The sequence below is a fragment of the Pantoea sp. S18 genome, assembly GCF_045689705.1.
Taxonomy (GTDB): Bacteria; Pseudomonadota; Gammaproteobacteria; order Enterobacterales; family Enterobacteriaceae; genus Pantoea; species Pantoea symbiotica.
In genome coordinates this window covers 3739838-3855180 of record NZ_CP142688.1, presented here as the reverse complement: position 1 = coordinate 3855180, position 115343 = coordinate 3739838, and the positions used below count along the sequence as shown (strand labels likewise).

The window sequence follows — 115343 nt, the reverse complement described above, 5'->3', positions numbered from 1 at the left end:
GTGGATGTTTGTGCCACCCTGCTGGAAGTTTTCGTCGGACATGATTTTCATCTGCAGCTCAATGTTGGTCTTGATGCCGTCGATGATCAGTTCCGCCAGCGCATTTTTCATGCGCGAGATTGCCACGTCACGGTTTTCACCGTAGGTAATCAGCTTACCAATCATGGAATCGTAGTACGGTGGCACGCTGTAACCGGCATAGATATGCGATTCCCAACGAACACCGAAGCCGCCCGGCGCGTGGAAGCGGGTGATCTTGCCTGGGCTTGGCAGGAAGGTATTCGGATCTTCGGCGTTAATACGGCATTCCACCGCATGGCCGCGAATCACCACGTCTTCCTGTTTGATCGACAGCGGCTGACCAGCAGCAATACGCAGCTGCTCTTTGATCAGATCGACACCGGTGATCATTTCAGTCACCGGATGCTCAACCTGAATACGGGTGTTCATCTCGATGAAGTAGAACTCACCGTTTTCGTACAGGAACTCGAACGTACCCGCACCGCGATAGCCGATGTCGATACAGGCTTTAGAGCAGCGCTCGCCGATATAGCGGCGCAGTTCCGGCGTAATGCCTGGCGCTGGTGCTTCTTCAACGACTTTCTGGTGACGACGCTGCATTGAGCAGTCACGTTCGGCCAGATAGATAGCGTTACCCTGGCCGTCGGCCAGCACCTGAATCTCGATGTGGCGTGGATTCTCGAGGTACTTCTCCATGTACACCATGTCGTTGTTGAAAGCCGCTTTGGCTTCCGCTTTCGTCATGTTGATGGATTGCTCAAGATCCTTGTCGCTGCGCACGACGCGCATACCGCGACCGCCGCCGCCGCCGGAAGCTTTGATGATCACCGGATAACCGATGCGCTTAGCGAAGGCACGGTTTTTTTCCATGTCGTCGGTCAGCGAGCCATCAGAACCTGGCACGGTTGGTACGCCGGCTTTCTTCATGGCGGTAATCGCAGACACTTTGTCGCCCATTAGGCGAATGGTGTCGGCTTTCGGGCCGATGAAGATAAAGCCTGAGCGCTCAACCTGCTCGGCGAAATCGGCGTTCTCAGAGAGGAAGCCGTAACCCGGATGGATAGCGACCGCGCCAGTAATTTCAGCGGCGGAGATCAGTGCCGGGATGTTCAGGTAGCTTTTGACCGAAGGTGGCGGGCCAATGCAGACGGTTTCGTCTGCCAGCAGCACGTGCTTCAGGTCACGGTCCGCGGTGGAGTGCACGGCAACAGTCTTAATGCCCAGCTCTTTGCAGGCACGCAGAATGCGCAGCGCGATCTCACCACGGTTAGCAATGACAATTTTATCCAGCATGCTTCGCCTCGTTATTCGATGATGACTAGCGGCTCGTCAAATTCAACCGGTTGGCCGCTTTCGACCAGAATCGCCTTCACAACGCCGGATTTGTCGGCTTCGATCTGGTTCATCATTTTCATCGCTTCAACGATGCACAGGGTGTCGCCAGCATTCACTTTCTGGCCAACTTCAATGAAGGCTTTCGCGTCTGGGCTTGGGGTGCGATAGAAGGTACCCACCATCGGTGAACGCACGATGTGGCCACTGATTTCTGGTTTAGCGGCTTCTGCTGCAGCCGGTGCGGCAGGTGCCACAGCGGTCGCCAGCGCAGGCTGCTGCTGCATCATTGGTGCAGCATAAGCTTGCTGCATCATTGGGTAGCCGGCATTTGCAGGTGAACGGCTGATACGAACGGACTCTTCGCCCTCGGAGATTTCCAGCTCGGAGATGCCAGACTCTTCAACCAGTTCGATCAGTTTCTTAATTTTACGAATATCCATGAGTGTGGTTCCGTACTCTGTTTAATTGGAATGTGACAGGCGTTTTACTGCCGTTTGTAAAGCCCACGAGTATCCATCAGCGCCAAGTCCACAGATGACGCCGGCAGATACATCGGAAAGATAGGAGTGATGTCGGAACGGTTCGCGTGCATGCACGTTCGAGAGATGCACCTCAATAAAAGGAATGCTAACCGCCAACAGGGCATCACGCAGTGCAACGCTGGTATGCGTGAACGCAGCAGGATTGATGATGATGTAATCCACGTTGCCGCGGGCTTCGTGAATACGGTCAATCAACTGAAACTCTGCGTTCGATTGCAAATGACTCAATTTCACATGGTGCTGATCGGCCTGTTGCGTCAGATCGCCGACGATTTGCGCCAGCGTGGTGTGACCATACTTATCAGGCTCGCGCGTTCCCAGTAAATTCAAATTGGGACCGTTCAAAAGCAGTATGTGAAATTTGTGCGCCATCTTGCTGCTATCTCCTGCAATCAGTAAGGCATCGCGTAAAATACCGCGCCATCTTGCGTTTGTCACCCTTGAGGATGAAAAAGAAGACTTCGCTTGCAATAAAGCCGGGCATTATATCCGTTTCGTCGACATTCGCAGCAAAATACTGGTCTTATCTGCGAAGTTGATCGAATGCGGCCCGAAGGCCACACTTTTTAACAGATCTCGCGGGAGGAACACAACCGTGCGGGGATTATCTGGAGAGAAGTTTACGCAACTTATTGTAACGCCACGCTAACAGCGCAATGGCCAGCACAGCGTAGATTACCGGCTGCGGGGACAACACTTTCACTGACCAAAGATAGTGGATAGGTGCGAGGATCGCGACCAGATAGACGCCATTATGCAGCGTTTGCCAGCGACGACCTAGTTTGCGCTGCATGCGTTGAAATGAGGTGATGGCGAGGGCGAAGAGAATCGTCCAGCTGATCATCCCCAGTAACAAATAAGGACGAGAAACCAACTCGCTACCGAGCAAACGCAGATGATCGTAGCCAAGTTCCAGCAAGTAGTAGCTGGTGAGATGCAAACTGGCCCAGGCGAAACACCACACGCCGAGCAGGCGGCGGGTACGAATCAGCAGCGGCTGTTTCAGGTAGCGCGTTAATGGGCTGACCAGCAGTGTGGCAAGCAGTAACTTCAGCGCCATTCTGCCGGTAAAATGCTGGATATCTTTCGCCGGATCGGCGCTCAGCCAACCTTGGCTCGCCGCCATGAACAGATAAACAAACGGCAGAAAAGCCGCCAGATGCAGCACGACTTTTAACGCGGTGATGTGGCGTAAAGTGAGGCGCACTTAATAGTTCTCCCGTAAATCCAGCCCGCGATACAGTGAAGCCACTTCTTTCGCGTAGCCGTTGAACAGCAGCGTAGGTTGGCGATCAACCTTTAGAATGCCGCCCGCGCCAATAAAGCGTTCGGTAGCCTGCGACCAGCGCGGATGATTCACATGCGGGTTCACATTGGCATAGAAACCGTACTCATTGGCGGCGATCTGGCTCCAGGTGGTTGGCGGACGATCGTGCGTCAGCGTGATCTTCACGATCGATTTAATCCCTTTGAAGCCATATTTCCACGGCACCGTCAGGCGAATCGGCGCGCCATTCTGCGGCGGCAGCGCTTTGCCATATACGCCGGTACTCAGCAGCGTCAGCGGGTGCATCGCTTCATCAAGCCGCAAGCCTTCTACATAGGGATAATCCAGCCCGCCGCCGATAAAGCGATCTTTCTGACCGGGCATTTGGTCAGGTGCATACAGCGTTTCAAACGCCACATAGCGTGCATTGCTGGTGGGTTCAGCCAGTTTTAGTAGCTTGTTGAGCTCGAAGCCGACCCACGGAATCACCATCGACCAGGCTTCGACGCAGCGCATGCGATAGATGCGCTGTTCCATGGCGAAGCGCTTGAAGATGTCATCCATATCCAGCGTGATTGGTTTGGCAACTTCCCCTTCGATGCGCAGTTTCCATGGATCGGTTTTCAGCGTGCCGGCATTGGCGGCAGGATCGGCTTTATCCAGACCAAATTCGTAGAAGTTGTTGTAACCCGACACTTTATCAAATGGCGTGAGCGGCAAATCAGCCTGCCATTCGGCCGGTTTAGTGAAATCTAAATCTCTGCCAGCAGGCGCGGGCGGGCGGTTATTGCCTTTAAACCAGCTCAATACATCGGCTTGCGCCGTGCCTGGCAAACTGGCTGCTGCTGCGCCTAATCCCAACGCTTTCAGCACCTGACGGCGGCGCATATTAAAGACGCTTTCTGGCGTGACGTCGGCTTCTGTGAGCAAGTGCTTCAGGTTCATGACGTTCTCCTGTGAATAGTAAGTTATAACCAGCATGCTCAACTTCAGCGTCAGGCGCGAACTTGCGGGGAAAAATGTGAAATTTCCTGGCAAAACGCACTCTTTGAGAATAGGACGAAAAAGCCCGTAGCAAAGTCAGGCCATCACGGTTTAACGCTATACTCGCGCCGTAGCGCTTATCAAGCTGTGTTATGTGCGATTTTGATGCCAGTCTGGCGCTGAATCACACCTTGATTTGTGCTATTTTGCTCAGGTTTGCGCCAGTGGTCAGAGTGGCGCCAACGGATTAACACCGTTCATAACCGCAGTGATGCAGGCACAGGGATGCGATTAACAACTAAATTTTCTGCGTTTATTACCTTATTAAGCTTACTGGCGATGATATTGATGCTGGTGGGCTGCGCTTTTAGTTTTATCTGGCTGTCGCAGCAGCGTGTAGAAACGCGCATGCAAACGCTGGCGACTGAAGTGGATAAAGCCCTGGCTTCACAATCGCCGCAGGAGATCACGCAGTGGCTAACGCGCATGATGCCGGTGGTCAATGCCGAACAGATGCAGCTGCTGAATGGCGATACCTTAGTATTCAGTTTAGCCCGCCACGAAAATCCGATGTTAGAAGATGAGCCCAATCGCTTTGTGCAGTTCGATTTGCCCCTGACGCATTCGCCTGGCCTTGAACTGCGCGTAGTGGTGCTCGATCCCGCCAAAACCCTGTTTCGCTCCTTTACCGGCACTTATACGCTGGTGGTCCTGTTTACTGTCGTCGCTATCATGTGTGTGCTGCTGGTTATGACCAACCGCTGGCTCAATCGGCGCTGGCACAATATGGAACAACTAGAGGCGCGCGCCGATCGCATTCTGGCCGGGGAACGCCGCTCCCCGGATGAGCATGCGGCGGAGTGGCCGCCGAAAGCCAGTCGCGCCATTGATACGCTTCTGGGCGATTTGCAGGAAGCGGGCGAGCAGCGTTTACGCATCGATACCTTAATTCGCACTTTTGCGGCGCAGGATTCGCGTACCGGTCTCAACAATCGTTTGTTCTTCGATAACCAGTTGGCGACGTTGCTGGAAGATCAGGAAGATGTCGGCACGCACGGCGTGGTGATGATGGTGCGCCTGCCGGATCTCGATACCCTGCACGAAACCCTCGGGCCAACGCTGGTGGAAGAGTATCTGTTTGACCTGATTAATATGCTGTCGACCTTTGTGCTGCGCTATCCGGGCGCACTGCTGGCACGTTATTTCCGCAGTGATTTCGCCGTCTTGCTGCCGCATCGCACTTTAAAAGAAGCCAACAGCATTGCCGACCAACTGATCAATGCCGTCGATTCACTGCCGCCGATGCGCATGGTCGATCGCGATGATCTCATCCACATCGGCATCAGCGCGTGGCGCAGCGGACAAAGTGTGTCGCAGGTGATGGAAAATGTGGAGATGGCCACGCGGCGTGCGGCATTGCAGGGCGGCAACAGTTGGTCGGTTGGCGAAGGCAATACGCTGGACATGGGGCGCGGCAGCGTGCGCTGGCGGACCTTGCTGGAGAACACGCTCAATCGTGGTGGCCCGCGAATGTACCAAAAACCGGCAGTGCTGCTGGATGGAAAAGTCCATCATCGCGAATTACTGACGCGCGTGTTCGATGGCGACAAAGAGGTGGTGTCGGCGGAGTTTATGCCGCTGGTGTTGCAGCTGGGTATGACCGACAGCTGGGATCGCCAACTGGTGACGCGCATTGCGGCGCTCTCTGAAATGTGGCCGGATGAAACCCTGGCACTGCCAGTGAATATTGACTCGCTGTTGCAGCGGCCTTTCCAGCGCTGGCTGCAAAAACTACTGCTGCAGTGCAGCAAATCGCAAAGAAAACGTTTTTTATTTGAACTTGCTGAGGCCGATGTTTGTCAACACATCAGCCGTTTAGTGCCGGTTTTCCATATGTTAACGGCATTTGGCTGTCGCATTGCGGTGGATCAGGCCGGATTGACGGTGGTGAGCAGCGCTTATATCAAGCAATTCCCGATTGAAGTGATTAAACTTGCGCCGGGTTTGGTACGCAACATTGAGCGACGTACCGAGAACCAGCTGTTTGTGCAGAGTTTGCTTGAAGTGTGTAAGTCATCACCAACGCAGGTTTTCGCCGCAGGTGTGCGTACGCGCGCGGAGTGGCAAACGCTGTCGGGATTGGGTGTTTCTGGCGGGCAAGGCGATTTCTTTGCGCCCTCATTGCCGGTCAACAGTAATGTAAAGAAACACTCGCAACGTTATCGAATTTAAACCTTCAGCGCGCGAACTGCGGGCTGATGGCTGTTTTTCTCGCTTATTTGTGCCGGAGCGCGCGATGCTGGCGGCTGGAAATGTTAGATTTTATGTCGAAATTTGCCCGCTATCGCTGGGAGAATTTAGGTTAAAACGGCGTGTTAACGCCATTTAACTACGGCAAAAGACCCTACGATCAGGCCAAAAAAGTATTCAGCGTATTTTTTCACCGAAGCAGAACGTTTTTGCGCCTTGTAGCGGCTTCGCGTGGTTGGTAAAGTAGGCGGATTTTATTTTCCGCCCCCAGCTTGCAGGATTATCCCTTAGTATGTTTAAAAAATTTCGTGGCATGTTTTCCAATGACTTGTCCATTGACCTGGGTACCGCGAATACCCTGATTTACGTGAAAGGACAAGGCATCGTGTTGAACGAGCCTTCTGTGGTTGCCATTCGTCAGGATCGTGCCGGCTCCCCAAAGAGCGTAGCGGCTGTCGGTCATGACGCTAAGCAGATGCTTGGCCGTACGCCGGGCAACATCGCTGCTATCCGTCCTATGAAAGATGGCGTTATCGCCGACTTCTTCGTCACCGAAAAAATGCTGCAGCACTTCATTAAGCAAGTGCATAGCAACAGCTTTATGCGTCCAAGCCCACGTGTGCTGGTCTGCGTACCGGTGGGTGCGACCCAGGTTGAGCGTCGTGCCATTCGTGAATCTGCACAGGGTGCAGGCGCGCGCGAAGTCTTCCTGATTGAAGAGCCAATGGCTGCGGCGATTGGTGCAGGTCTGCCGGTTTCTGAAGCAACCGGTTCGATGGTGGTTGATATCGGTGGTGGTACCACAGAAGTAGCAGTGATCTCGCTGAACGGCGTGGTTTACTCCTCTTCTGTGCGTATTGGTGGTGACCGCTTCGATGAAGCTATTATTAATTATGTCCGCCGCAACTACGGTTCACTGATCGGTGAAGCGACTGCGGAGCGCATCAAGCACGGCATCGGTTCTGCTTATCCGGGTGATGAAGTGCACGAGATTGAAGTGCGCGGCCGTAACCTGGCAGAAGGTGTGCCACGTGGCTTTACCCTGAACTCGAACGAGATTCTTGAAGCGCTGCAGGAACCGTTAACCGGTATCGTGAGCGCAGTGATGGTTGCACTGGAACAGTGCCCGCCAGAACTGGCTTCTGACATCTCCGAGCGCGGCATGGTGCTGACCGGTGGTGGCGCATTGCTGCGTAACCTCGATCGCCTGCTGATGGAAGAGACCGGTATTCCGGTGGTCGTGGCAGAAGATCCGCTGACCTGCGTAGCACGCGGCGGTGGTAAAGCATTGGAAATGATCGACATGCATGGCGGCGATTTGTTCAGCGAGGAGTAATTCCTCAACGGCTAAGGCCCTGGTCAAATTGCGCAGGGAATAGCGCCTATGCTGACGCTGCTGCTGCAACGCACGACGGCGAGATGCGTCCAGCCCTGGAGGCGTTGGCTATACGGCTAACGCTTCTTCCCTGATGTCGAGGAACACGCAGAATTTATGAAGCCGATTTTTAGCAGGGGACCTTCCCTGCAGTTGCGCCTCTTTCTGGCAGTCATTGTGGCTATCGCGATTATTATCGCTGATAGCCGCGTGAGCTCCTTTTCCCAGATTCGCAACTACCTGGACACGTCGGTCAGTCCATTTTATTTTTTGGCCAACGGGCCAAGACAACTTCTTGATGGCGTTTCCGAAACGCTGGCGTCACGTCAGCAATTGGAGCTGGAAAATAAAGCACTGCGCCGTGAGCTCTTCCTGAAAAACAGTGACTTGCTGATGCTGGGGCAATATAAGCAGGAAAACGCGCGTCTGCGCGAACTGCTTGGCTCGCCGCTGCGCCAGGATGAGCACAAGATGGTGACGCAGGTGATCTCCACCGGCACCGATCCTTATACCGATCAAGTGGTTATCGACAAAGGCAGCGTAAACGGTGTTTACGAAGGCCAGCCGGTGATCAGTGATAAAGGGGTTGTTGGTCAGGTGGTTGCAGTCGGTCAGGTTACCAGCCGCGTATTGCTGATTTGCGATGCATCGCATGCATTGCCGATTCAGGTGTTGCGTAACGATATTCGCGTGATTGCCGCCGGTAATGGCTGCAGCGAAGATCTGCAGCTGGAACATCTGCCGGGCAACACCGATATCCGCGTGGGCGATGTGCTGGTTACGTCTGGCCTGGGCGGCCGCTTCCCGGAAGGTTATCCGGTTGGCGTGGTCTCCTCGGTGAAAGTCGATACGCAGCGTGCTTACACGGTGATTCAGGCGCGTCCAGCGGCTGGCTTGCAGCGTTTGCGCTATCTGTTGCTGCTGTGGGGCGCAGATCGCAACGGCGTAGCACCAATGGCGCCGGACGAAGTGCATCGCGTTGCCAACGAACGTTTGATGCAGATGATGCCGCAGGTTTTGCCGCCAGCAGGCGAAATGGGCCCACCGGCACCGGACACCTTACAGTCATCGCAGCAAATGGGGCCACCGCAACCCGCTAATAGCAGTCGTTCGCAAGGGAATTCTGCGAACACACGCGGAGGCCAGCCTTGAGTCGATATCGCAGCCAGGGCCGATGGGTTATCTGGCTGTCCTTTCTGATTGCCCTCATCCTGCAAATCATGCCGTGGCCGGAACAGATCTTCATGTTCCGGCCTTCATGGCTTTTGCTGATCCTGATTTACTGGGTGCTGGCGCTGCCGCATCGGGTGAATGTTGGTACCGGGTTTTTCCTCGGTGGCATCATGGATCTGGTAGCAGGTTCAACGCTGGGCGTGCGTGCGCTGGCTTTCAGCATCATCGCGTATCTGGTGGCCTTTAAATTTCAGTTATTCCGAAACTTAGCGTTGTGGCAGCAGGCATTAATGGTTATGGTGCTGTCCCTTGCGGTGGATGTGATTGTTTTCTGGGCAGAATTCCTGGTGATCAACGTCTCATTCCGCCCGGAAATCTTCTGGAGTAGTGTGGTCGACGGCGTCCTGTGGCCCTGGCTATTCTTATTGATGAGAAAGATTCGCCGTCAATTCGCTGTTCAGTAAGGAATACTATGATTAGCCTGTACCTCGCATCCGGTTCACCGCGTCGACGTGAGCTGTTAACGCAGCTTGGTCTGCAATTTGAACGCCTGATTACCCACGTAGAAGAGCAGCGTCAGCCAGAAGAAGCGGCCGAAGCGTACGTGCGTCGTCTGGCGTCAGATAAGGCGCGCGCGGGCGTCGCGGTAGCACCGCAGGATTTGCCGGTGCTGGGTGCCGATACCATTGTGGTGCTGAACGGTGAGGTACTGGAAAAACCGCAGGATGCCGCGCACGCCGCCGCGATGCTGAGTAAGCTTTCAGGACAAACCCATCAGGTAATGACCGCCGTAGCGCTGGCTGATAAACAGCGTGAACTGGATTGCCTGGTGACCACGGACGTGACCTTCCGCAAGATGACGGCGGAGGAAATTTCGCACTATATCGCCAGTGGCGAGCCGATGGATAAAGCCGGCGCGTACGGAATTCAGGGCCTTGGCGGCAATTTTGTCCGCAAGATTAATGGAAGCTATCACGCCGTGGTGGGATTGCCGCTGGTTGAGACCGGTGAGCTGCTGAGTCATTTTCAGTCACTGCGAGCGTTAAGGGGACAAGATGACGGCTGAACTGCTGGTAAATGTGACACCTTCGGAAACCCGTGTTGCCTACATTGATGGCGGCATTCTGCAGGAAATCCACATTGAGCGCGAAGCACGACGCGGCATCGTGGGCAACATCTATAAAGGACGCGTCAGTCGCGTCTTGCCGGGTATGCAGGCGGCTTTTGTCGATATCGGCATGGAAAAAGCCGCCTTTCTGCACGCCTCCGATATCATGCCGCACACCGAATGCGTGGCGGGTGATGAGAAGAAAAATTTTGTGGTGCGCGACATCGGCGAACTGGTGCGTCCCGGCCAGGATTTGATGGTGCAGGTGGTGAAAGATCCGCTTGGCACCAAAGGCGCGCGCCTTACCACCGACATTACCTTGCCTTCGCGCTATCTGGTGTTCATGCCTGGCGCATCACACGTTGGCGTCTCACAGCGTATTGAGACCGAAGCCGAGCGCGAACGACTGAAAACGGTGGTTGCGGCGCACTGTGACGATCTCGGCGGCTTTATTATTCGTACCGCCGCCGAAGGCATTGGCTCGGAAGAGCTGTCGCAGGATGCCGCTTTCCTGAAACGTTTGTGGACCAAAGTCAGCGAGCGTAAAAAGCGTAATCAGACGCGCTGCCTGCTGTACGGTGAGCTGGCGTTAGCGCAGCGTGTACTGCGTGATTTCGCCGGTGCCGCGCTGGATCGCATTCGCGTGGACTCGCGTTTGACCTGCGATTTGCTGGTGGAATTCACCAGCGAATACATTCCGGAAATGGCCAGCAAGCTGGAGCTCTACAGCGGCAAGCAGCCGATTTTTGATCTGTTCGATGTCGAGAACGAAATCCAGCGTTCGCTGGAGCGCAAGGTCGAGCTGAAGTCCGGCGGCTATCTGATCATCGATCAAACCGAAGCCATGACCACGGTGGATATCAACACCGGCGCGTTTGTCGGACACCGTAATCTCGACGAAACCATCTTCAATACCAACATCGAAGCGACGCAAGCTATCGCGCGTCAGCTGCGACTGCGCAACCTCGGCGGCATCATCATTATCGATTTCATCGACATGAGTAACGACGAACATCGCCGTCGCGTGCTGCATTCGCTGGAGAGTGCGCTGAGCAAAGATCGGGTGAAAACCGGCATCAACGGTTTCTCGGCGCTGGGTTTGGTGGAGATGACGCGCAAGCGTACGCGTGAAAGTATTGAACATGTGCTGTGCGCCGATTGCCCGGTGTGCAAAGGGCGCGGCACCTTGAAAACGGTGGAAACCGTCTGCTATGAGATCATGCGTGAAATTGTGCGCGTGCATCACGCCTACGATTCTGACCGCTTCCTGGTGTACGTTTCCCCGGCGGTGGGCGACGCGCTGAAGGGCGAAGAGTCACACGCGTTGGCGGAAGTGGAAATCTTCGTCGGTAAGCAAGTCAAAGTTCATGTTGAACCGCTCTACACCCAAGAGCAGTTTGATGTCGTCATGATGTGATCGTGAGGTTCAGTTCCGTAAGCCAACGGACAGCAAGGAGAGGTGTGTGAGGCGGTTGCCGAGGATTTTGTTACTGCTGCTCGCCGCAATCATCGTAATTGTGGCGCTGCTGGTCAGCGGGTTGCGCCTCGTGATGCCGCACCTCAACAGTTATCGCAGCGATATTCTGCAGACGATCTCACGCGTCAGCGGCGTCACGGTCGATGCCAGCGAACTGCAAGGGAAATGGGAGAATTTCGGCCCGACGCTGCAGGTGCGCGATCTCAAAATCTCGATGCAGGAAGATGGTCAACTCACCATCGGCCGCGTCAATCTGGCGCTCAACGTGTGGCAATCGCTGCTGCACTGGCGCTGGCAATTCCGCGATCTCACCTTCTGGCAGCTGCATCTCGAAACCAATCATCCGCTGTTTACCAGCGACGAACAGAAGAACAGCTTCAAACCGGCGCAAATCAACGATCTGTTTTTGCGTCAGTTCGATCACTTCGATCTGCGCGACAGCAGCATTCGTTTTCTGACGCCGTCCGGCCAACACGCCGAACTGGCGATTCCGCGCCTCACCTGGCTGAACGAAAATACCCGTCACCGCGCGGAGGGCGAAGTGAGCCTCTCCAGTTTTACCGGCCAGCATGGCGTGGTGCAGGTGCGGCTTGATCTCAATGACAACAACGGCTTACTCAGCGATGGTCGCATCTGGATGCAGGCCGATGATGTTGATGTGCGGCCGTGGATTGGTCCGTGGCTGCGTGACAACACCAGTCTTGAAAGCGCACGTTTCAGTCTGGCTGCGTGGGCGAATTTGCGTGATGGCGATCTCTACGCCGGTGATTTGCTGCTGAGCAAAGGCGGTGCGCGCTGGCGCGGCGAGCAGGGAGATCATCAATTACAGGTCGATGGCTTAACTGCGCACTTGTCGCGCTATCAGAATGGCTGGAGCCTTTCGGTACCGCAAACCCGTTTAACCACCGACGGCATCGCGTGGGCGCCAGGGCATTTTTCTCTGCTGTGGAAGCCTGAAGATAAGCAGATGCTCGGCGCCAACAGCGCGGCGGAAGTGCGCGTGCGTGCCACCCAACTCGACTTAGAACGTCTGGCATCGATCGTGCCGCTGTTTAAGCCACTTTCCCCCACTTTGCTGGATAACTGGCGTTCACTGCAACCGCGCGGCCACATTGATGCGCTGGCGCTGGATATCCCGTTGCAGCAGCCGGAGCAAATGCGTTTGCAGGCGAAGTGGCGCGATCTCGCCTGGCAACAGTGGGAATTGCTGCCGGGTATCAGCAATCTCAGCGGTAGCGCCAGCGGTAGCTTAAACAACGGTTTGCTGGATGTGGCGATGGGCCAGGCGGAAGTACCGTACGGCGATATGTTCCAGGCTCCGCTGCAAATCAAACAGATCACCGGCCAGCTTAACTGGCTGCGTGATGCCAACGGCTTAACGCTGGATGGACATCAGCTGGATGTGCAGGCGCGTTCGCTGTGGGCGCGCGGCGATTTCCGTTACCAGCAGAATTTGGGGACCGCGCCTCGCCTTGATATTCTCGCCGGGATTCGCGTCACCGATGCCGGCGATGCGTGGCGCTACTTCCCGCAGCAGCTAATGGGCCACGATCTTACGCACTATCTCAGCGACGCGATTAAAGGCGGGCAGGTAGATAACGCCACGCTGCTGTTTGCTGGCGATCCCGCGCTGTTCCCGTTCAAACACAATGACGGCATGTTTGAAGTTTGGGTACCACTGCGCAATTCCACCTTCCAGTTCCAGCCCGGCTGGCCTGCACTGGAAAATCTCGACATCAATCTCGACTTCCTCAACAACGGTTTGTGGATGAAAGCCGAGCAAACCAAGCTCGGCGAAGTTGATGCGCGCAACGTCAGCGCGGTGATTCCAGATTATCTAAAAGAGAAGTTGATTATCGATGGCGATATCAGCGGCGAAGGTAAAAAAATCGCCGACTATTTCGAGCAAACGCCGCTGAAGCCAACGCTCGGCGCGGCGCTGCAGGAGTTGCAGATTGGCGGCAATGTGCGCGGCAAACTCAATCTCGATATTCCGCTGGATGGCGAGCAGGTGCATGCCAGCGGCAATGTGGTGCTGAACAACAACACGCTGCATATCAAACCGTTAAAAACCACGCTGAACAATCTCACCGGCCGCTTCCGTTACAACAACGGCAATCTGGAGAGTGAAGAGTTGCAAGCCAACTGGTTCGGGCAGCCAACCGGCGTGAGTTTTAGCACGCAAGAGAATCCCAACGACTTTGGCGTGAACGTCAAGCTGCTGGGCGATTGGCAGCCAGGTAAACTTAAGGTGCTGCCGGACGCCATCGCGCGTCAGTTAGGTGGCTCTTTACCGTGGCAGGGCAATGTGGATATCACGCTGCCGCACAAAGGTGGCGCAACCTACAAAGTTGCACTGCAAGGCGAGGGCAAAGCAGTAAGTAGTCACTTACCTGCGCCGCTGGATAAAGTGGCCGGTGAAGCAATGCCGATCACCATCAATGCGGAGGGCGATCTCAAAGGCTTTACCTTGAGCGGTAGCGTGCGCGAGCACCATCGTTTCAATAGCCGCTGGATTCTGGAGCCGCAGCTGCGTGTTGATCGCGGTATCTGGCTTAACGATGCGAAAAGCACACCGAAGCTGCCGGAAAAACGCGGCATGGAGCTGAATCTTCCGCCGCTGGATGGCGAAGCCTGGATGGGGATGATGGCTGGCGCGGGCAGTTCGCGTAACGCTCAGGGCGAACCAGAAGTGGGGGGCGCACTGCTGCCGGGTGACTTCATTCTGCGGACACCGGCGCTAACGCTCGGTGGTCAGCAATGGCACGACGTTAACGCCACCGTCACGCAGGGCGCAGGCGGCAACACGCGTTTGCAGCTGGAGAGCCGTGAAGCACGTGGCAGTTTGCAGACGTCGCAGCAGTCTCCGTGGCAGATCAACCTGAGTTATCTTTACTACAATCCTGAATGGGCCGAGAAAACCAGCGGGAAATCATCGCCGTTTGGCGGTAACAGCAGCAACATCAACTTCAGCAGTTGGCCAGCGTTGCAGCTTAACTGTGATGAGTGCTGGTTGCGCGGACAGAAATTCGGTCACATGCAGGCGAAGCTACAGCCGCAAGGAGATACGTTAGCACTTACTAACGCTTCGATTGATTCTGGCAGCTCGAAGCTCAACGTGGCGGGTGAATGGGTCAATAAACCCGGCGATCAGCGCACTTCACTGAAGGGCAGCCTGAGTGGCGACAATATTAATGACGCCGCCAACTGGTTTGGCATGAACACGCCGCTGCGCGACGCACCCTTCAAACTCGATTACGATTTGCACTGGCGTTCTGCACCGTGGCAACCATCGGTAGAGACGCTGAGCGGTACGCTGAAAAGCCACTTTGGCAAAGGCCAGATCGCCGATGTTAATACCGGTCGCGCGGGACAGCTGCTGCGTCTGTTTAGCTTCGATGCCTTGCTACGTAAGATGCGCTTCGATTTCAGCGACACCTTTAGTGATGGTTTCTATTTCGATTCGATTAACGGCACTGCGTGGATTGAAAACGGCGTGATGCGCACCGATAACCTGCTGGTGGATGGCCTTGAAGCGGATATCGCCATGAAGGGCAACATCGATTTGGTGAAGCGTCAGATCGACATGGAAGCGGTGGTTGCCCCGGAAATCTCCGCCTCGGTCGGCGTCGCCACCGCCTTTGTGATCAATCCGGTGGTTGGCGCAGCAGTGTTCGCGGCCAGTAAAGTACTGGGGCCGCTGTGGAATAAGATTTCGCTGTTGCGTTACCACATCAGCGGACCGCTGGATAAGCCTGAAATCAATGAAGTACTGCGCAAACCGCGCGAAGACGATAAGAAGTGAATTTGACGCCGTCGGGTAATTGCCGCAGGCTATGACTATCCGAGCACATAATGAGTGAGAAACGATGACTCTGAATCTGGTAAGTGAGCAGTTGCTAACTGCGAACAGCATTAATCAGCAGGACCTTTACTCCCTGTTAGGGCAGCTTTCAGAACGTCGTCTGGATTATGCCGATCTCTATTTCCAGTCCAGTTTCCACGAATCCTGGGTGCTGGAAGACAAAATTATCAAAGATGGTTCTTACCATATCGATCAGGGCGTGGGCGTCCGCGCCGTTAGCGGCGAGAAAACCGGTTTCGCCTACGCTGACCAGATTTCCCTGAATGCACTGCGTCAGTCGTCTGAAGCGGCGCGCAGCATTGTGCGTGAGCAAGGCAACGGCAAAGCGCATACCTTATCGGCGGTCCTGAACCGCTCGCTGTATGCGCCGGTTAATCCGCTGGATAGCCTGACGCGTGAAGACAAAATTGCTCTGCTGCATCGCGTTGATAAAGTGGCGCGCGCTGCCGATCCGCGCGTGCAGGAAGTGAATGCCAGCCTGAGCGGCGTCTACGAACAAGTGCTGGTGGCGGCAACTGACGGCACGCTGGCGGCAGATATTCGTCCGCTGGTGCGTCTTTCCATCAGCGTGCAGGTCGAAGATCAAGGTAAACGCGAGCGTGGCTCAAGCGGCGGCGGCGCGCGTACCGGTTATGAATTCTTCCTCGCCGATGAGAGCGGTGATGTGCGTGCCGATGCCTGGGCGCGTGAAGCGGTGCGCATGGCGCTGGTCAATCTTTCTGCCGTGGCGGCGCCCGCTGGCATGTTGCCGGTGGTGCTGGGCGCGGGCTGGCCGGGCGTGCTGCTGCACGAAGCGGTTGGACATGGTCTGGAGGGTGACTTCAACCGTCGTGCGACATCGGTATTCAGCGGCAAAATGGGCCAGTTGGTGGCTTCTGAGCTGTGTACCGTGGTTGACGATGGCACCATTGAAGGTCTGCGCGGTTCGCTGGCCGTCGATGATGAAGGCGTGCCGGGCCAATACAATATGCTGATCGAAAATGGCGTGTTGAAAGGCTACATGCAGGACAAGCTGAACGCGCGCCTGATGGGCGTTAATCCAACTGGTAACGGTCGCCGTGAATCTTACGCGCACCTGCCAATGCCGCGCATGACTAACACTTACATGCTGGCAGGCAAATCAACGCCGCAAGATATCATTGAAAGCGTGGAGTACGGCATTTATGCGCCGAACTTCGGTGGCGGCCAGGTTGATATCACCTCCGGCAAGTTCGTGTTCTCCACCTCAGAAGCTTACCTAATCGAGAAAGGCAAAGTGACTACGCCAGTCAAAGGCGCCACGCTGATTGGCTCCGGCATTGAAGCGATGCAGCAGATCTCGATGGTAGGCAACGATCTGGCGCTGGATAAAGGCGTCGGCGTATGTGGTAAAGAGGGACAAAGTGTACCGGTTGGCGTGGGCCAGCCAACGCTGAAGCTGGATAAAATCACCGTAGGTGGCACCGCCTAATGCTGTAGGGTCGCCATTTATGGCGACCTGCTTCAACCCTTCCGATGCTGCTGATACTGCTGCGCCACCTGTTTGAAATACTCGGTCAGATAATCAATACAGACCTGCACTTTCAGCGGCAGCTTATCTTTCTCGGTATAGAGCGCATACACCGGGCGCGGCTCCGAGTGATATTGCGGGAACAGAATATCGATTTCCCCCGCGCTGATCTCATCAATCACCCACATCAACGGCACATAGGCGATACCGCAACCTGCTTTTAGCCAGCGAATCAGCGTCTGCGAATCGTTGGTGACGAAACGGCCCTGCGGCGTCAGGCGCGTCACTAATCCTTCCGGCGCAACCAGTTCAAAAGTGTTATCCGGTCGCACGCTGTATTCCAGCCAGGAAAAATTATCGATCTCGCCGGGTTTCTCTGGCGTGCCGTGCTGCGCCAGATAGCTCTTCGCCGCACACACCACCATCGGCATCGCACCCAGCCGACGCGAGAACAAGTTCGAATCCTGCAACGCACCTACGCGCACCACCAAATCCAAACCGTTGGCGATCAGATCGGGTGCAGGAATGCCCGTCACCAGATTGACGCTCAAACCCGGATATTCGCGTAACATTTCGCTGGTCATCGCCGATAAGACATTTTGCGCCATCGTCGATGAGCAGCCGATGCGTAGAATACCGATCGGCGTATTGTTGAAGGCATACAGCTGCTCGTGCACCTGCGAAGCCTCCGCTAACATGCGGCGACAGCCCTGAAAATAGATCTTTCCGGCTTCGGTCAGGCCAATGCTGCGCGTGCTGCGATTAAGCAATTTGACCTGTAACTCATCTTCCAGTTTGGCGACAATCTGGCTGATAGACGAAACGCTGAGCTGTAGCTGGCGCGCCGCAGCGGTAAATGAACCCAATTCAACCACTTTGGCGAAAATGGACATGCTTTTAAGTCGATCCATTGTTTACTCTGGCTAAAAAGTGATTTAGCTCACAATATGTAGAAAACGTATAGTCAAGCGCGTTACTATACGCGTCGCTGGGTCTCTTCACTGCACCTGTACATGGCTGTGTTAACCCGATGATACGCTATGATTAGCTCAACGCGGCCTGAATGTTGCCATCAGTTTATCCGTCATCCCCTGATCGTAAACCCAACATGCCGCACGGCATGTGGGCAGGTATCGGTGCAATCCGGCAAGGTCGAACTAAGGATCCGAAATGAGTGTGCTTCCGGTATTTGTCGTATTCGGGCTGAGTTTTCCGCCCATCTTCGTTGAACTATTAGTTTCACTGGCGCTGTTCTGGCTGGTGAAACGCGTGCTGACGCCCAGCGGGATCTACGATCTGGTTTGGCATCCCGCACTGTTTAACACCGCACTGTATTGCTGTGTGTTTTACCTTGTATCCCGTTTATTCGTCTGAGGTTCTTTAAGTGAAAGCGCTAATAAGAAAAATCGCGCGATACGCGATTACACTCCTGCTGGTTGTCATCGCCATCGTGATCATCTTCCGCGCGTGGGTGTTCTACACCGAATCACCGTGGACGCGTGATGCCAAATTCTCTGCCGATGTCGTGGCGATCTCGCCTGACGTCACCGGCATCATCACTGACGTGCCGGTGCACGATAACCAACTGGTGAAAAAAGGCGATACGCTGTTTGTGGTTGACCGTCCGCGCTACCAAAAAGCGCTGGATGAAGCCCAGGCGGATGTCGAATATTACCAGGCTTTGGTGAGTGAAAAACGCCGTGAAGCCACGCGTCGCAATCAGTTGGGTACCAGCGCTATGTCGCGTGAAGCGATTGAGCAATCCAACAACGATCTGCAAACCAGCGAGCATCAACTGGCGAAGTCCGTTGCCACGCGCGATCTGGCGGTGATCGACCTCGATCGCACCACCATCAAAGCGCCATCTGACGGCTGGGTCACCAACCTCAATGTTTATCAGGGCGAATTTATCACGCGCGGTTCAGTCGCCGTGGCGCTGGTACAACAGCACTCCTTCTATGTGCTGGCCTATATGGAAGAGACCAAGCTGGATGGCGTGCGCCCTGGCTTCCGCGCGCAAATCACGCCGTTGGGTAGCAACGCAGTGCTGCGCGGTACCGTCGACAGCATCGCGGCAGGCGTAACCAACAGCAGCAGCAGCAGCGACAGCAAAGGCATGGCGACCATCGACTCGAATCTTGAGTGGGTGCGTCTGGCGCAGCGTGTTCCGGTGCGTATTCGTCTTGATGAGCAACCGGGCAACCGCTTCCCGGCGGGTACCACCGCAACGGTGGTGATCACCGGTGCGCAGGATCGCGAAACCAAAGTCTCGCCGCTGGCGCAGTTGTTCAATCGCCTGCGTGAGTTTGGTTAAGCGAGGGCGATATGATTGAGTTTTTGCGTTTCCCGGTGAAGCTCACCTTCGCGCTGGTTGCGGCGTTGATGATTGGCTTTCACTTCAATCTGGAAACGCCGCGTTGGGCGGTGATGACAGCCGGCATTGTGGCCGGTGGTACCGCCTTTGCTGCGGGGGGCGATCCCTATTCTGGCGCACTGCGCTATCGCGGCATTCTGCGCATCATCGGTACCTTCATTGGCTGTATTGCCGCGCTCACCATCATGATTGCTACGGTGCGTGCGCCGGTGGTGATGCTGCTGCTGTGCTGTATGTGGGCTGGCATGTGCGTGTGGCTCTCTTCGCTGATCAAAGTCGAAAACTCCTATGCGCTCGGCCTTGCCGGTTATACCGCGCTGATCATCGTGGTCACGGCGGATGCCAGCGGCGGCTTAACGCTGGCTCCGCAGTTTGCGGTTGAGCGCTGCAGTGAAATCGTCATCGGTATTCTGTGTGCGATTCTCGCCGACATGCTGTTCTCGCCGCGTTCGATCAAAAAAGTGATTGAGCAGGAAGTGGATGCGCTGCTGGTGGCGCACTACAAACTGCTGCAGCTGTGCGTTGCGCATGAAGATAAAGACGAAGTGGATAAAGCCTGGAGCGCGTTAGTGCGTCGCACCACGGCGCTCAACGGCATGCGCGGCCAACTGATGATGGAATCGTCACGCTGGAAAAACTCCAGTCGCCGCCTGCAAATGCTCAACACCTTATCGCTAACGCTGATCACCCAGGCCGCCGAAACCTTCCTGATTCAAAACTCGCGCCCGGAATACATTCCACCGCACTATCGTTTGCTGATCGAAAAAGAGGTCAACGACGTCAACGATGTGCATAAGCGCATGAAGGTGATGCGTCGCTTGATTGGCGTGAGCAGCAAAACCGTGCCGGTAACGCTGGCGAGTTGGGTGGGCGCAGCCACCGAATATCTGCTGCTGATTAACGGCATCAAAAGCAACAGCCGCATTACCACGCTGGAAGAGAGCATTCTGCAGCGCGAAGTGGTGATTCAGGCACGCTCCGCTGAAACCCATCATGCGATGATCAACGGCGTGCGTACCTTTGTCGCCACCGCGCTGGGTTCTCTGTTCTGGCTGTATACCGGCTGGACATCCGGCAGCGGCTGCATGGTGATGCTGGCGGTGATTACTGCGCTGGCGATGCGTATGCCGAATCCGTTGATGATGGCGAAAGACTTTCTTTACGGCATGACGGTTGCGGTGCCGCTCGGTGCGCTTTACTTCATCTTTATTCTGCCCGCGACCCAGCAAAGTGCGCTGTTGTTGTGTATCGCCATCGGCGCGCTGGGTTTTATCGGCGGCATCTTCGTGCAGCGCCGCCAGTTAGGTACGCTGGGCGCGCTGATTGGTACCATCAACGTGCTGGTACTGGATAACCCGATGAAGTTCGAGTTCAACGTGTTCCTTGATAACGTGTTGGGCCAGGTGATTGGCTGCTTTGTGGCGATGATGGTGATTCTGCTGATTCGTGATAAATCGCGCGATCGTACCGGACGTAAGCTGCTGAACCGCTTTATGTATGCAGCGGTTGCCGCGCTTACCACCAATCAGGCGCGTCGTCGTGAAAACCACTTGCCCGCGCTGTATCAGCAACTGTTCTTGCTGCTTAACCTGTTCCCCGGCGATATCGATAAATACCGTATTGCGCTGACGCTGATTATCGGCCATCAACGCCTGCGTAATGCCGAAGTGCCGGTGAATGCCGATCTCTCGGCCTATCACCGCCAGCTGCGTTACACCGCCGATCGCATTATCTCCGCGACCAGCGATGACAAGCGCCGCTATTACTTCGAGCGGCTGCTGCAGGAGCTGGATGTGTATCAGGAGAAGCTGCAGCACTATGCGGCACCTGATAACGTCACCGAACCGGTGAAACGCCTGGCGCTGATGCTGGATAAGTATCAGAACACCTTAATACAAATCTGAAACTGGCCGCTGCAACCTGCAGCGGCCTTTTAGATCCCACGCTGACACAAAAACCTCTGATATTGGCATCTATACTTTCCTGACAGGACGCAAACTGACAGGAGAAAACCGATGTCCACTTCCCTGCAACAACACGAATTATTCAAGACCGGCTATTTCGCCGATGGCCAGTGGCATAACGCCAGCGCGACCTTTGAGGTGACCAATCCTGCCACCGGCGAAGTCATTGCCAACGTAGCGAAAGCCGGCCAGCACGAAACTGAGCAGGCGATTGCCGCCGCGCAGCGTGCATTTCCCGCCTGGCGTGACAAAACCGCCAAGGCGCGTGCCGATATCCTCAATCGCTGGTATCAGCTGATCATTGAGAACAAAAGCTGGCTCGGCCAGTTGATGACCGCCGAGCAGGGTAAACCGCTCAAAGAAGCCGAAGGTGAAGTGGAATACGCCGCCAGCTTTATTCAGTGGTTTGCCGAACAGGCGAAACGCGCCAACGGGGAAATCATCCCGCCAGCTAAACCGGGTTCGCGCATTCTGGCGACGCGTGAACCGATTGGTGTGGTCGCAGCGATCACGCCGTGGAATTTCCCGATGGCGATGCTGACGCGCAAACTCGGTCCTGCGTTGGCCGCTGGTTGTACCGGCATCATCAAACCCGCGAATAACACGCCGTTGAGCGCCTTCGCGCTGCTGGCGCTGGCGCAGAAAGCCGGCGTGCCTGATGGCGTGCTCAATGCGGTGGCGGGCGATACGCATGCCATCAGCGACGCGATCATGGCTAGCAAAGCGGTGCGCAAAATTTCCTTTACCGGTTCCACCGCAGTGGGCAAAACGCTGATGCGTAATGCCGCCGAAACCATGAAAAAAGTCTCGATGGAGTTAGGCGGCAATGCGCCTTATATCGTGTTTGATGATGCCGATATTGATGCGGCGGTGCAGGGCGCGATTGCTAACAAATTCCGCAATGCCGGACAGGTGTGCGTCAGCGTTAACCGCTTCTATGTGCATAACGCGGTGTACGATCGCTTCGTCAATCAACTGGCCGATGCGGTGGGTAAACTCAAAGTCGGTAATGGCGTGGAAGAGGGCGTGATTGTCGGCCCGCTGATTGAGCAGTCCGCGCTGGAGAAAGTGGAAGAGCACGTCAAAGATGCGTTAAGCAAAGGCGGCAAATTGCTGGTTGGCGGCGAACGTCATCCTCTTGGTGGCAATTTCTGGCAACCGACGGTCATCGCCGAAGCACATGAAGAGATGAAGCTGGCGCAGGAAGAGACGTTTGGTCCGGTTGCGGCCTGTTTCCGCTTTGATGATGAAGCCGAGGTGATTGCGCGCGCCAACAATACTGAATATGGCCTGGCAGCTTACTTCTACACGCAGAATTTGCAGCGGGTGTTCCGCGTCTCAGCGGCGCTGGAAGCGGGCATGATCGGTATTAACGAATGCGCGGTATCAACGGAGCTGGCACCGTTTGGCGGGGTGAAAGAATCCGGTTTGGGACGCGAAGGCTCAGTGTTGGGGATGGAAGAGTATCTGGAAGTCAAAGCGTTGCACCTCGGCGGACTCAGCTAGCCGCGACAACTAAGAGGGCGTCATGATGAGAACCGAGCGTTTCGATTTCGATGAGATTGTCGATCAAGCCCATTTTTATCGACAGTTTAGCGATCGTTTTGCGCTAGCCGATCTCGCCATCAACGATCTTGACGATCTTTGGGATGCGATTGTGGGTGAGCAACTGCCGTTGCCGCTGGAGATTGAGTTTGTAAATCTAGGGAAAGGGCAGAAACGCCGGTATGGCGCATTGATCCTGCTATTTGATGAAGCAGAAGAGGAGCTGGAGGGCCAGCTCCGCTTCAATATAAAGTAAAAAGGGCCCCGGCGAGCGGGGCCAAAGGGTTCGTCTTAATTGACGAGGAATTACTTATACAGCTCAGCTGTCACGTGATAGCTGTCGCCGGTTTTCGCTTCAATCACTTTGTAAGCGCTGGCACCTTGCTCATCCGCTTTCTGAGAAAGCTCGGCACGATAATCCATTGGCGAACCGCCGGTTCCGCTGATTGAAATAGTGCTGCCGGTAGGTTGCAGATTCTGCGCCTGTTGTTCAGTCACCAGCTGTGCTGCAGAAGCACCAAAGGCGAACAGGGAAAGCAGAGTAGCAGTTGCGATGGTTGTTTTGATTTTCATAATTTTCTCCTCGTTTAATCAACAACCTGCGGCAGAAAAGGGGTAGGCGGGTCGTCGATCTATTGCCTGGCGCCTTCAAGGCGCCGGACGTTCAATTAGTGATTATTTGTAGAGTTCAGCAGTAACGTGGAAGGTATCGCCACGGTTGCTCTCAATAATGCGGTAATGGCTAGCACCCTGCGCATCGGCTTTCTGTGACAGTTCCTGACGAACGTTGGTTTGGTCGCCGTCAACACCGCTCACGCTGATGGTTTGGTTCAGGGATTGCAGCTGTTCAGCTTGTTCGTTTGAAACCAGGCTTGCGGCGCTCGCGCCAAAAGAAAGAACAGAAGCCAGGCCCAGTACTGCGATAGCTAATTTGGTTTTCATGATTCACTCTCCTGAAATTGGGGTCGGCAACCTGAGAGGCAAGAGCGTCTCAAACGGGTCGCCGTTCACATTGCGTCTTAAGTCAGTAACTTATTTATACAGCTCAGCGGTTGCGTGGTAGCTGTCACCGGTATTCGCCTCGATCACGCGGTATGCTTTCGCACCTTGCTGATCGGCTTTATCGTTTAACTGCTGACGGATATCCATTGGAGAACCGCCCACGCCGCTGACGCTGATGGTGCCTGCGGATTGCAGATTCGCTGCCTGTTCGGCATTAATAGAATCTGCTGCAAAAGCACCAAATGACAGAGCAGATAGAACACTCAGGGTTGCGATAGTAGTTTTAACGTTCATGATATTTTTCCTCGTCGTCTATTTTTATCTTTTTCTTTCGTGTGATTTGCATCACGAAACTAAGTATAGATCTAATCACCCATGAAATTAATATCCAGCTAATAATGTTTGGTTGTAATTCTTTATCCTTATGGCACTTTTTTAGAACCTGAAGTTATAAAAAACGCCTGGATCTTAACCATAGGTGGTTATTTAGCCGTAAAAACAATGATCTACATCAAATTATCTTTTAGTGCGAAAGATCATGGTTGATCTCGCTGGCTGATACGCATGGAGAAGGGAAAGGCACTGAGCACGATGTGTAAAGCAGTGTAAAATAGCGCATAAGGTTAAGCAGGCGCAAAGGTCGTACCAATCTATTAGCTTGAAAAGAAGCGCTAAGCATATGGATAACTTATTATTTACAAAGGGGTTTGTAACAGGTTGGTTACGAATGAAGCGGGAAGGGCAAGATAACCGGCAGAGGATCTGCCGGTATGCAGCAGGGTTTTATAGCTCTTGTTCGAATAAAACCAGAATCGCGTCGTACAGCTGTTTTACTGAGAAGGTGCGCGCAGGGGTAATAAAGATGGTGTCATCACCGGCGATGGTGCCGAGAATCCCTTCCGCTTTGCCCAGCGAATCCAGCAGGCGCGCAATCAGCTGCGCAGCGCCCGGACTGGTGTGAATCACTACTAACGCATCGTTGTAATCGATATCCAGCACCAGATTCTTCAGCGGGCTGGTGGTGGTGGGTACGCCGAGTTCAGCAGGCAGGCAATAAACCATTTCCATCTTGGCGTTACGCGTACGCACCGCGCCGAACTTGGTCAGCATGCGAGAAACTTTGGACTGATTGATATTCTCGAAGCCGTCTTCCTGCAGCGCCTGCACGATTTCGCCCTGGGAGCTGAATTTCTCTTCCTTCAATAAGGCTTTAAACGCCTTAATCAAGTCGTCTTGTTTCGATGGGTTTCGCATAAGCTACCAATTAAAAGAGGGTTGCAGAGGGCAACAGGCCCACGGCAGATAAATTATTATGCATTTAGATGAATTTTTATGCAATAAGTCTGATGAGAGAATCGCGGTAATGACCTGCGGGGCGGGCATAATAACAGAATATGAGGTTGCACCAAAATCGCGGGTGGACGCGCAAAGCGAAGGTTGCAAAGTTGTTATATTATTGAGGTGGTAACAACAATATCGATGATCATTGCCGTCCATTGTCTGCTGGCTGCGAATGAATCATTCAGGCGACTTCTGAAGTGGAGATGTCTCGGGAGCCGATTGCGGCGTAGTGTTAAGTGCGCGACAGGTTTAGTCGCTATCGCCTGAGAAGTTGATTAAACTCGTAACCTGATGGATTTTCGGCATATCTCTGCCCCACCTTAATAAGGAGTTCAGGATGAAAGTTGCCGTTCTCGGTGCCGCTGGTGGTATTGGCCAGGCGCTCGCACTGCTGCTCAAAACGCAATTACCCGCAGGCTCAGCTCTCTCACTTTACGATATCGCCCCGGTAACGCCGGGTGTGGCGGTCGATCTCAGTCACATCCCAACGGCAGTCACCGTGGAAGGGTTTAGCGGTGAGGACGCTACGCCTGCGCTGCATGGTGCCGATGTGGTGCTGATCTCTGCAGGTGTGGCACGTAAGCCGGGCATGGATCGCGCCGACCTGTTTAACGTTAACGCCGGTATCGTGCGTAACCTGATTGAACAGGTTGCCAGCACGGCGCCAAAAGCGCTGATTGGCGTGATCACCAATCCAGTCAACACCACGGTGGCAATTGCAGCCGAAGTGCTGAAGAAAGCTGGCGTGTATGACAAAAATCGCCTGTTTGGCGTTTCCACTCTCGATATCATCCGCGCTAATACCTTTGTCGCGGCGCTGAAAGGCAAGCAGCCTAACGAGATTGAAGTGCCGGTGGTGGGCGGGCATTCAGGCGTAACCATTCTGCCGCTGCTGTCGCAGGTAAAAGGCGTGAGCTTCAGCGAGCAGGAAGTGGCGGATCTCACCAAACGTATTCAGAACGCGGGCACCGAAGTGGTGGAAGCCAAAGCCGGTGGCGGATCGGCAACGCTGTCGATGGGACAAGCGGCGGCCCGTTTTGGCCTGTCATTGATTCGCGCCCTGCAAGGTGAAGCCAACGTCGTGGAGTGCGCGTATGTGGAAGGCGATGGCGAATACGCCCGCTTCTTCTCGCAGCCGCTGCTGCTGGGCAAAAACGGTATTGTTGAGCGCCGTCCGCTGGGTACGCTGAGTGCCTTTGAACAGCAGGCGCTAAACGGTATGCTGGAAACGCTGAAGAAAGATATCGCGCAGGGCGAAGAATTTGTGAAGTGATCGGCTCTGAGCAGCAATAAAAAACGCCCGGCATTTGCCGGGCGTTTTGTTTTTATAATCCGCCAGATTTGAAGGTCTTATTGGCGGGCGCGCCGTTGCTGGCGGGATTCTGTTTTCCTAGCGTCTCCATGCGTACCTGGAACGGCGGGAATGGCATCTCAATGCCGTGTTCCTCAAAGCCGCGCAGAATCAGCTGATGAAGTTCATGGCGCAGCGGCATGCGATGTCCCATCTCCGCCGCATGCACACGCAGTTCAAACAGCTGAATACCTTGCTGCAAATCGACCAGGAACACATCCGGTGCCGGCATATCCAGCACGTAGGTGCAGCGATCGGCCGCCTGCTTAAGAATGTTGGTCACTTCATCGCTGTTGACTCTGGCCGGCGCCGGAATCGTCAGCACCACACGCGTCACCGAATCCGACAGCGACCAGTTTACGAATTGCTCCGTAATGAAAGCCTTGTTCGGCACGATGATCTCTTTGCGGTCCCAATCTGTAATGGTGGTGGCGCGCGTGTTGATGCGGGTGATGCTGCCGGTCAGATCGCGAATGGTTACGGTATCGCCGATACGGATCGGTTTCTCAAACAGGATAATCAGGCCGGAAATAAAGTTGGCGAAAATCTCCTGCATCCCGAAGCCCAAACCCAGACCTAACGCGGCAACCAGCCACTGCAGCTTCGACCACTCAATGCCCATCATCGAGAAGCCAATCAAGCCGCCAATCAGCATCAACGCATACTTGGTCAAGGTGGTAATGGCGTAGCCGGTGCCCGGTGCCAGGCTGAGATGCTGTAACAGCGCCAGCTCCAGCAGCGCGGGCATATTGCGCACCAGCTGCGTGGTAATAATCAGCACCAGAATTGCAATCAACACCGCGCCCAGCGTAATCGCCTGCACGCTATCGACGCCCTGAATGGTGGTGCTGGCATTCCACAGCGGAATGTTATCGAGGAAGCTAAACGCCGAGTGAATTTCTGACCACAGCACAATCACCGAAACCAGCGCAATCAGCGTCAGGATTGAACGCACCAGACGCAGCGACTGCGCGCTGATCTCATCGAGATCAATGCTTGGCTCATCGATTTCGATGGTGTCGGCATTCGCCGGCGTCGATTGCTCTTTCTCTTCTTCACTGCGCGCGCGGTTGGCCAGCATATCGGCACGACGCTGACGTGCGCGGTCAAAGGCGATGCGGCGGCGCTGAATCAGCATCCAGCGGCGGATAATGTGATACACCACCAACAGGAAGAACCAGATGCCCACTGAGGTTTCCAGACGCGCCAGCAGCGCCTGCGCGGTGGCGAGATAACCGATGCAGGAGGCTAGGGCAGCAACCAGAGGCAGGGCGATCATCAGGTTCCACAGAATGCGGTTTACGAAGTTATCGCCGTTGCCCTCTTTATCCAGATAGAGCGGAATACCGGCGCGTTTCAGGCTAACGGTAACGATGCTCAGCGCGCCACAAATCAGGATGAAGCACACGCGCCCCAGCGTGCCGGAGAATTGCGGATCGTCCAGGTTTGCAAAGGCGATCAGCAGCATGATCAGCGGCACAATCAGCCCAACCGATAGCGAGTAATAGCGCATCGCACGTGCCACGCGCGCCTGCGGCCAGCGGAAGTGCACCACAAACAAGCCGTCGGGACGCGCAAAGGCGGCGCTGATCATAAAGGCCCACAGCAGCGGCAGCGTGGCGGTGATGCCATCGCCAATCGCCACGGCGAACGGATAAGGCCAGGCGTGCTGCAAACCGTAACCGAGCGCGGCCCACAGCACCGGCAGCGGCACCGCCACCAGAATCGACCAAAATACCGTGCGCAGCGTCAGGCTAAAGCGGTCCTGCGTGACTTTGCCGACACGGCTGGCGGAGCGCTCCATAAAGGCGTTGTAGTGACGACGTGAGCTGATGCTGAAGCCCACCAGCAGCACGGCACCAATAATCGGCAGCACGGTTTCACGATTGGTAAACATCATCGCTAGCGCTTTACCGAGCTGACCCGCCGTATCCAGCGACAGCAGACGCTTAAGATCCTGCGCCATCTCGACCGGGAAATTCAGGCCGATGGTGTTAACGTCGGCGGTCCAGAACAGATAGCGATGCGTCGCATCTTTTACTTCAGCTAAGGCATCCTGCAGCTGCGTATTGGAAACTTTGAGCTTGGTAATTTCCAGAATCAGCGTATCGCAACCGGAAATCAGTGAGTTCAGCAGCTCGCGCTGGGTTTTGAGTTGCGCTTCGAGGATGCGCACCTGATCGCTGCTGAACGGCGTGCCATCATCCTGCTTGGACTTGCGCAAATCCTGCTGGCGCTCGAGCAGATCTTCATAATGCAGACGCTGCACGCGCAGCTGGCCCATTTCGCTGTCGATCTGCTGAGATTTCGGCATCTCGGGCAGACGCGCTACCTGCGCGCGCAAGGCTTCGCCCAACAGATTGGACGCGCCCAGCCATTGCGACTGCTCACGCAGCGTGCTCAGTGCCTGACGTACCTGCAAGGTCTGATTAGTGGCTAAACGCTGCTGCGAAGCGACTAAATCCATGCGCTGCGCTTGTTGATTGAGGTCAGCGGAGAGTTCGCGGTTTACGCGGAACTGATCGCTGATCGAACTCGGCAGATCGCCACTGTTTTCTGCCAGCTGCTCGGTGCGCTCCAGCGCCAGTTCAGCTTCGCGCTGGCGCTGGTTGTTGAGCTGATTGCGCAGCGCCTGCAGATAGTTATCCAGTTGGGTGGCTTTGCGCTGATGCACTTCGGCGCGCATACGCGCCAGTTCCTGACGGTTATTCGCCGACAGCTGTGCCAGCTCTAACTCGTCCACGCGCGCTTTGTTGGCAGCGTTTTCCGCCTGACGCGCGTAAATCTGCGCCTGCGCTAACGGCGTGGTCGCCGCTGAGGAACTCTGCGCGCGGCGATCGCTTTCGGTCATTGCCCGGCGTGCATCGGTTTGCTGCTGAGGCAGCTGCGACAGTGAATCGCTGATTTCGCGCGCGCGATCCTGCTCCTGCTGCGCCTGGCGGCCTTCCTCCAGCAGCTGGCTGCTGACCTGCAACAACTCTTGATCCAGCTCGGCGCTGCTCATATTGCTGCGCACCGCCTTGCTGCTATCCGTCAGCGTGGCGATCTGCTGGCGTAATTCACGCGCCAGGCGCGGGAAATCATCAATCACCTGCTGATACTGCTTCGCGCGCTCCAGCGACTCATCGCGCTCGTTGAGGAAGTTGATCGCCGCTTCCAGCGCCTGCACCTGTTCGGTTTGCGCGGGTGAGCTTTTTGCGGATTTAGCCGCATCCAGTTCCTGCTTAAGCTGGCTGGATTGCGGAACGGTCGCTGCAAATACAGAACTGCTGAGCACAAGGCTCAGCAGCAGGGAGAGGAGAACACGCACGGGAGAGGTTCCGGTTATTTGCTTAGTGAGACGCTGTCGCCAGGCTGAGGCAGGGCGATGGCCAGCGGCTGACCGAGGCGGGTTTTGCTTTCGGCTTCAAGGCTTTCCGCCAGCTTTACGCGATTCGGAGCGAACAGGTTGATCACCGTTGAACCCAACTTGAAGCGACCCATTTCCTGGCCTTTTAGCAGCACGACCGCACCGTCATGATCGGCAGACGGATAGCGCCAGCGTTTGATCACACCTTCGCGCGGTGGCGTGATAGTGCCCGCCCACACGGTTTCGATGCTGCCGACAATGGTGGCACCCACAAGGATCTGCACCATCGGGCCATGATCGGTATCGAATACGCAGATCACGCGTTCGTTGCGCGCAAACAGATTCGGGATGTTACGCGCGGTCAGCGGATTCACTGAGTAGAGATCGCCAGGCACATAGATCATTTCGCGCAGGACACCGTTACACGGCATGTGCACGCGGTGATAATCGCGCGGGGCGAGGTAAGTGGTAACAAACTCGCCGTCGTGGAACTGATCCGCCAGATCGTCGTTACCGGCCAGCAGCGCCTGCAGGCTGTAAGTGTGGCCTTTGGCCTGAAAGATCTGATCGCCGGCAATGCGGCCCAGCTGGCTGATCGCGCCATCGGCGGGCAGCGCCAGTAAAGAGGCGTCAGGATCGACAGGACGCGCGCCCTCTTTTAATGGACGCACGAAGAAATCATTGAAGGTGCGGTAGCTGCCGGTATGTGGCTTGCTGGCTTCTGCCATATCCACTTTGTAGTACCAGACAAATATGTCGATGACCGCTTTAGTGAGCCAGCCACCACGACGGCTGGCGCCCCAACCGGCGAGTTCGGTGAGCCCTTTTTTGGGCAAAATATGATTCAGGCCGAGTTTAAAACGATCAAACACCGTTGCCTCCTGGCTTAATTACGTATCGTTAACAAAAAGGGGGGCGGATTGTAGCAGCGCCCCAGCGCGTTGGCGAATGTGCCGTTGTACTGCTTAATCCGCGTCGGAGGAAAAGTTTTTACGCGTCTTTACCTGCGCCATACTTTCCAGAATTCGGTGGTAGTTATCGAAGCGCGAGATGTCGATCTTGCCTTCTTCTACCGCTTCGCGGATGGCGCAGCCAGGATCGGTATCGTGCTTACAGTCGCGGAAACGGCAACTGCCAAGGAATTCACGGAATTCGACAAATCCGCGCGTCACTTGTTCCGGCTCCAGATGCCATAAACCGAATTCACGCACGCCTGGTGAATCGATCACATCGCCGCCCGCCGGGAAGTGATAAAGGCGCGAGGCGGTGGTGGTATGCTGACCCAAACCGGAGACGTTCGACACATCGTTAGTCAGAATTTCCGCTGCCACATCCAGGCCAAGCAGGTTATTCAACAGGCTCGATTTGCCTACGCCCGATTGACCGGCAAAGATGCTGACGCGGCCGGTTAAGGCACTTTCCAGTTCAACCAAACCATCTTTGGCGTGGCTGGAAACCATCAATACGCGATAACCAATGTTGCGATAGATCTCCATCTGCTCGTCAACAAACGCGCGGCCTTCGGCATCCAAAAGATCGGTTTTGTTGAGCACCAGCAGCGGTTCCACACCAAGCGTTTCGCTGGCGACCAGATAGCGATCGATAATGTTAAGTGACAGTTCCGGCAGGATCGCCGAAACGATAATGATCTGATCGATGTTTGCGGCGATCGGTTTCACGCCGTCATAAAAGTCTGGGCGCGTTAGTACGGTTTTGCGATCGTGTACCGCTTCGACGATCCCTTTACCGCCGCCAATGGCGACGCGCCATAAAACGCGATCGCCGGTGACCAGCGAGCGAATGGTGCGGCGGATGTTACAGCGATGCACAACGCCTTCGCTATCTTCCACGTCTGCGTGCATGCCGAAACGGCTGATCACCACGCCATCAGCCGCTTCTCCAAACAGACTATCATCCGGCTCCGGCTTATCGCTCCGTTGCTGCAGACGACGCTGATGGTTGGCGCTTACGCGACGTTGTTGACCTTTCGACAGTTTGTTTTTACTCACGCATCCTCTCACGGCTTTCGCCAGGCTTCGCCCTGCTGGGCAAAACGTCTATGATACACCTGAAATGAGTTTAATGACGACTTTGGCAACAGGCGGGAAACGCATGACAGCTGGAAATGAAAACAACCTGATTTGGATCGACCTCGAAATGACCGGATTAGATCCGGAGCGCGATCGCATTATTGAGATCGCCACCATCGTGACCGATGCCAACCTGAACATCCTGGCAGAAGGCCCGGTGTTCGCAGTGCATCAATCAGACGAGCAGCTGGCGTTGATGGATGACTGGAACGTGCGCACGCATACCAATAGCGGTTTGGTGGCGCGTGTTAAAGCCAGCGAGCATGACGACCGTGCAGCAGAATTGGCCACCATCGAGTTCCTGAATCAGTGGGTGCCGGCGAATACCTCGCCGATTTGCGGCAACAGTATTGGTCAGGATCGTCGCTTCCTGTTTAAGTACATGCCTGAACTGGAAGCCTATTTCCACTATCGCTATCTTGACGTCAGCACGCTGAAAGAGCTGGCGCGTCGCTGGAAACCGGATATATTGCCTGGCTTCAAAAAGTCCGGTAGCCATCAGGCACTGGATGACATTCGCGAGTCCGTCGCCGAGCTGGCGTACTACCGCGAGCACTTCTTGCAGCTTTAATCGACAGTGGGTGCGCAGGAAATCATCAGGTTGTCGATAAAAGCAGCGAACGCGCGGAAAGCGCAAAATTTTGCTTTTAGACTCTTGCGACTGAAAGGATTTCTCGTATAATGCGCACCCCGTACCGGTGAAGAATTTGATTCGGAATTCGGAACGGAGAAGTAAAACGAAGTTCAGAATCGAGCATGTTTGTTTGATGCAAGGCGGCAACTGAACGAGTCACAGCGAGCTTACATCAGTAAGTGACCTGTGCGAGTGAAGGCAGCCAACGCAGCAGCAAATAAACAGGCGATGATTATGCGGGAATAGCTCAGTTGGTAGAGCACGACCTTGCCAAGGTCGGGGTCGCGAGTTCGAGTCTCGTTTCCCGCTCCAAACTTTCGTTGCGTAGTAAACCTCTAATGCGGGAATAGCTCAGTTGGTAGAGCACGACCTTGCCAAGGTCGGGGTCGCGAGTTCGAGTCTCGTTTCCCGCTCCAGAGTTTGTAGTAAACCATCCAAATCACGGATTTAGTCGTTAGCGTGATTGTTGTGACAAAAATACGAAGATGCAGAATCGAGTATTTTAGTTTGCAACAAGGCGGCAACTGAACGAATCCCTGGGAGCTTACATCAGTAAGTGACCTGGGTGAGCGAAGGCAGCCAACGCAGTAGCGAACTAAAATACGAAGATTATGCGGGAATAGCTCAGTTGGTAGAGCACGACCTTGCCAAGGTCGGGGTCGCGAGTTCGAGTCTCGTTTCCCGCTCCAAATTTTTATATTCACTAATGTTATTTGCCCTTAGGCGCAATCAGAATTAAAACTGCTGCTGATATTTTTATCGCATGCAACACCGTTTTTTTCTGGAAATTTTGCACGCCTCGCTAGCACCGATAATGCTTGTTGTCTGACGCAGTTATCTTACAGGTTATCCACAATGTGCCTGCAAGGTTCTGACGGCGTTTTCCCCGTTGTTTAAAACTGTTTTGAACAGAGTTATCCACAAGCTCTGGACAAACCCCTGCGCGCTAAACACGACGTGAATATTTACAATAATCGTTTAATTGATTGATTTATAAGTGGTTAAACGTATTTCAGACTGTGATCTTACCCTTTAGACGAAATTACGATCTCCGTCACTATTCCGTTGGATAATTTTATTCACAGCATGTGGAAAAGCGTTTTATTCTGTGCGACTGCTCAATCAAGCATCACGTGGCAGGCCTTTTTCAACCGCGCGCACCAGCCGCTGTTTCTTCGCTGGTTGCACTTCCACCGCTTGCGCCGCGCGTTTCTGCAACTGCTGTGCAATCGCCCATTCAATATGTTCATCAAGCAGTGGATGTTCGCCGCTACGCGATGCTAATGCCGCCATATTTTCTTCTGCCCAAGGCGCATTGCCCAATGCCACCGCAATGTTTCGCAACCAGCGCAAATGCCCAATACGCCGAATCGCTGAACCTTCAGTGATGCGCAGAAATTTGGCTTCATCCCATTTGAATAGTTCGGTGAGCGGCGGCGCATGCAGCACCGCGCGCGGTGAGAAATCATCTTCATCGGTTAACTGGCCGTAACGATTCCATGGGCAGATCAACTGGCAATCGTCGCAGCCATAAATTCGATTACCAATCAGCGGACGGAACTCTTCGGGAATTGCGCCTTCCAACTCGATGGTGAGATAGGAGATGCAGCGCCGGGCATCGACCACGTAAGGTTCGACGATAGCGGAAGTGGGGCAGATAGTGATGCAGGCGACACAGCGTCCACACTGCTCTTCCTGCGGCTGATCAATCGGTAACGGCAGATCAATCAGCAATTCGCCGAGGAAGAACCAGGAGCCCGCTTCACGATTTAGGATCAGCGAATGTTTGCCGGTCCAGCCTAAACCGGCTTTAGCGGCAATCGGGCGTTCAAGAATCGGCGCGGAATCGACGAACGGGCGAAAATTGAGTTCGCCACAGTGCGCCTGAATCATTTCTCCGAGCTTTTTCAGTCGATTGCGCAATACTTTGTGATAGTCGCGGCCCAGCGCATAGCGACTTACATAGCCTAGCTGCGGATTTTTCAAGGTGCTGGCAAAGGCGGCTTTGGCTGGAAGGTAATTCATGCGTACGCTAATCACGCGCAGCGTGCCGGGCAGCAGCTCATGCGGCCGTGCGCGCATCATGCCGTGGCGCGCCATCCAATCCATCTCGCCGTGATATTGCTTATCCAGCCACGCCTGCAGTTTGGGCTCTTCGGCGCTCAGATCGGTATCGCAAATACCCACCTGCTGGAAGCCGAGGTCGCGTCCCCACTGTTTGATTTGTTGAGCGAGCTGTTGAAGATCGAGAGGATATGACATGAGAAACCAGGCAATTGAAGCAAACGCGCGCAGTTTACCACACTCTGTCTGGCCTGCGCAGGCGATGGCACAACTGGAACGCGATGCCGCCGATAGCCTGGGCTTAACGCTGTTTGAGCTGATGCAACGTGCTGGCCAGGCCAGCTATGAATTAGGCCGCCAGCTGTGGCCGCAGGCGCACCATTGGTTGGTGCTGTGCGGGCACGGCAACAATGGCGGTGATGGTTATGTGGTGGCGCGACTGGCGCAGGCAGCAGGTTTGAATGTAACGCTGCTGGCGTGCACGGGCAGCAAAGCCATGCCAGAAGAGGCGCAGCAGGCGCAAAACGCATGGCTGGCGGCGGGCGGTGTGATTCACGCGGCGGATGCGCCGTGGCCGGAAAAGGTTGATGTGATTGTTGATGCGCTGCTCGGCACCGGCCTGAATCGTGCACCTGCGGATCCCTACGATCGCCTGATTACACTCATCAACGCGCATGCCGCACCGGTGCTGGCGATCGATATTCCTTCCGGTTTGCTGGCGGCTAACGGTACGGCGCCGGGCGAGACGGTCATCGCCGATCACACGTTGAGCATGATTGCGTTGAAACCCGGCCAACTGACCGGGAAAGCGCGTGATTACGTGGGCGTGCTGCATAACCACGAGTTGGGCTTGTCGGCGTTCCTTGCCGCTGAGAAGGCACCGATTTCACGCTATGGCGCTGGGGATTTAACGCGCTGGCTGAAACCGCGTCGTGCGACCTCACACAAAGGCGACCAAGGTCGGCTGTTGGTGGTCGGCGGCGATAGCGGCACGGCGGGCGCGATTCGCATGACTGGTGAAGCCGCATTGCGAAGCGGTGCCGGACTTGTGCGCGTGCTGACGCATGAAGATAATATTGGCCCGATTCTCACCGCGCGACCGGAGCTAATGGTTGATGCGCTGAGCGATGAACGTCTGGATCAGGCGCTGGAGTGGGCGGATGTAATCGCCGTTGGGCCGGGGCTTGGCCAGCGAGATTGGGCTCAGAAGGCATTGAAAAAGATCGCGGCCAGTGAAAAGCCGATGCTTTGGGATGCGGATGCGCTTAACCTGCTGGCAATCAAGCAGGATAACCGTCAGAATCGCATCATTACGCCGCATCCCGGCGAAGCTGCACGCTTGCTGGGAGTGAAAACCAGCGAGATTGAGAGTGACCGCTTACATGCTGCGCGCGCCCTGGCGAAACGCTACGGCGGCGTGGTGGTATTGAAAGGTGCGGGCACGGTGATTGCCAGCGCGGCGGGTGACATCGCGATTACCGATGTGGGCAACGCGGGCATGGCGTCCGGCGGCATGGGCGATGTGCTGAGCGGGATTATTGCCGCTCTGCTCGGCCAGAAACTGACATTACTTGATGCAGCCTGCGCAGGCTGTGTCGCGCATGGGGCAACAGCCGATGCCGTCGCGCGTCAGCGCGGTACTCGCGGCATGTTAGCCACTGATTTGTTCGAGCTGCTGTGGCAGTTTGTTAATCCAGAGATGATCCAACAATAAAGCATGAAGACCTGTGTTATCCCTTTGCCCGATGAGGCGGCAACCCTGAATCTGGGTGCGCAATTGGCGCGCGTCTGCAACAGCGCGCTGGTGATCTATCTTTATGGCGATTTGGGTGCCGGTAAGACCACCTTTAGTCGTGGTTTTCTGCAGGCGCTCGGCCATCAAGGCAATGTAAAAAGCCCAACTTATACGCTGGTCGAGCCCTACGAGCTCGGCTCTCGCACGCTGTACCATTTCGATCTCTATCGTCTTGCCGATCCCGAAGAGCTGGAGTTTATGGGCATCCGCGACTATTTCACCGGCGATGCGCTTTGTCTGGTGGAGTGGCCGCAGCAGGGAACTGGCGTGCTGCCTGAGCCCGATTTAGCGCTGACGTTGCGCTATGTTGATGCGGCGCGTGAAGCCGAAATTAGTGCGGTTTCCGCCACGGGCGAAACGCTGTTAACCCAATTCCAGCAAGGCAGGGATCCGGCATGATGTCACGGATGAGAATCATTGTACTGGGCTTGCTGTGCCTGTTTTCTGCCTCGGCGTTGTCTGCCACGTTATCGGATATCAAAGTCGAAAATGGCGATAGCCAGGCCACCGTCACACTGAGCTTTAACGGTCAGCCGGTGTATGGCTTTTTCCCACTGCATAATCCCAATCGTGTGGTGCTCGATATTCGTCAAAGCGGCGCGATTAAAGGTCTGCCGCTGAATTTTAGCGGCGAAAATATTGTGCAGCGCATTCGTCATAGCCAACCGAAAGATAAGCAAAGTCTGCGTCTGGTGTTCGAACTGACGCAGCCTGCACAGACGCGCGCCAGCACCCAGCGTGATGGCAGTAATTATCGCGTGGTGTTCACCATTCGTGGGACGCAGCCAGCGAAACGTCCGGCCGTTGCCGCGCCTGTCACCACGGCGCGTGAAAGCCAGCCGCAGAGCAGCAGCCAGGGCAACCCGTTCAACGCCAATCAGGTGACTGCGGTAACCAGCAGCAATACCACCGTGCGTCCCGGCAACTCGGTTAGCCGCAACGATGTGGTGATTGTGGCGATTGACGCCGGACACGGCGGTCAGGATCCCGGTGCATCAGGCCAGCATGGTTTGCATGAGAAAAATGTCACCATCTCGATTGCGCGTAAATTGAAAGCGCTGATGGATCAGGATCCGATGTTCAAACCGGTGCTGACGCGTAACGGCGACTATTTCATCTCGGTGATGGGCCGTTCGGAAGTGGCGCGTAAAGAGAACGCGAACCTGCTGGTATCCATTCACGCTGACGCCGCGCCAAACCATTCGGCGACCGGCGCATCAGTTTGGGTGCTGTCTAACCGGCGCGCAAATAATGAAATGGCGAACTGGCTGGAACAGAAAGAGAAACAATCTGAGCTGCTGGGCGGCGCAGGCGATCTGCTGGCGAATAGCCAGGCCGATCCCTATCTCAGCCAGGCGGTTCTGGACTTGCAGTTTGGTCATTCACAGCGTGTAGGCTATGACGTCGCCGTCAAAGTCCTGCAGCAGCTGCGCGGTATTACGCCGCTGCATAAACGTCTGCCGGAACATGCCAGCCTTGGCGTTTTACGTTCCCCGGATATTCCTTCTTTACTGGTCGAAACCGGCTTTATTAGTAATGCCGCGGAGGAGCGGCTGCTTGGCAGCAGCGCGTATCAGGAGAAGATTGCTCAGTCGATTTATAAAGGCCTGCGCAATTATTTCCTTACGCATCCGCTGCAATCGATCCCAAAGGAGGAAAACCGGCCGCTGGACAGCGCACCAGCGGTTAGCGTCGCCAGCAACCCGGCGACCGGCACGGTGCAATATACCGGCACGACGCAGCGTCATACCGTGACGCGTGGCGAAACGCTGTCCGGCATCGCGGCAAAATATGGCGTGAGCATGGCGACGTTACGTGAGATGAATAGCCTGAAGCGCGATGTGGTATGGGTGGGACAGCGCCTGAAGGTGCCCGCTAAATCCAGCGTTAGCGTGGCGGCGGCGAGTCGTCCAACCCGGCATAAAGTGGTGCGCGGCGATTCGCTGACGGCCATTGCCGCGCGCTATGGCGTGAGTTCGAAAGCCATCATGCAGGCGAATAATATGAAGTCGAGCAATGTGATGCTGGGGCAAAACTTAAAAATTCCGCAATCCTGATTGTTGGCTCCTCGTGAGCCAACCAGCCAGAAGGATCACCACCATGCCAATACAGATTTTACCGCCGCAGCTGGCGAACCAGATTGCCGCAGGCGAAGTGGTTGAGCGTCCGGCGTCGGTCGTAAAAGAGCTGGTGGAAAACAGCCTTGATGCCGGTGCCACGCGCATTGATGTCGATATTGAGAAAGGTGGCGCGAAGCTCATCCGCATTCGCGACAACGGCTGCGGCATCGCTAAAGACGAACTGGCGATGGCATTGGCGCGGCATGCGACCAGCAAAATAGCCTCGCTCGATGACCTTGAGGCGATCATGAGCCTCGGTTTTCGTGGCGAAGCGCTCGCCAGTATCAGTTCTGTTTCTCGTTTAACGCTGACTTCACGCACCGCCGATCAAAGCGAAGCCTGGCAAGCCTATGCGGAAGGGCGCGACATGGATGTGACGGTGAAACCGGCTGCGCATCCGGTGGGTACATCGCTGGAAGTGCTCGACCTGTTCTATAACACGCCCGCACGCCGCAAATTCATGCGGACTGAAAAGACCGAATTTACCCATATCGATGAGGTGATTCGTCGCATTGCGCTGGCACGCTTTGACGTCGCCATTTCGCTTAGCCACAACGGTAAGTTGATGCGCCAGTATCGCGCGGTCAGTGAAGATACGCAGCGTGAGCGGCGTTTAGGTGCCATTTGCGGCACTACGTTTATGCAGCACGCTTTGCGTATTGAGTGGCAGCACGACGATTTAGCGCTGCGCGGTTGGGTCGCCGATCCCAACGGCTCGCGCCAGGTTACCGACCTGCAATATTGCTACGTCAACGGACGCATGATGCGCGACAAGCTGATCAATCACGCGATTCGTCAGGCGTATCAAACGCAGCTTGGCGACGATCAGCAGCCGGCTTACGTGCTCTATCTGGAGATCGATCCGCATCAGGTGGATGTCAACGTCCATCCGGCTAAGCATGAGGTGCGTTTCCATCAGTCGCGTTTGGTACATGATTTTATCTGGCAAGGCGTGATGAGCGCGCTGCAAGCCAGTCGCGCGCCGGAATTGCCCATCACCCACGCCGAAGAACCGGCACCGAAGTGGCAGCCAGAAAACCGCCAGGCAGCAGGCGCGAACCACTTTGCCCAGCCCAGCAACACGCCACGCAGCGGCAGCGCTTCTGCAGCGGCGGGTGCAAGCTGGCAGAGTAAGGAGCCGGTTTACAGTGCGCGTGAAGGCAATGCGTATAAGCAGTTGATGAAAACGCCGGTGGTAGAAACGCCGCGCGCTGCGCCAGTTCCTGCGGCGGCTCCGGTGCGTCAGCCGGAAACGCGTGAAGCACCGCTGGCCGCCCACGCGCAAAGTTTTGGCCGCGTGTTAAGCGTTTTGCAGGATCGTTATGCGCTGCTGGAACGTGGTAGTGCGCTGCAATTGTTATCACTGGCCGTGGCGGCACGCTGGTTAAAACAGGCCCAGCTGCAACCAGGCGAAGAGGGCTTAAAACCGCAGCCATTGCTGATCCCGGTACGCCTGAAAATTGCCGCGCCGGAACTGGCCGCTATCACCGAGCACGCCGCGCTGCTAAGCCAGATGGGCATTGATTTACAACGAGAGGGGCAGCACGTGACGCTACGTGCGGTGCCTTTACCGTTACGAACACAAAATTTACAAATCTTGATTCCAGAACTGTTAGGCTACCTGGCCCGGCAGCAAGAGGTTTCTGCATCCACGTTGGCCCAATGGCTGGCGCGTCGCGATGATGCAGAAGACGCTCACTGGAATCACTCGCAGGCGATTGCACTGCTGGCAGAGCTGGAAAGGCTTTGCCCGCAACTGCTGAAGTCGCCGCCTTCAGGTCTGTTACAGACCATTGAGATTGAGAGCGCGCTGAACGCGTTGAAGCATGAGTGAACTAAACCAGGCTAGCCGGCCAAAGGCAATTTTTTTGATGGGGCCTACCGCCTCCGGTAAGACGGCATTAGCGATTTCGCTGCGTCAGCAACTTCCGGTGGAACTTATTAGCGTTGACTCTGCCTTAATCTATCGCGGGATGGATATTGGCACGGCGAAACCGTCGGCAGAAGAGTTAGCACTGGCGCCCCATCGTTTGCTGGACATTCGCGATCCGGCGGAAGCCTATTCCGCCGCAGAATTTCGTCGCGATGCGTTGGCAGAAATGGCGGAGATCACCCGGAAGGGGAAGATTCCGTTGCTTGTTGGTGGAACCATGCTCTACTTCAAGGCGTTACTTGAAGGATTGTCGCCGTTGCCCTCGGCCGATCCTGAGGTGCGTCAGCGAATAGAGCAAATGGCGGCGGAGAAAGGGTGGGAAGCCCTGCACCGTCAGCTGTGTGAAATCGATCCGGTCGCCGGTAGTCGTATTCATCCGAATGATCCGCAGAGACTTTCGCGAGCACTGGAAGTTTTTTTTATTTCGGGTAAAACTTTAACGGAACTGACAAAAACCTCCGGCGAAGCGTTACCCTACGACGTGTACCAGTTTGCTATCGCACCTGCGAGTCGTGAACTGATACATCAACGCATTGCGTTGCGTTACGACCAGATGCTAGCGTCAGGATTTGAAGCGGAGGCTCGTGCACTGTTTGCGCGAGGTGATTTGCATACGGACATGCCTTCCATTCGTTGTGTAGGTTATCGCCAGATGTGGTCTTATTTATCAGGCGAAATCGATTACGACGAAATGGTTTATCGGGGAATTTGCGCCACTCGGCAGCTCGCTAAACGCCAGATGACCTGGTTACGTGGCTGGCCTGAAGTACACTGGTTAAACAGTGATGAGCCAGAGTTAGCGCGTAATGCGGTGCTTAAGGTAGTTAGTGCGTAGCAGGGATGATTGTGTACAATTGATTGGTTATCGTGCGCAAATTTTTACGCAGTTTTTCTGAACCACGGTTCTTAAAGCAACAAACAACAAGCATATAAGGAAAAGATAGAATGGCTAAGGGGCAATCTTTACAAGACCCGTTTTTGAACGCATTGCGTCGTGAACGTGTACCGGTTTCGATCTATTTGGTGAATGGTATTAAGCTGCAAGGGCAAATTGAATCCTTTGATCAGTTCGTCATTCTGTTAAAAAACACGGTCAGCCAGATGGTGTATAAGCACGCCATCTCTACAGTGGTTCCTTCTCGCCCAGTGTCGCACCATAGCAATAACGCGGGCGGCAGCGGTGGTAGCAGCAACTATCATCACAGCGGAAGCAACCAAGGCGCTCAGTCGCAGCCACAACAAGACGGCGATAACGCAGAATAATTTTGCGCTGCCGTAAAGCCAGGGCTGGAGAACGAGCACGTTTTCCTGTCCTGGTTATTTTATTTTAGCGAGGTTATAGCTTGTTTGACCGTTATGAAGCCGGTGAGCAGGCCGTACTGGTACACATCTGGTTCTCCCAAGACAAAGAGCTGGAAGATTTGCAGGAGTTTGAAACTCTTGTCTCTTCTGCGGGCGTTGAAGCGCTGCAAGTCATTACGGGCAGCCGTAAAGCGCCACATCCCAAATATTTTGTCGGTGAAGGAAAGGCAGTTGAAATTGCCGATGCGGTGAAAGCGAGTGGAGCATCGGTCGTTTTATTCGATCATGCCTTAACTCCTGCCCAGGAACGTAATTTAGAGCGTGTGTGCGAATGTCGTGTCGTTGACCGCACCGGCCTAATCCTTGATATTTTCGCTCAGCGCGCCCGTACCCATGAGGGTAAATTACAGGTCGAGCTGGCACAGTTACGCCATATGGCAACACGTTTAGTGCGTGGATGGACGCACCTTGAGCGCCAAAAAGGTGGTATCGGTTTACGTGGTCCGGGGGAAACCCAGTTGGAAACGGACCGTCGTTTACTACGCAATCGAATTAGCCTGATCCTTTCCCGTCTTGAGCGTGTTGAGAAGCAGCGCGATCAGGGCCGCCAATCACGTGCTAAAGCTGACGTGCCAACCGTTTCTCTGGTGGGCTACACCAACGCAGGCAAATCTACCCTGTTTAATGCAATAACCTCCGCTGATGTTTATGTGGCAGATCAACTGTTTGCGACGCTTGATCCGACATTACGTCGCCTGAACGTTGCAGACGTTGGTGAAGTGGTTCTGGCTGACACAGTGGGATTTATTCGTCATTTGCCACATGACTTAGTGGCCGCGTTTAAAGCTACGCTGCAGGAAACGCGTCAGGCAGCGCTGCTGCTCCATGTTGTTGATGCGGCTGATTTACGTATCAATGACAACATCGAAGCCGTGAATGAAGTGCTGGTAGAAATAGAATCCGATGAAATTCCAGCACTGATGGTCATGAACAAAATCGATATGCTGGAGGACTTTGAGCCGCGTATCGATCGCAACGAAGAGAATCAACCGATTCGCGTTTGGTTATCTGCACAGAGCGGCGTGGGTCTGCCGTTACTGTGGCAGGCGCTTTCTGAACGTTTAGCCGGTGAAATTGCGCAGTACGATTTACGTCTGCCGCCGGAAGCAGGCCGTTTACGCAGTCGTTTTTATCAGTTGCATGCTATAGAAAAAGAATGGAATGAAGATGATGGCTGTGTGAGTTTGCACGTGCGTATGCCGATCGTTGATTGGCGCCGTCTGTGTAAACAAGAGCCGTCGCTAGCCAGTTATATTGTTTGACCGTTGCCTAACCGATCTTACCCAAAAGATTTCAGGTTGTAGCAAGGCGGCAATTGAACGAATTCCCGGGAGCTTACATCAGTAAGTGACCGGGATGAGTGAAAGCAGCCAACGCCGCTACAATCTGAAAGATGAAGGGTAAGCCGTAAATACAATAAATGGAGTAGAAACATGGCGTGGAATCAGCCCGGAAATAACGGACAGGACCGCGACCCGTGGGGAAGCAGCAATAATCAAGGCGGCAACTCTGGGGGAAATAAAGGAGGTCGCGATCAGGGACCACCTGATCTGGATGATATCTTCCGAAAGCTGAGTAAAAAACTCGGCGGACTGGGCGGTGGCAAACAGAATGACAATGGCCAACGCAGCGGCGGTAGCGGTGGCAAAATAGTTGGCATTGTTGCTGTAGCGGCGGTCGTTATCTGGGCGGCTAGCGGTTTCTACACCATCAAAGAAGCGGAACGTGGCGTCGTCACGCGCTTTGGCAAATTTAGCCATCTGGTTGAGCCAGGCCTCAACTGGAAACCGACTTTCGTCGATCAGGTTCGCGCCGTAAACGTAGAAGCAGTACGTGAACTGGCCGCGTCTGGCGTGATGTTGACGTCGGATGAGAACGTGGTGCGCGTTGAGATGAACGTACAGTACCGCGTGACCGATCCTGAGCGTTATCTATATGCCGTGACCAGCGCTGACGACAGCCTGCGTCAGGCCACTGACAGCGCCTTGCGTGGCGTTATTGGTCGCTCAACCATGGACCGCATCCTGACGGAAGGCCGTACCGTGGTACGTAGCGAAACTCAGCGTGAGCTCGACGAGACCATCCGTCCGTACAACATGGGTATTACCCTGCTGGACGTAAACTTCCAGGCGGCGCGTCCACCGGAAGAAGTTAAAGCCGCATTTGACGATGCGATTGCCGCGCGTGAAAACCGTGAACAGTACGTGCGTGAAGCTGAAGCTTATTCGAACGAAGTTCAGCCGCGTGCTAATGGTCAGGCGCAGCGTATCCTCGAAGAGGGTCGTGCTTACAAAGAACGTACGGTATTAGAAGCGCAGGGTGAAGTGGCACGTTTTGCCCGCTTGCTGCCTGAATATAAAGCTGCACCGGAAATCACGAAAGAGCGTCTCTACATTGAAACCATGGAACGCGTGCTGAGTCATACCCGCAAGGTGTTGATCAGCGATCGTGGTAACAATTTGACGGTTCTGCCACTGGATCAACTGATGCGCGGTGGTCAGGCATCTGGCCAGGGCGGTCAGAAAATGACGAATTTAATGAAGTCTCCTTCGTCGTCCGATAGCAATGCGAATCGGGGAGATACTTCATCTTACAGTCCAGACAGCATCATGGATCAGCGTCGCGCCAATGCGCTGCGCAACGATACCCAGCGCCAGGGGAGGGAGTAATCGATGCGTAAGCCAATCATCGCCGTAATTATTGTAGTGCTGGTGGTGCTTTACGCGTCACTGTTCGTGGTGCAGGAAGGTCAACGCGGCATCGTGCTGCGCTTTGGTAAGGTTCTGCGTGATGACGAAAACAAACCGCTGGTGTACGCACCGGGTCTGCATTTCAAAATTCCGTTTATCGAAACCATGAAATCACTGGATGCGCGCATTCAGACCATGGATAACCAGGCTGACCGCTTTGTTACCAAAGAGAAGAAAGACCTGATCGTTGATTCTTATATCAAATGGCGTATCAGTGACTTCAGCCGTTACTACCTGGCAACCGGTGGTGGCGACGTTTCTCAGGCGGAAGTGCTGCTGAAACGTAAGTTCAGTGACCGTTTGCGTTCTGAAATGGGGCGTCTGGATGTAAAAGACATCGTGACCGATTCGCGTGGCCGTTTGACCACCGACGTGCGTGATGCCCTGAACACCGGTAGCGCAGGTAATGATGATGACGTTCAGACGCCAGCTGCGGATGACGCAATTGCGAATGCGGCAGCACGTGTAGAACGTGAAACCAACAGCAGCGAGCCGGCACCAAACCCGAACAGTATGGCTGCGTTGGGTATTGAAGTTGTCGACGTGCGCATCAAGCAGATCAACCTGCCGACTGAAGTTTCTGACGCGATCTACAACCGTATGCGCGCCGAGCGTGAAGCGGTAGCGCGTAGTCAGCGTTCACAAGGTCAGGAAGAGGCAGAGAAACTGCGTGCGCAGGCCGATTATCAGGTCACGCGTACACTGGCAGAGGCACAGCGTGAAGCGCTGATTTCTCGCGGTGAAGGTGATGGTGAAGCGGCAAAACTGTTTGCTGATGCCTTCAGCCAGGATCCGGATTTCTACGCCTTTATCCGCAGCCTGCGTGCCTATGAGAATAGCTTCTCAGATAATCAGGATGTGTTAGTGCTAAGCCCGGATAGCGATTTCTTCCGCTATATGAAAGCGCCCTCTAACGCCACGCGTTAAGAACTGATATAAAGTCCAGGCCGACAATGTTGTCGGCCTTTTTTTTGGGAAAAAATCATGAATTCAACCATATGGATGGCGCTGGCTTTGGTTTTGGTGCTGGAAGGACTTGGACCGATGTTTATGCCGCGCGCCTGGCGACGCATGATCCTGGCGATGACGCAGTTACCCGATCGCCTCTTGCATCGTTTTGGTGGCGGTTTAGTGGTGGCCGGCGTGGTGATCTACGCGATGAGCAGTATGCATGCGCGTTAATCAGCGTAAATTTTTTGTGATGCCGCGCGACTCAATTGTGTCTGTTGGCCGCTGTTCCCCCAACATGTTGTGAGCTGAGCAAAACTCAGGCAAAAAACAGCGCAATCGTATGCTAAAAGTGCTGAAAGAGTAAAAGTCAGGTGGTAGAATCCATTTTTAAGCAATCGGTGATTTTGAAAAAATGGGTAAGAACGTCGTCGTACTGGGCACCCAATGGGGTGACGAAGGTAAAGGTAAGATCGTAGACCTTCTGACAGAGCGCGCGAATTACGTCGTGCGTTACCAAGGTGGCCATAATGCAGGCCACACACTTGTCATCAACGGTGAAAAAACCGTCCTCCACTTAATTCCATCTGGCATCCTGCGTGAAAACGTCACCAGCATCATTGGTAACGGCGTTGTACTGTCGCCTGAAGCGCTGATGAAAGAGATGAAAGGTCTGGAAGAGCGCGGTGTGCCGGTACGTGAACGTCTGTTGATCTCTGAAGCCTGCCCATTGATTCTGCAATACCACGTAGCAATGGATGTGGCGCGCGAGAAAGCGCGTGGCGCCAAAGCTATCGGCACCACCGGTCGCGGTATCGGTCCTGCCTATGAAGATAAAGTGGCACGTCGCGGTCTGCGCGTGAGCGATCTCTTCAATAAAGAAACCTTTGCGGTGAAGCTGAAAGAGATCGTCGATTTCTACAACTTCCAGCTGGTTAACTATTACAAAACTGACGCTGTTGACTACGAAAAAGTGCTGAGTGATACGCTGGCGGTTGCCGATATCATTACCAGCATGGTGGTTGATGTGTCTGATCTGCTGGACGGCGCGCGTAAGCGTGGCGACCTGATCATGTTCGAAGGTGCACAGGGTACGCTGCTGGATATCGACCACGGTACCTATCCGTACGTGACCTCATCGAACACTACCGCAGGCGGCGTAGCGACGGGTTCAGGTATTGGTCCTCGCTATGTTGATTACGTGCTGGGTATCGTTAAAGCCTACTCAACGCGCGTTGGTGCAGGTCCATTCCCGACCGAACTGTTCGACGAAACCGGTGAGTTCCTGTGTGCACAAGGTAACGAGTTCGGCGCGACCACCGGTCGTCGTCGTCGTACCGGCTGGCTGGATGCGGTTGCCGTTCGCCGTGCAGTACAGATCAACTCGCTGTCAGGTTTCTGCATGACCAAGCTGGACGTGCTGGATGGCCTGAAAGAAGTGAAAATCTGTGTGGCTTATCGCATGCCAGATGGCCGCGAAATGACCACCACGCCGCTGGCGGCTGAAGGCTGGGAAGGCATTGAGCCGATTTACGAAACCATGCCAGGCTGGAGCGAGACCACATTCGGCGTTAAGACGCTGGAAGGTCTGCCGCAAGCTGCACGTGACTACATCAAACGTGTAGAAGAAGTGACCGGTGTGCCAATTGATATTATTTCTACCGGCCCAGACCGCAGTGAGACCATGATTCTGCGCGACCCGTTCGACGCATAATCTCCTCAGGCCGGACTCTGTCCGGCCTTTGTATTTCTAATCTTTGACTCCACTCACTCTATTTTTTCTTGCAGATATCGATACTTGCCAGAAAAAACGCACCGGCCACCACGCTCTGGTTTATCATCATATTTAAACATCACGCCGACCGGCGCATAACCATAACGTTCGATGATTCACTGAGGTATATGTGCAGCTAACAAGTTTTACCGATTATGGTCTGCGTGCCCTGATTTACATGGCGACGTTACCGGAAGGTAAGCAGACCAACATTACCGAAGTCACCGATACCTACGGGGTGTCGCGAAACCATATGGTTAAAATCATCAACCAACTGAGCCGGGCTGGCTTTGTCGCCGCAACACGCGGTAAAAACGGCGGAATTCGTTTAGGCATGGACCCGGAAAAAATCGTCATTGGCGATGTGGTGCGAAGAATGGAGCCATTGCAGCTCGTGAACTGCGACGAGTGTGTGATCACGCCGGCCTGTCGTTTGCGTAAAGCATTGCACGATGCGGTCCAGCTATTCCTCAAGGAACTGGACAAGTATACGCTGGCCGATTTGGTCAAAGATAACGATTCGCTGTACCAACTTTTATTGTCCGAACCGCCGGTGGCAATCCAAATTAAATGACATCGGAGGAACCGTAATGTCAAAAGATCCTTTTCAGGATAGAGAAGCTGAAAAATACGAAAACCCAATTCCAAGCCGCGAATTTATTCTGGCACTGCTAGAAAAACGGGAAAAACCGACCAACCGCGATGACATCGCGCAGGAATTGAATATCACCAGCGAAGAGCAACTGGAAGCGCTGCGTCGTCGTCTGCGCGCCATGGAGCGCGATGGTCAGCTGGTGTTTACACGTCGTCAATGTTACGCCCTGCCAGAACGTCTCGATCTCCTGCGCGGAAAAGTGATTGGTCATCGCGATGGCTACGGCTTCCTGCGCGTGGAAGGCCAGAAAGATGATTTCTATCTCTCTGCCGAACAGATGAAATTCTGCCTGCACGGCGACGTAATTCTGGCGCAGCCGGGCAGCGCCGATCGTAAAGGTCGTCGCGAAGCGCGCGTTGTGCGTGTGCTTGAACCGCGTAACAGCCAGATCGTTGGTCGCTACTTCACCGATGCGGGCACCGGATTTGTGGTGCCAGACGACAGCCGCCTGAGCTTTGATATTCTGATCCCGCAAGAAGAAACGCTCAACGCGCGTATGGGTTCGGTGGTGGTGGTGGAAATCACCCAACGTGCCACGCGTCGCACCAAGGCGCTCGGCAAGATTACGGAACTGCTTGGCGACGATATGGGCACCAGCCTTGCGGTCGATATGGCGGTGCGCACTCATGAAATCCCGCACACCTGGCCGGAAGAAGTTGAGAAGCAGATCGCTAAGCTGAAAGAAGAAGTGCCGGAAGAGGCGAAGCTTGGGCGTGTTGATTTACGTAAGTTGCCGCTGGTCACCATTGATGGTGAAGATGCGCGCGACTTTGATGATGCTGTTTTCTGCGAGAAGAAGCGCGGCGGCGGCTGGCGTTTGTGGGTGGCGATTGCTGACGTCAGCTATTACGTGCGTCCGGGCACGCCGCTGGACGATGAAGCGCATCAGCGCGGCACCTCGGTCTATTTCCCGTCGCAGGTTATCCCGATGCTGCCGGAGATTCTCTCCAACGGCTTGTGCTCGTTGAATCCGCAGGTTGATCGTTTGTGCATGGTGTGCGAGATGACCATCTCCTCCAGCGGCAAACTCACCGGTTTCAAACACTATGAAGCGGTGATGAACTCCCATGCGCGACTGACCTACAACAAAGTGTGGAACATTCTGCAAGGTGATGCCGATCTGCGTGAACAATACGCGGCGCAGGTTCCCCATTTGCAAGAGCTGCACAACATGTATCAGGTGTTGGAAACCGCGCGCGAGCAGCGTGGCGGCATTTCGTTTGAGACCGATGAAGCCAAGTTCATCTTCAACGCCGAGCGTCGCATTGAGCGCGTTGAGCGCACTTCACGCAATGATGCGCACAAGCTGATTGAAGAGTGCATGATTCTCGCCAACATCGCCTCGGCGCGTTTTGTTGAGAAAAATGAAGAGCCTGCGCTGTTCCGCGATCACGATCGCCCTAGCGAAGACAGCATCAAAAGCTTCCGTACCGTGTTGAATGAGCTGGGCTTAAGCCTGCCGGGCGGCGCTAAGCCGCATCCGACCGATTATGCTGCTCTGCTGAAACAAGTTGCCGATCGTCCAGACGCGGAAATGCTGCAAACCATGCTGCTGCGTTCGATGAAGCAGGCGGTTTACGATCCTGAAAACCGCGGGCACTTCGGCCTGGCGCTGGCGTCTTATGCGCACTTTACCTCGCCGATTCGCCGTTATCCGGATTTGCTGCTGCATCGCGCCATCAAATATCTGCTGGCAAAAGAGCGCGGCGAAGTCGATGGCATCACCACGCCGACCGGCGGTTATCACTACGACATGCAGCAAATGCTGCAGTTGGGCCAGCACTGTTCGCTGACCGAGCGCCGTGCTGATGAAGCCACGCGCGATGTTGCTGATTGGCTGAAGTGTGACTTCATGCAGGATCAGGTTGGCACCGTGTTCAACGGCGTAATCTCCAGCGTGACTGGCTTTGGTTTCTTCGTGCGTCTCAACGATCTGTTTATCGATGGTTTGGTGCACGTCTCGACGCTGGATAATGATTATTATCGCTTCGATGCGGTGGGGCAGCGTCTAATTGGCGAATCCGGCGGTCGCACTTATCGTCTGGGCGATGCGGTGGAAGTGCGCGTAGATGCAGTGCATATGGACGAGCGTAAAATCGACTTCGCGCTGATTTCCAGCAAGCGTGTACCGCGCGGCGAAGGCAAAACCGAGCGCGAGCGTGAGAAACGCGGCGGCAAACCGCCAGCTAAACGTCGTCGTGATGCCGGTAAGAAGGGCACTTTCGAGCCTGATTCAGCGTTCCGTGGCGACAAGAAAAAGCCTGCCGTTGCTGAGAAACCGGCTAAAAGCGAGAAAAAAGGCAAAAAAGTTTCCGAGAAAACCCGTAAAATCGCCGCCGCCACCAAGTCCAAGCGTGCGTCGAAGAAGCAGCCTGACGAAGCCTGATAGTTTGGTCGCCTTGTATGGCGACCAGACGAAAACGTTGCAGGGTGCGCATTAATGCGTACCCGAATCTCCGTATTCAACGATCTAAATCCAACCTTGAGCAAAGTAATGAGTGAAATAATTTTTGGTATTCATAGCGTGCAGGCGCTGCTGGAGCGCGATCCTCAGCGTTTTCAGGAAGTCTTTATCCTTAAAGGCCGCGAAGATCGTCGCCTGCAGCCGCTGATCCTCGCACTGGAAGCTCAGGGAATCCCGGTGCAGGTGGCGAACCGTCAATGGCTCGATAGCCAGGTTGAAGGCGGCGTGCATCAGGGCATTGTGGCGCGCGTGAAGCCAGGCAAGCAGTATCAGGAAGGTGATTTGCCGGATCTGCTGCAGAGCCTCGAAAAGCCGTTCCTGCTGGTGCTGGATGGCGTTACCGATCCGCACAATCTCGGTGCTTGCCTGCGTAGCGCGGATGCCGCTGGCGTGCATGCGGTCATCGTGCCAAAAGACCGTGCAGCACCGTTGAATGCCACCGCGAAGAAAGTGGCCAGCGGCGCGGCAGAAAACGTGCCGTTGATTCGCGTCACCAACCTGGCGCGTACCTTGCGCTTGCTGCAGGAATACAACGTCTGGGTAGTTGGCACCGCAGGCGAAGCCGATCACACCGTTTACCAAAGCAAAATGACTGGCCCAATGGCGCTGGTGATGGGTGCGGAAGGTGAAGGCATGCGTCGTTTGACGCGTGAGCATTGCGATGAGCTGATCAGCATCCCAATGGCCGGCAGCGTCTCGTCACTCAACGTGTCAGTTGCCACCGGCGTCTGCTTGTTCGAAGCCGTTCGCCAGCGTCAGGCGTGATCCCCACCGCAAAAAAATTTCCAGGCCAGGCATAACTGCAAAACAGCTACATACTTATACCCTAAATAATTCGAGTTACAGGAAGGCGGCAAGTGCGTGAGTCCCCAGGAGCTTACATCAGTAAGTGACTGGGGTGAACACACGCAGCCAACGCACCTGTAGCTCGAAGTATGACGGGGATATGTATGATTTGGCACACCCACACCGTATTCAACCAGCCCGATCCGCTCAGCAACAGCAACCTGTTTACGCGAGATATCGCCCTGTGCGAGGCCGTGGCACGCGAAGGCGCCAGCTGGGATCGCGAATGGCTGGCTTCCGTCGGCCTGCAACTTGGCAGTGCCGAATCCCTTGAGTTAGGCCGCTTAGCGAACGTTGAAGCGCCAGAACTGCTGCGCTACAACGCGCGCGGCGAACGTCTCGACGAAGTGCGTTTTCATCCCGCCTGGCATCTGCTGATGCAGGGATTGTGCGCCAGCCGGCTTCACAATCTCAGCTGGCAGCCCGATGTACAGCCGCAGGCGATGGTGGCGCGTGCCGCTCGTTTTATCCTGCATGCACAGGTGGAAGCGGGCTCGCTCTGTCCGGTGACCATGACGCACGCCGCCATTCCGCTGCTGCAAAATCATCTGCCTGAACCCTACGCTGACTGGCGCGAAGCGCTGCTCAGCGATCGTTACGATGCGCATCATCTGCCGGGCAATAAGAAACGCGGCCTGCTGATTGGCATGGGCATGACGGAAAAGCAGGGCGGCACCGATGTGTTGAGCAACACCACACGCGCCGAACCGCTCGGCGTGCGCGGGCCGGGTGAAGCGTATCGCATCACCGGCCATAAATGGTTTTTCTCGGTCCCACAAAGCGATGCGCATCTGATTCTGGCGCAGACTTCTCAAGGACTAAGTTGCTTCTTCCTGCCCCGCTTGCTGCCGGATGGCTCGCGCAACGCCATTCGCATCGAACGACTGAAAGACAAGCTCGGCAATCGTTCCAACGCCAGCGCTGAAGTGGAATTTCAGGATGCAATCGGCTGGCTGATGGGCGAAGAGGGCGATGGCGTGCGACTGATCCTCAAGATGGGCGGCATGACGCGCTTCGACTGCGCGCTGGGCAGCCACGGACAGATGCGTCGTGCGCTGTCGATAGCCGTACACCATGCGCAGCAGCGTCAGGTGATGGGCAAGAACCTTATCGATCAGCCGCTGATGCGCGCAGTGCTGGCGCAACAGGCGCTACAGCTGGAAGGACAAACCGCTTTGCTGTTGCGACTGGCGCGCGCCTGGTCAACACCGGCCAGCGAACATGAACGCTTGTACGCACGCTTGTTCACACCGGCCGCCAAATTCGTGGTCTGTCAGGCAGGCATGCCCTTTGTGGCAGAAGCAATGGAAGTGCTGGGCGGCATTGGCTATTGCGAAGAGAGCGAGCTGCCGCGCCTCTATCGTGAGATGCCAGTGAACAGCATTTGGGAAGGCTCCGGCAATGTGATGTGCCTGGATGTCCTGCGCGTGCTCGGCCGTCACGCCGAGGTGATGACTATGCTGCACGATGAGTTTGATGCGGTGAAAGGCAGTAATCGTCACTTTGATCGCCGCTGGCGGCAGTTACGCTTGCAGCTCGCGAATCCGCGCGAAGGGCAGGCGCGGGAGATCACGCGCGAGTTACTGCAGCTAGCGAGTGCCGCGATTCTGCTCAAAGTGGCAGAGCCGCCGCTGGCCGATGGCTGGTGTCAGCAGCATCTTGATTTGCGCGGCACGCGTGCATTGAGCGACGATCTCTGCGCACGCTTACTATTGCGCTGCAGCGCCGCTTGACGGCGCGCCATACAGAATGGCGGTGGCGTACCAGAAGCTGGGAATGGTGGTTTCATCCAGCATCAAAATTTGATAGTAAACCGCACCCGCCTGATTGGCTTTAGCGGCAATAGCGCGTTGCGCATCATCCGGCGATCCGCGTGTGGTGGCGGTGATATTGCCGAGCTTTGGCAGACCATAACTTTGCGCGCGTGAAATCTCCTGCGCTTGCTGCGTGGGTGGCGGCGGAGCTTGTGGCGTGGTGGTGAAAGCGGCGCAGCCGCTGAGCAGCAGCGTTAAGGCCAAATAGAGAGTACGCATAGCAACTCCTGAAGCAGGAAGATGGCTCAAGTGTAAGCCATCTTCCTGTGGCTTTTAGTCCTTCAGATGAAAAATGCTCACCAGCTGCGTCAGATGATGGCCTTTCTTACTCAAATGATTGGCGGTGGTTTCTGACTGGTTAATCATATCGCTGCTTTGATGCGTGGCCTGGCTAATGTGATTCATCGCCAGATTCACCTGACCAATGCCCGCCGCCTGTTCCTGCGCAGCAATATTGATCTCACCCATCAGCGTTTTCACCTGCTCGATGTGATTGACGATATGGCTCATCGCATCGCGCGTCTGCTCAGATAGCGTATGGCCAGCCGCCACTTTATCGATTGAGCTGGCAATCAAGCCATCAATCTCTTTGGCTGCCGTGGCACTGCGCTGTGCCAGCGCACGCACTTCCGCCGCCACCACCGCAAAGCCTTTACCGTGTTCACCGGCGCGCGCCGCTTCAACCGCCGCATTGAGCGCCAGAATGTTGGTCTGGAAGGCAATTGACTCAATCACGTGGGTGATATCGGCGATGCTCTGCGACGCCACACGAATCTCCGACATGGTTTCCACCGAGCGTGCCACGGTGCTGCCGCCATGATTCACGGTGTTAGCCGCTTCACCAACCAACGCCATCGCCTGACGCACATTGGCCGCGGTTTGTGCCACAGTGGCGCCAAACTGCTCCATGCTGGCCGAGGTTTCCTCCACGCTGCTGGCCTGACGTCCAATCTGCTCGCTGATGCTGGAGCTGCTGGCGGCGATGGTATCGGTGCCGCTGCTGATTTCACGCGCCGCCGAACGCACCTGACTGACCACTTTCTCCAGCCCATCGCCAATGCCGTTAATCGCGTTGACCAACTGACCAATCTCATCACGACGTGAAGAGTCGAGATGTGCCTGCAGATTACCGGCGGCGTACTGTTCTGCCAGATGGATCACCTGCTGCAGAGGACGCGTGATGGCGCGGCGGCTGTACCACATAAAACCCATGGCAAAAGCGATCACTAGCGCCAGCCCAATCGTCATAAACAGGTTACGGCTGTGCGTGATTGGTGCCAGCAGGCTGGCACGGCTCACTTCACCGGCGATAATCCAGTTCCAGCCCGGCAGTTGCTGCCACGCCAGCAGTTTGGTTTCGCCATCCAGTTCAACCGCCACTAATCCCTTCGGCTGGCTAAGCAGTTGCTGCTGCGTGGCGTTATCCCAGCGCGGCAGTTTGCCTTCAGCGTGACGATCAAACAGATATTGGCCCTGGCTGCTGCCCGGCGCACCGTTCATAACCGAGAAGGTGCCGCTGTCGCCAAGATGGCGCGCCAGCACTTTGTCGCGCATCAGCGCATACTGCGCATCGATCTGCACCCCGACGAACAGGATGGCGATCACCGTACCGCTGCTATCCTGCACCGGCTGATACTGCGTGATGTAACGATGGCCGAACAGCGTCGCCAGGCCGCGATATACCGTGCCCTGATTGATGCTGCGCCAGGCAGCGCTGCTGCGATCCAGTTTGGTGCCCACCGCGCGGCTGCCATCCTCTTTTTTCAGCGAGGTAGCGATACGAATGTAATCCTCGCCGTCACGCACGAAGATGGTGGATACCGCACCGGTGCGATCGAGAAAATCATCTACTGCGATTTGATCGAGGTTGAGGGTTTTCAATCCCGCTCGCAGTGTTGGCGTGCTGAATTCGCCCACCTGAACACGTTCGCTGTCGTCGCGACTAAAACGTTTTGGCAGGAAGCTTTGGAACAGTTTGGTGTAATTCGCCACCTCTTCCGACAGCGTGGCGTTGAACATGGTGGCCATTTCATTAATACCTTGCACCTGATTCTGCATATCATCGGTTGCCAGCTGCTCCAGCTGACGTGCCGCGTTATGGCTCAGGGTTAAGGTCAGAGTAAATAGCACAATTGCCACGCTCAAAGACGTCAATACAGACAGCTTGATTCCGAGACCCATGGCGCTGAGAGAAAGACGCTTCATAAAGTACCTTTTGAGATTATTGAAGGGGTACAAGATCAACGGCAAAGCGGGCTAAATGTTTAGGGCAGAAATTATTCAAACTTAATGTGAAGTGGCTCGCATTTTGTCCGGCAGCGCTTACACTGAGTCCAGTGATAATCATTCTCAATGGAGGCGGTATGATTGAGTTGGCAACGGAGAATCTGGCAGGCATCGAATGTATTCACGCAGCACCGGCCGGGCAGCGCCAGGCGCGCTTACCCACGGTGCTGTTCTATCACGGTTTTACCTCATCGAAAGAGGTTTACAGCTACTTTGCCGTGGCGCTGGCGCAGGCCGGTTTCCGCGTGATAATGCCCGATGCGGACATGCACGGAGCGCGCTACAACGGCGATACCGATGCACGTATGACCCACTTCTGGGAGATCCTCAAACAGAACATCGATGAAGTGCCGTTGCTGGAAAAGGTGCTGCGCGATAACGACTGGATTGCCGATGAGCGTTTTGCCGTGGCGGGCGCCTCGATGGGCGGCATGACCGCGCTGGGCGCAATGGCGCGCTATCCGCAAATCCACAGCGTGGCGTGTTTAATGGGGTCCGGCTACTTCATGCAGCTGAGTCATACGCTGTTTCCGCCGCTGGTGGTGCGTACGCCAGAACAGAAAGAGGCTTTTGCCGCGCGTTTAGCGCCGCTGGCGCCGTACGATCCCAGCGAGCAACTGGAGAAACTGGCGAATCGACCTTTGCTGCTGTGGCACGGCGAAGCGGATGAAGTGGTGCCCTTTGCCGAAACGGCGCGTCTGCAGAAAGCGTTAGGCGAGGCGCAACTCGATCAACAGATGACCGCGCTTTCCGAAAAGAACATCGGCCACAAAATCACGCCTTCGGCCCTGACGGCGCTGGTCAGTTTCTTTAAACACCATTTATAAAAAATGCGGGTTGGCGTGATTGGCGCCAGCCCGTTTAAGTTGCCGAACTAAAGTTGTGATGACAACCGTTCGGCGGCGCTGGTATTGGCACTGACTGGGTTACTGCTTGCAGGCGCATCCAACCTATTAACGTAGACATAGCCTGATGCCGCGTTGCTGTTACTTCTCATCTGCTGCGCGTAGTCAGCGGAGCTGGCAAAAGCGGGTGGAGACAGGAAGAGACCCAGTAAAGTGGCGAAAATGATCATTTTCATAATCGACTCCAGACTCACAGGGATTGCACTCTCAGACGCGGCAAATAGGATTATTCGTTGCGCCTGTAAATAGTGTAGTTCTTAACCAACTTGCCGCCAGATCGTCCCATTGAACGCCTTGTTCAGAGAATTTGATCAAACGCTCGCTAACTCTCTGACGCATCTCACTTAGCACAAAAAGCCGCATCAGCTGGCACGATAGTCGCCATTTGATGAATTGTGCGCTTGAGTTTCCGTAAGGACGCCAGTATGATTACGCGTCAATTTTTCAGCTGCATTCAGAGGTGTGTTTCATTTTTTAAATGATTCGCAACCTATAACGTTCCTTGCTTCCGTGGGCCGCAGCTGACCCTGACAGGAGGCTGAATAATCCGTAAGGAGCTATCGATGCGTCATTACGAAATCGTATTTATGGTCCACCCTGACCAGAGCGAACAGGTTCCAGGTATGATCGAGCGTTACACTGGTGCTATCACCGGTGCACAGGGCACGATTCACCGTCTGGAAGACTGGGGCCGCCGTCAGCTGGCTTACCCAATCAACAAACTGCACAAAGCTCACTATGTTCTGCTGAACGTAGAAGCGCCGCAGGAAGTGATTGACGAGCTGGAAACTAACTTCCGCTTCAACGACGCCGTTATCCGCAGCATGGTTATGCGCGTTAAGCACGCGGTAACTGAAGCATCTCCGATGGTTAAAGCTAAAGACGAGCGTCGTGATCGCCGCGAAGACTTTGCTAACGAATCGGCTGATGACTCAGATGCTGGGGATTCTGAAGAGTAATCCGACATGACGGCAAATCGACTGCGCCTGTCTGGCACTGTGTGCAAGACGCCGGTTCGAAAAGTCAGTCCGTCAGGGATTCCTCATTGCCAGTTCGTGCTTGAGCATCGTTCTGTGCAAGAGGAAGCCGGTTTCCACCGGCAAGCCTGGTGTCAAATGCCGGTGATTATCAGCGGCAGCACCCATCAGGTGATTACTCAACATATAACGGTCGGCACGCAACTCACTCTTGAAGGCTTCATTAGCTGCCATCAGGCACGCAATGGTCAGAGCAGAATGGTGTTACATGCCGAGCAGATTGATTTGATAGATTCTGGAGACTAGCCAAATGGCACGTTATTTCCGTCGTCGCAAGTTCTGCCGTTTCACCGCGGAAGGCGTTGTAGAGATTGATTACAAAGATATCGCTACACTGAAAAACTACATTACCGAAAGCGGTAAAATTGTCCCGAGCCGTATTACCGGTACTCGTGCAAAATACCAGCGCCAGCTCGCTCGTTGCATCAAGCGCGCTCGCTACCTGTCCCTGCTTCCGTACACTGATCGTCATCAGTAATCGGTAGTTGTCCATTAACGACTTTAAGAGGATAAGGTAATGCAAGTTATTCTGCTTGATAAAGTAGCAAACCTGGGCAGCCTGGGTGATCAGGTTAACGTTAAAGCGGGCTACGCTCGTAACTTCCTGGTTCCACAGGGTAAAGCTGTTCCTGCTACCAAGAAAAACGTTGAGTTCTTCGAAACACGTCGCGCTGAACTGGAAGCCAAACTGGCTGACGTTCTGGCTGCTGCTAACGCACGTGCAGAGAAAATCAACGCACTGGGCAACGTAACCATCGCGTCTAAATCAGGCGACGCTGGTAAACTGTTCGGTTCCATCGGTACCCGTGACATCGCTGATGCAGTAACTGCAGCTGGCGTTGAAGTGGCTAAAAGCGAAGTTCGTCTTCCAGAAGGCGTACTGCGCACCACCGGTGAGCACGAAGTTGACTTCCAGATCCATAGCGAAGTATTCGCTAAACTGGTTGTGAATGTAGTTGCTGAGTAAGTTCACTCAGTAATGCGAAAACGCCGGCCTTGCGCCGGCGTTTTTGTTTCTGCGATTTACTGAGCGCGGATAAAGCTGCCATCCGGCTGACGCGTAAACAGCACCGGACCGTTGCTGCCATCCACCGTTAAACCGGTCACCACGCCTTGCGCGTTCTGACGAATCTTCACCTGCTGACCATTCTGCAACGCGCTCAGCGGCTGACCATCACCTTCGACACGCGCCATGGCAAACACATCATTCACCGGCAAATTGTTGTCGCGGAACAGCTGCGCCAGCGTCTGGCCTGATGCCACATTGTAGGTGCGCCATTCGCCCTGCGAATCGGTTTTCGGCGGCGTGTTCTGCTGTTGATTGTTATCGTAAATCTCCGCCTGCATTGGTACTTCTTTAGCGTTAGTGTCTGCCGGACGCTCAACCGGATACTGTGGCGTACTGCTTGGCCAGAGAAACGCCAGCAGCAGCACCAGCAGGGCAATAACAATGCCGCGACGATGCAAAGCGGGCAGCGGATCCATCCAGCGCACATCATCCAGCAAATGCCAGACGCGCTGCAGTGCGGCGGGAACGCGGGAAGGGTGATCGGAAGCCATTCGTGAATCCTCCTCGCTGGCGGCTTTGCGCGGAATGCGCGGCAGCCAACGTTGCAACCAAGGTAATAAAGTACGCGGTGCGCGCGTCCTGCGACGTCGTGGGGCGATCTGGCCCATGTATTCTCTCTTGTTCCGACGGTGGCAGGTGAAAACCTCGCCACAGCTATAGTATGAGCAATGCTGACAGGAAGTGCCTGGCAGCATTGAAAAATTTGACCGCTGTATTGTTTCCGTTTCGCCGGGAAATGTCATCTGCGGCGCGTGAGATTTTACGCCAGCCGCCCGCGCTGGTATGCTGCCGGTTCTATTTTTCTCCGGGATTAAGGAATCAAGATGACGACCCCTTCATTCGACAGCGTCGAATCACAAGCAAGTTACGGTATCGGTTTACAGGTAGGCCAGCAGCTGCAAGAGTCTGGACTGCAGGGTCTGCAGCCAGAAGCACTGCTCGCCGGCCTGCGCGACGCGCTGGAAGGGAACTCACCGGCCGTCCCGGTTGACGTGGTACATCGCGCACTGCGTGAAGTGCACGAACGCGCTGAAGGCGTGCGTCGTGAGCGTGTAGAAGCGATGGCGGCAGAAGGTCAGACTTTCCTTGAGCAGAACGCACAGCGCGAAGGCGTAAGCAGCACCGAAACCGGTCTGCAGTTCAGCGTCATCACCCAGGGCGAGGGGCCAATCCCTTCACGTCAGGATCGTGTACGCGTGCATTACACCGGCAAACTGATCGATGGCACCGTATTCGACAGCTCAGTCGCGCGTGGCGAGCCGGCAGAATTCCCGGTTAGCGGCGTAATCGCGGGTTGGATCGAAGCGCTGACGCTGATGCCAGTCGGTTCCAAGTGGGAACTGGCGATTCCACACAACCTCGCTTACGGCGAGCGCGGTGCAGGTGCCTCTATCCCGCCATTCAGCACCCTGATTTTCGAAGTTGAGCTGCTGGAAATTCTGTAAGTAGCAAGAGGGCGGCAATCGCCGCCCTTATTCGTCATTTCTTCTGCAAATCCACCTGCCACAGCGCAAAACCTATCTCATCGCTGCCCACGGCTTTCATCGGGTAATCGGCATGCTGCTCGATAAATTTCGTCGCTTTTTCGCCAGGCGCGGTTTCAAAACGGATATCCAGCGGCGTGGTGCTATTAATTTTTGCTAAACGCCAGTTGTGATCGGCCTGCGGTTTCACTTCGCCATGCGCTTTGGTTTCGCTGCTGATATAAGCGGCAACCACCGAGCGGTTCTCATCCGGAGATGCGAAGGCAATATACTTATCGCCGGTACCGGCAAACTTGCCGCCATAAGCACGGTAGTTATTGGTGGCGACCAGGAAAGTGGCATCAGGATCGATTGGCTTGCCTTGCCAACTGAGATCCTTAATGCGCGAAGCCCCTTTATTGATCAGCGTACATTCCGCGTCATAGCGCGCCGGTTGTGTGACATCGATTTGATACTGCACGCCATCGATCACATCAAAGTTATAGGTGCGGAAATCCCAGTTAATCAGCGATTGCGGTTTGCTGCTGTGCGGGTCGATTTGATTAAACTGCGCGGCTGAGCACTCCAGCCACTCTTTCACCTGTGCACCGCTGACTTTCATCACCACCAGCGTATTGGGATAGAGATAGAGATCGGCGGCGTTACGGAAGGTGAGATTACCTTTTTCCACTTCGACATAGCTGGCGGGATCGTTTTTACGACCACCGGCTTTAAACGGCGCGGCGGCGGAGAGCACCGGCAAGCGACCAAGATCAGGATCGCCCTGAATAAAATGCTCAACGTAAGCGCGCTGCGCGTTGTTAACGATCTGCACCGTAGGATCGTCCTGCACCAGCGACAGGTAGCTGTACATCACGTCGGCAGATTTACCGATCGGTTTGGCAACAAACTCGCGCGTGGCGCGGTGATCCTGCTCCAGCACTTTCACCAGATCGGCATCTTCAGCCGCCAGCGATTTTTTCGCTGCGCTGTCATAAATTGGGCGCGCTTCGGCTTTGCCCTGCGCGACCTGCCATTTGCCGCCCTCATTATTTAGCACCAGATCGACCACACCAAGATGATCGCCCCACATGCCGGGCATCACCGACGGAACACCGTTGAGCGTGCCTTGGGCGATATCAGCGCCTTTAATTGCCGCAAACTCTTTGCTCGGGAACACCGCGTGAGCGTGGCCGAACATGATGGCGTTGATGCCGGGAACCTGGCTGAGATAGTAAACCGAATTTTCTGCCATGGCGTGATAGGGTTCACTGCTCAAACCGGAATGCGGAATAGCGATGATTATTTCAGCACCTTTTGCGCGCATTTCCGGCACATAACGTTTCGCTGTTTCAGTGATGTCATCAACCCGTACTTTTCCCTGCAGATTGTTGCGATCCCACACCATAATCTGTGGCGGAACGAAGCCGATGTAACCAATTTTCAGCTTATGCGGCTTGCCGTCACGGTCTGTTACCGTGGTTTCTTTGATTAAGTAGGGCGTAAACAGCGGTTTTCCACTTTTCTCGTCGATAATGTTGGCATTGACGTAAGGAAAACGCGCGCCGGCCAGCGCTTTTTGCAGATAGGGTAAGCCGTAATTGAATTCATGATTACCGAGGTTTCCGACCGCGTAATCCAGCGTGTTCATCGCTTTATACACCGGATGTACTTCGCCCGTTTTCAGCCCTTTCGCCGCCATGTAATCGCCCAGCGGACTGCCTTGAATAATATCGCCGTTATCGACCAGCACGCTGTTCTTCGCTTCGGCGCGCGCCTGCTGAATTAAGGTGGCGGTGCGCACCAGGCCGAACTTCTCCGTCGGCGTATCTTTGTAATAATCGAAATCCATCATATTGCTGTGCAGATCGGTGGTTTCCAGAATGCGCAGATCCACCGTAGCAGCCTGTACCGTGGCGGCAGTAATACAGAGTGCCAATAACGACATGCTCGCTTTGAACATCGCTTGCTCCTTGTTCGGTCCAATGGGCCTCTCAAAATAATGTAAAACCATGACGAATTATCATTTCAATTTGTGATGGAGCTCGGACTTTCATCCAATATCTGCTGCCGGGCCGCCATAAAAGCGCATTCAGCATCCCGCCATAGCCGCCGCTGTTGAACAATGGTATTGATAATCATATAGATTGCCGGAGCAGACAGCACAGTCGCAGGCTGTTGAATGACAACTGCTAAAATAAGAACAGATTGGCGGTTGGTGTCTGACGGGCAGAATCAGCAGAAAAGAGGTAAAGAATGTTAGATAAAATTTGTCAGCTGGCACGTGATGCGGGCGATGCCATTATGCAGGTTTATAACGGTGCAGAGCCGGTTGATGTGACCCGCAAGTCGGATGATTCTCCAGTCACCGCGGCCGATCTCGCGGCGCATCGCGTTATTGTGCAAGGCCTGAAGGCGCTTTCGCCGGAGGTGCCGGTGCTGTCTGAAGAGGATCCACCGAGCTGGGACGTCCGTCAGCACTGGCAGAAATACTGGCTGGTCGATCCGCTGGATGGCACCAAAGAGTTTATCAAGCGCAACGGCGAGTTCACGGTCAATATCGCGCTAATCGAAAACGGAAAGCCGGTATTGGGCGTGGTGTACGCGCCGGTGCTGGGCGTGATGTATTCGGCTGCTGAAGGTAAAGCCTGGAAAGAAGAAAACGGCCATCAGACGCAGATCCACGCGCGTGAAGCGCGTCCACCGTTGGTGGTGGTAAGCCGTTCGCATTTTGATAGCGATACCGAGTTGCAGGAGTATCTGCATCAGCTTGGCGAGCATCAAACCACCGCAATTGGCTCATCGCTGAAGTTCTGTCTGGTGGCCGAAGGCAGCGCGCAGCTTTATCCGCGCTTCGGGCCAACTAACATCTGGGATACTGGCGCAGGCCATGCGGTGGCGATTGCCGCCGGCGCGCATGTCCACGATTGGCAGGGCAAAACTCTCGATTACGCCCCGCGCGAATCGTTCCTCAATCCTGGTTTCCGCGTATCACTGTTTTAAGATTTGTAGGGTCGCCATTTATGGCGACCTTCACTCACTTCTGCAACAACTCATGAATTAACTTTATCGCCTGCTGCACTTCATCCTGCGTCAGCGGACCATCTTTGACGTAACGCACATGTGCGGTGTTATCCAGCACTACAATCGCCGATCCCCCTTTCTCCAATTGCCATGCCTGACGCGCGCTGCCGTTGCTATCGACGATAAACTGCGACCACGGATACTGCTGCTTATTGCTCTCAATGCTGCTGCGCACAAACATGCCGGTGCCAGGAATCGCATCGTCGGTATTGACGATAGTGGTGGTTTGATAACGATCGTGCGGCAGATGCGCGGCTTTGATGGCTTCAATTAACGCCGCGTTCTGCTCTTTCGCCGAAGAACGACCGGCAATATGCAGGATGACGCGAACTTTTCCGCTCAGCTGCGCGCTATTCCAGGATTTGTAGCTAAACTTATCTTCATCTTGTTGATAAACCAGCTCTCCTTTGTCGTTAACGCCAACAGCGGGCACGCGTTCACCCAGTTTGAATGCATGTGCCGAAGCCAGGCCAGGCAGCAGCAGTGCCAGTGCTATCACAGTGTGTCTCAAACGCATTTATCAAACTCCTTGGTGATCCGACCAGTTGTTCATGTTCCTGCAATATTAGGCATGGATGATGCGTCTGTCGCAATGAGTTAACAGGTTTGCAACCTATGCCACAATTCCATAATGAGTGAAGGTTTATACTGGGTTTCGTGAGGCTGATAACAGAGTATTCTGTAATGATGTGTCAATTCAGTAAATAATTCACCTTTTCGGAACATTGGTAAGAAAGGATGCTCTATAGTTATGCCTCATTTGCGCTTCATGGGTTCGTACCAAATTTGGTCACGACGGAGCGTATTAAACATTTTCAGGAGTTAAACAGCATGAAGATCTTCCAGCGCTATAATCCGCTGCAAATTGCGAAATATGTAAAAACGCTATTTAGAGGAAGGTTGTACATCAAGGATGTGGGCGCGTTCGAGTTTGATAAGGGCAAAGTGATGTTGCCGCGTGTCAAAGATAAACAGCATCTCAGCGTGATGTCAGAAATCAATCGCCAGGTGCTGCGGCTGCAAGCCGAGTACAACTAAGTAAGCATAAGAAAGGGCGCCGATGGCGCCCTCAGTTTTTTGTGCGATTGTTGGTTGGTTGCCATGAATGGTGACCCTACGATGACTCTGCTTCATCCAGCGCATTCTTGGTCACATTCAGCACCGGCGGGCGCTCATCAATACGCGTAACCAGCAGTTGGTCGATGCGGTAGCTATCAATATCCACCACTTCAAACTTGTAGCCGGAAAACTTCACAAAGTCGGTACGCTTCGGAATCTTGCGCAGCATGTACATCATGAAGCCGCCGATGGTTTCGTAGTTGCCAGATTGCGGGAAATCATCGATATCCAGCACACGCATCACGTCATCAATTGGCGTTCCGCCTTCCACCAGCCATGAGTTCTCATCACGCGCGACAATCTGCTCTTCCTGACCCTGGCCCACCAAATCGCCCATCAACGTGGTCATCACATCATTCAGCGTAATGATGCCGACCACCAGCGCGTATTCGTTCATGATCACCGCGAAGTCTTCACCGGCGGTTTTGAAGCTTTCCAGCGCTTCGGAGAGCGTCAGCGTATCCGGCACAATCAGCGCAGAACGAATATTCACACCGCTGTTCAGCGTCAGGCTTTGATTGCCCAACACACGCAGCAGCAGCTCTTTGGAATCGACATAGCCGACGATGTGGTCGATATCGCCATCGCAGACAATGAATTTGGAGTGCGGATGCTGGGCGATTTTGGTTTTCAGCGTGGTTTCATCTTCGTGTAAATCGAACCACACCACGTTCTCGCGCGAGGTCATCGATGACGGCACGGTGCGTGATTCCAGCTCAAACACGTTTTCAATCAACTCATGTTCCTGCTTACGCAGCACGCCCGCCAGCGCACCGGCTTCGACCACCGCATAAATATCGTCGGAGGTGATGTCGTCTTTACGCACCATCGGCAGTTTGAATAGGCGGAAGAAGACGTTCGCCAGGCCGTTGAACAGCCACACCAGCGGACGCAGCACCACTAAGCAGAAGCGCATCGGGTTGATGATGCGCAGCGCCACTGCTTCCGGAGCAATCATGCCGACGCGTTTTGGCGTCAGGTCAGCAAACAGAATGAACAGGCTGGTCACGATGGTGAAGGAGCAGATAAAGCTGAGCTGTTCAGCCAATTCGGGTGCCACAAAGCGGCTGAATAAGCTATTAAAGGCGGGCGAGAAGGCGGCATCGCCGACGATACCGCCGAGGATGGCGACGGCATTCAGGCCAATCTGCACCACGGTGAAGAACATGCCAGGTTGTTCCTGCATCTTCAGCACACGCTGGGCATTGATGTTGCCTTCGTCAGCCAGCAGCTTCAGCTTGATCTTACGGGCGGCTGCCAGCGAGATCTCTGAAAGGGAAAAAAATGAACTGATGACTATCAGTAAAAGAATGACAAGCAAGCTATCGAGCATAAAAGATCCGTTGGGTTAATCACTTGTCATTTTTGGCCTGGGCAGCGCGGGAGTGGGCGTACGTCCGGTACTTGCCAGTCAAACAGGCTATCCGTGCCAAAAATGTCTGCGCCATATCGACAAGATAAAGTTAACGTCGGGGCAGAAAAAGGTGCAGGCGAGGCCTGCTGGTCGCTGATTATAGCAGCAGCGCTTATCATGCCGCTATAGGGGCATGATAAGCGCTCGGATTAATCCGAGTGAGCAACCGTCTGCTGAAGAACAAGCTTGTGCTTGTTGTATCGTTTCCCCCATTTACCGACAATAGGTCACAATTTGGCTTAGTCGCCGGGTTTACGCCGATAGGCAGAAAAAAGGCGGCTATGCTGATGGGTACACGCGCGGTGATGATACCCTTCCAGAGAATAAACGCCCCTGCGGAATAGGGGCCGGCATTATTAACAGGAGTACGTGTGCCACGATTTCATATTTATTGTTTGGCCAGCCTGTTGCTTGCTGCACCTGCCGTTGAGGCAGCCAAAGTGCGCTTGCAGTTGGACGGTCTTACCGGGGATTTACAGAAGAACGTCAGGGCACGCTTGTCCACTATCGGCAGTGACGAAGTGTCGAACGACGGCCGTTTCCGCGCGCGTGTTGCGGAAGCGATCAAAGAAGGCCTACGTGCGCTGGGTTATTACGAACCTGAGATCGATTTCGAATCGCGCCCGGCACCGCCACAAGGTGGTCGTCCGGTATTGATCGCGCACGTTAAGCCCGGCGAACCGGTCAAGATCGGCGGTAGCACCATCGTGATTGAAGGTGAAGCCCGCACCGACAAGGATTATCAAGCCTGGGTCAAACAGGGCACGCCGAAAGTAGGTACACAGCTCAATCACGGCGACTACGACAAATTTAAAAACGGCTTCTCCAGCCTGGCATTGCGTAATGGTTACTTCGACGGTGACTTTAAGCAAAGCCAGCTTGGCGTTTCGGTTGAACGGCGCGAAGCCTTCTGGGATATCAATTACGATAGCGGCCCGCGCTACCGTTTTGGCGATGTCGGTTTCCAGGGCTCGCAAATCGACGAAGCCTATCTGCAAAATCTGGTGCCATTTAAAAAGGGCGATCACTACAGCTCGCGCGATCTGGCGGAACTCAACCGCCGCTTATCGGCAACTGGCTGGTTCAACTCGGTGGTGGTCGCGCCTGAATTTGATAAAGGCCGTCAAACCAAAGTGCTGCCGCTGAATGCGGTGGTATCGCCACGCGTGGAAAACACCATTGAAACCGGCGTTGGTTACTCCACCGATGTCGGGCCGCGCATTAAAGGCACGTGGAAAAAACCGTGGATCAACAGCAGCGGCCACAGCCTGGCCGCCAGCGCCTACGTCTCTGCGCCTGAGCAGCAGCTCGATCTCAGCTACAAAGTTCCGCTGCTGAAAAGTCCGCTCGAGCAGTATTACACCTTCTCCGGCGGCGTGAAGCGCACCGATCTTAATGACACTAAAGCTGATACCACCACGCTGGCGATGTCGCGTAACTGGGACAGCAGCAGCGGCTGGCAGAAGGCGATTAACCTGCGCTGGAGCCTCGACCACTTTACCCAAGCCAGCGTTACCAACACCACCATGCTGCTCTATCCGGGCGTCAGCCTGAACCGAACCCGTTCGCGCGGCGGTTTGATGCCGACGTGGGGCGATTCGCAGCGTTACTCGGTCGACGTGTCGGATACCACATGGGGTTCGGACGTTGATTTCGTCATCCTGCAGGCGCAAAACGTCTGGATTCGCACGCTCGCCGATAAGCATCGCTTTGTGGCGCGCGGCAATGTTGGCTGGATTGAAACCAACGACTTCGACAAAGTGCCGCCGGATCTGCGCTTCTTCGCCGGTGGTGATCGCAGTATTCGCGGTTACAAATACAAAGACGTATCGCCACGTGATGACAATGGCAAGCTGACCGGCGCCTCGAAAATGGCCACCGGCTCGCTTGAGTATCAATACAACGTGACCGGCAAATGGTGGGGCGCGGTGTTCGTCGATTCTGGTGAAGCGGTCAACGACATCAAGCAGAGCAACCTGAAAACCGGCGCCGGCTTCGGCGTGCGCTGGTCATCTCCGGTAGGGCCGATCAAGTTTGATATCGCGCGGCCGATTGGCGACGACAAGGAGCATGGATTGCAATTTTATGTAGGATTGGGGCCTGAACTATGAAGCTGTGGAAAAAGGTCCTGATTGGCATCGGTATTTTTCTGGTGCTGCTGTTTGGCAGCATCGCGTTTCTGGTGGGCACCACGCCGGGTTTGCATCTGCTGCTGAAAGGCGCCGATCGCTGGGTGCCAGGTTTGTCGATCAAACAGGTTGAAGGTGGCTGGCGCGACCTGACGCTAAGCGGCGTGAAGTATGAAATGCCGGGCGTCAGTGTGGATGCCGGACGTTTTCATCTGGCGCTGAATCTCAACTGCCTGCTGCATTCGTCAGTGTGTGTGAATGACATCGCGCTGCAGGATGTCAGCGTGGTGGTGGATAGCAAAAAAATGGCGCCAGCCAGCGCACCACCGCCGGAAGAGCAGAGCGGCAGCACCAATCTCAGCACGCCGTATCCGATTACGCTCAGCAAAGTTGGACTGCATAACATCAACGTTAAAGTTGATGACACGGCGATTTCCCTGCTCGATTTCACCACCGGCCTGCAGTGGCAGGATCGTGCACTGACGCTGACGCCAACCCATATCCAAAGCCTGCTGATTGCGCTGCCGAAAGCGGCCAAAGTGGTTGATGAGCAAGTGGTGCAGCCAAAAGTGCAGCAGCCGCAGCCGGATGAAAAGCCGCTGGGTGAAACGCTGCAGGCCATGTTCGCCAAGCCGCTGTTACCGGACATGCCGGACTTCCAGCTGCCGCTGGATATCACCGTGCAGGAACTGCTGGGTGAACAGCTGCGCATTACCGGCGATACCGACGTATCAATCACGCGTCTGTTGTTAAAAGCCAAAACCGCCGATCGCCATCTGCAGCTGGAAACCTTCGATGTCGATTCGCCGCAAGGACAGGTGAACGCCAGCGGTGAAGCGACATTGGCCGATAACTGGCCGGTGAATTTCGCGCTTAACGGCACGCTCAATCTCGACCCGATCAAGGGCGAGAAGATCAAAATGAACCTCGCGGGTGCGATGCGTGATGAGCTGAAACTCGGGCTGAATCTTTCCGGTCCAGTGCGTGCGCAGCTGGATGCGACCACGCAACTTGCGGTTGCCGGTTTACCGCTGGCGCTGAAACTCACCAGCCCGCAGCTGCGCTGGCCGCTCACCGGCGCGGTGCAGTATCAGGCGGATAATCTCGATTATCAGTTCAAAGGCAAAGCCACCGATTACGTGATGTCGCTGCGCACCGCAGTGAAAGGCGAAGGCGTGCCGCCCGCGACTATTGCGCTCGACGGCAAAGGCAACGAGCAGCAGTTCAACCTCGATAAGCTGCGCGTGGCGGCGCTGCAGGGCAACATCGATCTGACGGCGCTGGTGGACTGGAGCAAAGCCATCAGCTGGCGCAGCGAATTGACGCTCTCCGGCATCAACACCGCCAAACAGTATCCGGATTGGCCAGCGAAGCTGGATGGCAAAATTGCCACGCGCGGCAGCCTGTACGGCGGAAGCTGGCAGCTCAGCGTGCCGCAGTTGGAACTGAAAGGTAACGTCAAGCAGAACGCGGTGAGCGCCAAAGGTACCTTGACCGGCAACAGCTATAACCAGTGGAAAGTGCCCGGCCTTAACATTGCGCTGGGCCGCAACCATCTGGACGTGAAGGGCGAGTTGGGCGACACGCTTAACCTTGATGCCAACATTGATGCGCCAAATCTGGATAACGCGCTGCCGGGCCTGGGCGGCGTCGCCAAAGGCACCGTCAAAGCGCGCGGTACTTTGCAGGCGCCGCAGCTGCTGGCCGATCTCACCGCTACCGGTTTGCGCTGGCAGCAGCTGCAAATCCGTCGCGTGGCGTTACAGGGCGATGTGAAATCCAGCGATCAGATCGCCGGTAAGCTGCAACTGCGCGTGGAACAGCTGCAGCAGGACGCGCTAAAAGTGAACCTGCTGACGCTGAACGCCGACGGCAACGAAAAGCAGCATCAGCTGAAGCTCGACGTACAGGGCGAACCGGTTTCCGGTCAGCTGGCGCTGAACGGCAGCTTTGATCGCAAAACCGAGCGCTGGCAGGGCAATCTCAACAACACGCGTTTCGACACGCCGGTAGGCGAATGGCGACTGACGCGGGCGATGGCGATTGATTACCTCAACAGCAAGCAAACCGCCACCATTGGGCCGCACTGCTGGCAAAACCCGAACGCGCAGCTGTGCGTACCGGAACCGATTGAAGCCGGTGCCAGCGGACATGCGCATGTGGTGCTAAACCGCTTCGATCTGGCGATGATCAAACCGTTCCTCACCGATGCCACCAAACTGAACGGCGTGTTCAGCGGTGATGCGCGTGTCAACTGGACCGCCGACGGCGCGCTGCCAACCGGCACCGTCGCGCTGAAAGGCAGCGGCGTGAAAGTGGAGCAGGACGTGCAGGGCAACACCTTGCCGATCGCCTTCGATACCCTGAACCTGAATGCCGCGCTGCGTAACGGTCGCGCTCAGCTCGATTGGCTGATCCATATCGTCAACAACGGCCAGCTGAGCGGCAATGTGCAGATCGCCGATCCGGAGAACCGGCGTCAGCTGTCGGGCAACATTGGCATCAGCAATATTTCGCTGGCGATGCTGAATCCGGCGCTGATGCAGGGCGAGAAAATCAAAGGCAACCTGAACAGCAATCTGCGCCTTGGCGGCACGCTGCAGCAGCCGCAGGTGTTTGGTCAGTTGGGGCTGAGCGATGTGGATGTCGATGGCAGCTTTATGCCGGTCGATCTCACCGCCGCCAATCTCAACATGGTGTTCAACGGCATGAGTTCAACGCTCAACGGCATGATTCAGACGGCGCAGGGCAATCTTAACCTGAGCGGTAACGCCGACTGGAGCCAGCTGGATAACTGGCGTGCGCGCGTGGCGGCACAAGGCAGCCGCATCCGCGTCACCGTGCCGCCGATGGTGCGCATGGATGTCTCTCCGGATCTGGTGTTTGAAGCCACGCCAGCCGCATTCAGTCTCGACGGCAGAGTGGATATTCCGTGGGCGCGCATTACCGTGCAGGAAGTGCCGGAAAGCGCCACCGGCGTCTCTTCCGATGAGGTGATGCTGGATCAAAATCTCAAACCGATTCAGCCGAAAACCGCCGCGATCCCGATCAACAGCAATCTGGTGATCCACGTCGGTAATGATGTGCGCCTTTCGGCGTTTGGCCTGAAAGCCAAACTGAATGGCGATCTCAAACTGGTGCAGGATAAAAATGGCTTAGGCTTAAACGGCCAGATCAATATCCCATCCGGCCGCTTCCATGCGTATGGTCAGGATCTGGTGGTGCGCAAAGGTGAGCTGCAGTTCGCTGGGCCGCCGGATCAGCCGTACGTCAACCTCGAGGCGATCCGTAATCCAGAGGCTACCGAAGACGATGTCACCGCTGGATTACGGGTAACCGGACTGGCAGATGAGCCGAAAGTGGAAGTGTTCTCCGATCCGGCGATGTCGCAGCAGGAAGCGCTTTCCTACCTGTTACGTGGTCAGGGACTCAACAGCGATGGCGACAGCAACGCATTAACTTCAGCGCTTGTTGGATTGGGGGTTGCGCAAAGTGGTCAGGTTGTGGGTAAAATCGGCGAGACCTTCGGTGTCAGTAATCTCGCGGTTGATACCGCTGGCGTAGGCGATAGCCAGCAGGTGCAGGTGAGTGGTTACGTGTTGCCGGGTCTACAAGTAAAATACGGTGTTGGCATATTTGATTCACTGGCGACCTTAACCTTGCGTTATCGCCTGATGCCCAAACTCTATTTAGAAGCCGTGTCGGGTCTCGATCAGGCACTGGATCTGCTCTATCAGTTTGAGTTTTAGCAATGCGAATAATTGTCTATGGCAGTTTACGGCGCAAACAGGGAAACAGTCATTGGATGACGAATGCGCAGTGGCTCGGCGACCATCAGATTGTGGGGTTTGATCTCTACAATCTGGGTCACTATCCGGGCGTGGTGGAAGGAGAAGGCAGCGTCTATTGCGAGGTGTATCGCATTGACGCCAGCACGCTCGGCGAACTTGATGCCTTGCGCACCAAAAATGGCGAATACAAACGCCAGCTTATTCAGACGCCTTACGGCAGTGCCTGGCTGTATGTCTATCAGCGTTCAGTCGCGGGTCGCACGCATATCGCGAGCGGTGACTGGTTAAGGCGAGATGGCGAAACAGAGGCATAAATAAAAACACCGTCCAATGGACGGTGTTTTTTTATGCATGGCAGAAAACAGGCTTATTTCTTCTGCGCGCGCTCGTAAGAGGCGATGATTTCAGCTTTGGCCGCTTCTGCGTTGTCCCAGCCGTCAACCTTCACCCATTTGCCTTTTTCCAGATCTTTGTAGTGCTCGAAGAAGTGGGTGATCTGCGCTTTCAGCAGTTCTGGCAGGTCGTTCACATCTTTGATGTGATCGTACTCTTTGCTCAGCTTGGTGTGCGGAACCGCAACCAGTTTGGCATCTTCGCCAGACTCGTCGGTCATTTTCAGCACGCCAACGGGACGGCAGCGGATCACTGAGCCCGGCACCAGCGGATACGGGGTTGGCACCAGTACGTCAACCGGATCACCATCCAGAGACAGCGTGTGGTTGATGTAACCGTAGTTGCACGGATAGAACATGGCGGTAGACATGAAACGGTCTACAAACAGGGCGCCAGACTCTTTGTCGACTTCATATTTGATCGGATCGGCATTAGCCGGGATCTCAATGACAACGTAGATATCTTCTGGCAACTCTTTACCTGCAGGCACCTGGTTCAAACTCATCTGGCTTTCCTTCATTAGTCATATGTTGAGTGACGGCTATTATAGCCAACTGACTCTGAAAGTATGCCCCCTTTTTGGCGTTTCGGAATGCTCCAACCCGCTACTTCGCGGTGACAAACAGCGAGACGATCCCCGCAGCAATCAGTGGTCCGACCGGCACACCACGAAAGAAGGCCACGCCAATCACCGTACCAATCAACAGCCCACCAATCACCGACGGCTGCACGCTCATAAAGTTGACGCCGCGTCCGCCGAGCCAGGCGACAAAAACGCCCACCACAATCGCGATAATCGATTGCCAGTTGGCGAACGATTTCAACAGCGAAGAAGCCGGCAGCGTGCCGCTGGCCAGCGGCGCCATCACCGCAACGGTAAGGATGATAATGCCAATCTGAATGCCCTGTTTTTCCACATAGGGAAAGAATTGCGACAGCGGAGTGAGCTTAATCGCCAGCAGGATCAGAATCGAGATGGTAACGGCGCTGTTATGAACGAAATAGCTGAGGACGGCGAGGCAAACAAGAATGATGGTGGAGGCATAAGCAGCCATGGTTTCTCCCTGCAGATTAATGGGCGCGCTGGCCGATGCCAGCGCTAAGCGTATTAAACGCTTACATTAATCAACAATCGTCGGGGTTGGCGCAACTGCCTTTGTTAATTGATTGCAACATCAGCGCCTGATTGCGCACCAGACTCACGCCCTGCGCTCCGACCGATAGCGCGGCCATCGTGCCCTGGCTGCTAACAAAATAGCTGCGGCTGGCATCCAGCCAGCTGTCGCGATAAGTCAGCCACGCGCGCTGGGCGTTGCGCAATTTGTCTTTAGGCGCGCCGGTTAATTTTTTCATCGCTTGGGTGTACTGCGCGTTCATCTCTTTATCCCAGGCTTTATTGGCCGTGCCGTAGCATTGAGACATGCCGGCGGTGCTGGATTCCTTATTCAGACACTGCTCGAGCTGTTGATCGATAGGGTTTTGTTGCGCCGCAGCAAAACCACTGACCAACAAACACGCCATCGGGAGCCATTTTTTCATCGTTTCAATCCTTAAATTTTGCTGGGGCAGACTTCAGTAAAAGTGAAGTCTGGGTGATCGTCAGCCAATTGACCATCAACAATGGATAAAGTTTCCGCGATCAACTGCCGATAATCTTTCCGTTTTAGGGCCAGCGGATTTCTGCCTTTTCTTGCAAACGGGGATAATCATGTTCAAACAGCTATCAATTCGTACTGCATTACTCACGCTTTTGGCTTTTATGACGCTGCTGCTACTGGCAGTCAGCGCGATGGGCATCTCGGCCATCAACGCAGGCAATCAATCACTGGATGCGCTCAACCGCATACAGGGGATTGAGCTCAACGCCTTGTATCAAAGTCGTTCCGAACTGATGCGCGCTCGCGCCAATGCTGCATTGGCGGTGCGTAAAATTGAAATTGGTTTACTGGATGACGGCGATGTTGTCACCAAACAAACCCAGGCGGCAGTAGAAAGTTCTCATAAGTATTTGCAGGCCTTTGTGGAGGCCGGAACGGTCACCGCTCACGGCAAAACGCTGGCTGATGCCGTCGTCGCGACCTATAACGCGTACGAGAAAGAGGGCATCACGCCGATGATTGATGCCCTGAAAAAGCAGTACACCGATGAATATTATCAGGTGCTGGAGGGCAAACAGTCGGCGCTGGCGGCCAGTTACTCGAAAGCGGTGAATGATTTTAGCATCTACGCCAATGAAGTCTCGGCGGCGCGTCTGGCGCAGGCCGCGCATGATGAGCTGCAGCTGAAGATTCTGATTGGCGTTTCCGTGGCGCTGACCTTGCTGCTGATTGCGCTGGCCTGGCAGTTGCTGCGTCGTCTGCTGCTGCGTCCACTCGACGGCGCAATTCTGCATCTGGAGCAAATTGCGGCGGGCGATTTATCACAGCCGCTGCCAGCCGCCGGAAAGAATGAGTTAGGTCGTCTCAATCAGGCGCTGGCGAATATGCAGCTGGCGCTCAGCAGTTCGGTCAGTCAGGTACGTGAAGCCAGTTTGCAGATTGATGTGGGCAGCCGCGAATTAGCGGCAGGCACCGTGCATCTTTCCCAGCGTACCGAAGAGTCAGCCGCCTCGCTGGAGCAAACTGCCGCCAGCATGGAGCAACTTACCGCCACCGTGCGTCTCAATGCCAGCAATGCCAAAGAGGCTAATCAGCTTGCCAGCAATGTCTCCGACAGCGCCGATCGCGGTGCCGAAGTGGTCGGTTACGTGATGGAGAAGATGCAGGAGATCACCCAAAGCTCCAACCGCATCGGCGACATCCTCAGCGTGATTGATGGCATTGCCTTCCAGACCAACATCCTGGCGCTGAACGCCGCGGTTGAAGCTGCGCGTGCCGGTGAACAAGGGCGCGGCTTCGCTGTAGTCGCTAATGAAGTGCGCACGCTGGCCGGTCGCAGCGCTACCGCCGCCAAAGAGATCCGCGAGCTGATCGCGGAATCGCAGACGCGGGTGCAAGAGGGCAGCGACATGGCCACGCGCGCGGGCGAAACCATGGATGAGATCTCCAGCGAAGTGATGCGTGTCACCACGCTGATGAAAGAGATCTCCATCGCCTCGGAAGAGCAGAGTCGCGGTATCGAGCAGGTGAATCAGGCGGTGACGCAGATGGATGAAGCTGCGCAGCAGAACGCCGCGTTAGTCGAAGAAGCCAGCGCCGCGACGCAATCGCTGGAAGCGCAGTCGCAGCAGTTGCAGGATTCGATGGCGCAATTCCGCGTGTCTGCGGCGTAATGAAGTTAATAGGTGTGAAATAAGTTGGGTCGCTATTTATAGCGACCCAATAATTAATTTATCGCAGCGCGTATTTAGACGTAGCGAATCATTAAGCCGGAATTTAATTACTTTTATGCGTGCGAATGATTTCGGCTAGCGCATCATCTTCCGCGTAAAAATAGGCGGCGGGTATTTCTAATACGTCCGCCAATCGCTGCGCTGTATCCAAATCAACCTGATGAATTCCATTCTCGTAACGATTAATTCGTGTGCTGGCAACAAACTCATCGATCCCCGCCGCAATCCCCAATCCTTTTTGAGACAAACCCTTAGCCAGACGCGCTTGTTTCAAGCGTCTTTGGAAGGTTAGCTGGAGAGAGGAGGTCGATTTCATGGCTACGAGAATCGTAGATTTACTGCTTGTCAGATACTACGAGTAACGTAGTATCGTAAATAGAACAGATAAGCGGACTAAGGAGAGTTACGTGAATAATGCAAAACAAGACTGGCATCCTGCCGATATTATTGCTGCTCTGCGAAAGAAAGGAACTTCAATGGCGGCGGTGTCGCGGCAATCGGGATTATGTTCAACCACGCTCGCCAATGCATTAGTGCGGCCGTGGCCAAAAGGGGAATTATTAATTGCCGAAGCGATTGGTATTTCACCCGCAGAAATTTGGCCGAGTCGTTATTATGCGGAAGATGGCGCGTTAATTGATCGCCAGGCCAAAATCAGAAATATGAAAACAAAAAGCCCGCACTAAGGCGGGCTTGGTACAGCGGGAACAAACTTACGCTGAATGGTCGTCCGGATATTCACGGATGAAGCGTTCAACGTCGCCCACCATCGCGTCGTTGCCGCAGAAGAACGGGCAGCGTTGATGCAGCGTTTCTGGCTGGATGTCGAGGATGCGATTGGCACCATCGCTGGCTTTACCGCCCGCTTGCTCCGCCAGGAAGGCCATTGGGTTGCATTCGTACAACAGACGCAACTTACCTTTCGGATGGCTGGCAGTGCTTGGGTAAAGGTAGATGCCGCCTTTCAGCAGGTTACGGTGGAAATCGGCCACCAGTGAACCAATGTAGCGCGAGGTATACGGGCGCTTGGTGGCGATATCTTCTTCCTGACAGAACTTCAGGTATTTCTTCACGCCCTGCGGGAAGCGAATGTAGTTACCTTCGTTGATCGAGTAGGTGTAACCCTTCTCCGGGAAGGTCATGCGTTCGTGGCTCAGGCAGAACACGCCGAGCGACGGATCGTAAGTAAACGCATGCACGCCCACGCCGGTGGTGTAAACCATCATGGTGGAAGAACCGTAAACCACGTAACCCGCCGCAACCTGCTTGTTGCCCGGCTGCATGAAGTCAGCTTCGGTGATTGGCGTACCCGGCTCGCTGATGCGATGGTAGATTGAGAAAATGGTGCCGACGGAAACGTTAACGTCGATGTTCGAAGAACCATCCAGTGGATCCATCAACACAACGTATTTGCCATTCTCTGAGCCTTCAAAGATGACGAACTCGTCTTCTTCTTCCGACGCGATACCGGCCACCACGCCGCGCGCTTTCAGGGCGGCTTTCAGCTTTTCGTTGGCAAACAGATCGAGTTTCATCTGCTGCTCACCCTGCACGTTTTCCACGCCGCTGGCACCCAGAATATCCACCAGACCCGCTTTGTTGATGTCGCGGTGGATAATTTTAGCGCCAAGCTTAATGGAAGAAATCAGCGCCGTCAGTTCACCTGTGGCGTGTGGAAAGTCGTGTTGCTTCTCGACGATGAATTCGCCTAACGTTTTCATAACACATTCCCTGCATCTACGATGGAGTGGCAGCAGCTGTAACAAGCTACCAACGTATGAGCGCAGTTTAGCCGATTGAACTTTAAAAACCATAGTCCTAATCCGTTTCTTCCCTCTCAACTCGGCGTTACACTGTGCGCCGAACTTTTGAGTAATGGATCTCTTTATGCGTATTCACATCCTCGGGATTTGTGGCACTTTCATGGGCGGACTGGCGATGCTGGCACGCTCGCTGGGACATGAAGTTACCGGCTCAGACGCCAATGTCTATCCGCCGATGAGCACGTTGCTGGAGCAGCAAGGCATTGAATTGACAGAAGGTTACGATGCCAGCCAGCTCGATCCGCAACCGGATCTGGTGATCATTGGTAACGCGATGACGCGCGGCAATCCTTGTGTGGAAGCGGTACTGGAACGCAACATTCCTTACCTCTCTGGCCCGCAATGGCTGCACGATTTCGTGCTGCGCGATCGTTGGGTGCTGGCGGTGGCGGGAACCCACGGCAAAACCACCACAGCCGGCATGGCAGCGTGGATTCTCGAGGCCTGCGGCCTGGAACCGGGCTTTATCATCGGTGGTGTGCCAGGAAACTTCGAGGTTTCGGCAAAATTAGGAAAAAGTCCATTCTTCGTCATTGAAGCGGATGAGTACGACAGCGCGTTCTTCGACAAGCGTTCCAAGTTTGTGCATTACTGCCCGCGCACGCTGATCCTCAACAACCTCGAATTCGATCATGCGGATATCTTTGACGATCTGCGCGCCATCCAGAAGCAGTTTCATCACTTGATCCGCATCGTGCCGGGCCAGGGCAAGATCCTGCTGCCGGAGCACGATAACAACATCAAGCAAGTGATGGCGATGGGCTGCTGGAGCGAGCAGGAAAGCGTGGGCGATAACGGTCACTGGCAGGCGAAAAAGCTGACGCCGGACTCGTCACATTGGGAGATCTGGCTCGACGGCGAGAAAGTTGGCGAAGTGAACTGGGCGCTGGTGGGCGAGCACAACATGCACAATGGCCTGATGGCGATTGCGGCGGCGCGTCATGTTGGTGTGAAACCGGTGGATGCGGGTGAAGCGCTGAGCAGCTTCATTAATGCCCGTCGTCGTCTCGAACTGCGTGGTGAAGTGAACGCCATCAAGGTGTACGACGATTTTGCTCACCATCCGACTGCGATTCTCGCCACGCTGGCGGCGCTGCGCAGCAAAGTGGGCGGCACGGCACGCATTCTGGCGGTGCTGGAACCGCGTTCAAATACCATGAAGATGGGCGTGAGCAAGAACGAGTTAGCACCATCGCTGGGGCGCGCAGACGAAGTGTTCCTGTTCCAGCCGCACCATATTCCGTGGCAGGTTTCCGATGTGGCCGAGGCGTGCATTCAGCCGGCGCAGTGGAGCGCGGATATCGATACGCTGGTGGAAATGGTGGCGAAGAAAGCCCAGCCAGGCGATTCGATTCTGGTGATGAGTAACGGCGGGTTTGGTGGTATTCACCAGAAACTGCTGGAGCGGTTAGGGCGGTGATGGTGCGGTGGCCATAAATGGCCACCTTACAACGGCACATCGTAGGGTCGGCATTCATGCCGACCTTTTTCATGTCCGCAGAAAGCTTAAGCTTCTGCCAGCTCGCGCAGATACTGGAAAATCAGGCGGGCAGATTTTGGTGGCTTGTTGGTGGCTTTCTCTTTCTGCGCGTTGCGGATCATGCTGCGCAGTTGCTGACGATCGGCGTGAGGATAGAGGTTAAATACCTCGGCGACCGCGTCATCACCTTGCTCGATCAAACGATCGCGCAACATCTCCAGCTTATGGAACAGCGCAACCTGCTGGTTGTGACGGTTCTTCAGCTTATCCAGCGCCTGACGAATCGGATCTTCATCGCGGGCACGCAGCATCTTACCGATCAGCTGCAGCTGACGGCGGCGGCCTTCTTTCTTGATGCGCTGCGCCAGTTCAATCGCGTCGCGCAGTTGTTCGTCGAGTGGAATCTTGTCGAGGGAATTTTTCCCCAGATCAACTAACTCGGCGCCAAGGCGTTTCAGCTCTTCGGCATCGCGTTTAATTTCGCTTTTGCTGACCCAGATAATCTCTTCGTCTTCTTCGTCATTATTATCCGGCACATCGTCGAGCCAGTCATCGGGCTGCTTGGTCATCTCTTGGCTCCCAAAAAAAAGAGGCTAATCCTACCAGTTTATCGGGCGACTGCGAAATTGTTCTCTGAGTCTGATAGACTCAAACAATTCATACTTAAGATTAGACGGCAGGTCGATGAACGTATCTACTCAGGTTGCAGAACAACGTAAAGTGTTGGAACAGGCTGTCGCGCAGGCATTGGAACTGGCAAAAGCCAGCACCGATGGTGCTGAAGTGGCGGTCACGAAAACTACCGGCATCGGCGTCAGTACCCGCTATGGCGAAGTGGAAAACGTCGAATTCAACAGCGATGGTGCGCTCGGCATCACCGTCTACCATCAAAACCGTAAAGGCAGCGCTTCTTCAACCGATCTCAGCCCGGATGCGATCAAACGCACCGTGCAGGCAGCAATCGACATTGCGCGCTACACCTCGGTGGATCCGTTCGGTGCACCGGCCGATCCCGAACTGCTGGCGTTTGAAGCGCCGGATCTCGATCTCTATCATCCGTGGGAGATCGATGCCGATCGCGCTATCGAACTGGCCGCTCAGGCAGAACAGGCTTCATTACAAGCTGACAAGCGCATCACCAATACCGAAGGCGGCAGCTTCAATAGCCACGTTGGCATCAAAGTGTTCGGCAACAGCCACGGCATGTTGCAGAGCTACTGCTCAAGCCGCCATTCGCTCTCCAGCTGCGTGATTGCAGAGCAGGACGGCAACATGGAACGCGATTACGCGTACACCATTGGCCGCTCTTTTGACGATCTGAAAAGCGCCGATTGGGTCGGTGCCGAGTGCGCCCGCCGCGTGCTGGCACGTCTGGCACCGCGCAAGCTCTCAACCATGAAAGCGCCGGTGATCTTCGCGCCGGAAGTGGCGACCGGTTTATTTGGTCATCTGGTGGGCATGATCAGCGGCAGCAGCGTCTACCGCAAATCGACTTTCCTGCTCGATTCGCTCGGTAAGCAAATTCTGCCGGAGTGGCTGACCATTGAAGAGCATCCGCACCTGCTGAAAGGCCTCGCGTCCACGCCATTCGACAGCGAAGGCGTGCGCACCCAATCGCGTGACATCATTAAAGATGGCGTGCTGCAGAACTGGCTGTTGACCAGCTACTCGGCGCGCAAGCTGGGATTGCAGAGCACCGGCCACGCAGGCGGCATCCACAACTGGCGTATTGCCGGTCAGGGTCACAGCTTTGACGACATGCTGAAGCAGATGGGCACCGGTTTAGTGGTAACCGAGATGATGGGCTCCAGCATCAACGGCATGACCGGCGACTATTCACGCGGCGCATCCGGTTTCTGGGTGGAAAACGGCGAGATTCAGTATCCTGTGAGCGAGATCACAATCGCTGGCAACCTCAAGGATATGTGGCTCAATATGGTAACCGTCGGTAACGACATTGAAACCCGCAGCAATATACAATGCGGTTCGGTGCTGCTGCCGGAGATGAAAATCGCCGGACAATAAGAGTCATCGCTTTCTGAAAGCAGCCCGCAAGGCTGCTTTTTTTTTGGCCCGACAATAATAAAAGGAAATACCAATGCGTAAGCATGTGATTGCAATGTTGTCTCTCTCGCTGTTGTTCTCCTCGGCTAGCGTGTTTGCGGCCGATTTAGAAAAAGATATGGATGCGCTTAAAGATGGTCTGAGCGTGGTGAAGAAAACCTCCGACGCGCAGGAAATGCATACTGCGTTGGGCAAAATGCGTCAGGCGGCGACGGATGCTAAGCAATCCACGCCGGAAAAACTGGAAGGTCAGGCGGCCGATAGCGCGCAGATCAAGGATTATCACGCCGGTCTGGATTCACTGATTGCTCAGATCGATGTGGTCGATCAGCTGGCGCAAGCCAACAAACTGGACGAAGCCAAGGCCGAAGCGAAGAAACTGGAAGATATTCGCAACGCCAACCATAAGAAATTCCGCTGATAAACCGGCCAGCCCTGCGGCTGGCCTTATTCCTTCTTGCCTTCTCACCGCTTTAATCCACGTAAATCCATCATTTCTCGCATTTTGTGACCTGTTTCGCACACTTCGTGCGTCCTGAGATCTGGCGCACACTCGCCCGTGGGATTTCCACTTTGAGGTGGAAAAGATGCGTCTCAACAGCCTGCAGCGGAAAGCGTAATTTCTTTTCAACGCGAATTATCTGTAATTGTCCGCTGTAAACAGGAGTAACAAGGTGAGGAGTGAAGCTGTCCCGCTGAAACAGAGCACGCCGGAAGCGATTCAGGCGCTGGCGGATAAGGTGTTAAGCCAAATTGCAGCGATCTACGCCGCGCATCACATCGAAGCCAACGCCGTGCAGCAGCAGATGCTGGCTTCGCATGTCCGGGCGATGGCATCGCGCTCCCTGACGGGCGAAGCGCTGCCGGAGGTAGAAGCTGAGCTGTTTGAAGATATCTCGCCGGAAACCATGGCGCTGGCGCAGCAGGTGGTAGATCTGTTTGGCAATCTGCCCAAAGAGGAAGCCTGGCTGTTATCCGTACATATCGAAGTTGCACGTGCAAACGAAGCTTAAATTTTAAGGAATTCAACATGGTAACTGTAGTGATTGGCGATCGTCTGGGTAAAGGTCAGAAAGTAGCTGCGGGCATCGAGAAAGCCGGTGGTCGTGCGGTGGTGGTGCCGGGCGTGGCAGCCGACATGAAGCTGGGCGACGTAATGAAAGCGGAAAACGCTGACTTCGGCATCTCCTTCTGCGGCAGTGGCGGCGCCGGTGCGATTACCGCCCAGAACAAATATGGCTACAAAGCCAAACACGGCATGCGTTCGATTGACGAAGGCGTGACCGCCATCAATGAAGGTGCCACCGTGCTGGGCTTCGGCTTTATGGATAAAGAAGAGCTGGGTGAGCGTCTGGTGCAGGCCTGGAATAAAAAACACGGCAGCTAAGTATGAAACAGCAATACGAGACGCAGGTAACGGTGCAGGGCAAAGGCGACAGTAAAGCAAAAGCCTTTGCCGATGCGCTGAGCAAGGTGCAGCAGCAAGTGCTGCGCACCAGCCAAAAGATTCTGTTGCGCATTGAACCCATGGATGTGCGGGTGCTGCGCGCGCAGGAGAGCGTGCGCAAGGAAAAATTCTTGTTCTTCTTCCTCGCGCGTGAGCGACGGAATTACAGCGTTGAGCTGGAAATTACCGTCAGCGTCACTGTGATCGACACCGACAAGGTGGACTTCATAGCGACGTAATAAAAACGACAACAAGGGTACGACGACATGTTTTTAATCATTTTGTTTAAGTCGTTAATCATTGGTGGATTGGTTGGCGTCGGGGTAGGAGCGGGCGCAGCGCGCATGTTCCACGCACCGACCACGCAAGGTATGGGCGCATTCCGTACCTTGGGTGAACTCAATTCCTGTGAAGGCGATCCAGCATCGCACTTCTCCTTTGGTCTCGGCTTCTTCTTTAACGCCTGGGCATCATCCGTTGCAGCGGGTTCTTTCACGCAGGACGTCGATCACCGCATTTTGCCAAACTGGGGCGCTGCGGCATTGATGGTGAAAAACCGCAACGTGGCGGAAACGCTGCACAACCCGAAACGCATGGCGATTGCCTGCGGCATCATCGGCATGATTGTGGTGGCCTTCCTTAACAGCACCGCATCTGCCGTTCCGGCGGCCTTGCAGGTCACCGCAGTGAAAGTGCTGGTGCCGGCGGCGAACCTGCTGGTGAACACCGTGATGCCAGTGATCTTCTGGCTGGCAGCGATTGATGCCGGTAAGAAATCCGGCTTCTGGGCCACCATCTTCGGCGGCCTGGCGCAGCTGATCATGGGCAACGCCGTACCGGGTTTGGTGCTGGGTATCCTGATCGGTAAAGGTGTGGAAGAGAGCGGCTGGAACAAAGTCACCAAAGTGATGATGTTCGCCATCGTGCTGCTGTTTGCTTTGAGCGGCTTCTTCCGCGGTTTCGACATGAAACTGCTGCAATCCTTCCAACTGGGTATTCCAGGCTGGCTGGATATGATCCACAACAGCGTCAGCGGCAAATAAGGAGCCATCAGCATGAACGAAACCGAAAACAAAGGGTTCTGGTACGCCGACTGGTCTTTCCCGATTTTTGTTGGCCTGCTCTCGTCCGGCGTATTTGCCGGTACGCACATGTATTACCTGTACGGCATTGGTGCTTTTAACGAAGTGGCGTTTGTCTCGATGCTGCGTTCCGGTATGGAAACCGGCGTGTACGGCGCGGTGGCGGCATTCGGTGCCAGCTTCCTGTTCGCGCGCATTATCGAAGGTTCGCTAGTGGGGATTCTCGATATCGGCGGCGCGATCCAGACCGGCGTCGGCCTTGGCGTGCCAGCATTGCTGCTCGGTGCAGGCATCGTGTTCCCGGTCGCCAACTTTGCAGCATCGCTGGCTACGGGTTTGGTGGTGGGATTGGCGATTGGTTATCTGATCATCCTGGCGCGTAAGTTCACCATCAATCAGAGCGACTCAACCTACGGCGCCGACGTGATGATGGGCGCGGGTAATGCATCGGGCCGTTTCCTCGGGCCGTTGATTATCTTGTCGGCTATGGCTGCATCGATTCCGATTGGTCTCGGTTCGCTGGTGGGCGCGCTGCTGTTTTACCTGTGGAATAAGCCGATCACCGGCGGCGCGATTTTGGGCGCGATGGTGTTGGGTGCGATGTTCCCAATCTCTCTCTGATGCTGGACGGTCGCCATGAATGGCGACCCTACGGCGGGTTGGAGCGATTTTCGTAGGGTGCGCATTTATGCGCACCTTAATGAGTAAGGAGTAAGCATGTTTGATCTGATTCTGCGCCGCGCACGTCTGTGCGACGAACAGCTGGTGGATATTGCCATTCAGCACGGCAAAATTGCCGCCGTCGGCGAGGTAAGCGGCCCGGCACAGCAGGAGCGCGATCTCGCGGGACGTTACTACGTCAGCGCTGGCTGGATTGACAGCCACGTGCACTGTTATCCCAAATCCCCGATTTATCACGACGAAGCCGACACCATTGGCATGGCGCAAGGCGTCACCACGGTGGTGGATGCCGGCAGCACCGGCGCTGATGACATCGACGACTTTTATCAGCTCACACGTTCGGCTACCACCGAAGTGCGCGCGCTGATCAACATTTCGCGCACCGGCATTGTGACGCAAAACGAGCTGGCCGATATGGCGCAGATCGATAGCGATGCGGTGGTGCAGGCGGTGAAACGCCGTCCGGATTTTATCGTCGGCCTGAAAGCGCGCATGAGCAGCAGCGTGGTGGGCGAGAACGGCATTCAGCCGCTGGTGCGCGCCAAGGCGATTCAGCAGGCAGCCGGCAATTTGCCGCTGATGGTGCACATCGGCAACAACCCGCCGGTGCTGGAAGAGATCGCCGATCTGCTGACCTCCGGCGACATCATTACGCACTGCTTTAACGGCAAGCCGAACCGTATCTTGTCGCCGCAGGGCGAGCTGAAAGCGGCGGTGAAAAATGCCATCGCACGCGGCGTGAAGCTGGATATCGGCCACGGCGGCGCCAGCTTCAGTTTTGAGGTGGCGCGTCAGGCGATCGCGCAGGGCATTCTGCCCGACACCATCAGTTCCGACATTTACTGCCGCAACCGCATCAACGGCCCGGTACATAGCCTGGCGCACGTGATGTCGAAATTCTTCAGCGTTGGCATGACGCTGCCGCAAATCATCGAGTGCGTCACCGTTAATGCCGCTGCTGGCCTGCGTCTGGCGGGCAAAGGGCGCTTAACCGCCGGTTATGACGCCGACCTGACCATTTTTACCGTCAAAGAGGAAGCCCGCCCGTTCGTCGATGCTGAAGGCGAACAGGTTTTGGGTCAGCAACACATTTTGCCGCAGGCCGTGGTTATCGCCGGTCACTGGCATCTGACTGATGAAGGGAAAGCGAATCATGTCTTCGATTTATGAAAAATATGACCTGAAACAGGTCATCAACGCCTCGGGCCGCATGACCATTCTCGGCGTTTCCACGCCGTCTGCGGATGTGGTGGATACCGTCAGCTACGGTCTGAATCACTACTTCGAGATGAAAGATCTGGTCAACAAGACCGGCGCTTACATCGCCAAACTGCTGGACGTGGAAAGCGCGGTGGTGGTGTCGTGTGCCTCGGCGGGCATTGCGCAGAGCGTGGCGGCGGTGATTGTGAAAGATAACGACTGGCTGCTGGAGAACCTGCACGCCGCGCCGCTCAGCGTGCCGCACGACATCGTGGTGCCAAAAGGGCATAACGTGAACTTTGGCGCGCCGGTGGGCAGCATGGTGGCGCTCGGTGGCGGTCGTTTGATCGAAGCCGGTTACAGCAACGAATGTTCGCCAGAGCAGCTGGCGGCGGCGATCACGCCGACCACGGCGGCGCTGCTGTATATCAAATCGCATCACTGCGTGCAGAAAAGTCATCTCAGCGTGGAGCAGGCGGCGGTTGTGGCGCGCAAACACGGCATTCCATTGATCGTCGATGCAGCAGCAGAAGAAGATTTGCAGTGCTACTACCAAATGGGCGCGGATCTGGTGATTTACAGCGGTGCCAAGGCGATTGAAGGGCCAACCAGCGGTTTAGTGATTGGTCGTACGCAATACGTTGAGTGGGTGAAACGTCAGAGCAACGGCATTGGCCGCGCGATGAAAGTCGGCAAAGAGGGCATTCTGGGTTTGACGCAGGCGATTGAAAACTATCTGGTGCAGCCAAAAACCACCGGCGCTGAAATGGTCGCCAACATGACGCCTTTCATTGATAACCTCAACACGCTGAACGGCGTGAGTGCGCGCGTGGTGTGGGATGCGGCGGGACGCGATATCGCGCGTGCCGAAATCAAGTTTGATGAAGCGATCACCGGCTGGCCGACCGGCGAACTGGTGCAGGCGCTGAAAACCGGCGACATCGCCATCTATTTCCGTGGCTACAAAGCCAACGAAGGCATTATCGAAGCCGATGTGCGCAGCGTTAGCGCCGATCAGCTGCACATCATCTTTAGCGCTATTCAGGCGTTGATCAGCGGAGGAAAACGCGCATGAGTCTGAACCCTAATTTCTATCAGGATCGCCTGTGCCTCAACGTGCTGGCCGGTTCTAAACAGAACGCCAAAGAGATCTGGCAGGCGGCTGAAGGTCATGTGCTGGTGGGCGTGTTGTCAAAAAACTACGCCAGCAACGAAGAAGCCATTGCCGATATGCGCGAGTATGCAGCGCTGATCGACAATGCGCTGTCCGTGGGTTTGGGCGCGGGCGATCCGAACCAATCGGCGATGGTGAGTGAGATCTCGGCGGTGCTGCAACCGCAACACGTCAATCAGGTCTTCACCGGCGTGGCGACCAGCCGTGCGCTGCTCGGCCAGAACCAAACCGTGGTGAATGGTTTGATTTCACCAACCGGCACGCCAGGCATGGTGAAAATCTCTACCGGCCCGCGCAGCTCAAAGAACGCCGACGCGATTGTACCGATCGACAGCGCCATCGCCATGTTGCAGGACATGGGCGGCAGCTCGGTGAAATACTTCCCGATGGGCGGCCTGAAAGCGGTGAATGAGTACCGTGCGGTGGCGGAAGCCTGCGCGCGTCATGACTTTTGGCTGGAGCCAACCGGCGGCATCGATCTCAATAACTTTGAAGAGATTGTACGTATTGCGCTCGACGCGGGCGTGAGCAAAGTGATCCCGCACGTCTACAGTTCGATTATCGATAGCGCAAGCGGTGACACGCGCATTGACGATGTGCGTCAGCTTCTGGCAACGTGCAAGAAACTGCTGTAACAAATGAGTAACAGGTGAGGCTCCGTGAGATTTCCCAATAAGCGTCTGACTCAGCTTTTCGCTGCGCTGCAAAATGAAACGCTGCCGCAGGATGAGCTGGCACGCCGCTTTTCCGTTTCAACGCGCACGGTGCGCACCGATATCACCGCGCTGAACGCGCTGCTGGAACAGCACGGCGCACAGTTTGTGCTGGCGCGCGGCGCGGGATATCAACTCAAAATTGACGATGCGGCGCGCTTTGGCCGTTTACAGCAAGAGAGCGCCACGCCGCTGCGCGTGCCGCGTACCTCGCAGGAGCGCGTGCGTTATCTGCTGACGCGTTTTCTGACGGCGGCGTATTCAATCAAGCTGGAAGATCTGTCGGAAGAGTGGTTTGTTAGCCGCGCCACGCTGCAAAGTGATATGGCGGAAGTGCGCGAATGGCTGGGCCGCTATCACCTCAATATCGAAACCAAACCGCATTACGGCATGAAGCTGTTCGGCAGCGAGGCGGCGATCCGCACCTGCTTAACCGACTTGCTGTGGCAGATCGATCAGGAAACGCCGGACAGCCCGCTGCTGACGGTGGAAGCGCTGCACAGCGGTATTCTGGCGCAGCTCGAACCTTTGCTGCAAGAGTGCTTTGCCCAGCACGCCATTCGCCTCAGCGATGAGGGCGATCGCTATCTGCAAATCTACTGCGCGGTGGCGGTACGGCGCATCAGCGAAGGTTTCCCGCTCAACGATCCTGGTGCGGAAGATGTCGGCGATGAGGTGCGCGAAGCGGCACACGATCTGATTAACCTGATGCGTCCGCTGGTCGGCAAGCCGATTTCACAGGCGGAAGAGAACTGGTTGCGGGTTAACATCGCTGCGCGCCAGATTCAGGCGCTGGCACCCAGCACCATCAACGCCGACGACGCCGATGCGCTGGTCGATTACCTGCTGAACTACATCAACACCCATTACAACTATCGGCTGCAGCACGACGAACAGCTGCGCGCCGATCTGCTCACCCATATCAAAACCATGATCACGCGGGTGCGCTACCAGATTCACATCCCCAATCCGCTGCTCAGCAATATCAAGCAGCACTATCCAATGGCCTACGATGTGACGCTGGCGGCGGTTACCAGCTGGGGTAAATACACGCCTTACACCATCAGTGAGAACGAGATCGGTTTTCTGGTGCTGCACATCGGCGTCGGGCTGGAGAGGCATTACGACGTTGGCTATCAACGCCATCCGCAGGTGCTGCTGGTGTGCGACAGCGGCAACTCGACGCTACGCATGATTGAGGCGCTGCTGCTGCGCAAATACCCGCAATTGGTGGTAACGGCGCGGCTGTCTCAGCGCGACTATGAACTGCGCGAGCATATTGATGAAGACTTTGTCATCTCCACCGCGCGGCTCTCTGAAAAGAACAAGCCGATTGCGGTGATGTCGCCATTCCCAACCGAGTTCCAGCTGGAGCAGCTCGGCAAGCTGGTGCTGGTGGATCGCACGCGCCCTTACATGCTGGAGAAGTACTTCGACGCCCAGCACTTTATGGTGCTGGATAAGCCGATGGCGCAGTCGGATCTGTTCCGCCTACTGTGCGATCAGCTGGAGAGCGAAGGTTTTGTCGATGCGGATTTTTATCCATCGGTGGAGGAGCGAGAAGCGATTGTCAGCACCATGCTCGGCGAAGGCATCGCGCTGCCACATTCACTTGGCTTGCTGGCGCAGAAAACCGTGGTCTACACGGTGCTGGCACCGCACGGCGTAAGCTGGGGCGAGGAAACCGCGTCGGTGATTTTCCTGCTGGCGATCAGCAAGAGCGAATACGAAGAGGCGATGGCGATTTACGATCTGTTCGTCACCTTCCTGCGCGAAAGAGCGATGACGCGGCTGCGCGATTGCGCGGATTTTGTCAGTTTTAAAGCGGTGGCGATCGATTGTTTGAGTCGGTTGTGATCGGTGCGGTTTGCAACGAGGTCACCATAAATGGCGACCCTACAAAACGCACGATCCGTAGGGTCGCCATTCATGGCGACCTGCTCAATCAGATTACCCGCGCTTCGCCAGCAACCTCGGAATCTCACGCAAACACCAGGCTTTGGCTTCGCCCATACTGTCGCGGCGCCACGCCATAATAATATCCACTTCGCGCGTATACTCGGCGCTCACCACGCGTAAACGACCTTCAGCGATATCCTGCTCCACCATCGGATAGGGCATGGTCGCCACACCCAAACCGGCCAGCAGCGCGCGGCGTTTATCATCCATGCTGCTTACCGTCAGGCGCTGCTGCTTATCCAGCAACTGTACCGTCAGCACCGGGCGCTCGCGCGCGGTATCCGCCACCGCGATGCCGCGATACTTCACGCGCGTCACTTCTGACAACGGCTCAGCTTCCTGATGAATTGGGTGATCCGGGCTGGCAACATAGACGCTCATAATGCTGTACAGCTTGCGGGTGTTGATTTCGGTTGAAGCGCGGAAGTGCATATCTGGCGCAATCACGATATCGGCACGACCCTGTTCCAGCCGCTCCCAGGCACCGGCTAACACTTCCGTGATCAGCGAAATCTGCGTATTGGCTTTTTCTGACAGCTTCTCAACCAACGGGAACAAACGCTCGGTAGGAACCAGCGCCTCGGCAACAATGGTGAGATGCGTTTCCCAACCGCGCGCCAGTGCTTCGGCATCGGTGGTGAGTTTATCGGCGGCTTCCAGCAGCACGCGGCCACGTTCCAGCAGCATACGGCCCACGTTGGTGAACTTGGTGCGGTGGCCGGATCGGTCAAACAGCACCACATCCAGCTCCTCTTCCAGCTTCTGCATGGTGTAACTCAGCGCGGAAGGGACGCGACCCAGTTCATCGGCCGCAGCGGCAAAGCTGCCACGACGGTCAATAGCATCCATCACACGTAAAGCTTCAAGGGTTAACGCGCGGTCTTTTGCCATGCCGATTCTCTGTCAGTAAATTTGAACATGCCAGGCAGATTAACTGGCTTACAATCCGGCGTCCAGACTTTTACCATGATCCCATCAAGCCTGCGGTCGAATCTCACCGCAGCGCGTTGGAGGATTATCATGATGACAACCCGCTGCGCGTCCGCATGTGGCCAGGCCGATTTCGGTTGGTTGCAGGCGCGCTACAGCTTCTCATTTGGCCACTATTTCGATCCAAAACTAATGGGCTACGCGTCGCTGCGCGTGCTCAATCAGGAAATTCTGGCACCGGGCGCGGCATTCCAGCCGCGCAGCTATCCGCAGGTCGATGTGCTGAATCTGGTGTTGCAAGGTGAAGCCGAGTATCGCGACAGCGAAGGCAATCATCTGGTGGCGCGTGAAGGTGAGGCGATGCTGCTCTCTGCGCGTCAGGGCGTGAATTATAGTGAAATCAACATCAGCAAAGATCGCCCGTTAACCCGCATGCAACTGTGGCTGGCCGCCTGTCCTGAACGTGAAAACCCGCTGCTGCAGAAGCGCGATTTGCCGCAGCAAACCAGCGTGCTGATCGCCTCGCCCGATGGCGCGCAGGGCAGCCTGCAACTGCGCCAGCAGGTTTGGGTGCATCAGGTGACGTTAGCGCCGGGCGAGCAGTACACGGTGAAATTGCACGGGCCGCGCGCTTATCTGCAATCGATCCATGGTTCTTTGGATGTGCAGGCCAGCAGCGCCAATCAGCAGCCTCTAAGCTGCGGCGACGGTGCGTTCCTCAGCGATGAGAACCAGATTAGCCTGCAGGCCAGAACGCTGCTGCGCGCGCTGGTGATTGACCTTCCCGCCTAACCCTAACGCACAAAAAAGGGCGACCTAAGTCGCCCTGATACTTTGCGGTAACGCTTACTTGAGAATGGTGAAGGCGGTAGTCACGTGCTTCACGCCGCTCACACGGCTGGCAACATCGGCCGCCGCTTTCGCTTCTTCTGCAGTGACCAGACCCAAGAGGAATACTTCTCCGTTTTCGGTGGTCACTTTGACGTTAGACGATTTCACCTGATCGCTGCCCAGCAACTGCGAGCGGATTTTGGTGGTGATCCAGGTATCGGATGACGAGGTGCCGAGGCTGACTTTCTGTCCGCTACGGATTTCGTTATACACCTCGGTGGCACCGTCAACGCCCATGGCGATCTGTTTGGCACGGCTCGCCAGATCTGGGGTTGGCGACTGGCCGGTCAGCAGCACTTTGCCCTGATAGGCGGTGACCACTACGCGCGCCTGGTTTTTGATTTGTTCATCTTTTGCCAGTGCGTTTGAAACGCGCAGCTCCAGAGTACCGTCATCGACCTGCGTACCCACGGTGCGCGGGTCAGTGGCGGTTTTGGTGGCGACGGCAGCGCCGCCTGCAACCACGGCAACACAGCCTTGCAGCAGCATGGCGGTTAAGAGAATGGCGACAGCGTTCAATGCTTTCATTTGAGCTCCTTCAGTCATTCCTGGTGTGGGAATAAAGTGTTATCAATCAAATCGCACAGGCAGTTCAGCGTCAGCATATGCATTTCCTGAATGCGTGCACTGCGATGTGATGGAATGCGAATTTCCACATCATGCGGACCCAACAGGCCCGCCAGCTCACCGCCGTCGTGGCCGGTTAACGCAACGATGGTCATATCGCGGGTAACCGCAGCTTCAACCGCTTTGACGATATCGCGGGTGTTGCCACGGGTGGAAATGGCCAGCAGCACATCACCAGCCTGACCAAGCGCTCGAACCTGCTTGGCGTAAATTTCATCGTGCAGACGATCGTTACCAATCGCCGTCAGCATCACATTATCAGCGCTCAGCGCCAGCGCAGGCAGGCTAGGGCGCTCCGTCTCGAAACGGTTAATCATGCTGGCGGCAAAATGCTGGGCATTCGCCGACGACGCACCGTTACCGCAGCTAAGGATTTTGTTACCGTTCAGCAGCGACTGCACCAGCGTCATCGCGGCGCGGGAAATCGCATCGGGCAGCGCTTCGGCTGCGGCGATTTGGGTCTGAATACTCTCGGTAAAACACGCTTTAATTCTGTCCTGCACAAGACCACCTGGTTCTATCCATCGGCATTAAAGGCATCGGGCAGCCACTCCAGCTCACGCCCGGTAATGGCAATGATGTCAAAACGGCAATTCACCGTATCAAAACTGCCGCCACGCGCCAGCAACCAGAGTGCGGCGGCACGCAGCAGCTTTTGTTGTTTCTGGCGCGTTACGCTGGCGGCGGCACCGCCGTAGCGCGCATCGCGTCGATAGCGCACTTCAACAAATACCCAGCAATCGGCGTCGCGCATAATCAGGTCAATTTCCCCGCTGCGACAGCGTACATTGCTGGCGAACCACTGCAGCCCGGCGCGCTCCAGATAGCGACGCGCCAGCTGTTCCTTCTCAGCGCCAATGCGCTGGCGGTTTACTGCACCGGAACGATCTGTCCCTGACGATACTGGTTCCATGCCAACTTCCTGTTGATCACGCAATCCGTGTCGGCGTTCAGCTTGCCGGTGTTGCCATCAATGGCAAAACCTGGCACCTGACGCATCTGGTTAAAGTGATTCGCCAGCGTCCAGGCATCAATGCCCATCGCGTAAAGGCGAACCAGCGAATAATCGTTATTAAACGACTTCGCCGCCTGCTGCATCAGGCCCGGATTGCTGCCGGACAACAGCGGGATATCGCTGAACTGCAGGCCATCCATCTCCAGACGGAAGTCCGGTCCGGCACCCGCCTGCGCACTGCGCGAACTCGCGTACAGCGCGGTGTTATTGCGGCTGCTGGTACGCATCGCAATCATCGGCTTGATTAGCTGCAGCTCATCCTGGCTGGCGACGATGTATACCGCATCCACGCTAGCGCTGCTGGCATCGGCCGCTGGTGCCGGTGTGCTGGTTTGCGGCGCAGGAATCGTTAAGCCCGCAATCGCCACGCTCTGCGACTGCGCAGGCTCAACGTTCAGCGGCGTGCCGCTTAACGCGATACCCGCACCGCTGTTGATGCCTTGCTTCAGTTCGCCGACACCGCCAAAACGCTGCTGCAGTACGGTTGATCCACCCAGCGTTTGCCACTCTTGCGCGAAGGCTTTACTGATACGGTCGCCATAACTGCTGCGCGGCACCAGTAACAACGGCTGGCGTTTACCTTGCTCGTAGATATGGTGCGCGGCATCGCGCGCTTCGTCTTCAGGAGAAAGCGCAAAGTAACAAATATTCGGATGGTTCTGGATCTGTTCGGGTTCATTCAGCGCCAACACGTTTAGCGGAGTGTTGCTATTGGCAACGGTTTCAACGTCATTTTTTAGGAGTGGGCCGACCACCAGCGTGGCGCCATCTTGCTGAGCCTGCTGCATCACCTGCGCAATCGGCTGGCTGCTGGTGTCATACACTTTTACCTGCGCATTGCTGTTGCCCTGTGCCGCAGCCGGTTGTGCGGCTGGCTGTGGCTGCTCGGTTTGCGGTGGTGTGTTACCGGCAACGGCGGGGCTGACAACGCTATTAGCGTCGGCTGGCGGCTGTGCGCTGGCATCGGCTGCAGCAGGCGCTGGCGCGGCTTGCGGTGCCGGCGCGTTGAGCACGCCATTGCGCGCATCGTTGAAGCCTTTCTGAATCGCGTTAGCAAATACCTGCGCCTGGCCGTTGAGCGGCAGCAGCAGCGCGATGGTGTTGGTCGACGCTTTAGTGAAGTTCTGCACCTGGCTGAGCTGGGTTGGCAGCGTCTTCGCGCCTGGGTTCTGCGGATAACGCGTCTGCCAGTCCTGAATCGCCGCTTTCAGCATTTGTGGATCCTGGCTGTTTGCGCGCCAGGTATTCAGCAAATCGAGCCAGCCTTGCAGCGTATTTTCGTCAGCATTGATCACCAGACTGTTGATCTGATCCTGCGTCATCTGCGTCAGCGCTTGCCAGGTTGCATCGATATTACTCTGGTGATCGGCACCTTTCAGCAGCGGCTCCTGCGCAATATAGGCACGCAGCAGAGGAAGTGAAGGACGATTCTGTGCCGCTGCGATTTGCAACGCGTAGTAGCGCACCTGCTGATCCTGTGACAGATCGCCAGTTTTGACCTGAGCAAGCTGCTGTTGCGCACCGCTGTAATTCTGCTGACCAACCTGCATCTGCGCGCGCAACAGCAGCAGTTCTTGCTGTTGCACATCGCTTAACTGCTGCGGCAGCTGATTGAGCTGATTCGCTGCCTGCGGATACTTTCCTTCCTTCAACAGGGCACGGATGGCAAGTAATTGCCAGTCGGTCTTGCTATCATCGCTGCTTTGCTGCACCTGTTGCAGATAATAGTCAGACCGGCCAGTCGCAGGACCCTGAATATTGACGTTAGAGGTTTGTTGCGGTCCCTGACCACTACAGGCGGCTAAAATCAGCCCAGCGAGAAGAACAGGTACTAAGCGTCCTGCTTTATGACGTACGACTTTTGAAGGAAGCATACTGTATCCAGTGATGTTTTTTTCAAGATGCTCAATATTAAATCGGCAATTCGGATGAAACAATGAAACAACTCGATCGGGCAGAGATTTCTGCCAGCACGCTCTATATCGTTCCTACCCCGATCGGTAACCTGGGTGATATCACTCAACGAGCGTTGACGGTGCTCTCAAGCGTCGATCTAGTCGCAGCGGAAGATACACGTCATACCGGGCTGTTGCTACAACATTTCGCCATCAATGCGCGACTCTTCGCACTTCACGACCACAACGAACAGCAGAAAGCTGAGGTGCTGTTAGCCAAGCTACAAGAGGGCCAGAGCATCGCGCTGGTCTCCGATGCCGGCACGCCGTTAATCAACGATCCCGGCTACCATTTAGTACGTCGCTGCCGGGAAGCTGGCGTGCGCGTGGTGCCGTTGCCAGGCGCCTGCGCGGCGATTACAGCATTAAGCGCCGCGGGATTACCGTCCGATCGTTTCTGTTACGAAGGGTTTCTACCGGCCAAAAGCAAAGGACGTTGCGATGTGCTGCGCGCGCTGGGTGAAGAGCCGCGAACGCTGATTTTCTATGAATCGACCCATCGCCTGATCGATAGCCTGCAAGATATGGTCAGCGTGTGGGGCGCCGAGCGCTACGTGGTGCTGGCGCGTGAGATCACCAAAACGTGGGAATCTATTCAAGGCGCACCGGTGGGAGAGTTGCTGGCGTGGGTGCTGGAAGATGAAAACCGCCGTAAAGGTGAGATGGTGCTGATTGTAGAAGGCCATAAAGCTGATGAAGAAGCGCTGCCGGCTGAGGCGCTGCGTACTTTGGCATTGCTGCAAAAAGAGCTGCCATTGAAGAAAGCCGCTGCGCTGACGGCGGAAATTCATGGCGTGAAGAAGAACGCACTCTATAAGTACGCGCTGGAGCAGCAAGAGGCGTGACAAACGCTGGCAGATCGCCTATTATCCCGCGCCGAAGCTGACTAGACAGTCGCCGCTTTGTCGTCGTCCTCTTTCGGGGGGAGACGGGCAAAGGGGAGGAAAGTCCGGGCTCCATAGGGCAGGGTGCCAGGTAACGCCTGGGGGGCGCAAGCCTACGACCAGTGCAACAGAGAGCAAACCGCCGATGGCCCAGTAATGGGATCAGGTAAGGGTGAAAGGGTGCGGTAAGAGCGCACCGCGCGGCTGGCAACAGTTCGTGGCACGGTAAACTCCACCCGGAGCAAGGCCAAATAGGGGTTCACAAGGTACGGCCCGTACTGAACCCGGGTAGGCTGCTTGAGCCAGTGAGCGATTGCTGGCCTAGATGAATGACTGTCCACGACAGAACCCGGCTTATCGGTCAGTTTCGACTTTTTTAAACACAAAACCCGCTTCGGCGGGTTTTGTGTTTTCTGGGGCTAGGATGAGGGCATCAACCCGCACATAATTAATTAAACTCTCCCACGTAAAGAAATGAAAATCCCTGAAAACATTATTGCCGCTATGCCAGAATAAGCGCGTGTTTAACTACTGAGGACAAATTTAATCCACACTGACGAGAAGCAACAACGTGGATAAGTTGTAATTTTATGGACAAAATGTTTGCGCCAAATAAGGCTTCACTCTCTTCCTTCCTTTCTGTATCAAACTGCTCAATCTGCGATCAGCACTGGCGCTTCGCGCTTTAGTTCCGTTCTCTCCTATTCTGACTTTTTAATTTAACTTTGCTAACACGCTTATTTTCGCGTGGGTGGCGTTTATTTCTCGTTCAGGAGAGAAATCATGCTGTATTGGATTTTATTGGCGCTGGCGATCGCTGCGGAAATTATTGGTACCGTCTCAATGAAATGGGCCAGCGTAAACGGTGGCAACGCCGGCTATATTTTTATGCTGGTGATGATCGCGCTGTCTTATATTTGTTTATCCTTCGCCATCAAGCGGATTGCCCTTGGCGTGGCGTATGCCATGTGGGAAGGCATTGGCATTCTGTTTATTACGCTGTTTAGCGTGCTGTTGTTCGATGAAGCCTTATCCGCCGTTAAAGTCGCCGGCCTGCTGACGCTGATCCTCGGTATTGTGCTAATCAAATCAGGCACGTTGAGTCGCAAGGAGCTGCGCCATGGCAACGTTTAACTGGCTACATATCGCGTGGCTGGCGCTGGCCATTGGCCTGGAGATCGTCGCCAATATCTTCCTGAAATACTCCAACGGTTTCCGCCGTCCACTGTTTGGCGTGCTATCGCTGGTGGCGGTGCTGGCAGCGTTCAGCGCGCTGGCGCAGGCGGTGAAAGGGATTGATTTGACGGTAGCCTACGCATTGTGGGGCGGGCTGGGATTGGTCGCCACCGTGGCAGCAGGCTGGATTCTGTTTGGCCAGCGTCTTAGTCGGGTTGGCTGGCTGGGCGTGGGATTGTTGTTGCTCGGTATGGTGCTGATTAAGTTTGCCTAAAGAGCCCGGTCGCACAATCCACCTCAACTTAGCGACGGCAATAGTTTAGGCTAGCGATCATTCTGCTCTGCTCAATCACGGGTGAACATAGCATGCATCTTCAGCAGATCGATCGCTGGCCAAACACGCTACGCGAGGAAACCGCCACGTTGCGTCAGGATATTGCGGCACACTTACAGCGCTATACCGGCAACCGGACCAATATCGTGACGCCATTTCGCGGCGTGATGATGGCCGAGTTGCATGAGCCGACACCGCCAATGTCCTACATTTATGAGCCCAGCCTCTCGCTGATTATTCAGGGTGAAAAACGCGTCTCCTTTGGCGATACGCTTTACACCTATAACGAGTCGCGTTTTTTCCTCACCGCCGTCAATTTGCCTACCGTTGCAGAAGTCCCGTACGCCAGCGCAGAAGCCCCGTTTATGTCATTGCTGCTCCAGCTAAATTTACCGCTGGCTCGGGAAGTGATTGCCGATATGGAGCAGCATGGCAACTGCATTAATCGGCAGAATACTGGCATGTCGCTGGGCGCGGCAGACTGCGCTCTGTTACATGCGGTGCTGCGCTATCTCGCTAATCAAGATTCGCCGCATAACAGCAGCTATGTCAGCGATCTCATTCAGCGCGAAATCCTGTACCGCATCTTAACCAGTGAAGCGGGCAGCGTGTTTCGTGAAACGGTTTTGACGGGAACCAGTAGCCAGCGTGTCTCAATTGCCATTAACTGGCTGCGAGAAAACTATGAACAACCGCTGAAAGTCGAAGCGTTAGCGCAACTGGCGGGCATGGGCGTTTCTACTTTGCATCACCATTTCCGCCGCATGACTACCATGAGCCCGCTGCAATTTCAGAAGCAGCTACGCCTGCATGAAGCGCGCCGGTTGCTGATTGCAGAGCCGGTGGATGCATCAAGTGCGGCAATCCGCGTCGGCTATGAAAGCGTGACGCAATTCCATCGTGAATATAAGCGCATGTTTGGCGCGACGCCGATGCGGGATAAGGAGCAACTTCTGGCGGGAATAGGCAATCTGGCTATTGCGATACGCTAGCATCAGCCGGGCGCACCGGCTGATGCTGAACGGCCATTAATCGGCAGTTAATGATGCCATATCAATCACAAAGCGATACTTCACATCGCCTCGCTCCATGCGCTTAAAAGCATCATTGATTTGCTGCATATTGATGGTTTCACAATCCGGATGGATGTTTTTGCGCGCGCAGAAATCCAGCATCTCCTGCGTTTCCGCAATACCACCCGAAGGTGAACCGGTAATGCGGCGGCGGCCCATAATCAGTGGTAACGAACTGAATGCTTCCATATTGCCGAGCGCGCCCACAATCACCAGCGCACCTTCGACATCCAGTAATTGCACGTAGGGTGAGACATCGTGACGGGTTGGAATGGTATCGATGATCACATCAAACGATGATGCTGCCTGCTGCATTGCCTCGTCTGAAGTAGAAAGCAACACATGCTCTGCGCCAAGCTGGTGCGCCTCGTCGGCTTTGGCCGCACTGCGGGTAATTACTGTGACTTCCGCACCCAAGCCCGCCGCCAGCCGCACCGCCAGATGACCCAATCCACCGATGCCCACCACGCCAACGCGCGATCCCGGCCCAACATTCCAGGTGCGTAACGGCGAATAGACGGTGATGCCGGCGCACAGCAAGGGGGCAGCGCGCGCCGGATCGAGTCCTTCCGGCACATTCAGGACAAACTCTTCACGCACCACCACATGTTTGGCATAGCCGCCGTAAGTGATGTCGCCGGTCTGGCGATCGCGGCCGTTGTAAGTCACCGTTGGAAATTCGCGGCACATCTGCTCTTCCTGGCGGCGACACTGATCGCAAGTCTGGCAGCTATCAACAATGGTGCCGACCGCCACCAGTTGACCGGGCTTGTAGCGTTTAACGTCGCTGCCGATATCCATTACGCGGCCGATTATTTCATGGCCGGGCACTAGCGGATAAACCGTTGGGCCCCACTCCTGCCAGTCATTTCTCGCCTGATGCAAATCACTGTGGCATACGCCGGAGTAAAGGATTTCGATGGCCACATCATTGCTGCGCAGTGCGCGGCGCTCGAAGGCAAACGGGGTTAACGGCGCGTCAGCGCTCAGGGCAGCATAACCGTAGGTTTTCATAGTCGCTCCAGTTTACGGTGAATGTTCGTCAACTGTAGCCAGGGTGATGGCGGGAGAGTGAGTCTGATTCTGCCTGATAATTGCCTGTTTCTCTGAGGCGGGAGCGGCGAGTTTTGCCCTCATCCTAATCTTCTCCCAGAGCGAGAAAGATTAATCGCATTAACAGTTCCCTCTCCCTTTGGGAGAGGGTTAGAGCGAGGGAGTTAACCCCGCCCGTGCGGTTCATCCCAGTCAAATGCTGGGCCCAGCGAAATCACGCCGCTTGGGTTGATGGTTTTGTGGCTGCAATAGTAATGATGACGGATGTGCGGCAAATTCACCGTGTCGGCGATGCCCGGCATTTGATAGATGTCGCGCAGGAAGCCGCTCAGATTGCGGTAATCACTGATGCGGTGACGATCGCACTTAAAGTGGGTGACGTAGACCGGATCGAAGCGCACCAGCGTGGTCCACAAGCGCAAATCCGCTTCGGTCAGTTGGTCGCCTGTGAGATAACGGTGTTGACCGAGAATCTGTTCGAGACGCGCTAATGAATGGAACAGCGCTGTCACCGATTCATCGTAAGCTGCCTGCGAAGTGGCAAAACCGCTTTTATACACGCCATTGTTGACCGTGTCGTAAAGCCAGCTGTTCACATCATCAATCTTGTCGCGCAGCGCCGCGGGATAATAGTCACCCGCACGGGCACCTTGCGCATCGAACGCGCTGTTGAGCATGAGCATGATGTCGGCGGATTCATTGCTAACGATGGTTTGCTGGGTTTTATCCCACAGCACCGGCACGGTCACGCGGCCGGAATAGTGCGCATCGGCGTGCAGATAGATTTGATAGAGAAACTCTTTTTGATACAGCGCGTCGCCGGTGGCGTCAGGGAAGCTGGCGTCAAAGGTCCAGCCGTTCTCCAGCATCAGCGGATGCACCACCGAAACTGAAATCATCTCTTCTAATCCCTTGAGCTTAAGCATCAACAGCGTGCGATGCGCCCACGGGCAGGCAAGCGAGACGTAAAGATGGTAGCGACCACGCTCAGCAGCGAAGCCCGCTTTGCCGGTTGGACCGGCGCTGCCATCGGCGGTAACCCAGTTACGCCAGACGGCTTCTGTGCGTTTGAAGCGGCCACCAGTTGACTTCGTATCGTACCAGGTGTCGTGCCAGACACCGTCAATCAGCTGTCCCATAAGCCCTCCATAATAAAAAGGGGCGAGGAAAATCCCCGCCCCTGATATTCAGTATATGTGTTCTCTAACGCTTATGCTGCTTAGCGTGCGGTCGCTGGCTGAACGCGCTGACGAATCAGACGGTCAATGCTGTAAGCGCCTGGACCAACCAGACCCAACACCAGGAAACCACCGGCGATGGAGAGGTTTTTCATGAACATCAGCTGGTTAACACCTTCCGCGAAGTTGCTGTGGAACAGGAACGCGGTCAGCAGGGTAAAGCCAGCGGTGAACAGTGCGGTAAAGCGCGTCAGGAAACCGAACAGAATCGCCAAACCGCCGCCGAACTCCAGCAGAATAACCAGCGGCAGCAGGAAGCCTGGGACGCCCATCGCCTGCATGTATTGTGCGGTACCGGCGTAGCCAGTGATTTTGCCCCAGCCTGCGGTGATAAACAGAATGGTCATTAGTACGCGTGCTACCAGCAGGCCTGAGTCTTCGAATTTTTTCATCATCTACTCCAACAAGGTTTTTGTTGCAGGTTGTTGGCCTGCGGGTTTTGAATCCCCTTGAACCGGTTGTTTCAGTTCAATGGGCTGATGGAGGAAGATGATAATCGCAGGTTGGAAGAGTTGTAAGCGAGATAAACTGTCAATGTTATTCAGTAAATTTGAGGAGGGCGAAACCGAATCGACTAGATCCGGTTTTAGAGAGAGGAATTAGCGAGTATTCAAGGTTGATTTGATCATGCGCCAGGTGCTCCAGACGCCGAAACCACGTTTGGCCCAGCGCAGCAGGCGATTGGGGCTGCGAATCGACCAAATCGCCAATGCGCTGCTGCCAATCGCCAGATAACGACGCATGCCGATGATGGTTAACCATCCGCGATCGTATTGCGCGGTGCTGGTCAGCCAGTCGCGGCTGTCGGCGCTGAGATCAAGCCGCTGCTGCTGCACCTGATTGAGCAGTTCGTGAATGCGTGCTTCACGTTCGCGGCGGCTCATGAGCGATGCTCCTCCAGCAGTTTGCGATCGGTATCCAGCTCTTTACGCGTATGGCGCAGTAGCGTTGACTGACGCGATTTGTATAACGTCCACAAACCGAAGATCAGCGCCAGCGCAAACAGTACCGCAGTGGTAATCGCAATCGCCATCAGACGATATTGTGCATCCACCGCCCAGATGATCAGCACCATCAGGCTCATAAGACCGAAAGCGGTAAACAGCATGGTAAGGCCAACCATCATCAGCATCTGAATCAGGTTTGCCTTTTCCTCTTCCAGTTCCACAATCGCCAGTCGGACACGCGTCTCGACCATGCTGACCAGCGTGGTAACTATCCGTTGACCGATGTTAAAGACCCCTTTGCCGGGGCCGTGGCTTTGCTGACTATCACTCATCATTAACGCCGTGAGATTAAAATGCCGATGAGAATACCTACCGCTGCACCAATACCCACGCCGTGCCACGGATTATCACGCACGTATTCGTCCGCTTTCTCCGCCGCTTCACGCGTGGTTTGTGCAATACGTTCGCCGGAATCGCCGAGACGTTCACGGGAGCTTTCAATAGCGCCGCGCGCTTTATGACGCAGCTTATCCAGCTCACCTTTGGATTTATCTGCTGAGCTGCTCAGCACTTCTTCCAGGGTATCAGCCAGATTTTTCAATTCAGCGCGCAGATGTTCAGATGTTGATTCTTTAGCCATGGAAATCTCCTTTTACAGCATTTAGTTAAGTCCGATTAATAAGGTTCAGCTTCAAGCTTTTTCAGTTCGTGCTGCGCCTCTTCCAGCTTACGTTCGCGCTTCTCAATTTTGTCCTTGTCGCCATCCTGACGCTCTTCTTTCAGCTCACGCTCGCGTTCGGCGATTTTGTGCTTCTGATCGGCGATACGTTCACTGTGTGCGGATTTCAGCTTCTCATCGGTGCAGCCTGCGCGGACTTCGGTCAACGCGCGCTCCAGCCCGGTGACGCGGCGCTGGTTGTCGTGCTGTTTCGCCATATCGATCTCGCGCTGAATATCCTGCTCTTTTTGTTGGCAGAGCGATTCAGCCGCCAGCAGCGAACCCGAGAGTGAAAAAAGAATAGCACCTAGCAGTAATTGATGTTTCATCAGGTTGTGACCTTCCATTGTTGATGACCTGCCTGAGAGCAGACAGGAGAGGCTTCCCAGCATGTCTTAGGCTTACGCTACCTCTAAGGATAGACAGCAGACGAAAAAATTCAAAGAAGACGCGGGGATAGCGAGGATTAGCTCACCGCCTGGCTTAGCGTCAGGCGGTGAAATTTAGCTGTAAGTTGGGCGATTAGCGTCGGGATATTGCTGCGAAGCCTGCGGGCCAGCGGCAACGACAAAGCCTTGTGGCAACAGGCGCTTCAACACTTTCTGCGCCGCGAGGCTCTGTTCTTCATTCTCAAAATGAATCACCAGCGCATCGCCTGAAGGCGTAATACTTTTGATACGCACGCCCTGCGCGGAAAGTTGCTGATAGAGATAAAAACCATCGGGCAGATTGGTGCCGCTGTTGGCGACACGAATCTGCACCACGGTTTCATGCTGCATCAGAGTCGGAACGAAACAGATCGCCAGCAGCGCCAACGCGCCACCCAGCGCCCAAGGCAGGAAACGCCTTGGGAATCCACGGAATTTGATCATGACTGTGAATTCCCGTTACGCGTCGACTGACGTTTGCGCCAAATCACCACTAAAGAACCGACCAGACCAATCACCAGCAGCACCAGTGGCAGCAGCATCAGGCACAACATCAGTTCATCTTCGTAACGACGGAAAATCGGAGTTTTGCCCAGCGCGAAGCCCAGCACGGTAAGGATCAGCACCCACAGGAAGCCGCTTACCCAGTTGAAGAACTGAAAGCGCGCATTACTCAGGCCAGAAAGCCCGGCGATGGTCGGGAGCAAGGTGCGGACAAAGGCAATAAAGCGACCCACCAGCAATGCAGACAAGCCATGGCGATGGAACAGTCGGTGGGCGCGTTGATGATATTGCGCAGGCAGGTGCGATAACCATTTTTGCACGGTAGGCGTATTACCGAGCCAGCGACCCTGAATGTAGCTTACCCAGCAGCCAAGGCTGGCGCCGGTGGTCAGAATCAGCAGTGTCAGCGGGAAACCCATGGTGCCTTTAGCAATCAGTACACCCACCAGAATCAGTAAACTATCGCCGGGCAAAAACGCGGCGGGCAGCAGTCCATTTTCCAGAAACAGAATCATGAACAGCACGCCATAAATGGCCCAAACCAGCGTCGGGTCGGAGAGCATTTCGTAATCCTGCTGCCATAAGGCATGCAGCAATGCTTGCAAAATATCCATCAATCATTCCTGAACATCATTGTTAAACGTGCCCGTGAGGGGCTTAGGCGCAGACTGGCGTTGGTTATACATTTTAGATAAGCAGCCTGAGCAGGAGTTTCCGGATCCTTCCAGAATTGATTGTTAAATCAGCGACTTTATAAAAGCCCTGTCGCAAAGGGTAATAAAAGGGCGATAACTGTAACAAAAATAACGTTATCCAGACAGGGGAAAGTGCCCGCCGCACAGGAGTTTTACCTTTAGACGCTGGTGGTCCAAAGGAGCTTTACATGAGCTGACACTATTGCAGACTAACTGACTTTTTCGGCAACAAAACGGCTGAAAAATAAGCAGGATCAGCGTGGGTTTTCGCTACCTTCAGGCAGGATGACCGGATTTTCAGCAAACATGTAACGGTCGACGTTAAATTCAAAATCGTCGGTGGTGGCGTTAAACAGCATCTGCTTAGTATTTTCCAGATGTTGCCACATTGCCAGCTTACTGGCGGCGGGATCTTTGCGAATCAGGGCTTTGAGGATCTGGTCGTGATCGTCACACCAGCTAGTGATATTTTTGGCATCAATGTGTTCGTGCAGCTTCAGCCAGTAAGGATTGTGCAGACGATGTAGCCACATCTTCTCGACAATCGCCGCTAAGGCGCTGTTCTGCGTCGATTGTGCGATGCGCACGTGAAACTCCATATCCCACGCCGAATCGCGCGAATGATCTTCCTGACGCGCTTTCTCCTGAATCGCCATCAATGCCACGATGTCCTGACGCGTTACCTGCGTGGCGGCAAACTCAGCCACGTTGCTTTCAATCAGCTGGCGCGCCTGCAATAACTCGAAGGGACCGAAATTGGCGAACTCCAGCTGGCTGGAGGTCACCACGCGGTTCTGCTGCTGGCTACTGATGACGTGAATGCCGGAACCTTTCCGCACCTCCACGTAACCTTCCACTTCCAGCATGATGATCGCTTCACGCACCACGGTACGGCTCACCTGCATCTCTTCCGCAATCAGACGTTCAGCAGGCAGCTTGTCGCCAACCCGGTAATCGGCGGCTTCAATGCGGCGTTTGAGTTCACTGGCGAGCTGTTGATAGAGGCGTCGTGATTCGGTCAGGTCCATTGCGCGGTCCGCTGTGGGAGAAAGTTGAGTTGTTATACCACTTCAGCCGCACAGAGGAAATGGGCTGGCCGATGCCAGCCCGGTGAGTTTAGGTGCGTACCGCAGCGGACTGCACTGCGGGCTGATCGTCGAGTTCAGAAACAGGCTGGTTTTTCAGGACCGTCCAGATAACCACCGCGCCTAACAGATCAAACACCGCCAGCGCCGCGAACAGCGGGCTGAAGCCCAGCGTATCGGCCAGCGCACCAACCACCAACGCAAACATGGTGCTCGCCGTCCAGGCCGCCATGCCGGTTAAGCCGTTAGCGGTAGCCACTTCGTTACGGCCAAACACATCCGAAGAGAGGGTGATCAGCGCACCAGAGAGCGCCTGATGGGCAAAACCGCCGACGCACAGCAAGCCAATCGCGACATACGGACTGGTGAACAAACCGATAGTGCCTGGCGCAATCATCAACACTGCGCCCATGGTGACCACCAGCTTGCGCGAGACGATAAGGTTGACGCCAAACCAGCGCTGGAACAGCGGTGGCAAGTAACCGCCGACAATGCAGCCGAGATCGGCGAATAGCATCGGCATCCAGGCAAACATGGCGATCTCTTTCAGGTTGAAGCCGTACACTTTGAACATAAATAGCGGTATCCACGCGTTGAAGGTTCCCCACGCCGGTTCGGCGAGGAAACGCGGCAGCGCAATGCCCCAGAACTGACGATTGCGCAGGATCTGGCGCGCCGACATCTTCTTGTTATTGCCGGTTTGATGCTGCAGTTCCTGGCCGGCAATAATGTAGTGACGCTCCTCATCGCTCAGCTTGGTTTGCTGTTTGGGATGTTTGTAAAACACCAGCCAGCAGATGGCCCACACCATGCTCAGCACGCCGGTAATAATGAACGCCATTTGCCAGCTGTGCGCCATGATCGCCCACACCACCAGCGGCGGCGCCAGCATCGCACCAATCGACGATCCCACATTGAAATAGCCCACCGCCACCGAACGCTCTTTGGCGGGGAACCACTCGCTACTGGCTTTCAGGCCTGCCGGAATCATCGCCGCTTCGGCGGCGCCAACCGCACCGCGTGCCAGCGCAAAGCCGCCCCAGCTGCCCGCCATCGCGGTTGCGGCACAGAAGATCGCCCACAGCACGGCAAACACCGCATAACCGATTTTGGTGCCGAGCATGTCCAGCACATAACCGGCCACCGGCTGCATGATGGTGTAGCACGCCGAGTAGGCGGCGACGATGTAGGAATATTGTTGTGTGGTGATACCCAACTGCGTTTCCAGCGTGGGCGCCGCAACGGCAATGGTATTGCGCGTCAGGTAGCCGAGCACCGTGCCCAGCGTCACCAGCCCAATCATGTACCAGCGTAGCCCTTTGATCTTACGCATTATTAACCTCGTCCAGTCTGTCGTTGCGGTTTTACCGCTGTAGTTATCTGGAGCGGGAAGATGTGAACAGTGCTGCTCACTCCCGCAGTTCCTTGCCTGTGCCATTAATCCCGTTAGCAACGGAGCGAGAGGTTAACTTGTTATACAGCTTCAAAAGTTGAATGCCATCACATAAACCTTGCGGCGCGTGTGTGATAGAACGAAAGATCGTTAAAACAGCCATTTAACGCAATATCCACAACAGAATCGTCCATATACCCACAGTGAAACTGTCATTATTGTGAGTCGGATCGCAAACAATTTTGCCGTTTGCCCAAATTGGTATGATAACTTTTAGTTAAAAGCCATCTGGCTACAAAATGAGGAAGCAGGTATGTCGCGTTTTATGAGTGAGGATTTTCTACTCGACACCGAGTTCGCCCGTCGTCTGTACCATGACTACGCCAAAGACCAGCCGATTTTCGACTATCACTGTCACTTACCGCCGCAGCAGATTGCCGATAACTACCGCTTCACCAACCTCTATGACATCTGGCTCAAAGGCGATCACTACAAATGGCGTGCGATGCGCGCTAACGGCGTGCCGGAAGCGTTATGTACCGGCGATGCCAGCGACCGTGAGAAATTTAATGCCTGGGCGCGCACCGTGCCGCATACCATCGGCAATCCGCTCTATCACTGGACGCATCTCGAATTGCGTCGACCTTTTGGCATCACCGATGTGCTGTTGAACGAACAGAGCGCGGAACGCATCTGGCAGCAGTGCAATGAGCTACTGGCGCAGGACGCATTCAGCGCGCGCGGCATCATGCAGCAGATGAAGGTGAAAATGGTCGGCACTACCGACGATCCGCTCGATGACTTACAGCATCACCGCAAGCTGGCGCAGGACAACAGTTTCGACGTCAAAGTGCTGCCGAGCTGGCGTCCGGACAAAGCCTTCAATATTGAGCTGGAGAGCTTCCTGCCATGGATTCAGCGCTTAGAGCAGGTGGCGGATGTCAGCGTGCTGCGCTTTGACGATCTGCGCCGCGCCTTAAGCCAGCGGCTCGATCACTTCGCCGCGCATGGCTGCAAAATTTCCGATCACGCGCTGGATGTGGTGCTGTTTGCGGAAGCAGATGAAGCCACGCTGGACGGCATTCTGGCGCGCCGACTGCAAGGCGCAGCGCCTTCCGCCGAAGAGACGGCCCAATTCAAAACTGCCGTACTGGTGTGGCTCGGCAGCGAATATGCGCGCCGTGGCTGGGCGCAGCAGTATCACATTGGCGCGCTACGCAACGCTAATCGTCGCCAGTTCGATATCCTCGGCCCAGATGTTGGTTTCGATTCGATTAATGATGCGCCGCTGGCGATACCGCTGGCGCGCCTGCTGGATGCGCAAAACCGCAATAACGCGCTGCCTAAAACCATCCTTTACTGCCTCAACCCGCGCGATAACGAAGTGCTGGCGACTATGGCGGGCAATTTCCAGGGTGAAGGCGAACCGGGCAAGCTGCAATTTGGTTCGGCGTGGTGGTTCAACGATCAATTGGATGGCATGCAGCGCCAGATGACACAGCTGGCGCAAATCGGCCTGCTGAGCCGCTTTGTCGGCATGCTGACTGATAGCCGCAGCTTCCTCTCCTACACGCGCCACGAATATTTCCGTCGTCTGCTGTGCCAGATGATCGGCAATTGGGTGGAGCGGGGCGAAGCGCCTGCCGACGAAGCGTTGTTGGGGCAGATGGTACAGAACATTAGTTTCAACAATGCGCGCGATTACTTCGGCATTGAGCTGGGAGCCTGATGATGCAGCGACTTAACCGTCACGATTTTCCCGGCGCGCACTATAGCGAACGTGTGATCCAGTTTGGTGAAGGCAATTTCCTGCGCGCTTTTATCGACTGGCAACTCGACTGGCTTAATCAACATCAAGACACCGATGCGGGCGTGGTGGTGGTGCGGCCGCGCAATCGCGTGGTGGAAGAGACGCTTAATCAGCAAGATGGCTTGTACACCACGCTGATTCGCGGGCTAAACACGGCGGGCGAGCAGGTGAGTGAAGCCCGCCTGATCCGCAGCGTGAATCGTGAAATCCACCCGTATCAACAGTTTGAAGAATTTCTCACGCTGGCACGCGCGCCACAAATGCGTTTTGTCTTCTCCAATACTACGGAAGCGGGCATTGCCTTCGCAGAGCAGGATCGGCTGGACGATACGCCCGCCTCTTCCTTCCCCGGCAAGCTGACGCAACTGCTGTGGGCGCGCTTCAACCATTTTGCTGGCGCCAGTGATAAAGGTTGGCTGGTGGTGCCCTGTGAACTGATCGATTACAACGGCGACACGCTGCGTGAGCTGGTGCTGCGCTACAGCCAGCATTGGCAGTTGCCGCCGGAGTTTGCCCGCTGGGTGCAGGATCACTGCGCGTTCTACAACACGCTGGTGGACCGCATTGTCACCGGCTATCCGGCGGATAGCGCGGCGATCGAAGCTTCACTGGGTTATGAAGATCGCTATCTGGTGGCGGGCGAAGTCTATTACCAGTTTGTGATTCAGGGGCCGGACGCATTGGCGCAGGAACTGCAGCTGCACGCGCTGGCACCGGAAGTGAAGTTGGTTGAGGACATCACGCCGTACAAAGCGCAAAAGGTGGCGATCCTCAACGGCGCACACACCGCGCTGGTGCCGGTGGCGTTTCAGGCAGGGCTGGAGAGCGTCGGAGACGCGATGGATGACGCGCAGATGGCCGGTTTTGTCGATGCGCTGCTGCGTGACGAGGTGATCCCAACATTGGATCTGCCACGCGATGAGCTGCACGCCTTTGCCGACGCGGTGCAGCGTCGCTTCCGTAATCCCTTTATTCGCCATGCGTTACTCTCCATCGCCCTCAACGGCATGACCAAATTCCGCACCCGTTTGCTGCCGCAACTGCTGATGTCGCAGCAGCAAAACGGTCAATGGCCGGTGCGCCTGACTTTCGCCTTTGCCGCGCTGCTGGCCTTTTATCGCGGTGCAGAGGGCGAGCGTCACTGGCCGCTGCAGGACGACGAACACTGGCTGCAGCGTTTTGCTGAGCTGTGGCCAGCGGTAAATAACGATAAACAGACTCCGGAACAGTTGGTACGCGCGGTACTGAGCGATGCCAATCACTGGGGCGAAGATCTCACTCAGCGGCCCGGATTAGTCGCCGCAGTCAGCCAACACCTGCAAAACATCATCGTCCACGGGATGCGGACGGCGTTGACACAACTGAGATAACGCTATGCAAGATGCCATTAGAATACATTCACGCGACAACGTTGCTGTGGCGTTGCGCGATTTGCCAGCCAATACCCAGGTCGAAATCAATCAACAGACGATCACCTTGCAGCAGGAGGTTGGGCGCGGGCATAAATTTGCGTTGCAGCCTTTAGCCGCTGACGCGCTGGTGATCAAATACGGTTTGCCGATCGCGCACGCCACTCAGCCGATTGCGGCCGGTGAGATCATCCACTCCAGCAATGCGCGCACCAATTTGAGCGACGTGGATGAGTACGACTATCAACCCGATTTCCTCGAACTGCCGCCGCAAGCAGGCGACCGCGACGTGCAGATCTACCGCCGCGCCAGTGGTGAAGTGGGCATCCGTAATGAGTTATGGATTCTGCCCACTGTCGGCTGCGTGAATGGCATCGCACGGCAAATCCTGACGCGCTTTATGAAAGAGACCAATGACGCCGAAGGCATTGATGGCGTGCATCTGTTCAGCCATCCGTTTGGCTGTTCGCAGCTTGGACAAGATCACGAGAACACCCGCACCATGCTGCAAAATATGGTGCGCCATCCCAATGCTGGCGCGGTGCTGGTGATTGGCCTTGGCTGCGAGAACAATCAGGTCGATGTGTTCCGTGAAACGCTTGGTGGTTTCGATAGCGATCGCGTGCAGTTCATGGAGTGTCAGAAGCAGGATGATGAAGTGGAAGCGGGGTTGGAGCGTCTGCACGAACTCTATCGTGCCATGCGCGAAGATCAGCGTCAGCCGGGCAAACTAAGCGAGCTGAAGTTTGGTCTGGAGTGCGGCGGTTCGGATGGTTTCTCCGGCATCACCGCCAATCCCATGCTGGGCTGTTTCTCCGACCAGATGATTGCCAACGGCGGCACCACTGTGCTGACCGAAGTGCCGGAGATGTTCGGCGCAGAGCGTATCCTGATGAGTCGCTGCCGCGATGAAGCCACCTTTGAAAAAACCGTGGCGATGATTAACGACTTCAAGCGCTACTTTATCGATCACCAGCAGCCGATTTATGAGAATCCCTCACCCGGCAACAAAGCCGGCGGCATCACCACGCTGGAAGAGAAGTCGCTTGGCTGTACGCAGAAGGCCGGACAAAGTCAGGTGGTGGATGTGCTGAAGTACGGTGAGCGCCTGCATACGCCGGGACTCAATCTGCTAAGTGCGCCGGGAAACGATGCGGTGGCCACCAGCGCGCTGGCAGGCGCGGGCTGTCACATGGTGCTGTTTACCACCGGACGCGGCACGCCGTATGGCGGTTTTGTGCCGACGGTGAAAATTGCCACCAATACGCAGCTCGCCGATAAGAAGCCGCACTGGATCGATTTTAATGCCGGACGTTTGATTGAAGGGATGAGTATGGCGGCGATGCTGGAGGACTTCGTCGATATGATTGTGGCGATTGCCAATGGCCAACCGGCGCGCAATGAAACCAATGATTTCCGCGAGTTAGCCATCTTTAAAAGCGGAGTGACGTTGTAGAACCAGGTCGCCATGAATGGCGACCTGGAGCAATTATTCCGATTCTGACACCGTACGACGCGGCTCGCGCTCGGCTTCGGCCTGGCATACGGCGGCGGTAAACAGAATATCCGTCGAGGAGTTCAATGCAGTCTCGGCGGAATCCTGCAGCACGCCAATAATGAAGCCCACCGCCACTACCTGCATCGCCAAATCATTCGGAATACCAAACATATTGCAGGCTACCGGGATCAGCAGCAGCGAACCGCCCGCCACGCCGGATGCGCCACAGGCACACAGCGACGCCACCAGACTCAACAGAATCGCGGTTGGCACATCCACCGAAATACCCAGCGTATGCACTGCAGCCAACGTCAACACAGTGATGGTGATCGACGCACCGGCCATGCTGATGGTGGCACCCAGCGGGATCGACACGGAATAAGTGTCCTCATCGAGATTGAGGCGCTTCGCCAATGCCATATTCACCGGGATATTGGCCGCTGAACTGCGGGTGAAGAATGCGGTGACGCCACTTTCACGCATGCAGGTAAATACCAGCGGATAAGGGTTGCGGCGGATCTTCTGGAACACCAGCATCGGGTTAATCACCAGCGCCATAATCAGCATGCAGCCGAGCAGCAGCGTGAGCAGATTGGCGTATTCCCACAGCGCATCAAAACCGGTTGAGGCAAGGATGGAAGCTACCAGGCCAAAAATCCCCAGCGGCGCACAGCGGATCACGCAGCGCACCACCCAGGTTGCGGCATTTGACGCATCATTAAGAAACGCTTTGCTGCTTGGGCTGGCATGACGAAACGCCAGACCCAATCCCAGCGCCCACACCAGAATGCCGATGTAGTTGGCGTTCATCAGTGCTTCAATCGGATTCGACACCATGCTCATCAGCAAACCATGCAGCACTTCGGCAATGCCCGACGGCGGCGTAATTTGCGTAGCACCGACGTTCATCGACAGCGTCTGAGGGAACAGATGGCTGAAGATCACTGCCACAACCGCAGCAAAGAACGTGCTGAGCAGATACAGCATGATAATCGGGCGGATATTGGTTTTCTGTCCCTGCTGATGGTTGGCGATCGATGAGATCACCAGTACCAGAACCAGCAGCGGCGCGACGGCTTTCAGCGCACGCACGAACAGCTCGCCCAGCAAGCCAACGGCCAGTGCGGCATCGCGTGAGAACCACGCCAGCGCCACGCCCGCCACCAGGCCGATCATGATTTGTTTTACCAGGCTTCCTGCGAACAGCGCGCCCAGACGTCCAATAAAGTTGTTTTGCATATCACAGTCTTTTTATATTCGCGGTCATGAGTATTGTGCGCGGTTCCACCACGCACAACGGTTTGCCCGGCGGAGTATAAGGAAAAGAGCTTATGAGGAAAGAGATAATTCTGTGCATGCGTGGCAGATCGGTTTTTTGATCTGCTGATGATGGGAAGTGTGACAGATATATAAAAGGCGAAGGTTGCCACTGGCGAAACAAAGCAGGGGCGATTAGCGCCCCTGCAGAAGATTATGGTGAGATCTTCTTCTGGTCGTTTCTGTGGTTCACCCAGGCGTTGATCAGCAGCGTACCGCCGAGAATCACGCCCACTACCGTCAGCGAGATGCCGACAGGAATGTGATAAAACTCGACGATCAGCATCTTGATACCGATAAACACCAGCACAATCGCCAGGCCATATTTCAGCATCGAGAAGCGCTCCGCCACGTTAGCTAGCAGGAAGTACATGGCGCGCAGGCCGAGAATCGCGAACAGGTTTGAAGTCAGCACAATGAACGGATCGGTGGTCACCGCGAAGATGGCGGGAATGCTGTCTACGGCGAAAATCACATCACTCAGTTCAACCATGATCAGCACCAGCAGCAGCGGCGTAGCAAACAGCACGCCGTTTTTACGGGTGAAGAACTTCTCGCCGTCGAGGCTATCGGTCATACGCAGATGCTTGCGCAGCCAGCGCACCACCGGCTTGTCGCCAACTGTGCTGTCATCTTCCTCTTTCGCCAGCGCCATTTTCAGGCCGGTGAACAGCAGGAAGGCGCCGAATACGTAAAGGATCCAGCTGAACTGGGTAACCAAATAGCTGCCAGCAAAGATCATGATGGTACGCAGCACAATCGCGCCCAATACGCCATAAATCAGCACGCGGCGCTGCAAGTTGGCCGGGACAGCGAAGTAACTAAACAGCATCAGCCAGACAAAGACGTTATCAACCGCCAGCGCTTTCTCTAAAACGTAGCCGGTGAGGAAAGCGAGAGTTTGCGCGGTGGCGACTTCGCGCCCGGCGGTGCCGTCGAGATACCACCAGAAGGCGGCGCTGAATAGCAGTGAAACGGAGACCCAAATCAGCGACCAAACCGCTGCTTGTTTGAATGACATGGTTTGTGCGCCGCGTCGGCCCTGCAATAGCAGGTCGATCGCCAGCATGATGAGCACTACAACAGCGAAGCTGCCCCAAAGTAACGGTGTGCCAACTGAGTGCATAGTCGTATCCTTTTCCAGAAATAAAAAAAGCGGCTGAAGTCAGAAGACGTCAGCCGCTTTGATCGTGCTGCAAGCAAACCTCGCCTTCCGGCAAGGTCTCACTTACAACTCAGAATAGGTTCCGGGTTGCCTGACGACCGGATGCGTGGCGCATCGTAATGACGATCAATCAGCTTACAAGTTACTCCCCTTTGCAGCGCTCAACATACGGAGTTCGATAATCGCTTTCAAGAGGGCTCCAGAAATGTTTTGCAATATTTACACTTCAGCCTGATCTGCCGGGAATACCACGCCGGTCTGGCGGCGGATTTCCGTGAGCAGTTGCGCCGTAATGCGCGAGGTTTCTAACCCCGCATGCTCAACTTCACCGGCTTCTACCAATTTGGCGAAGGTTTCAGCTTCATACAGCATGGTGTTGATGTGCTGCGGCTGCGTCAGGTTTTGGCTCTCGCCGCCGCGCGGGATAAAGCGCAGTTGCTGGCATTCGGAGATCTTTTCAATTATCAGCGATCCCGCTTCGCCCTGAATCTCACTCGGGATCAGTGAATCGCTGACTTTTGAGTGCAACAGCGTGACATCAAAATCGCCGTAGCCCAGCACCACCACGCCATGCGCATCAACGCCACTTTCCAGCAGGGAAGCTTGCGCTTTGACCTGCTGCGGCGCACCCCACAAGGTGACGGCGGCGGCGAGGCAGTAAAAGCCGATATCCATGATTGAGCCGTTCGACCAGCGAGGATTAAAGGTATTCGGGTTCTCGCCATCCAGATAGCGTTGATAACGCGAGGAGTACTGGCAATAGTTGATCAGGGCTTTACGCAGTTTGCCCAATTGTGGCAGCGTTTTTTGCAGTTGCAGGAACGTCGGCAGGCTGGAGGTTTTAAAGGCTTCGAACAGCACCACCTGATGCTGGCGTGCGCAGGCAATCATCGCCTCGGCTTCACGCAGGTTAGACGCCATCGGCTTCTCGCAAATCACATGCTTGCCGTGCGACATAAACAGTATCGCCTGCTCACTGTGCAGCGCATTAGGACTGGCGATGTATACCGCATCAATCTCACTGCTGGCGGCAAGTTCGTCCAGTGAGGTGAAGGTCAGCTTGCAAGGATAATCCACCACAAAAGCGTCGGCCTGCTGCTGATTACGCGAGTAGACGCCGCTCAGCTTCATCTTGCCGGTTTCATGCGCGGCGTCGATAAACTGGCGGGTAATCCAGTTGGTTCCCACGATGGCGAAACGAATCACGTGCTGCTCTCCTGCTAAAGTAAAACGGCAGAGTAACATGTTCATCTGAGCGCCAGGCAGGCGAAATTTGATCCTGAGATCCGCATTCCAATATGATGATGCCGCACAACTTTTTAACCGACTTAGCGGGGACGCGCGGGTGAGTGGAAGTAAACATGCTCTGAACTGGACCACATTACTGATCGCCATCCCCGTTGGATGCGTGGCCTCGTTGGTGACGCTGGCTTTTCGCGGCGTGATCGATGTCATTAACCGCCTGCTGTTCAACAGCGATAACGAAATCACCGTGGCGATGCATGTCTGGCCGTGGATCTTCTGGCCGCTGCTGGTGGGCGCGGGCGGCGTTATCGCCGGTTTTTTCCTGCGCTATGCGGTGGCGATTGAGAAACAGGAAACGGTGCAGACCGATTATCTGGAAGTAATTAATGCGCGCCTTGATGCGGTGCCGACCAAAACTTCGCTGTTCCGTGCGCTGTCGTCGATTGCCAGTATCGGCAGCGGCGCATCGATTGGTAAAGAGGGGCCGATGGTGCAGCTATCGGCGCTGAGCGGCAGTTTAATCGGGCGCTGGCTGCCCAAATCGCTCAATCTGCGCAACAGCGATATCGTGGCTATGGCCGCTGCTGCCGGGCTGTCGTCGGTGTATCACGCGCCGCTGGCGTCGGCGATATTTGTGGCGGAAATCGCGTTTGGTATCTCGGCGCTGCAACGCTTGATTCCGTTGATTGTTTCGTCGGCGGTGGCGGTAATGACCATGTGGTCGCTGGGTTTCCGCAGCGCGCTCTATCCGTTATCCGAAGCGCTTTTTCAGATGGATATCAGCAGCTTGCTAATGACGTTGCTGATTGGTTTTGTCGCTGGATTCGCCGGTTGGCTGCTAATAAAACTCATTGCGCGCAGCAAGGCGCTGTTTGGCCGGGTGCGTTCGCTGCCGTTACGGCTGGGCGCGGGTGGATTAGCGGTGGGCTTTCTGGCGCTGATCTCCACCGATATTCTCGGTAACGGTTACGAAGTGATCGTCAAAATCATTGATGGCCAATATCTGCTGATGGGTTTGCTGGGATTGCTGGTGTTAAAAACGCTGGCGACCACGCTGTCGGTTGGCTCCAACGCGGTGGGCGGGCTGTTTACCCCTTCATTATTGATCGGCGCACTGCTTGGCGTGGCGCTAGCGCAGATTGGCGTGATGTTGCATTTACCGGTCGGCAATACCTTGCTGTATGCGGCAATCGGCATGGCGGCGGTGCTGGCAGCGGTCAGTCAGGCACCGTTAATGGCGATGCTGAT

General features: G+C 55.2%; 110 protein-coding genes, 3 tRNA genes and 1 other RNA gene (2 of these 114 running past the window's edge). 68 read left to right on the top strand and 46 right to left on the bottom strand.

The annotated features are described in order from the left end of the window. The 5 genes from accC to msrP all read right to left on the bottom strand — a co-directional run. Positions 1-1314, bottom strand: the 5' portion of a protein-coding gene (gene accC, locus VIJ98_RS17835; RefSeq protein WP_008101999.1) for an acetyl-CoA carboxylase biotin carboxylase subunit. The gene continues 36 nt to the left of window position 1, outside the view; 1314 of the gene's 1350 nt are visible here — the first part of the coding sequence; the start codon lies at positions 1312-1314; its stop codon lies beyond the left edge, outside the window. 11 nt (positions 1315-1325) lie between these two features. Continuing rightward, positions 1326-1796, bottom strand: coding sequence for an acetyl-CoA carboxylase biotin carboxyl carrier protein (gene accB, locus VIJ98_RS17830; RefSeq protein ID WP_008101997.1), 471 nt, complete (start codon positions 1794-1796; stop codon positions 1326-1328). A 21-nt stretch (positions 1797-1817) separates the two neighbouring features. Beyond that, positions 1818-2270 (bottom strand): type II 3-dehydroquinate dehydratase, encoded by a 453-nt coding sequence (gene aroQ / locus VIJ98_RS17825; protein ID WP_007891972.1) that lies wholly within the window; start codon positions 2268-2270, stop codon positions 1818-1820. Positions 2271-2502: 232 nt separating this feature from the next. After that, positions 2503-3105, bottom strand: coding sequence for a protein-methionine-sulfoxide reductase heme-binding subunit MsrQ (gene msrQ, locus VIJ98_RS17820; RefSeq protein ID WP_312664751.1), 603 nt, complete (start codon positions 3103-3105; stop codon positions 2503-2505). Then, a complete protein-coding gene (gene msrP, locus VIJ98_RS17815) occupies positions 3106-4110 on the bottom strand; it encodes a protein-methionine-sulfoxide reductase catalytic subunit MsrP (RefSeq protein ID WP_008101993.1) in 1005 nt (334 codons plus the stop codon). It abuts the gene before it with no gap. A gap of 324 nt (positions 4111-4434) precedes the next feature. On the opposite strand from msrP, the gene csrD reads away from it, so the two are divergent. The 8 genes from csrD (at position 4435) to tldD (ending at position 16847) form a co-directional block, all read left to right on the top strand. After that, positions 4435-6381, top strand: coding sequence for an RNase E specificity factor CsrD (gene csrD / locus VIJ98_RS17810; RefSeq protein ID WP_323275320.1), 1947 nt, complete (start codon positions 4435-4437; stop codon positions 6379-6381). A 310-nt stretch (positions 6382-6691) separates the two neighbouring features. Continuing rightward, positions 6692-7735 (top strand): rod shape-determining protein MreB, encoded by a 1044-nt coding sequence (mreB, locus tag VIJ98_RS17805; RefSeq protein WP_007891976.1) that lies wholly within the window; start codon positions 6692-6694, stop codon positions 7733-7735. A 156-nt stretch (positions 7736-7891) separates the two neighbouring features. Beyond that, complete coding sequence (gene mreC, locus VIJ98_RS17800) at positions 7892-8926, top strand: rod shape-determining protein MreC (RefSeq protein WP_008101989.1); 1035 nt, start codon at positions 7892-7894, stop codon at positions 8924-8926. Beyond that, positions 8923-9411, top strand: coding sequence for a rod shape-determining protein MreD (mreD, locus tag VIJ98_RS17795; protein ID WP_008101987.1), 489 nt, complete (start codon positions 8923-8925; stop codon positions 9409-9411). Before mreC ends, mreD begins: the two co-directional genes overlap by 4 nt. A gap of 8 nt (positions 9412-9419) precedes the next feature. Continuing rightward, positions 9420-10013 carry a nucleoside triphosphate pyrophosphatase gene (locus VIJ98_RS17790; RefSeq protein WP_008101985.1) on the top strand — a complete coding sequence of 198 codons (594 nt, stop codon included), beginning with the start codon at positions 9420-9422 and terminating at the stop codon, positions 10011-10013. Next, positions 10003-11472: a ribonuclease G gene (rng, locus tag VIJ98_RS17785; protein WP_061720203.1), complete on the top strand. Its 1470-nt coding sequence runs from the start codon at positions 10003-10005 to the stop codon at positions 11470-11472. The genes VIJ98_RS17790 and rng overlap by 11 nt, the downstream gene beginning before the upstream one ends. Before the next feature lie 46 nt (positions 11473-11518). After that, positions 11519-15337, top strand: a complete 3819-nt coding sequence (gene yhdP, locus VIJ98_RS17780) for an AsmA2 domain-containing protein YhdP (protein ID WP_323275316.1) — start codon at positions 11519-11521, stop codon at positions 15335-15337. Between the two features lie 64 nt (positions 15338-15401). Then, positions 15402-16847 (top strand): metalloprotease TldD, encoded by a 1446-nt coding sequence (gene tldD, locus VIJ98_RS17775; RefSeq protein ID WP_061720201.1) that lies wholly within the window; start codon positions 15402-15404, stop codon positions 16845-16847. Between the two features lie 32 nt (positions 16848-16879). On the opposite strand, the gene aaeR is transcribed toward tldD, so the two are convergent. Further along, a complete protein-coding gene (aaeR, locus tag VIJ98_RS17770; protein ID WP_008101977.1) occupies positions 16880-17797 on the bottom strand; it encodes an HTH-type transcriptional activator AaeR in 918 nt (305 codons plus the stop codon). Positions 17798-18056: 259 nt separating this feature from the next. Between aaeR and aaeX the strand changes: the two genes are divergently transcribed. The 5 genes from aaeX (at position 18057) to VIJ98_RS17745 (ending at position 23025) form a co-directional block, all read left to right on the top strand. After that, positions 18057-18260, top strand: coding sequence for a p-hydroxybenzoic acid efflux pump operon protein AaeX (gene aaeX / locus VIJ98_RS17765; RefSeq protein ID WP_007891984.1), 204 nt, complete (start codon positions 18057-18059; stop codon positions 18258-18260). A 10-nt stretch (positions 18261-18270) separates the two neighbouring features. After that, positions 18271-19200 (top strand): p-hydroxybenzoic acid efflux pump subunit AaeA, encoded by a 930-nt coding sequence (gene aaeA, locus VIJ98_RS17760; RefSeq protein ID WP_008101975.1) that lies wholly within the window; start codon positions 18271-18273, stop codon positions 19198-19200. Between the two features lie 11 nt (positions 19201-19211). Beyond that, a complete protein-coding gene (gene aaeB / locus VIJ98_RS17755) occupies positions 19212-21164 on the top strand; it encodes a p-hydroxybenzoic acid efflux pump subunit AaeB (protein WP_008101973.1) in 1953 nt (650 codons plus the stop codon). Positions 21165-21275: 111 nt separating this feature from the next. Further along, positions 21276-22730 (top strand): NAD-dependent succinate-semialdehyde dehydrogenase, encoded by a 1455-nt coding sequence (locus VIJ98_RS17750; RefSeq protein ID WP_154192847.1) that lies wholly within the window; start codon positions 21276-21278, stop codon positions 22728-22730. Positions 22731-22755: 25 nt separating this feature from the next. Further along, positions 22756-23025, top strand: a complete 270-nt coding sequence (locus VIJ98_RS17745) for a hypothetical protein (protein ID WP_036647722.1) — start codon at positions 22756-22758, stop codon at positions 23023-23025. A 50-nt stretch (positions 23026-23075) separates the two neighbouring features. On the opposite strand, the gene yhcN (VIJ98_RS17740) is transcribed toward VIJ98_RS17745, so the two are convergent. The 4 genes from yhcN (VIJ98_RS17740) to argR form a co-directional block, all read right to left on the bottom strand. Next, on the bottom strand, positions 23076-23342 hold the full coding sequence (gene yhcN / locus VIJ98_RS17740; RefSeq protein ID WP_008101968.1) for a peroxide/acid stress response protein YhcN: 267 nt from the start codon (positions 23340-23342) through the stop codon (positions 23076-23078). A 102-nt stretch (positions 23343-23444) separates the two neighbouring features. After that, positions 23445-23711 (bottom strand): YdgH/BhsA/McbA-like domain containing protein, encoded by a 267-nt coding sequence (locus VIJ98_RS17735; protein WP_154154906.1) that lies wholly within the window; start codon positions 23709-23711, stop codon positions 23445-23447. A gap of 90 nt (positions 23712-23801) precedes the next feature. Beyond that, complete coding sequence (gene yhcN, locus VIJ98_RS17730) at positions 23802-24065, bottom strand: peroxide/acid stress response protein YhcN (RefSeq protein WP_008101965.1); 264 nt, start codon at positions 24063-24065, stop codon at positions 23802-23804. Between the two features lie 489 nt (positions 24066-24554). Then, positions 24555-25025 (bottom strand): transcriptional regulator ArgR, encoded by a 471-nt coding sequence (argR, locus tag VIJ98_RS17725; protein WP_008101964.1) that lies wholly within the window; start codon positions 25023-25025, stop codon positions 24555-24557. Positions 25026-25449: 424 nt separating this feature from the next. On the opposite strand from argR, the gene mdh reads away from it, so the two are divergent. After that, on the top strand, positions 25450-26385 hold the full coding sequence (gene mdh, locus VIJ98_RS17720; RefSeq protein WP_097095873.1) for a malate dehydrogenase: 936 nt from the start codon (positions 25450-25452) through the stop codon (positions 26383-26385). Positions 26386-26437: 52 nt separating this feature from the next. Here mdh and mscM read toward each other — a convergent pair whose 3' ends face one another. The 3 genes from mscM to rsgA form a co-directional block, all read right to left on the bottom strand. Continuing rightward, positions 26438-29773 (bottom strand): miniconductance mechanosensitive channel MscM, encoded by a 3336-nt coding sequence (gene mscM / locus VIJ98_RS17715; RefSeq protein ID WP_179452036.1) that lies wholly within the window; start codon positions 29771-29773, stop codon positions 26438-26440. 14 nt (positions 29774-29787) lie between these two features. Beyond that, the gene (gene asd, locus VIJ98_RS17710; RefSeq protein WP_256697595.1) at positions 29788-30684 is read right to left on the bottom strand and encodes an archaetidylserine decarboxylase; all 897 of its coding nucleotides are present in this window, start codon (positions 30682-30684) and stop codon (positions 29788-29790) included. Positions 30685-30777: 93 nt separating this feature from the next. Then, positions 30778-31821: a small ribosomal subunit biogenesis GTPase RsgA gene (gene rsgA / locus VIJ98_RS17705; protein ID WP_007891997.1), complete on the bottom strand. Its 1044-nt coding sequence runs from the start codon at positions 31819-31821 to the stop codon at positions 30778-30780. A gap of 103 nt (positions 31822-31924) precedes the next feature. Between rsgA and orn the strand changes: the two genes are divergently transcribed. The 4 genes from orn (at position 31925) to VIJ98_RS17685 (ending at position 33225) form a co-directional block, all read left to right on the top strand. Next, complete coding sequence (gene orn, locus VIJ98_RS17700) at positions 31925-32473, top strand: oligoribonuclease (RefSeq protein ID WP_323275312.1); 549 nt, start codon at positions 31925-31927, stop codon at positions 32471-32473. Between the two features lie 299 nt (positions 32474-32772). After that, positions 32773-32848, top strand: a tRNA-Gly gene (locus VIJ98_RS17695). Between the two features lie 28 nt (positions 32849-32876). Continuing rightward, positions 32877-32952 (top strand) — tRNA-Gly (locus VIJ98_RS17690). A 197-nt stretch (positions 32953-33149) separates the two neighbouring features. After that, positions 33150-33225 (top strand) — tRNA-Gly (locus tag VIJ98_RS17685). Between the two features lie 433 nt (positions 33226-33658). Here the strand turns inward: VIJ98_RS17685 and queG are convergent. Beyond that, entirely contained in the window at positions 33659-34798 is a 1140-nt protein-coding gene (gene queG, locus VIJ98_RS17680; protein ID WP_323275310.1) for a tRNA epoxyqueuosine(34) reductase QueG, read from the bottom strand. Between queG and nnr the strand changes: the two genes are divergently transcribed. From nnr to VIJ98_RS17605, 15 genes are all read left to right on the top strand, one after another. Next, on the top strand, positions 34797-36314 hold the full coding sequence (gene nnr / locus VIJ98_RS17675; protein ID WP_323275308.1) for a bifunctional ADP-dependent NAD(P)H-hydrate dehydratase/NAD(P)H-hydrate epimerase: 1518 nt from the start codon (positions 34797-34799) through the stop codon (positions 36312-36314). The genes queG and nnr overlap by 2 nt on opposite strands. Positions 36315-36317: 3 nt before the next feature. Continuing rightward, positions 36318-36794 (top strand): tRNA (adenosine(37)-N6)-threonylcarbamoyltransferase complex ATPase subunit type 1 TsaE, encoded by a 477-nt coding sequence (gene tsaE / locus VIJ98_RS17670; RefSeq protein ID WP_258144056.1) that lies wholly within the window; start codon positions 36318-36320, stop codon positions 36792-36794. Then, complete coding sequence (gene amiB / locus VIJ98_RS17665; RefSeq protein WP_154154924.1) at positions 36791-38452, top strand: N-acetylmuramoyl-L-alanine amidase AmiB; 1662 nt, start codon at positions 36791-36793, stop codon at positions 38450-38452. Before tsaE ends, amiB begins: the two co-directional genes overlap by 4 nt. A 43-nt stretch (positions 38453-38495) precedes the next feature. Continuing rightward, a complete protein-coding gene (mutL, locus tag VIJ98_RS17660; protein WP_323275305.1) occupies positions 38496-40349 on the top strand; it encodes a DNA mismatch repair endonuclease MutL in 1854 nt (617 codons plus the stop codon). Next, positions 40342-41283 (top strand): tRNA (adenosine(37)-N6)-dimethylallyltransferase MiaA, encoded by a 942-nt coding sequence (gene miaA / locus VIJ98_RS17655; RefSeq protein ID WP_036648157.1) that lies wholly within the window; start codon positions 40342-40344, stop codon positions 41281-41283. The genes mutL and miaA overlap by 8 nt, the downstream gene beginning before the upstream one ends. A 110-nt stretch (positions 41284-41393) precedes the next feature. Further along, positions 41394-41711, top strand: a complete 318-nt coding sequence (hfq, locus tag VIJ98_RS17650) for an RNA chaperone Hfq (RefSeq protein ID WP_008103618.1) — start codon at positions 41394-41396, stop codon at positions 41709-41711. Between the two features lie 80 nt (positions 41712-41791). After that, positions 41792-43072 (top strand): ribosome rescue GTPase HflX, encoded by a 1281-nt coding sequence (hflX, locus tag VIJ98_RS17645; RefSeq protein ID WP_154154933.1) that lies wholly within the window; start codon positions 41792-41794, stop codon positions 43070-43072. 171 nt (positions 43073-43243) lie between these two features. Then, entirely contained in the window at positions 43244-44479 is a 1236-nt protein-coding gene (gene hflK / locus VIJ98_RS17640; RefSeq protein ID WP_008103614.1) for an FtsH protease activity modulator HflK, read from the top strand. A gap of 3 nt (positions 44480-44482) precedes the next feature. Then, complete coding sequence (gene hflC, locus VIJ98_RS17635; protein ID WP_008103613.1) at positions 44483-45487, top strand: protease modulator HflC; 1005 nt, start codon at positions 44483-44485, stop codon at positions 45485-45487. A 57-nt stretch (positions 45488-45544) separates the two neighbouring features. Next, positions 45545-45742, top strand: coding sequence for a DUF2065 family protein (locus tag VIJ98_RS17630; RefSeq protein ID WP_323275302.1), 198 nt, complete (start codon positions 45545-45547; stop codon positions 45740-45742). A gap of 181 nt (positions 45743-45923) precedes the next feature. Further along, positions 45924-47222: an adenylosuccinate synthase gene (locus VIJ98_RS17625; RefSeq protein ID WP_008103611.1), complete on the top strand. Its 1299-nt coding sequence runs from the start codon at positions 45924-45926 to the stop codon at positions 47220-47222. Positions 47223-47412: 190 nt separating this feature from the next. After that, positions 47413-47856 (top strand): nitric oxide-sensing transcriptional repressor NsrR, encoded by a 444-nt coding sequence (gene nsrR, locus VIJ98_RS17620; RefSeq protein WP_008103609.1) that lies wholly within the window; start codon positions 47413-47415, stop codon positions 47854-47856. 16 nt (positions 47857-47872) lie between these two features. After that, entirely contained in the window at positions 47873-50323 is a 2451-nt protein-coding gene (gene rnr / locus VIJ98_RS17615) for a ribonuclease R (RefSeq protein ID WP_154154936.1), read from the top strand. 108 nt (positions 50324-50431) lie between these two features. Next, on the top strand, positions 50432-51166 hold the full coding sequence (gene rlmB, locus VIJ98_RS17610) for a 23S rRNA (guanosine(2251)-2'-O)-methyltransferase RlmB (protein WP_007892019.1): 735 nt from the start codon (positions 50432-50434) through the stop codon (positions 51164-51166). Between the two features lie 185 nt (positions 51167-51351). Beyond that, entirely contained in the window at positions 51352-52980 is a 1629-nt protein-coding gene (locus VIJ98_RS17605; protein WP_154154939.1) for an isovaleryl-CoA dehydrogenase, read from the top strand. Here VIJ98_RS17605 and bsmA read toward each other — a convergent pair. Then, positions 52957-53280 (bottom strand): biofilm peroxide resistance protein BsmA, encoded by a 324-nt coding sequence (gene bsmA, locus VIJ98_RS17600; RefSeq protein WP_154154942.1) that lies wholly within the window; start codon positions 53278-53280, stop codon positions 52957-52959. The two genes, VIJ98_RS17605 and bsmA, sit on opposite strands and share 24 nt — an antisense overlap. Positions 53281-53334: 54 nt before the next feature. Further along, the gene (locus VIJ98_RS17595) at positions 53335-55266 is read right to left on the bottom strand and encodes a Cache 3/Cache 2 fusion domain-containing protein (protein ID WP_323275299.1); all 1932 of its coding nucleotides are present in this window, start codon (positions 55264-55266) and stop codon (positions 53335-53337) included. 158 nt (positions 55267-55424) lie between these two features. Here VIJ98_RS17595 and yjfP point away from each other — a divergent pair, with 158 nt between their 5' ends. Beyond that, on the top strand, positions 55425-56174 hold the full coding sequence (gene yjfP, locus VIJ98_RS17590) for an esterase (protein WP_154192829.1): 750 nt from the start codon (positions 55425-55427) through the stop codon (positions 56172-56174). 47 nt (positions 56175-56221) lie between these two features. On the opposite strand, the gene VIJ98_RS17585 is transcribed toward yjfP, so the two are convergent. Further along, positions 56222-56428: a hypothetical protein gene (locus VIJ98_RS17585; RefSeq protein ID WP_061720184.1), complete on the bottom strand. Its 207-nt coding sequence runs from the start codon at positions 56426-56428 to the stop codon at positions 56222-56224. 387 nt (positions 56429-56815) lie between these two features. Between VIJ98_RS17585 and rpsF the strand changes: the two genes are divergently transcribed. From rpsF to rplI, 4 genes are read left to right on the top strand one after another with little or no spacing between them, the layout of a single operon-like run. Further along, positions 56816-57211, top strand: a complete 396-nt coding sequence (gene rpsF / locus VIJ98_RS17580; protein WP_007892026.1) for a 30S ribosomal protein S6 — start codon at positions 56816-56818, stop codon at positions 57209-57211. Positions 57212-57217: 6 nt separating this feature from the next. Next, positions 57218-57535 carry a primosomal replication protein N gene (priB, locus tag VIJ98_RS17575; RefSeq protein ID WP_007892027.1) on the top strand — a complete coding sequence of 106 codons (318 nt, stop codon included), beginning with the start codon at positions 57218-57220 and terminating at the stop codon, positions 57533-57535. A gap of 4 nt (positions 57536-57539) precedes the next feature. Next, a complete protein-coding gene (rpsR, locus tag VIJ98_RS17570) occupies positions 57540-57767 on the top strand; it encodes a 30S ribosomal protein S18 (RefSeq protein ID WP_002210155.1) in 228 nt (75 codons plus the stop codon). A gap of 39 nt (positions 57768-57806) precedes the next feature. Then, entirely contained in the window at positions 57807-58256 is a 450-nt protein-coding gene (gene rplI / locus VIJ98_RS17565; protein WP_008103594.1) for a 50S ribosomal protein L9, read from the top strand. 56 nt (positions 58257-58312) lie between these two features. Here rplI and VIJ98_RS17560 read toward each other — a convergent pair whose 3' ends face one another. Beyond that, positions 58313-58966, bottom strand: a complete 654-nt coding sequence (locus tag VIJ98_RS17560; RefSeq protein ID WP_312183872.1) for a LysM-like peptidoglycan-binding domain-containing protein — start codon at positions 58964-58966, stop codon at positions 58313-58315. Positions 58967-59182: 216 nt separating this feature from the next. On the opposite strand from VIJ98_RS17560, the gene fklB reads away from it, so the two are divergent. After that, complete coding sequence (gene fklB, locus VIJ98_RS17555) at positions 59183-59803, top strand: FKBP-type peptidyl-prolyl cis-trans isomerase (RefSeq protein WP_008103590.1); 621 nt, start codon at positions 59183-59185, stop codon at positions 59801-59803. 34 nt (positions 59804-59837) lie between these two features. On the opposite strand, the gene VIJ98_RS17550 is transcribed toward fklB, so the two are convergent. Beyond that, on the bottom strand, positions 59838-61784 hold the full coding sequence (locus tag VIJ98_RS17550) for a bifunctional 2',3'-cyclic-nucleotide 2'-phosphodiesterase/3'-nucleotidase (protein WP_323275263.1): 1947 nt from the start codon (positions 61782-61784) through the stop codon (positions 59838-59840). 293 nt (positions 61785-62077) lie between these two features. Between VIJ98_RS17550 and cysQ the strand changes: the two genes are divergently transcribed. Further along, positions 62078-62824, top strand: a complete 747-nt coding sequence (gene cysQ / locus VIJ98_RS17545) for a 3'(2'),5'-bisphosphate nucleotidase CysQ (RefSeq protein WP_154154959.1) — start codon at positions 62078-62080, stop codon at positions 62822-62824. 34 nt (positions 62825-62858) lie between these two features. On the opposite strand, the gene VIJ98_RS17540 is transcribed toward cysQ, so the two are convergent. After that, a complete protein-coding gene (locus VIJ98_RS17540) occupies positions 62859-63422 on the bottom strand; it encodes a YtfJ family protein (protein WP_323275261.1) in 564 nt (187 codons plus the stop codon). 314 nt (positions 63423-63736) lie between these two features. Between VIJ98_RS17540 and VIJ98_RS17535 the strand changes: the two genes are divergently transcribed. Then, positions 63737-63943 carry a DUF1107 domain-containing protein gene (locus tag VIJ98_RS17535; RefSeq protein ID WP_007892150.1) on the top strand — a complete coding sequence of 69 codons (207 nt, stop codon included), beginning with the start codon at positions 63737-63739 and terminating at the stop codon, positions 63941-63943. 76 nt (positions 63944-64019) lie between these two features. On the opposite strand, the gene VIJ98_RS17530 is transcribed toward VIJ98_RS17535, so the two are convergent. Beyond that, on the bottom strand, positions 64020-65357 hold the full coding sequence (locus VIJ98_RS17530) for a hemolysin family protein (RefSeq protein WP_061720179.1): 1338 nt from the start codon (positions 65355-65357) through the stop codon (positions 64020-64022). 452 nt (positions 65358-65809) lie between these two features. On the opposite strand from VIJ98_RS17530, the gene VIJ98_RS17525 reads away from it, so the two are divergent. Genes VIJ98_RS17525 through VIJ98_RS17515 form a run of 3 tightly spaced genes read left to right on the top strand, consistent with a single transcriptional unit; the run spans position 65810 to position 71672 of the window. Further along, positions 65810-67549, top strand: coding sequence for an autotransporter assembly complex family protein (locus VIJ98_RS17525; RefSeq protein WP_323275258.1), 1740 nt, complete (start codon positions 65810-65812; stop codon positions 67547-67549). Continuing rightward, complete coding sequence (locus VIJ98_RS17520) at positions 67546-71316, top strand: translocation/assembly module TamB domain-containing protein (protein ID WP_154154962.1); 3771 nt, start codon at positions 67546-67548, stop codon at positions 71314-71316. The genes VIJ98_RS17525 and VIJ98_RS17520 overlap by 4 nt, the downstream gene beginning before the upstream one ends. A gap of 2 nt (positions 71317-71318) precedes the next feature. After that, positions 71319-71672 carry a gamma-glutamylcyclotransferase gene (locus VIJ98_RS17515; RefSeq protein WP_101762883.1) on the top strand — a complete coding sequence of 118 codons (354 nt, stop codon included), beginning with the start codon at positions 71319-71321 and terminating at the stop codon, positions 71670-71672. Between the two features lie 53 nt (positions 71673-71725). On the opposite strand, the gene ppa is transcribed toward VIJ98_RS17515, so the two are convergent. The 3 genes from ppa to VIJ98_RS17500 form a co-directional block, all read right to left on the bottom strand. Continuing rightward, the gene (ppa, locus tag VIJ98_RS17510) at positions 71726-72256 is read right to left on the bottom strand and encodes an inorganic diphosphatase (RefSeq protein WP_007892166.1); all 531 of its coding nucleotides are present in this window, start codon (positions 72254-72256) and stop codon (positions 71726-71728) included. A 100-nt stretch (positions 72257-72356) separates the two neighbouring features. Continuing rightward, positions 72357-72806, bottom strand: coding sequence for a DUF441 domain-containing protein (locus VIJ98_RS17505; RefSeq protein ID WP_008103576.1), 450 nt, complete (start codon positions 72804-72806; stop codon positions 72357-72359). Between the two features lie 70 nt (positions 72807-72876). Continuing rightward, positions 72877-73290, bottom strand: coding sequence for a lysozyme inhibitor LprI family protein (locus tag VIJ98_RS17500; protein WP_154154965.1), 414 nt, complete (start codon positions 73288-73290; stop codon positions 72877-72879). Positions 73291-73459: 169 nt separating this feature from the next. Between VIJ98_RS17500 and VIJ98_RS17495 the strand changes: the two genes are divergently transcribed. Further along, positions 73460-75022, top strand: coding sequence for a methyl-accepting chemotaxis protein (locus VIJ98_RS17495; protein ID WP_008103571.1), 1563 nt, complete (start codon positions 73460-73462; stop codon positions 75020-75022). A gap of 103 nt (positions 75023-75125) precedes the next feature. On the opposite strand, the gene VIJ98_RS17490 is transcribed toward VIJ98_RS17495, so the two are convergent. Further along, positions 75126-75398, bottom strand: coding sequence for a helix-turn-helix domain-containing protein (locus VIJ98_RS17490; RefSeq protein ID WP_008103569.1), 273 nt, complete (start codon positions 75396-75398; stop codon positions 75126-75128). 91 nt (positions 75399-75489) lie between these two features. Here VIJ98_RS17490 and VIJ98_RS17485 point away from each other — a divergent pair, with 91 nt between their 5' ends. Beyond that, positions 75490-75768 carry a helix-turn-helix transcriptional regulator gene (locus tag VIJ98_RS17485; protein WP_036648151.1) on the top strand — a complete coding sequence of 93 codons (279 nt, stop codon included), beginning with the start codon at positions 75490-75492 and terminating at the stop codon, positions 75766-75768. 27 nt (positions 75769-75795) lie between these two features. On the opposite strand, the gene fbp is transcribed toward VIJ98_RS17485, so the two are convergent. Further along, complete coding sequence (gene fbp / locus VIJ98_RS17480) at positions 75796-76803, bottom strand: class 1 fructose-bisphosphatase (RefSeq protein ID WP_008103565.1); 1008 nt, start codon at positions 76801-76803, stop codon at positions 75796-75798. Positions 76804-76969: 166 nt separating this feature from the next. Here fbp and mpl point away from each other — a divergent pair, with 166 nt between their 5' ends. Next, on the top strand, positions 76970-78325 hold the full coding sequence (mpl, locus tag VIJ98_RS17475) for a UDP-N-acetylmuramate:L-alanyl-gamma-D-glutamyl-meso-diaminopimelate ligase (protein ID WP_008103563.1): 1356 nt from the start codon (positions 76970-76972) through the stop codon (positions 78323-78325). An 86-nt stretch (positions 78326-78411) separates the two neighbouring features. On the opposite strand, the gene yjgA is transcribed toward mpl, so the two are convergent. Then, the gene (yjgA, locus tag VIJ98_RS17470; protein ID WP_008103560.1) at positions 78412-78954 is read right to left on the bottom strand and encodes a ribosome biogenesis factor YjgA; all 543 of its coding nucleotides are present in this window, start codon (positions 78952-78954) and stop codon (positions 78412-78414) included. Between the two features lie 115 nt (positions 78955-79069). Between yjgA and pmbA the strand changes: the two genes are divergently transcribed. The 11 genes from pmbA to VIJ98_RS17415 all read left to right on the top strand — a co-directional run bounded on the left by pmbA (position 79070) and on the right by VIJ98_RS17415 (position 88603). Continuing rightward, on the top strand, positions 79070-80410 hold the full coding sequence (gene pmbA, locus VIJ98_RS17465; RefSeq protein ID WP_008103558.1) for a metalloprotease PmbA: 1341 nt from the start codon (positions 79070-79072) through the stop codon (positions 80408-80410). 73 nt (positions 80411-80483) lie between these two features. Further along, complete coding sequence (gene cybC, locus VIJ98_RS17460; protein WP_008103557.1) at positions 80484-80870, top strand: cytochrome b562; 387 nt, start codon at positions 80484-80486, stop codon at positions 80868-80870. Between the two features lie 253 nt (positions 80871-81123). After that, positions 81124-81462: a glycine dehydrogenase gene (locus VIJ98_RS17455; protein WP_008103555.1), complete on the top strand. Its 339-nt coding sequence runs from the start codon at positions 81124-81126 to the stop codon at positions 81460-81462. Positions 81463-81479: 17 nt separating this feature from the next. After that, positions 81480-81836, top strand: coding sequence for an SFCGS family glycine-rich protein (locus tag VIJ98_RS17450; protein WP_009087404.1), 357 nt, complete (start codon positions 81480-81482; stop codon positions 81834-81836). 2 nt (positions 81837-81838) lie between these two features. Then, entirely contained in the window at positions 81839-82135 is a 297-nt protein-coding gene (locus VIJ98_RS17445; RefSeq protein ID WP_008103551.1) for a DUF4312 family protein, read from the top strand. Between the two features lie 27 nt (positions 82136-82162). Next, entirely contained in the window at positions 82163-82939 is a 777-nt protein-coding gene (locus VIJ98_RS17440) for a DUF4311 domain-containing protein (protein WP_007892190.1), read from the top strand. 12 nt (positions 82940-82951) lie between these two features. After that, on the top strand, positions 82952-83599 hold the full coding sequence (locus VIJ98_RS17435) for a DUF4310 family protein (protein ID WP_008103548.1): 648 nt from the start codon (positions 82952-82954) through the stop codon (positions 83597-83599). Positions 83600-83695: 96 nt separating this feature from the next. Then, positions 83696-84829, top strand: a complete 1134-nt coding sequence (locus VIJ98_RS17430; protein WP_154192810.1) for an amidohydrolase/deacetylase family metallohydrolase — start codon at positions 83696-83698, stop codon at positions 84827-84829. After that, a complete protein-coding gene (locus VIJ98_RS17425; RefSeq protein WP_154154979.1) occupies positions 84813-85934 on the top strand; it encodes a DgaE family pyridoxal phosphate-dependent ammonia lyase in 1122 nt (373 codons plus the stop codon). The genes VIJ98_RS17430 and VIJ98_RS17425 overlap by 17 nt, the downstream gene beginning before the upstream one ends. Then, positions 85931-86668 (top strand): 2-dehydro-3-deoxy-phosphogluconate aldolase, encoded by a 738-nt coding sequence (dagF, locus tag VIJ98_RS17420; RefSeq protein ID WP_008103543.1) that lies wholly within the window; start codon positions 85931-85933, stop codon positions 86666-86668. The genes VIJ98_RS17425 and dagF overlap by 4 nt, the downstream gene beginning before the upstream one ends. 24 nt (positions 86669-86692) lie before the next feature. Further along, positions 86693-88603 (top strand): PRD domain-containing protein, encoded by a 1911-nt coding sequence (locus tag VIJ98_RS17415; RefSeq protein WP_323275248.1) that lies wholly within the window; start codon positions 86693-86695, stop codon positions 88601-88603. 93 nt (positions 88604-88696) lie between these two features. On the opposite strand, the gene VIJ98_RS17410 is transcribed toward VIJ98_RS17415, so the two are convergent. Further along, positions 88697-89596 carry a LysR family transcriptional regulator gene (locus VIJ98_RS17410; protein WP_008103540.1) on the bottom strand — a complete coding sequence of 300 codons (900 nt, stop codon included), beginning with the start codon at positions 89594-89596 and terminating at the stop codon, positions 88697-88699. Between the two features lie 129 nt (positions 89597-89725). Here VIJ98_RS17410 and VIJ98_RS17405 point away from each other — a divergent pair, with 129 nt between their 5' ends. Continuing rightward, positions 89726-90427: a pirin family protein gene (locus VIJ98_RS17405; protein ID WP_323275246.1), complete on the top strand. Its 702-nt coding sequence runs from the start codon at positions 89726-89728 to the stop codon at positions 90425-90427. Between the two features lie 54 nt (positions 90428-90481). Here the strand turns inward: VIJ98_RS17405 and dolP are convergent, their stop codons facing one another. From dolP to VIJ98_RS17385, 4 genes are read right to left on the bottom strand one after another with little or no spacing between them, the layout of a single operon-like run. Further along, on the bottom strand, positions 90482-91054 hold the full coding sequence (gene dolP, locus VIJ98_RS17400) for a division/outer membrane stress-associated lipid-binding lipoprotein (protein ID WP_008103536.1): 573 nt from the start codon (positions 91052-91054) through the stop codon (positions 90482-90484). Positions 91055-91068: 14 nt separating this feature from the next. Further along, entirely contained in the window at positions 91069-91656 is a 588-nt protein-coding gene (diaA, locus tag VIJ98_RS17395; protein WP_007890352.1) for a DnaA initiator-associating protein DiaA, read from the bottom strand. Positions 91657-91670: 14 nt separating this feature from the next. Continuing rightward, the gene (locus VIJ98_RS17390) at positions 91671-92066 is read right to left on the bottom strand and encodes a YraN family protein (RefSeq protein WP_323275243.1); all 396 of its coding nucleotides are present in this window, start codon (positions 92064-92066) and stop codon (positions 91671-91673) included. Continuing rightward, positions 92024-94042 (bottom strand): penicillin-binding protein activator, encoded by a 2019-nt coding sequence (locus VIJ98_RS17385; protein WP_323275242.1) that lies wholly within the window; start codon positions 94040-94042, stop codon positions 92024-92026. The genes VIJ98_RS17390 and VIJ98_RS17385 overlap by 43 nt, the downstream gene beginning before the upstream one ends. 62 nt (positions 94043-94104) lie before the next feature. Here VIJ98_RS17385 and rsmI point away from each other — a divergent pair, with 62 nt between their 5' ends. The 5 genes from rsmI to VIJ98_RS17360 all read left to right on the top strand — a co-directional run bounded on the left by rsmI (position 94105) and on the right by VIJ98_RS17360 (position 97509). Continuing rightward, complete coding sequence (gene rsmI, locus VIJ98_RS17380; RefSeq protein WP_008103529.1) at positions 94105-94968, top strand: 16S rRNA (cytidine(1402)-2'-O)-methyltransferase; 864 nt, start codon at positions 94105-94107, stop codon at positions 94966-94968. 33 nt (positions 94969-95001) lie between these two features. Next, positions 95002-95380: RNase P RNA component class A (gene rnpB, locus VIJ98_RS17375), an RNA gene on the top strand. Positions 95381-95790: 410 nt separating this feature from the next. Next, on the top strand, positions 95791-96141 hold the full coding sequence (gene mdtJ, locus VIJ98_RS17370; RefSeq protein WP_061720162.1) for a multidrug/spermidine efflux SMR transporter subunit MdtJ: 351 nt from the start codon (positions 95791-95793) through the stop codon (positions 96139-96141). Further along, complete coding sequence (gene mdtI / locus VIJ98_RS17365; protein ID WP_061720161.1) at positions 96128-96457, top strand: multidrug/spermidine efflux SMR transporter subunit MdtI; 330 nt, start codon at positions 96128-96130, stop codon at positions 96455-96457. The genes mdtJ and mdtI overlap by 14 nt, the downstream gene beginning before the upstream one ends. Positions 96458-96549: 92 nt before the next feature. Then, positions 96550-97509 (top strand): AraC family transcriptional regulator, encoded by a 960-nt coding sequence (locus VIJ98_RS17360; protein WP_323275239.1) that lies wholly within the window; start codon positions 96550-96552, stop codon positions 97507-97509. Positions 97510-97545: 36 nt separating this feature from the next. Here the strand turns inward: VIJ98_RS17360 and VIJ98_RS17355 are convergent, their stop codons facing one another. From VIJ98_RS17355 to VIJ98_RS17305, 11 genes are all read right to left on the bottom strand, one after another. After that, positions 97546-98604, bottom strand: coding sequence for an NAD(P)-dependent alcohol dehydrogenase (locus VIJ98_RS17355; protein ID WP_154155018.1), 1059 nt, complete (start codon positions 98602-98604; stop codon positions 97546-97548). 203 nt (positions 98605-98807) lie between these two features. Then, the gene (locus VIJ98_RS17350) at positions 98808-99782 is read right to left on the bottom strand and encodes a glutathione S-transferase family protein (RefSeq protein WP_323275235.1); all 975 of its coding nucleotides are present in this window, start codon (positions 99780-99782) and stop codon (positions 98808-98810) included. Between the two features lie 80 nt (positions 99783-99862). After that, the gene (locus VIJ98_RS17345; protein ID WP_008103518.1) at positions 99863-100273 is read right to left on the bottom strand and encodes a DoxX family protein; all 411 of its coding nucleotides are present in this window, start codon (positions 100271-100273) and stop codon (positions 99863-99865) included. A 207-nt stretch (positions 100274-100480) separates the two neighbouring features. Beyond that, positions 100481-100765: a YqjK-like family protein gene (locus tag VIJ98_RS17340; protein ID WP_008103516.1), complete on the bottom strand. Its 285-nt coding sequence runs from the start codon at positions 100763-100765 to the stop codon at positions 100481-100483. Further along, a complete protein-coding gene (locus VIJ98_RS17335; RefSeq protein WP_175501688.1) occupies positions 100762-101160 on the bottom strand; it encodes a phage holin family protein in 399 nt (132 codons plus the stop codon). The genes VIJ98_RS17340 and VIJ98_RS17335 overlap by 4 nt, the downstream gene beginning before the upstream one ends. A 2-nt stretch (positions 101161-101162) precedes the next feature. Then, positions 101163-101468: a YqjD family protein gene (locus VIJ98_RS17330; protein WP_008103512.1), complete on the bottom strand. Its 306-nt coding sequence runs from the start codon at positions 101466-101468 to the stop codon at positions 101163-101165. A gap of 35 nt (positions 101469-101503) precedes the next feature. Continuing rightward, positions 101504-101875 (bottom strand): DUF1090 domain-containing protein, encoded by a 372-nt coding sequence (locus tag VIJ98_RS17325; RefSeq protein ID WP_139221405.1) that lies wholly within the window; start codon positions 101873-101875, stop codon positions 101504-101506. A 174-nt stretch (positions 101876-102049) separates the two neighbouring features. Further along, positions 102050-102418, bottom strand: a complete 369-nt coding sequence (gene mzrA / locus VIJ98_RS17320; RefSeq protein WP_154155024.1) for an EnvZ/OmpR regulon moderator MzrA — start codon at positions 102416-102418, stop codon at positions 102050-102052. Beyond that, positions 102415-103092, bottom strand: coding sequence for a DedA family protein (locus VIJ98_RS17315; RefSeq protein WP_008103505.1), 678 nt, complete (start codon positions 103090-103092; stop codon positions 102415-102417). The genes mzrA and VIJ98_RS17315 overlap by 4 nt, the downstream gene beginning before the upstream one ends. Positions 103093-103427: 335 nt before the next feature. Next, positions 103428-104201 (bottom strand): transcriptional regulator ExuR, encoded by a 774-nt coding sequence (exuR, locus tag VIJ98_RS17310; protein ID WP_008103503.1) that lies wholly within the window; start codon positions 104199-104201, stop codon positions 103428-103430. A gap of 88 nt (positions 104202-104289) precedes the next feature. Next, a complete protein-coding gene (locus VIJ98_RS17305) occupies positions 104290-105591 on the bottom strand; it encodes an MFS transporter (RefSeq protein ID WP_008103499.1) in 1302 nt (433 codons plus the stop codon). Positions 105592-105964: 373 nt separating this feature from the next. Between VIJ98_RS17305 and uxaC the strand changes: the two genes are divergently transcribed. From uxaC to VIJ98_RS17290, 3 genes are read left to right on the top strand one after another with little or no spacing between them, the layout of a single operon-like run. Beyond that, a complete protein-coding gene (uxaC, locus tag VIJ98_RS17300) occupies positions 105965-107380 on the top strand; it encodes a glucuronate isomerase (protein ID WP_323275229.1) in 1416 nt (471 codons plus the stop codon). Positions 107381-107382: 2 nt separating this feature from the next. Further along, positions 107383-108831, top strand: a complete 1449-nt coding sequence (locus VIJ98_RS17295; protein WP_323275865.1) for a tagaturonate reductase — start codon at positions 107383-107385, stop codon at positions 108829-108831. A 4-nt stretch (positions 108832-108835) separates the two neighbouring features. After that, positions 108836-110326 (top strand): altronate dehydratase family protein, encoded by a 1491-nt coding sequence (locus VIJ98_RS17290; protein ID WP_323275225.1) that lies wholly within the window; start codon positions 108836-108838, stop codon positions 110324-110326. A 33-nt stretch (positions 110327-110359) separates the two neighbouring features. Here VIJ98_RS17290 and sstT read toward each other — a convergent pair whose 3' ends face one another. From sstT to VIJ98_RS17275, 3 genes are all read right to left on the bottom strand, one after another. Beyond that, positions 110360-111607 (bottom strand): serine/threonine transporter SstT, encoded by a 1248-nt coding sequence (sstT, locus tag VIJ98_RS17285; RefSeq protein WP_008103491.1) that lies wholly within the window; start codon positions 111605-111607, stop codon positions 110360-110362. 232 nt (positions 111608-111839) lie between these two features. Continuing rightward, positions 111840-112811: a TerC family protein gene (locus VIJ98_RS17280; protein WP_008103489.1), complete on the bottom strand. Its 972-nt coding sequence runs from the start codon at positions 112809-112811 to the stop codon at positions 111840-111842. Between the two features lie 258 nt (positions 112812-113069). Beyond that, complete coding sequence (locus tag VIJ98_RS17275; RefSeq protein ID WP_323275863.1) at positions 113070-114056, bottom strand: Gfo/Idh/MocA family oxidoreductase; 987 nt, start codon at positions 114054-114056, stop codon at positions 113070-113072. A gap of 139 nt (positions 114057-114195) precedes the next feature. Here VIJ98_RS17275 and VIJ98_RS17270 point away from each other — a divergent pair, with 139 nt between their 5' ends. Then, positions 114196-115343, top strand: partial view of a chloride channel protein gene (locus tag VIJ98_RS17270; RefSeq protein ID WP_008103484.1) — the 5' portion only. The gene runs 541 nt beyond the window's last position; 1148 of the gene's 1689 nt are visible here — the first part of the coding sequence; it begins with the start codon at positions 114196-114198; the stop codon falls past the right edge of the window.

Excerpts from the sequence above, each read along its gene's own strand:
- VIJ98_RS17330 (WP_008103512.1), bottom strand. The coding sequence starts at position 101,468 with ATGGCTAAAGAATCAACATCTGAACATCTGCGCGCTGAATTGAAAAAT.
- tsaE (WP_258144056.1), top strand. The coding sequence starts at position 36,318 with ATGAAGACCTGTGTTATCCCTTTGCCCGATGAGGCGGCAACCCTGAAT.
- VIJ98_RS17390 (WP_323275243.1), bottom strand. The coding sequence starts at position 92,066 with ATGGAACCAGTATCGTCAGGGACAGATCGTTCCGGTGCAGTAAACCGC.
- sstT (WP_008103491.1), bottom strand. The coding sequence starts at position 111,607 with ATGCAAAACAACTTTATTGGACGTCTGGGCGCGCTGTTCGCAGGAAGC.
- orn (WP_323275312.1), top strand. The coding sequence starts at position 31,925 with ATGACAGCTGGAAATGAAAACAACCTGATTTGGATCGACCTCGAAATG.
- fklB (WP_008103590.1), top strand. The coding sequence starts at position 59,183 with ATGACGACCCCTTCATTCGACAGCGTCGAATCACAAGCAAGTTACGGT.
- mzrA (WP_154155024.1), bottom strand. The coding sequence starts at position 102,418 with ATGATCAAATTCCGTGGATTCCCAAGGCGTTTCCTGCCTTGGGCGCTG.
- VIJ98_RS17520 (WP_154154962.1), top strand. The coding sequence starts at position 67,546 with ATGAAGCTGTGGAAAAAGGTCCTGATTGGCATCGGTATTTTTCTGGTG.
- yjgA (WP_008103560.1), bottom strand. The coding sequence starts at position 78,954 with ATGACCAAGCAGCCCGATGACTGGCTCGACGATGTGCCGGATAATAAT.
- rng (WP_061720203.1), top strand. The coding sequence starts at position 10,003 with ATGACGGCTGAACTGCTGGTAAATGTGACACCTTCGGAAACCCGTGTT.
- queG (WP_323275310.1), bottom strand. The coding sequence starts at position 34,798 with ATGTCATATCCTCTCGATCTTCAACAGCTCGCTCAACAAATCAAACAG.
- ppa (WP_007892166.1), bottom strand. The coding sequence starts at position 72,256 with ATGAGTTTGAACCAGGTGCCTGCAGGTAAAGAGTTGCCAGAAGATATC.
- VIJ98_RS17625 (WP_008103611.1), top strand. The coding sequence starts at position 45,924 with ATGGGTAAGAACGTCGTCGTACTGGGCACCCAATGGGGTGACGAAGGT.
- hfq (WP_008103618.1), top strand. The coding sequence starts at position 41,394 with ATGGCTAAGGGGCAATCTTTACAAGACCCGTTTTTGAACGCATTGCGT.
- VIJ98_RS17585 (WP_061720184.1), bottom strand. The coding sequence starts at position 56,428 with ATGAAAATGATCATTTTCGCCACTTTACTGGGTCTCTTCCTGTCTCCA.
- mdtJ (WP_061720162.1), top strand. The coding sequence starts at position 95,791 with ATGCTGTATTGGATTTTATTGGCGCTGGCGATCGCTGCGGAAATTATT.
- VIJ98_RS17410 (WP_008103540.1), bottom strand. The coding sequence starts at position 89,596 with ATGGCAAAAGACCGCGCGTTAACCCTTGAAGCTTTACGTGTGATGGAT.
- VIJ98_RS17630 (WP_323275302.1), top strand. The coding sequence starts at position 45,545 with ATGAATTCAACCATATGGATGGCGCTGGCTTTGGTTTTGGTGCTGGAA.
- pmbA (WP_008103558.1), top strand. The coding sequence starts at position 79,070 with ATGAACGTATCTACTCAGGTTGCAGAACAACGTAAAGTGTTGGAACAG.
- VIJ98_RS17340 (WP_008103516.1), bottom strand. The coding sequence starts at position 100,765 with ATGAGCCGCCGCGAACGTGAAGCACGCATTCACGAACTGCTCAATCAG.
- mpl (WP_008103563.1), top strand. The coding sequence starts at position 76,970 with ATGCGTATTCACATCCTCGGGATTTGTGGCACTTTCATGGGCGGACTG.
- VIJ98_RS17745 (WP_036647722.1), top strand. The coding sequence starts at position 22,756 with ATGAGAACCGAGCGTTTCGATTTCGATGAGATTGTCGATCAAGCCCAT.
- rnr (WP_154154936.1), top strand. The coding sequence starts at position 47,873 with ATGTCAAAAGATCCTTTTCAGGATAGAGAAGCTGAAAAATACGAAAAC.
- aaeB (WP_008101973.1), top strand. The coding sequence starts at position 19,212 with ATGATTGAGTTTTTGCGTTTCCCGGTGAAGCTCACCTTCGCGCTGGTT.
- yhcN (WP_008101968.1), bottom strand. The coding sequence starts at position 23,342 with ATGAAAATCAAAACAACCATCGCAACTGCTACTCTGCTTTCCCTGTTC.
- mreC (WP_008101989.1), top strand. The coding sequence starts at position 7,892 with ATGAAGCCGATTTTTAGCAGGGGACCTTCCCTGCAGTTGCGCCTCTTT.
- mdh (WP_097095873.1), top strand. The coding sequence starts at position 25,450 with ATGAAAGTTGCCGTTCTCGGTGCCGCTGGTGGTATTGGCCAGGCGCTC.
- rsmI (WP_008103529.1), top strand. The coding sequence starts at position 94,105 with ATGAAACAACTCGATCGGGCAGAGATTTCTGCCAGCACGCTCTATATC.
- bsmA (WP_154154942.1), bottom strand. The coding sequence starts at position 53,280 with ATGCGTACTCTCTATTTGGCCTTAACGCTGCTGCTCAGCGGCTGCGCC.
- uxaC (WP_323275229.1), top strand. The coding sequence starts at position 105,965 with ATGTCGCGTTTTATGAGTGAGGATTTTCTACTCGACACCGAGTTCGCC.
- dagF (WP_008103543.1), top strand. The coding sequence starts at position 85,931 with ATGAGTCTGAACCCTAATTTCTATCAGGATCGCCTGTGCCTCAACGTG.
- hflC (WP_008103613.1), top strand. The coding sequence starts at position 44,483 with ATGCGTAAGCCAATCATCGCCGTAATTATTGTAGTGCTGGTGGTGCTT.
- argR (WP_008101964.1), bottom strand. The coding sequence starts at position 25,025 with ATGCGAAACCCATCGAAACAAGACGACTTGATTAAGGCGTTTAAAGCC.
- cybC (WP_008103557.1), top strand. The coding sequence starts at position 80,484 with ATGCGTAAGCATGTGATTGCAATGTTGTCTCTCTCGCTGTTGTTCTCC.
- mreB (WP_007891976.1), top strand. The coding sequence starts at position 6,692 with ATGTTTAAAAAATTTCGTGGCATGTTTTCCAATGACTTGTCCATTGAC.
- VIJ98_RS17350 (WP_323275235.1), bottom strand. The coding sequence starts at position 99,782 with ATGGGACAGCTGATTGACGGTGTCTGGCACGACACCTGGTACGATACG.
- yhcN (WP_008101965.1), bottom strand. The coding sequence starts at position 24,065 with ATGAACGTTAAAACTACTATCGCAACCCTGAGTGTTCTATCTGCTCTG.
- dolP (WP_008103536.1), bottom strand. The coding sequence starts at position 91,054 with ATGAAAGCATTGAACGCTGTCGCCATTCTCTTAACCGCCATGCTGCTG.
- VIJ98_RS17355 (WP_154155018.1), bottom strand. The coding sequence starts at position 98,604 with ATGAAAACCTACGGTTATGCTGCCCTGAGCGCTGACGCGCCGTTAACC.
- VIJ98_RS17290 (WP_323275225.1), top strand. The coding sequence starts at position 108,836 with ATGCAAGATGCCATTAGAATACATTCACGCGACAACGTTGCTGTGGCG.
- VIJ98_RS17790 (WP_008101985.1), top strand. The coding sequence starts at position 9,420 with ATGATTAGCCTGTACCTCGCATCCGGTTCACCGCGTCGACGTGAGCTG.
- mdtI (WP_061720161.1), top strand. The coding sequence starts at position 96,128 with ATGGCAACGTTTAACTGGCTACATATCGCGTGGCTGGCGCTGGCCATT.
- VIJ98_RS17490 (WP_008103569.1), bottom strand. The coding sequence starts at position 75,398 with ATGAAATCGACCTCCTCTCTCCAGCTAACCTTCCAAAGACGCTTGAAA.
- miaA (WP_036648157.1), top strand. The coding sequence starts at position 40,342 with ATGAGTGAACTAAACCAGGCTAGCCGGCCAAAGGCAATTTTTTTGATG.
- VIJ98_RS17445 (WP_008103551.1), top strand. The coding sequence starts at position 81,839 with ATGAAACAGCAATACGAGACGCAGGTAACGGTGCAGGGCAAAGGCGAC.
- VIJ98_RS17430 (WP_154192810.1), top strand. The coding sequence starts at position 83,696 with ATGTTTGATCTGATTCTGCGCCGCGCACGTCTGTGCGACGAACAGCTG.
- VIJ98_RS17385 (WP_323275242.1), bottom strand. The coding sequence starts at position 94,042 with ATGCTTCCTTCAAAAGTCGTACGTCATAAAGCAGGACGCTTAGTACCT.
- VIJ98_RS17540 (WP_323275261.1), bottom strand. The coding sequence starts at position 63,422 with ATGCGTTTGAGACACACTGTGATAGCACTGGCACTGCTGCTGCCTGGC.
- VIJ98_RS17315 (WP_008103505.1), bottom strand. The coding sequence starts at position 103,092 with ATGGATATTTTGCAAGCATTGCTGCATGCCTTATGGCAGCAGGATTAC.
- VIJ98_RS17750 (WP_154192847.1), top strand. The coding sequence starts at position 21,276 with ATGTCCACTTCCCTGCAACAACACGAATTATTCAAGACCGGCTATTTC.
- aaeR (WP_008101977.1), bottom strand. The coding sequence starts at position 17,797 with ATGGATCGACTTAAAAGCATGTCCATTTTCGCCAAAGTGGTTGAATTG.
- VIJ98_RS17425 (WP_154154979.1), top strand. The coding sequence starts at position 84,813 with ATGTCTTCGATTTATGAAAAATATGACCTGAAACAGGTCATCAACGCC.
- msrP (WP_008101993.1), bottom strand. The coding sequence starts at position 4,110 with ATGAACCTGAAGCACTTGCTCACAGAAGCCGACGTCACGCCAGAAAGC.
- amiB (WP_154154924.1), top strand. The coding sequence starts at position 36,791 with ATGATGTCACGGATGAGAATCATTGTACTGGGCTTGCTGTGCCTGTTT.
- VIJ98_RS17405 (WP_323275246.1), top strand. The coding sequence starts at position 89,726 with ATGATGACAACCCGCTGCGCGTCCGCATGTGGCCAGGCCGATTTCGGT.
- cysQ (WP_154154959.1), top strand. The coding sequence starts at position 62,078 with ATGTTAGATAAAATTTGTCAGCTGGCACGTGATGCGGGCGATGCCATT.
- VIJ98_RS17360 (WP_323275239.1), top strand. The coding sequence starts at position 96,550 with ATGCATCTTCAGCAGATCGATCGCTGGCCAAACACGCTACGCGAGGAA.
- nnr (WP_323275308.1), top strand. The coding sequence starts at position 34,797 with ATGAGAAACCAGGCAATTGAAGCAAACGCGCGCAGTTTACCACACTCT.
- aroQ (WP_007891972.1), bottom strand. The coding sequence starts at position 2,270 with ATGGCGCACAAATTTCACATACTGCTTTTGAACGGTCCCAATTTGAAT.
- VIJ98_RS17505 (WP_008103576.1), bottom strand. The coding sequence starts at position 72,806 with ATGGCTGCTTATGCCTCCACCATCATTCTTGTTTGCCTCGCCGTCCTC.
- VIJ98_RS17735 (WP_154154906.1), bottom strand. The coding sequence starts at position 23,711 with ATGAAAACCAAATTAGCTATCGCAGTACTGGGCCTGGCTTCTGTTCTT.
- csrD (WP_323275320.1), top strand. The coding sequence starts at position 4,435 with ATGCGATTAACAACTAAATTTTCTGCGTTTATTACCTTATTAAGCTTA.
- VIJ98_RS17440 (WP_007892190.1), top strand. The coding sequence starts at position 82,163 with ATGTTTTTAATCATTTTGTTTAAGTCGTTAATCATTGGTGGATTGGTT.
- rpsR (WP_002210155.1), top strand. The coding sequence starts at position 57,540 with ATGGCACGTTATTTCCGTCGTCGCAAGTTCTGCCGTTTCACCGCGGAA.
- VIJ98_RS17595 (WP_323275299.1), bottom strand. The coding sequence starts at position 55,266 with ATGAAGCGTCTTTCTCTCAGCGCCATGGGTCTCGGAATCAAGCTGTCT.
- VIJ98_RS17280 (WP_008103489.1), bottom strand. The coding sequence starts at position 112,811 with ATGCACTCAGTTGGCACACCGTTACTTTGGGGCAGCTTCGCTGTTGTA.
- mutL (WP_323275305.1), top strand. The coding sequence starts at position 38,496 with ATGCCAATACAGATTTTACCGCCGCAGCTGGCGAACCAGATTGCCGCA.
- VIJ98_RS17435 (WP_008103548.1), top strand. The coding sequence starts at position 82,952 with ATGAACGAAACCGAAAACAAAGGGTTCTGGTACGCCGACTGGTCTTTC.
- rlmB (WP_007892019.1), top strand. The coding sequence starts at position 50,432 with ATGAGTGAAATAATTTTTGGTATTCATAGCGTGCAGGCGCTGCTGGAG.
- VIJ98_RS17515 (WP_101762883.1), top strand. The coding sequence starts at position 71,319 with ATGCGAATAATTGTCTATGGCAGTTTACGGCGCAAACAGGGAAACAGT.
- VIJ98_RS17335 (WP_175501688.1), bottom strand. The coding sequence starts at position 101,160 with ATGAGTGATAGTCAGCAAAGCCACGGCCCCGGCAAAGGGGTCTTTAAC.
- VIJ98_RS17530 (WP_061720179.1), bottom strand. The coding sequence starts at position 65,357 with ATGCTCGATAGCTTGCTTGTCATTCTTTTACTGATAGTCATCAGTTCA.
- hflK (WP_008103614.1), top strand. The coding sequence starts at position 43,244 with ATGGCGTGGAATCAGCCCGGAAATAACGGACAGGACCGCGACCCGTGG.
- VIJ98_RS17325 (WP_139221405.1), bottom strand. The coding sequence starts at position 101,875 with ATGAAACATCAATTACTGCTAGGTGCTATTCTTTTTTCACTCTCGGGT.
- exuR (WP_008103503.1), bottom strand. The coding sequence starts at position 104,201 with ATGGACCTGACCGAATCACGACGCCTCTATCAACAGCTCGCCAGTGAA.
- VIJ98_RS17295 (WP_323275865.1), top strand. The coding sequence starts at position 107,383 with ATGCAGCGACTTAACCGTCACGATTTTCCCGGCGCGCACTATAGCGAA.
- rpsF (WP_007892026.1), top strand. The coding sequence starts at position 56,816 with ATGCGTCATTACGAAATCGTATTTATGGTCCACCCTGACCAGAGCGAA.
- VIJ98_RS17450 (WP_009087404.1), top strand. The coding sequence starts at position 81,480 with ATGGTAACTGTAGTGATTGGCGATCGTCTGGGTAAAGGTCAGAAAGTA.
- tldD (WP_061720201.1), top strand. The coding sequence starts at position 15,402 with ATGACTCTGAATCTGGTAAGTGAGCAGTTGCTAACTGCGAACAGCATT.
- VIJ98_RS17305 (WP_008103499.1), bottom strand. The coding sequence starts at position 105,591 with ATGCGTAAGATCAAAGGGCTACGCTGGTACATGATTGGGCTGGTGACG.
- yjfP (WP_154192829.1), top strand. The coding sequence starts at position 55,425 with ATGATTGAGTTGGCAACGGAGAATCTGGCAGGCATCGAATGTATTCAC.
- VIJ98_RS17500 (WP_154154965.1), bottom strand. The coding sequence starts at position 73,290 with ATGAAAAAATGGCTCCCGATGGCGTGTTTGTTGGTCAGTGGTTTTGCT.
- accB (WP_008101997.1), bottom strand. The coding sequence starts at position 1,796 with ATGGATATTCGTAAAATTAAGAAACTGATCGAACTGGTTGAAGAGTCT.
- fbp (WP_008103565.1), bottom strand. The coding sequence starts at position 76,803 with ATGAAAACGTTAGGCGAATTCATCGTCGAGAAGCAACACGACTTTCCA.
- VIJ98_RS17535 (WP_007892150.1), top strand. The coding sequence starts at position 63,737 with ATGAAGATCTTCCAGCGCTATAATCCGCTGCAAATTGCGAAATATGTA.
- VIJ98_RS17560 (WP_312183872.1), bottom strand. The coding sequence starts at position 58,966 with ATGGGCCAGATCGCCCCACGACGTCGCAGGACGCGCGCACCGCGTACT.
- priB (WP_007892027.1), top strand. The coding sequence starts at position 57,218 with ATGACGGCAAATCGACTGCGCCTGTCTGGCACTGTGTGCAAGACGCCG.
- rplI (WP_008103594.1), top strand. The coding sequence starts at position 57,807 with ATGCAAGTTATTCTGCTTGATAAAGTAGCAAACCTGGGCAGCCTGGGT.
- aaeX (WP_007891984.1), top strand. The coding sequence starts at position 18,057 with ATGAGTGTGCTTCCGGTATTTGTCGTATTCGGGCTGAGTTTTCCGCCC.
- VIJ98_RS17345 (WP_008103518.1), bottom strand. The coding sequence starts at position 100,273 with ATGAAAAAATTCGAAGACTCAGGCCTGCTGGTAGCACGCGTACTAATG.
- VIJ98_RS17550 (WP_323275263.1), bottom strand. The coding sequence starts at position 61,784 with ATGTTCAAAGCGAGCATGTCGTTATTGGCACTCTGTATTACTGCCGCC.
- VIJ98_RS17605 (WP_154154939.1), top strand. The coding sequence starts at position 51,352 with ATGATTTGGCACACCCACACCGTATTCAACCAGCCCGATCCGCTCAGC.
- VIJ98_RS17495 (WP_008103571.1), top strand. The coding sequence starts at position 73,460 with ATGTTCAAACAGCTATCAATTCGTACTGCATTACTCACGCTTTTGGCT.